This is a genomic window from Mangrovibacter sp. MFB070 (assembly GCF_000705335.1).
Taxonomy (GTDB): Bacteria; Pseudomonadota; Gammaproteobacteria; order Enterobacterales; family Enterobacteriaceae; genus Mangrovibacter; species Mangrovibacter plantisponsor.
Window position 1 is genome coordinate 1 of sequence record NZ_JJMI01000053.1, and the last position, 115,343, is coordinate 115,343.

Consider the following 115,343-nt stretch of genomic DNA (forward strand, 5'->3'; position numbering starts at 1 on the left):
TGTGTCGCGTAAGACCGGTGAACCGCAGAAAGGAAGACAAGGTTATTCCGCCCGGATGGCGGAATAAGGCGAACCGAGGCATGGATGCCGAGTCGAGCCGGCCGCAGGCTGACTGCCCGGAGGTGAACGCAGTGCGCAGCACCGGTCGCCCGCGAAAACGGGGATTGCAAAGGGGGCAAGCCCCCTTAGCCCGTTCACGGGTTGTGAAGCCACATTAGCCATTCCACTGGAAGTGAACGGAAACAGCTGGCTCCACTGCAAGTGAACGGAAACAACCACACTGTAAGTGAACGGAACAGTCATACCAGCCCTGATGAACAAAACCCGCTACATAACAACAAAACAGGGATAACAAAGGGGCGAGCCCCTTTTACTCCCGGTGATTCCTCACCCGCTCCGCAAACACCGCCAGCGTCTGCTTCAACACATCCAGCGTCACAGGCTTGGACAAACAACTATCCATTCCCGATTCAAGACAGCGTTGCTTCTCTTCTGCCAGCGCATTCGCCGTAACCCCAATCACAGGTAACGTCAGCCCTAACTGGCGAATACGTTGTGTCAGGCGATAACCATCCATATTCGGCATATTCACATCACTCAGAACAATATCAATATGATGCTTACTGAGCACTTCGAGCGCTTCAACACCATCGCCCGCAGTCTTACACTGGTGATAACCAAGCGATGCGAGCTGATCCGCCAGCAAACGGCGGTTTATCGGGTGATCATCGACGATCAGCACCGTAATATCATCGTTCTGCTCACTGATTTCCGAAGGCTCTGGTAAGTTCACATCGTTACCCGGAACCTTCACATCCACCCGGTAAATTTTCGCCAACAACGTCACCAGATCATGAGGAGAAGCCACACTGTGCGACCAGATACCGGGTTCGCTTTCCAGAGGGATACCAATATGCCGCCGGCAAAACTGAACCACCGCTCTTCCAGGCCATGGATTACTTAACGCTTCATCAGTGATTAACACATCGTCCGGGTCTGGTGTTTCCCCCTGCCAGAAGCTGGCTTTGATACCTTTACTTGCCAGCAACTTCGCTAAAAAGTCACTCAGGTAAGCATTGCTGACAGCCAGCCAGCAATGTTTATGGGTAAGATCCGATGCCGCCATAACCGGAACCGGTTTAGCTTCATACAACGGGATACGGACAGTGAACTGGCTCCCCATACCGGGTTCGGAATCCACCGCAATATCGCCGTCCATCATAGTGATAAGCTTCTCACAGATAGCCAGCCCCAACCCGGTGCCCTGGAAGTTACGCTGAACCCCTGTCCCCACCTGGAAAAAAGGATCGAACAGACGCACAACTTCTTTGGCAGCAATCCCTTCCCCGGTATCACGCACCCGGAAGCAGAGGTAATCATCCGTACAGCGTACATCAAGAATAATGCAGCCAGTATCGGTAAACTTAATCGCGTTACTCAGCAAATTTGAAATCACCTGCTGTAAACGCATTGGGTCGCCACGTAAGGTTAATGGCACAGAAGGCGCGATAAAGCAGTAGAGCCCCATTTGTTTACGCACCACCAGAGGCTGGTAGTTTGCGGTAACGTGGGTCATTACTTCGCGGGGAGAAAACTCACGCGGCTCAATTTTTAACTGCTCTGATTCAATTTTCGAGAAATCGAGAATATCGCTGATTATCTTCAGTAGCAGGCTGGATGAGTTGTTCATTGCCGTGACCAGGCGGTCAACGCCATCGGGCAGTTCACGGGTTTGCAACAGATCCAGGTTACCAATGATGCCATACAGCGGAGTACGTAATTCGTGACTTACCGTTGCCAGGAACATCGATTTAGACTGGCTGGCCTGCTCTGCAGCATGGGCCATATCCTGCAATGACTCTTCCATCTTCACACGGGCACTGACATCCACCAGCACGCAAATCGCCACATTTTCGTTGCGATAACGCGAGTGTACGAAACTTATCTGCAGGTTCGTGTTGTCGCTGGTAAGAACATCAACAAAGTTAACCTGTTGCCCACAAATGATTTGCGTCAGGCGCTGGCGGTCTTCATGAGTCAGCATATTCAGGTAATTGTGCGCCAGCTCATTACTAAGAATATTGGTGCCATCCAGCGTGCGCAGAATACAAATACCTACCGGTGCTGAGGCGACAATTTTACGGTTAAACTGCTCGTGCTCTTCCAGGCGCTGGGCATCCGTCTCTGCCGGGATAAAAATACGCCGCTCATACATTCTTGCCAGGGTAAACAGCACCACACCGACCAGAATATTCAGTAACACGGCATTCAGAATAAGAATACGGATTTCATCCAGCACTTTATCAACCGGTACGCTGTACACCACACTAAGCGATGACGGCATCAGGTTTTTTTTCAATGCCAGCTCTTTAAAGCCGGTGGTGTAGCCAAACCAGGTGCGGGCCTGAAGCCAGTCTGGCTGTAGCGATAAATGCCCACTACCCCCTGTCAGAGATACCAGTGAGTGGCCATTTTCATCCATCAGTGTGATATCTACCGGTAAGTTACCCGGCAGCATGAAGTTTTCCTGGCGAATACTCTGTTCAACCCCAAGTAACGCCTGAACCCGGTTAGCGAGAAAAACGGGCGTTAATGTATAAAAATACCCGGTTCCCGGACGGCTGCCAGGTGCCACCCAGTAAACGGTATTAATGCGTTCATCCATGGGTGCGTCACGGTAGCGTTTTAACCGCTCATTGAGCACTGAAAGCGCTTTGTCCTGGCCGGGCGGAGTATTACGCAACGAGAAATCGGCAATGCACTGATTATCTCCCGCCACCAGAAAAACCCGGTTCAGGTCGTAGTTTGCCGAGAAATTATCGCGCCAGTAACGCAAAAAGCCGGATAGCGACAGCATGGATCCTTGCCAGGACTGGTCAAGCGCACTGCAGTCCACATTGTTGCCCAAAGGCAAGAATGCAGGTGCGCTGCTACCCCGATTACTGCCGGGGGTTGCGTTATCAGTAGGCCGGTTTTCTGTAATGTACTTGAGCTCTTTCACCACATCAGTTGTGCGCTGAATATACCGCTGCGCCTGGTCAAAGCTCAGCGTGAGCTCCTGGTGTATTTCCGCTTCTTTATCGTGTAGTGCGCCTGCGATGTAAAACACCGAAAACAGGGCTATCAGAAGCCATAGTAAAAGCGCCAGCGCCCTAAAAAGATAGCGCGAGACTTTAAGCGTGCTGCGGAAAGAGACGGCGTATTTCAATGTAAGCCCGGTAAGAGTCAGTCAATCGATAATAAAGCGTTAACTTAGCGATAAAAGTGAGTGGTCGCAATGGCAAAGAAAAAGGGCCGGTTACCCGGCCCTTCATAACGTGATGATTTCAGATTAATCTTCACTGTCATCGGCAACATCGTCATCCTGTTCCGCTTCCGGCGCTATTTCATCATCGCCTTCTGCTACAGAACCATCAATGCTGTCGAGTTCTTCGTCGTCTACCGGTTCAGCAACACGCTGCAGACCCACTACGTGCTCATCTTCCGCCGTGCGAATCAGAATCACGCCCTGGGTGTTACGGCCCACAACGCTGATTTCAGAAACGCGAGTACGCACCAGCGTACCGGCATCGGTGATCATCATAATCTGGTCAGCGTCATCAACCTGAACAGCGCCTACCACTTCCCCGTTACGTTCAGTCACTTTGATAGAGATAACACCCTGAGTCGCACGGGACTTAGTCGGGTACTCTTTCTCACCGGTACGTTTACCGTAACCGTTCTGAGTAACTGTCAGGATGGCACCTTCACCGTGTGGCACAATCAGTGAAACCACGCTGTCTTTTTCTGCCAGCTTGATACCACGCACACCGGTGGCTGTACGGCCCATGGCACGCACTGCGTCTTCTTTAAAGCGCACCACTTTACCAAACGCAGAGAACAACATAACTTCGTCGTCTTGCTGTGTCAGGTTCACACCAATCAGCTCATCGCCTTCGTTAAGGTTCACAGCGATGATACCGGCGCTACGTGGGCGGCTGAACTCAGTCAGCGCAGTTTTCTTCACAGTACCGCTCGCGGTCGCCATAAAGACATTCACGCCTTCTTCGTATTCACGCACTGGCAGGATCGCGGTAATGCGTTCGTCCTGCTCCAGTGGCAACAGGTTGACGATTGGGCGGCCACGCGCGCCACGGCTCGCTTCCGGCAACTGGTAAACCTTCATCCAGTACAGACGGCCCCGGCTGGAGAAGCACAGGATCGTGTCATGGGTGTTAGCGACCAGCAGGCGGTCAATAAAGTCTTCTTCTTTAATGCGGGCAGCAGATTTACCCTTACCGCCACGGCGCTGCGCTTCATAATCTGACAGCGGCTGGTATTTCACATAGCCCTGATGCGACAGCGTAACAACAACATCTTCCTGGTTGATCAGATCTTCGATGTTGATATCCGCGCTGTTGGCAGTGATTTCCGTGCGACGTTCGTCACCAAACTGGTCGCGAATCGCTTCCAGCTCTTCACGGATAACTTCCATCAGGCGCTCTGCGCTGGACAGGATGTACAGCAACTCAGCAATCTGCTCCAGCAGCTCTTTGTATTCATCGAGCAGTTTTTCATGCTCAAGGCCGGTCAGTTTTTGCAGGCGCAAATCAAGAATTGCCTGAGCCTGTTGCTCAGTCAGGTAGTATTTCCCGTCGTGCACCCCAAACTGCGGTTCCAGCCATTCTGGACGGGCAGCATCGTCGCCAGCACGTTCCAGCATCGCAGCCACATTACCCAGGTCCCACGCATGCGCCACTAACGCTGCTTTCGCTTCAGCAGGTGTCGGAGCATGGCGAATCATCTCGATAACCGGGTCGATATTCGCCAGCGCAACAGCCAGTGCTTCAAGGATATGAGCACGGTCGCGCGCTTTACGCAGTTCAAAGATTGTACGGCGAGTCACCACTTCACGGCGGTGGCGCACAAAAGCTTCGAGAATATCTTTCAGCGGCATGATCTTCGGCTGACCATGGTGCAATGCCACCATGTTGATCCCGAAAGACACCTGCAACTGAGTTTGTGAGTAAAGGTTGTTCAGCACAACTTCACCCACTGCATCGCGTTTGACTTCAATCACAATACGCATCCCGTCTTTATCAGACTCGTCGCGCAGTGCACTGATGCCTTCAACACGTTTCTCTTTCACCAGCTCGGCAATTTTTTCAATCAGGCGAGCTTTGTTCACCTGATAAGGAATTTCATGCACGATGATGGTTTCGCGGCCAGATTTTGCATCGGTTTCCACCTCTGCTTTGGCGCGAATATAAATTTTCCCGCGCCCTGTGCGGTACGCTTCTTCAATACCGCGACGGCCATTAATAATTGCCGCAGTCGGGAAATCTGGCCCCGGGATGTGTTCCATCAACCCTTCAACGGTGATGTTTTCATCCTCGATATACGCCAGGCAGCCGTTAATCACTTCTGTCAGGTTATGGGGCGGTATGTTAGTTGCCATCCCCACCGCAATCCCGGAAGAACCGTTAACCAGCAGGTTCGGGATTTTGGTTGGCATAACATCGGGAATTTTTTCTGTTCCGTCATAGTTGTCCACGAAGTCGACTGTTTCTTTATCAAGATCAGCCATTAACTCATGGGCAATTTTCGCCAGACGAATTTCTGTATAACGCATGGCCGCGGCGGAATCGCCATCGATTGAACCAAAGTTCCCCTGGCCATCGACCAGCATATAACGCAATGAAAATGGCTGCGCCATACGAACAATGGTGTCATACACTGCAGAATCACCATGGGGATGGTATTTACCGATAACGTCACCGACGACACGGGCGGATTTTTTATAGGCTTTATTCCAGTCATTGCCCAACACGTTCATCGCGAACAATACGCGACGGTGTACAGGCTTGAGGCCATCACGGACATCTGGCAATGCACGGCCGACAATAACCGACATGGCATAATCCAGATATGAGCTTTTCAGCTCTTCCTCAATATTGACCGGTGTAATTTCTCTGGCAAGGTCGCTCATCTGACCGCTATCCCTCTACTGTATCCCGGATTCAAAGGTCGCAAATTATAACACACTCACGCAGTGGCAGGGAAACTTGTCTGAGGGGCGCAGCGCTTTATTCGTCTCGCCAGGCTGTTATACTCGGCAGCATCTATTGATGAGGAGTTCTGGCGTCCATGAATGACGAAAATACCCCGGTGTCGCTCAATGTTGACCACAACGAAATTGCTAAATTTGAAGCCATCGCCTCGCGCTGGTGGGACATGGAAGGCGAGTTCAAACCCCTTCACCGGATTAATCCTTTACGCCTGGGCTATATCAATGAACGCAGCGGTGGTGTGTTTGGTAAAAAGGTGCTTGATGTAGGTTGCGGCGGCGGCATTCTGGCAGAGAGCATGGCACGGGAAGGCGCAACAGTAACCGGGCTGGATATGGGTGGCGAACCCCTGCAAGTGGCCCGCCTGCACGCGCTGGAAAGCGGCATTCAGGTTGATTACCGCCAGGAAACCGTTGAAAACCATGCTGCAGCGAACCCCGGAGCCTACGATGTCGTCACTTGCATGGAGATGCTGGAGCATGTTCCGGACCCACAATCTGTGGTGCAGGCCTGCGCACGTCTGGTCAAACCGGGCGGCCATGTTTTCTTTTCCACCATTAACCGTAATGGTAAAGCCTGGCTGATGGCAGTGGTTGGCGCTGAATATGTTCTGCGCATGGTGCCCAAAGGCACTCATGACATTAAGAAATTTATCAAACCTGCGGAGCTGATCCACTGGCTCAGTAACACCGGCTTGCGTGAACGCCATATGACCGGTTTGCATTACAACCCGTTGACGGATCATTTCCGCCTGGCGCCCGGCGTTGATGTTAACTATATGTTGCACACCAGCGCAAAAGACGCGGTCTGAGATAAGTTTTTGCTATCAAAAATTGCGCAGCATCAAGTTGCGCAATTTACATCACGCACAAGAAACCAACATTCAGTCATTTTTTTAAAAAAAGTTACTCCAGCTTGACATCCCCTTCAGGCCTTACCATTCGGGCATTCTTACCTGTTCAGGGAGGATGAACCTCAATTTTTTGGCAAAATCAACTCTTGAGATTGAAAGATTCCTTACTAGAATACTCACCATATAGTGATTCAGTTATCCCATACCCCCAACATATAGTATTTATCCACAAAGTTAGCCACAAGGCTGCGCTGTGGATAAGCGGGGGATATTTTTATTTCACGGACAGGTAAACCCCACATGAATCAGAGTCTGCTGGTAACGAAACGTGATGGCCGTACAGAGCGCATCAATCTGGACAAAATTCATCGTGTCCTCGACTGGGCGGCAGAAGGCCTGCACAACGTTTCAGTTTCACAAGTTGAACTGCGTTCCCATATCCAGTTTTATGACGGTATCCGCACTTCAGATATCCATGAAACGATTATCAAAGCAGCCGCGGACCTGATTTCTCGCGACGCCCCGGACTACCAGTATCTCGCTGCCCGTCTGGCTATTTTCCACCTGCGTAAAAAAGCGTTTGGCCAGTTCGAACCGCCCAAACTCTACAACCATGTAGTAAAAATGGTTGAAATGGGTAAATACGACACTCATCTGCTGGAAGACTACACGGAAGAAGAGTTCCAGCAGATGGACGGTTTTATCGACCACTGGCGCGATATGACCTTCTCTTACGCAGCTGTAAAACAGCTGGAAGGGAAATACCTGGCGCAAAACCGCGTTACGGGTGAAATTTATGAAAGCGCCCAGTTCCTGTACATTCTGGTTGCGGCCTGCCTGTTCTCACGTTATCCGCGTGCTACCCGCCTGGACTACGTAAAACGTTTCTATGACGCAGTGTCGACTTTCAAAATTTCACTGCCAACACCAATTATGTCTGGTGTGCGTACCCCTACGCGCCAGTTCAGCTCTTGTGTGCTGATTGAGTGTGGTGACAGCCTTGACTCTATCAACGCAACATCCAGCGCTATTGTGAAATATGTGTCTCAGCGTGCCGGTATTGGTATTAACGCGGGCCGCATTCGCGCACTGGGTAGCCCGATTCGTGGTGGTGAAGCATTCCATACCGGGTGCATCCCGTTCTACAAACACTTCCAGACAGCCGTGAAATCCTGTTCTCAGGGCGGCGTGCGTGGCGGTGCCGCCACACTGTTTTACCCAATGTGGCACCTGGAAGTTGAAAGCCTGCTGGTGTTGAAAAACAACCGTGGGGTGGAAGGTAACCGCGTTCGCCATATGGACTACGGTGTACAAATCAACAAACTGATGTACACCCGCCTGCTTAAAGGTGGCGATATCACTCTGTTTAGCCCATCTGATGTTCCGGGGCTGTATGATGCCTTCTTTGCAGACCAGGATGAGTTCGAACGCCTGTACACCCAGTATGAAAATGACGACAGCATCCGTAAGCAGCGCGTTAAAGCGGCGGAACTGTTCTCACTGATGATGCAGGAACGTGCTTCTACTGGCCGTATTTACATCCAGAACGTTGACCACTGCAACACCCACAGCCCGTTTGATGCAACGGTTGCCCCGGTGCGCCAGTCTAACCTGTGCCTGGAAATTGCACTGCCAACCAAACCGCTGAATGACGTCAATGATGAAAACGGCGAAATCGCGCTGTGCACATTGTCAGCGTTCAACCTGGGTGCCATCAACAGCCTGGAAGATTTGGAAGAGCTGGCGGTTCTGGCTGTTCGTGCACTTGATGCCCTGCTGGATTACCAGGATTACCCTATTCTGGCCGCCAAACGTGGTGCCATGGGCCGCCGTACCCTGGGTATTGGCGTGATTAACTTCGCTTATTACCTGGCAAAAAATGGCGTGCGCTACTCCGATGGCAGTGCCAACAATCTGACGCACAAAACCTTCGAAGCCATTCAGTATTACCTGCTGAAGGCATCGAATGAACTGGCGAAAGAGCAAGGTGCTTGCCCGTGGTTCAACGAAACCACCTATGCCAAAGGTATTCTGCCGGTTGATACCTACAAAAAAGACCTGGATGCAATTTGCAACGAGCCGCTGCACTACGACTGGGAAAGCCTGCGTGAGTCTATCAAGACCCATGGTCTGCGTAACTCAACGCTGTCTGCTCTGATGCCGTCAGAAACGTCATCACAGATTTCCAATGCCACAAATGGTATTGAACCACCACGTGGGCATATCAGTGTGAAAGCGTCGAAAGACGGTATTCTGCGCCAGGTGGTGCCAGATTATGAACTGCTGAAAGACAAATATGAATTGCTGTGGGAAATGGCGGGTAACGATGGCTACCTGCAACTGGTTGGCGTAATGCAGAAATTTATCGACCAGTCGATTTCTGCCAATACCAACTATGACCCGTCACGTTTCCCGTCAGGAAAAGTGCCGATGCAGCAATTACTGAAGGATTTGCTCACCGCCTATAAATTTGGTGTCAAAACCCTTTATTATCAGAACACCCGCGACGGTGCTGAAGATGCCCAGGACGACCTGGCACCCAGCATCCAGGACGACGGTTGCGAAAGCGGCGCGTGTAAGATTTAACCCAGAGGCAGGCCGGCACCCCGGTCTGCCTGTTTCCCTTTTCACGCGGTAAAGGGACCGTTAAGAACAGCGAAACGGCACTCAGCCAATGGTGGCGTTTTACAGGACAATGTTTATGGCATACACCACATTTTCACAGAAGAAAAATAACCCGCTCAACGAACCTATGTTTTTTGGTCAGCCGGTTAACGTTGCACGCTATGACCAGCAGAAATATGACATTTTCGAAAAACTGATTGAGAAACAGCTGTCATTTTTCTGGCGGCCAGAAGAAGTGGATGTGTCGCGCGACCGCATCGATTTCCAGGCATTACCGGAACACGAAAAACACATTTTCATCAGCAACCTGAAATACCAGACGCTTCTGGATTCCATTCAGGGGCGCAGCCCTAACGTGGCGTTGCTGCCGCTTATCTCAATTCCTGAACTGGAAACCTGGGTCGAAACCTGGGCGTTTTCTGAAACTATTCATTCCCGTTCATACACCCATATCATTCGTAATATCGTCAATGATCCGGCGGTGGTGTTTGATGACATCGTAGAAAACGAAGAGATAATCAAACGCGCCAAAGACATCTCCACCTATTACGACGGGCTGATTGAGCTGACCAGCTACTGGCACCTGCTGGGCGAAGGCACACACACTGTAAATGGTAAAACTGTTACGGTGAACCTGCGCGAATTGAAGAAAAAGCTTTATATGTGCCTGATGAGTGTGAACGCACTGGAAGCCATTCGCTTTTATGTCAGTTTTGCCTGTTCGTTCGCCTTTGCTGAGCGTGAACTGATGGAAGGCAATGCAAAAATTATCCGCCTGATTGCCCGCGACGAAGCTCTGCACCTTACCGGTACTCAGCATATGCTGAACCTGATGCGCAGCGGTGAAGACGACCCGGAAATGGCTGAAATTGCCGAAGAGTGCCAGCAGGAAAGCTATGACCTGTTTGTTATGGCGGCACAGCAGGAAAAAGACTGGGCAAACTACCTGTTCCGCGACGGCTCAATGATTGGCCTGAACAAAGACATTCTGTGCCAGTATGTTGAATATATTACCAATATCCGTATGCAGGCTGTTGGGCTGGACTTGCCATTCCAGACACGCTCCAACCCTATCCCGTGGATCAACACCTGGCTGGTGTCAGACAACGTACAGGTTGCGCCTCAGGAAGTTGAAGTCAGCTCTTACCTGGTTGGCCAGATAGATTCACAAATCGATGCTGATGACCTGAGTAACTTCCAGTTATAACTATGAGCAACCGTATTACCTTACATCAGTCCGGCCGCCAGTTAGAGTGCCAGGACGACCACCCTTCACTGCTGGCCGCCCTGGAATCACACAAGGTGGCTGTAGAGTATCAGTGCCGGGAAGGGTATTGCGGCTCGTGTCGTATGCGCCTGCTGGCAGGCCAGGTTAAATGGCTGACTCAGCCGCTGGCTTTTATCCAGCCCGGGGAAATTTTACCTTGTTGCTGTAAAGCACAAGGTGATGTGGAAGTGGATTGCTGATTGCGAACACGTTACCGGCCAACCAGATTGCTGGCTGAATGGCACAAAGGGAAAACATTGTTTTCCCTTTTTTATTTCTACCTTTGCTGCCAGATACACGGTTCAGCGTGATGCTCAGGCCGAACGTGTCAGTTGCTCTTCAATATGAATCCAGCCATGTTCTGCACCCACATCCCAGCCATTTAACCAACGGCGCAGCATATTCATGGCCAGCATCGCACAGACCGCCTGGCGGGTTTCCACGCTATGGCGACGCCCGGACCAGTTAACCCGCAAACCGACAGTTTTACCTGGGGTGTGCAACGCCAGCGTTTGTTTGCTGCTGTCATCAATTGCGCCAACCACCAGCGCCAGTGAACTGCCCTGCTGTTCAGCCAGTTGCCGGGCACGCTGAATACAACCCGCCAGGCTCTCTGGTGTGGTAGAAGGTAAAACCTGCCCCTGAACTACCGGTACGCCAGCATTGGTCAACTGCCAGCACAACATACCTGCGGTAAACTGTTCACTCAGCGCCAGAGTCAGATTTTGCTCCTGTAACCGAGTGGCAAGCTGTGCAGGCAACCCTTCAGTTCCTTCAAAAATCAGGCTTTCACCCACCACGTCACGAATTTTCTGCCAGGCCTGCTGCATGCCTGCGCGCTGTGCAGAAGGGCCAGTCAGCTTCAGTTCGATAATTGGCATAGAAGAACGGTAACCCAGTACCACGCCTTCTGGTAATGGCAGGGGATCGAGTTGTTGGGCGAGATCGCTTTCAGAACGGCCAAATGTGGTCATGCGCAGACACAACGGCATTTCAATGCTGGGGTAACGCTTGCGCAGGCGCGGTAAAATTTCCTGCTCAACCATCTGTTTAAATTCAGAAGGAACGCCTGGAGTGAAAAATATCAGGCAACGGTTAAGCTGCATGGCAAACCCGCAGGCAGTCCCAACCGGGTTATCAATCATTTCACTGCCCGCCGGGATCATCGCCTGCTTGCGGTTACTGGGGGCCATCGGCCTGCCGCGCTCTTCAAAGAAACGCGCCATATGCGCCAGCCACTCTTCATGGATAACCAACTCTGTACCCGCAGCTTTCGCGGCAGCTTCTGCGCTCAGGTCGTCACTGGTTGGCCCCAGGCCGCCATTGACTATCAGAATATCCGCCTCATGGCTGCGCGCCTGCAGTACCGCCACCAGGTCGGCAAATTTATCCCCGACCGTTTGGCGGCGGGTCATGGGGAAACCCTGTTCAAATAAGAAATCAGCAAGCCAGGATGCATTGGTATCGACTATCTGCCCATACAGCACTTCATCGCCGGTAGAGAGCATTTCCACATTTAACATCGATATACTCCATTGGGAGGGAAGCCACCACTATAGCGCAGTGGCCAGGTAAATACAGAGGTACACCTGTTTCACCTTACGCCGCACGCAGATTGATACGCGGCATAAGGTTTGTGGGGAAGGTAACTGTGAAGTGATTAAAACGCCGCACTGACGCCCAGATACGGGCCATCAATAATCGTATTCCGGTTGTCGTTACGGTCTTTCAGGCTCATATAGCGATAACCGGCTTCAACCGTTAACGGGCGGAACACCATCCAGCGGCCACCAGCCTGCACTTCCTGGTAGGAATCAATACCCGAAGCAAAGGCATCTGGCGCGTAATAGTACTGCCCGAAGACAGAAACATGGCTCACAACCGGTACACTCAGACCGCCGCCAATTCCCAGCGCGTAGCCAGTTTTCCCCTGGTCAGGCTTGATATACAGACCTTTACCGCCCAGGGTAACCATTGCCGGGCCAACAGGCAGGTTGTAGCCCAGCCCCAGGTCCGCGATATAACCATCATCATTATGACGGGTCCAGTCGCCACTGAGCGCCACACCGCTGGTAGACGTCCCCATGCCCACACCAATACTGGTGTATTTATGCCCGGCCTGGCCGTAAATCCCTATGGCACTGGCTGAGCCAGATACTGCAAAAAGCCCACTGACTGCCAACAATAGATATTTATTCATTTTATTTTCCTGAACTCTGATACCTGGCAAATTAACCTGTTGAAGCGCAAAGCGGATTTTACCCGCTGGAGGGCGACATTCAAGACGGAAATCTGGTGCTTTCTCTACAGAATGTAACAAGCACGCCCTGGTGCGTTTATTGTTGTTCTGCAACCCACTGCATCACGGCGTTACGGGCAATTTTAATGCCGCCCTGGCGTAATGTATCTGGCAACAGTAACCACTGAACGGGTTGCTGGAAACGAGCCAGTTTATCCCGTATCCAGTCACTTAATGTTGCCAGCGCATTGGGGTCTGCCAGTTCCACAACAGCGACCGGGCGGTGCCCAAACTCTTCATCAATACGGGGCACAACGATGACCTGTTGAACCAGAGGATGCGCCATGATAACCCGCTCAACTTCTTCCGGTTGAATGCTTTCTCCACCACTGAAAAAGAGATTATCAAGCCGCCCGTGGATGGTGAGCGTATTGTTGGTGTATGTTCCGCGGTCCCGGGTGGCAAACCACCCTTCAGCGTTCAGCAGTGGCAGTAAATGGCCCTGGCGCCAGTAACCGGACGCCAGGCTGTCACCCCGTAACCAGACCTCATTGTCTACAACACGCACCTGGCGGCCTGCTAATGGCTGCCCCACGTCCCCACAGCCATCGGCGCGTTTGGCTGCCACGGTGGAAGCCATTTCGGTCATACCGTAGCCACACCAGCAAGCAATACCATGCAGTTGTGCTGTATCAGTTAAAGCAACAGGAATTGCCGCCCCACCCAACAATACTGCCTTTAAATTGCTTAACGAAACCGGGTTATCGCTCAGTAACCGCCATAATTGCGTTGGAACCAGTGAGGCATGCGTGCACCCCTGTAATGCCAAAGCCAGCGGCTGCTCCGGGCGCAATGCCAGCGCAGCCCCGGTTACCAGCCAGCGCCATAAAATCCCCTGGCCGGAGACATGAAACAGTGGCAGTGACAATAACCAGCAGTCATCGCGGCCAAATTCCATCAGTGCCGTTACCCCCCGCGCACTGGCAAGCTGCGCGCTGGCTGTATGCACTGCGGCTTTTGGCAAGCCAGTGGAACCGGAAGTCAGGGTCATGGAGACAAAGCGCTCTGGTTGCCACGGCTCTGCCCATTCGCCAGCCAGCGGCTGGTAATGCAAAACGGCAGGGCCAGGCACCGCATCACAGTCAAAACTCAGGGCAAAATGGATGGACAGCGACGGGATAAGTGCTGCCAGCAAGGTATCCGGCAGTTGCGGGTTGAGCGGTAACACCCGGGCACCACATTGCAACAGCGCCAGCCAGCTTAATAATAACGGCATACTGTTGCGCCCACGCAGGGCAACGCCCATTCCGGCATTCACACCCTGGCGATGAAAGCTGGCCGCCAGGTTATCTACCTGGTTTACCAGGTGCTGCCAGCTTATTTCACCATTTTGAGTATGCAATGCCACTTTCGCAGGTGCAAGGCTCGCCCAGTGGCGCCACGGGTAATTCGCCAGCGTCATTGCACCAACTCCAGCTCAGGCTGGCTGATTAGCGGCAATGGACTTCCCGGCCAGGGACGTAATAACTGTGCCTGCATCAAAGAGAGCGTATCCAGCCCCGGCGTTATTTGGGGCGTTAGCCATGCAGCGATACGCGCCAGTTGTGTTAGCCCAAGGCTTGATTCAATCGCCGAACTGATTACCACGTTCATGCCACACGCATGTGCCTGGTTAACCCATTCCTGCACCTGTTGCAGACTGCCAGTCAGTGAGGGTTTAATCACCAGAGTGTTGACTTCCGGGCACTGGCTTATCGCCACTTGCCCGTCGCGCAGGCTTTCATCCCACGCCAGTTTAATACCGGTGTCCCGGGCAAATGCCAGTGACAATTCCGGGGTTTTACACGGTTCTTCAAAAAACGCTATTCGTGAGCGTAGCGCCTCTGGTACATAGCGGGCAAACTGCGAGGCTTTTTGTGCAGACCAGCTCCGGTTGGCATCCAGGCGAAGCCAGAGGTCCGGAATGGCATCCAGCAATAAGCTGACCACCATGCCATCGCGTACCGCTTCATAGAGGCCCACTTTTATTTTGGCCTCTTTGCGGCCTGGTAACCCTTGCAACAGCGCAAATAACGCATCCGGGTCACCGGTACACAGCGGCACCGAGTGGTAATTCGCCTCTTGAGGCAGTTCACCAGACAGCTCCGCCAGCGCACAACTCAGCCCAAAAGCCACAGAAGGTTGTGCCGGGAGTTCAGGAGACTGCCCTGCCCGCCAGCCAGACAACCAGTGCAGGGCAGCAGACTGCGCTTCTTCAAGGCTCTCTGTACTCAGGCCAGGCAATGGAGCAATTTCGCCCCATCCCCGCTGATTGCCTTCACACAGTTCAACCACCAACCCTTCACGCATTTTCAGCCGGCGGTCGCGAATCACCACACCGGTATCCATGGGAATGGTGTAACGCCAGAGTTGTGCCTGTCGCATTACGGGTTCCGTTTGAATTTAGTGAAATCTGGCTGGCGTTTCTGGTTGAATGCGTTGCGCCCTTCCTGGCCTTCTTCTGTCATATAGAACAGCATCGTGGCGTTACCCGCCAGTTCCTGTAACCCGGCCTGACCATCACAATCAGCATTCAGTGCGGCTTTCAGGCAACGCAGTGCCATCGGGCTGTTTTTCAGCATTTCACGGCACCAGCGTACAGTTTCTTTTTCAAGACTTTCCAGTGGCACAACCGTATTGACCAGCCCCATATCCAGCGCCTGCTGAGCATCATACTGGCGGCACAGGAACCAAATTTCGCGCGCTTTTTTCTGGCCGACAATGCGCGCCATATAAGATGCGCCCCAGCCACCATCAAACGAACCAACTTTTGGCCCAGTCTGGCCAAAAATAGCATTTTCAGCCGCAATAGTGAGGTCGCACATCAGGTGTAACACATGCCCGCCACCAATGGAGTAACCGGCAACCATCGCCACGACAGGTTTCGGGCAGGTACGGATTTGGCGTTGAAAATCCAGTACATTCAGGTGGTGCACGCCAGAGTCGTCTTTATAACCACCGTAATCGCCACGCACTTTCTGGTCGCCACCGGAACAGAATGCTTTATCGCCTTCCCCGGTCAGCACAATGACACCGATATTGTCGTCATACCGCGCATCAGCCAGCGCCTGAATCATCTCTTTAACGGTCTGCGGGCGAAAGGCATTACGCACTTGCGGGCGGTTAATGGTGATTTTCGCGATCCCTTCTGCCGATTTGTGGTAGCGGATATCATCGTAACCTTCAGAGCAGTCCTGCCAGGAGACAGGGGCATACAGTTCTTGTTCATCGGGGTAAATCATGGCTGTTCCTCAGAATAGTGAGTCAAAATATCAATAACACACTGGCAATATGCCGCCGGATTCTCCCGGTGGGCATTGTGCCCGGCATGTTCAATCAGATGAAAAGGCGAGCCCAGCGCACGAGCAATGACCTGAAATTTTTGGTCCCGCGCGCCACACAGATAATGGAATGGCACAGGTAGCGCGGCTAATGCATCACCCAGCCACGGCTGGAGACCTAACGAAAGGTTACCCAGTGCGTTGCCGAGAGCGGCAGGCTGGTTGCCAGCGCGTTCCTTGATTAATTGCTGGCGTGCTGCATTAGAAAGTGAAGCAAATACGGGCTGGCGATACCAGGCATCCAGCACCTGTTCCAGAGGCTCAGCCGCAAACCGCAGCGCCCAGCGCTGGTCAGATTCAATACGCAGTAACCGTTCCTGTGGATCAGTCAGGCCCGGGTTACCACCTTCAATAATAATCCCCTGCAGGCCTGCAGGCTGCTGGCAGGCCGTGTACATAGCCAGCCTGCCCCCCAGTGAATACCCTATAAGCCAGTAACGCGTAATATTCCGCTCCGCAAGCGTATGGGTAAGTTGTACGAAGAACTCTGCGAACCCTGGTATGGCAACGTTTTCAGATGCGCCGTGGCCCGGCAGGTCGAGGTAGAATTGTGGCCAGCGAGTAAACGCTTTGCGGGTTGCCTGCCAGTCATCGGCTGAGCCAAGGAAGCCATGCAGCCAAACCAGATACGGTAGCTGAGGCTGCTCTCCCGGTATTATCTGCCCGGCAAGCGTCATTGCTGGCTGGCCCTGGCAACCAGTTTTTGTAACATCGCGGCCCCTTCAGCTTCCGGCACTTTCAGTTCAATCACGGTTGCTACTGCTGGCCCGGACCAGCACTGTTTCAGGCTCCCGGCTAACTCTTCAAGAGACTGCGGTGCAATATATGGCAGGCCAAACAACGCGGCGCCGTGGCGAAAATCTACGTTCTGCGGCATGGCATAGAATTCACTTCTCACTTCTGCAGGTGTGGGAAGCAGCGAAAAGATTTGCCCACCGTTGTTATTCACCACCACCAGTGCAACCGGAGCCGGGCAGGATCTTAATAATGCCAGTGAGTTGAGGTCGTACAGTGCAGATAAATCCCCCAGCACAGCAAGCGTTGGCTTGCAGGCCGCCCGTGCGACCCCCGCAAGAGTCGCCACCAGCCCATCAATACCACTGGCACCACGGTTGCCGTAGACAGGGTACCCACAGGGTAGTTGCGCCAATGCATCCACCAGGCGCACCGACAAACTGTTACCAATAAACAGTTGGCCTTTTTCTGGTAATAACCGGGGCAAACTCTTCGCCAGCCCGGCTTCACCCGCTGGCGGAATTTCTGTATCTACGGCCACTGCCGCCTGCTGCACATAAGGTTGGAGTGCGTCTGCCCAGCTCACCTGCTTGTGCGCCGGGTGTACATCCAGCCAGACCTCAACAGTTGCCTGAATCCGCCGCCCACGGTGATGCCCCGGGTCAAGCCGCCCGGGTAAAGGATCCACCAGCCACCAGTTGTCCTGATGCCCGCAGGCCTGCCACTGCAGTAAGCGTTTACTGGTGAGGCTCGCGCCAAACTGCACAACGATACGCGCCTGCTCCAACACCTGGAGCGCACCGGGGTTGGCAAGCCAGAGGTCAGCATAAGGCAAGGGTTGCCCGGTTTGGGACTGGATATCACTAATCAGCGGCCAGCCAAGCGTACTGGCCCAGTGAGCCACCCGTTCACCTTCCTGGGCAGTCATTCTGCCAGCAATAACTACCCCTTTTTTCTGCCGCCAGCTATGCCAGTCAGGCTGCGGGGTAACCCCCTGCGCGGCACTAAAAACTTGCCATGGTTTTTCACCCTGCCACCAGTTTCCCAGTGCCTGCTGCCAGGCAAGGCCGGTATCATCCATTTCGCCATATAAAGGCTCTGCAAATGGGCAGTTGATATGCAGCGCACCATGGCGCAATGCGCCCATTTGGCTGTCAATGGCACTGGCTAACCAGCGTGCAGGAATGGATTCTGTGGGGCGAGGTAGATTCAGCGTGGCGGCAGGGTGTGCGCCATAAATACCCGGCTGAACAATAGCCTGGTTGGCGCCACAATCAATTAATTCCGGCGGGCGATCGGCGGTCAGGACCACCAGTTTTTCGCCAGTCAGACCCGCTTCAATTACCGCAGGATAAATATTTGCTACCGCAGTACCTGAAGTCACAATGACCGCAACCGGCTCACCAGTGGCTTTGGCAAGGCCAAGCGCAAGGTGCCCCAGCCCGCGTTCATCAAAATGGGTATGAAACACAAAACCTGGCGTTTGAGTGGCGGCCAGTGTCAGTGGTGTGGAACGGGAACCCGGAGCAATACACACATGCCGGACTCCATTATGGTGTAATGCCTGCAAAATGACGGCGGCCCAGCGCCGGTTGAACGTGCTTAACGACATAACTTGACCCGCAATAGCATTTGCAAAAAAGTATAGCGTCGGCAAACTGGCAGACATTGATATACATCGGTTTATCCGCTTTCAACTGAATAATGAACGTAATGCCGCCACTTTATTTTCAATTTCCAGCCATTCTTCTGCCGGGTTTGACTGCGCCACAATACCTGCACCAGCATAAAGCCTGACGTTATTGTACTGAACCAGTGCTGAACGCAGTGCCACACAAAACTCGGAGGTTGCCAGGCTGAGATAACCGGCAGACCCGGCATACCAGCCACGGTTAAAGGGTTCGTGTGCATAAATAAAAGCCAATGCATCTTTGCGTGGCAACCCGGCCACCGCCGCTGTGGGCTGTAACTGCATCAGGCATGCAGTGTCATCTGCGTAGTTGAGGGTGGCAGTGATGGCCCGGTGTAAGTGTTGTACTTTTCGCAAGCGAATCACTTGTACAGGCTCCACATCAATCTGCCCGGCGACTGCCTGCAGCCGTTGGCAAATATCTTCAACCACCAGCCAGTTTTCATGCTGATTCTTTTTATCTTTCAGCAACCACTGGCTTTGTTGGTCTGCCTGGCTGTCATCTGCATCACGACCAACGGTTCCGGCCAGGGCTTCGGTTGATAATTGCCGCCCCGCCCTGTGCCACAGGCGCTCAGGTGAAGAACCCAGAAAGGCCTGGCGGGAGTCAAAGGCCATATAAAAGTGATAGCAGCGGCTGTTATGCTGGCGGCTGGCATGCATCAGCCAGGCGGGAGACATGGGCTGGGTGAGTTGCACATCCGTTGCCCGTGCCAGCACGACTTTGCCGAATTGCCCCCGGCTAATCGCCTGCGTTGCCTCGGCTACCAGGGCGAGCCACTGAGCTTCTGCAGGCAGATGCACCTGCTCACAGACCCGTGCGGCCAGCTCAGGGATTGCGGCAGCCGGGCATAAGCCGGACAACCAGAGTTCAGCCTCTGCCGCCGCTTCACACAGGCTGGTTTCGCTGTATAAGTTCAGGACCAGCCGGGCCTGTGAACCCTGCCGTTGCCAGGTGAGACGAGGGAGAAACAGTTGCCCGTGTTGCGGGTCAAACGCATTCAGCCCCCACAGGCGTAGCTCCGGGTATTCAGGAAAGCAGGAAAGGAAACGCTGCCCTTCAGCCAGTGAGGTAAAGGTACGCAATGCACACAGTACGGCGTATTCTTCATGGCCGTCACGGTGCTGCCAGTAAAACTGGGGCCAGCAGGCCTGGCTGTTCAGCCAGCACAGCGGGTCCTGGTTACCGGCAAGGCTCAGTGGCACCGACATTATTCTTACGCCGGGCGTGTCGGGAAGTTCTTTGCGTAACGCTTGCTGCAGCGCTTTCACCGCCTGTGTCAGTTCCATTTGCTATCCCGCCACGTAAAAACCCCAAATTATACGTGGTCAGAACAGAAATAGAATGCCGCCAGGCCGTTTGGCTGCACCAAAAAATGCGGTTATGAGGCAGATTTAACGCTACGCTCGCAAATGCCGCAGACAGGCTTACACATAATGGCTGAATGACAGGCTCTGCACATCCGCAGGAAGAGCAATCACTTTGCGAATACGCAACTGCCTTTGCAACCGGCCAAGCTGGGTGTCGGCCCGCACCAGTAGCAACGCATACCCGGTTTCAGACCAGCTATCAGGGTAATTCAGTAACGTGGTTATACACTGGCTCAGGCCAGTAACATTTTGGCGGGCACGGATAACCCGCCGTTGAAGGTCGTCGCTCATGGCGCGCTCACTTATTATGTTTTTTCCCAGAGTCTGTTTACTATAGTTAACCTACGTTACTTTGTGTATTTTTTATCCATGCCATGCCGCGGTGGGGAATATCATCTTCAAGGTACACATCGGTGACCGGCTCAAACCCGAATTGTTGGTAGAAATGCTGTAAATGCGCCTGGGCACTGAGATAAGGTGCAACACCCGGCCAGTGTCGCTGGCAAGCAGCCATTACGTGTTCCAGAAGCTGGTTTCCCAGTTTTTGCCCCCGGCAGGCAGGGTTAACTATCACGCGGCCAATCACCAGCGGGTGGTGGCGGTCGCTGGTCAGTATGCGGGCGTAAGCCACCAGTTTGCCGCCCTGCCAGCCAAGAATATGGCGGTTTTCACCTGATAAATCCTCGCCATCAACATCCAGGTACGGGCAGTTTTGCTCAACAACAAATACCGCGCAGCGCAGGTGCAACAGCGCGTATAACTGCGGGACAGTCAGTTCTGAATGGTGTAAGTCCTGCCAGGTCATCATGGTTTTCTCCTGCTGTGTTCCCGACAAAAAAACCGCCGTTTCCGGCGGTTTAATATGAGTATACCTGTTGGTAATACAGTGATTACATCAAAGGCTGAGCCAGTTGCACCAGGCTAATCAGCGGCTGCGGCCAAATCCCTAACAGCAACACCAGAACAGCAGAGATCAGCACCACAACACCACCCGCAGTGAATGCCCAGTTAGACGGGGTATCACGAGCGGGTTGCTGTGGTTTGGACAAGTAGAGACTGACAGTAACGCGCAGGTAGTAGTACAGGCCAATCGCACTCCCCACCACAACAGCGCCTGTCAGCCACCACAAGTGTGCATGCACACCCACAGCAAGAATATAGAACTTACCGATAAAGCCCAGGGTCATCGGGATCCCGGCCAGGGAAAGCATCATGACTGTCATCACTGCCGCAAGGACAGGACGGTGCCAGAACAGACCACGGTAGGAATACAGGGTATCGGCATCCGGGCCACGGTAAGGGCTGGACATCAGGCTGACAATACCAAACGCGCCCAGGCTGCTGAACAGATAACCGGTCAGGTAAACACCCACTGCTTCCATGGAGACGTCGCCACTGTGCAACGCAATTAACGCTACCAGCAAATACCCCAGGTGAGAAATAGATGAGTAACCGAGCAGGCGTTTAATATTGGTCTGGCTCAGTGCCATCAGGTTCCCGAACAGGATAGAGGCAAACGCGATTATCCCCAGAACAATACGCACTGCTTCGCTGTCGCCCATCGGCGCGTACAGAAACAGGCGCATCACCACACCAAAAATAGCGATTTTACTGGCAGTTGCCAGGAAGGTTGATACCGGTGCCGGAGCGCCCTGGTAAACATCAGGCGTCCACAGGTGGAACGGCACCAGCGACAGTTTGAAGCCTAACCCGACAATCATCATACCCAGCCCGGCCAGTAACAAGGGCTCATGGAGCATATTGTCGTTGAGGCTCTTGCCAATGCTGACAAAAGACAGACTGCCAGACTCCGCATACAGCAGCGCAATACCAAACAGCAGGAAAGACGATGCCGCAGCAGACATAATGGTGTATTTGATACTGGCTTCAAGTGAGCGTTTTTGCCGGTATGCATAGCCAACCAGGCCAAACAGCGGTAAAGAAATCAGCTCGATACCAATAAACAGTGAAGCCATATGATTGGCGCAGGACAGCAAAATCCCGCCCATCGCGGCAATCAGCACCAGCAGGTAAAACTCTTCACGGTTGTCCGGGTACCCCTGCAACCAGGGATAGGCGAAGGTACAGGTCGCCAGACTTGCCGCCAGCACCAGCCCGGTATAGAGCGCAGCGTAACCATCGACACGCAACAGTGGCGTGACATCCATTGCGCCAACCTGGGTAGAAAACCACAATGAGACCAGTGCGGCATTCAGCCCGATTACAGATAACGTGGCATTAAGAAAGTGGTCGCGTCGCCACGCAATGGAGAGCATCACAACCACCACTGTCAATCCGACGATCAACAGCGGCAGCAGCGCGATCAGTTGTTGAGCAGTTATTGTCATGGCGAATTACGGCCTTGTAGTTGAAATAGAACTGGTAAACCACTGCTGGATATTACTCACCGCAGCGTGTGAGGTATCCAGAACCGGTTGCGGGAAGAACCCAAGCAGCAGCAGGAGTGCGACCAGCAACAAAATAATAAATAATTCCCGCATCGACAGACCGCGCATCGGCTTACGTGCCGCTTCACTTTTCGCCTGGCCAAAATAGGCACGATGCAGCATCGCCAGCGAGTAAACCGATGCGAACACCAGGCCAAAGGTGGAAATTACCGTAATGACCGGCACCACATGGTAGCTACCGAACAGAATCATAAATTCGCCAACGAAGTTGCCAGTACCCGGTAACCCCAGAGTGGCGACAGCAAAGAACATAGACAACGCTGGCAACCAGCGGATGTTACTCCACAGCCCGCCCATCAAACGCATGTCGCGAGTGTGCATTCTTTCGTAAATCTGGCCACACAGAATAAACAACCCGGCAGCAGACAAACCGTGGGCAATCATCTGGATCACCGCCCCCTGATAAGCCAGTTGACTGCCAGAATAGATAGCAATCATCACGAAGCCCATATGGGAAACCGAGGTGTAAGCGATAAGGCGTTTGATATCTGTCTGGGTGAATGCCATCCACGCACCGTAGAAAATACCAATCACCCCAAGCCACATGGCGATGGGTGCGAACTCAGCCGATGCGTTAGGGAACAATGGCAGCGAGAAACGCAATAAACCGTAAGCTGCGGTTTTCAGCAGGATCCCCGCGAGGTCAACAGAACCCGCAGTCGGTGCCTGAGAGTGCGCATCCGGCAGCCAGCCATGCAGTGGCACCACTGGCATTTTAACCGCAAAGGCAATGAAGAAGCCGAGCATCAACAGCCATTCCACGGTGTGCGACATTGGCGTGTGCAACAGTTCGGTGTAGTTGAATGTCCAGACACCAGTCGCATTGTAGTGCACCAGCACCAGCGCCAGAATAGCTATCAGCATCACCAGGCCGCTTGCCTGGGTATAAATAAAGAATTTGGTTGCTGCACTGATACGCGTCTTCCCGTCGGAGGCTTTGTGGCCCCAGAGAGCTATCAGGAAGTACATCGGCACCAGCATCATTTCCCAGAAGAAGAAGAACAGGAACATATCAATCGCCAGGAAGACGCCAATAACGCCGCCCAGGATCCACATCAGGTTGAGGTGGAAGAAGCCCTGATATTTTTCAATTTCATTCCAGGAACACAGCACTGCCAGAACACCCAGCAGAGAGGTCAGCACCACCATCAGCAGTGACAGCCCATCCAGCGCAAGGTGAATGGAAATGCCAAAGCGTGGGATCCACTCTCGGGTGAATTCAGATTGCCACTGCGGCAAGCCTGTTGCCTGCGTGAGTGAATAACCGCCCTGCAGCCAGAGTTGTAACGACAGCGCGAGTGTCAGCCCCATGGTAATCAGCGCTATCCAACGCGGTGTACGAACGCCAAAACGCTCGGTCTGCCAGCACAGGAAGCCGCCGATAAAGGGAATGAGTATTAGCCAGGGTAATAACATGGCAATTTATTTCCTTATTGATCTATCTGATGGTGAGACTGTTGCCACACGCTATGCATTGCACGCCGTCACGCCAGCCACACCATAAGAACAGGAAAAACAGCACAACATAATTTTCAGGGAAACAGGTTTCGCCGCTCCCCTGATATCCATTAATGCAACACCATCAGCAGTGCCAGCACCACAACAGCACCAATGCTCATGGACGCAACATACCAACGTAAATGACCGCTTTCGCTTAGCAGCAAACCTCTGCCTGCAAAACGCGACAATATCGCCGGAATGTTCATCAGTGCATTCAGTGGGTCACGTTGCAGCAACCAGCCAATCGCTTTAAATGGTTTGACGAAAATGGCGTCATATAACCAGTCAAAGCCCCAGGCATGGAACCACCATGTGCTGAAGAAACGCCCCGGTGCGCTTTTGGCAACCGCACTGACCAGAGTACGTTTACCCAGCCACAACCAGGCAGCAATCAGGATGCCGATAATCGCAACGGCCCCGGAGGTCATTTCCAGTGTTGTTTTTCCTGCATGCCCCAAATCGCTTTCCGGCAACACGCCAGCCAGCGGTGGCGTAATTAATGCCCCCACGAAAGTAGACAGCACCAGCAGCACCAGCAACGGCAGGTGGTGGGTGATACCTTTTCCGGCATGAGCATGAATTTTCTCTTCGCCATGGAACACAATGAAGATCATACGGAAGGTGTAAATTGAGGTGAGGAATGCCCCAACCAGCCCGGCCAGCATCAGGTTCTGGTGGCCACTGGCAAGCGCGCCCCACAGAATCTCATCTTTACTGTAGAAACCTGCGGTAATCACCGGCAACGCAGACAACGCCGCGCCACCCACCAGGAAGCAGACATAAACCAGTGGAATCGACTTACGCAAGCCGCCCATTTTAAATATGTTCTGCTCGTGGTGGCATGCCAGGATAACGGAACCTGAAGACAGGAACAGCAACGCTTTGAAGAACGCGTGGGTCATCAGGTGGAAAATCGCCGCATCCCATGCCTGTACCCCAAGGGCCAGGAACATGTAACCAATCTGGCTCATGGTTGAATAAGCCAGCACACGTTTGATATCTGTCTGCACCAGTGCGGCAAAACCCGCCAGCACCAGCGTAACTGCACCAACAATACCCACCAGATGAAGCACCTCTGGCGTCATCAGGAACAGGCCATGGGTACGGGCAATCAAATAGACCCCGGCAGTTACCATGGTTGCCGCGTGGATCAGTGCGGAAACGGGGGTTGGGCCAGCCATGGCATCAGCCAGCCATGTCTGCAACGGTAACTGAGCTGATTTACCCACAGCACCACCCAGCAGCATCAACGTTGCCCACTGCAACATAGTGTTGCCCGCAGCAAAGTGTTGCGGCGCCAGTTCCACCATTTCGCGGAAATTCAGCGTACCGAGTTCGTTATAGAGAATGAACAGTGCGAAAGCCAGGAATACGTCGCCCACACGGGTAACGATAAAGGCTTTCATGGCTGCTGCCCCATTTTTCGGGTCGGTATAGTAGAAGCCAATCAGCAGGTAAGAACACAGCCCCACGCCTTCCCAACCCAAATACATCAGCATCAGGTTATCGGCCAGCACCAGAATCACCATGCTGGCAATAAACAGGTTGGTATAGGCAAAGAAGCGCGAATAGCCTTCTTCGCCGCGCATATACCAGGATGCGAACATATGGATTAAGAAGCCAACCCCGGTCACGACAGACAGCATCGTCAGTGACAGGCCATCCAGCACCAGGTTGAAGGCGACGGTAAAGTTACCCACCGACATCCAGGTCCACAAAGGCAAAGTAAACGCCTGCTTACCGTGGTTGAAGAAATCCATCCCCGCCCATGCGGTGACTAAAGCGGCCAGCCCTACAGAGCCAACCCCCACCGTTGCAGACAGGTTTTCTGACCAGCGCCCACGCGAAAAGGCCAGCAATACATAACCAAGCAGTGGCAGGAAAAAAGTTAACCAGAGCAGATTCATCCGCGCATCTCACTTACTGAATCGATATTCAGATTCTGGCGACGACGATGGAGCTGCAACAGCAGCGCCAGACCAATACTGGCTTCCGCCGCAGCAAGGGTAATCGCCAGGATGTACATTACCTGCCCTTCCGGCTGCCCCCAATAACTGCCCGCCACGACAAATGCCAGTGCGGCAGCGTTGATCATTACTTCAAGGCTAATCAGCATAAACAGCAGATTGCGACGAATCATCAGCCCGGTCAGGCCAAGGACAAAGAGAATGGCCGCAAGAATGAGCCCATGTTGTAGCGGTATCATGCGCGTTCCTCCGATTTTCTTGTTGCCATATCACCAGAGCGGTTACTGATGACTTCGCCCTGGCGCTCTTCACGGCCAATATGGAAGGCAACGACCAGCCCGGCCAGCAGCAGCATGGATGCCAGCTCAACAGCCAGAACGTACGGGCCAAATAAAGCAATACCGACCTCTTTGGCATTGATGGCTGCGCCGTCAATCCCCTGGTCATTCAGCCCCATAATGCCTTTCACAATGACAAACAACAGCACCGCACTCAGGATGCCAGGGCCAATCCACAATTGCGGCTTGAGCCAGGCGCGTTCTTGCTCCACAACCGAGTTGCCAAGGTTAAGCATCATCACCACGAACACGAACAACACCATAATGGCGCCCGCGTAAACGATGATTTCCAGCGCACCGGCAAAGTAAGCGCCCATGGAGAAAAACACACCAGCGATAGACAACAACGACACAATCAGATACAGCAACGCGTGCACCGGATTGGTATGCGTGATCACCCTCAGGGTGGTCAGGATGGCCACAAGGGCACAAAGATAAAATGAAAATTCCATTCCCGACTCCTTAAGGTAACAAGCTCTTGACGTCGATAGGTTTGGCTTCGTTTTCCGCCTGGCCTTTATCTTTTCCGTCAATTGCCATGCCAGCCATACGATAGAAGTTATATTCCGGGTATTTACCAGGCCCGGAAATCAACAAATCTTCTTTTTCGTACACCAGGTCCTGACGCTTGAATTCACCCAGTTCAAAATCCGGCGTCAACTGAATCGCGGTTGTAGGGCAGGCCTCTTCACACAGACCGCAAAAGATGCAGCGTGAAAAGTTGATCCGGAAAAACTCCGGGTACCAGCGGCCATCTTTCATCTCTGCTTTTTGCAGAGAGATACAACCTACCGGGCAGGCTACCGCACATAAGTTACAGGCAACGCACCGCTCTTCACCATCCGGGTCGCGGGTGAGCACAATACGCCCACGGTAACGCGGTGGCAGATAAACCGGCTCTTCCGGATACATCCGGGTTTCACGCTTGGCAAAAGCGTGTAACCCTATCATCCAGATACTGCGCAGTTGGGTGCCGAAACCAACCACTAATTCTTTCAATGTCATGGTTTTTTCACCCCTTAAGATGCCTGCCAGAGAATAACCGCAGCGGTTACCAACAAATTAATCAGAGTCAGTGGCAGACACACTTTCCAGCCAAAGGACATCACCTGGTCATAACGTGGGCGCGGCAGTGCGGCACGAATCAGAATAAACATCATCATGAAGAACGCGGTTTTCAGCGCGAACCAGATGAATGGCGGTAACCAGGGACCATTCCAGCCGCCAAAGAACAGGGTGACAATCAACGCAGAGACCGTCACGATGCCGATGTATTCCCCCACAAAGAACAAACCGAACTTCATCCCGGAATATTCAATATGGTAACCATCTGCCAGTTCCTGCTCAGCTTCCGGTTGGTCAAACGGGTGGCGGTGGCATACCGCCACACCCGCAATAGCAAAGGTGATAAAACCAAAGAACTGCGGCACGATGTTCCACAAATGCGCCTGGTTGTTCACAATGTCGGTCATATTGAATGACCCCGCCTGTGCCACCACACCCATCAGGGACAAACCGAGAAACACTTCATAACTCAGCGTTTGTGCAGAAGCACGCATTGCGCCCAGCAGTGAGTATTTGTTGTTGCTGGACCAGCCAGCAAACAACACTGCGTAAACCGCAAGCCCTGCCATCATCAGGAAAAACAGAATCCCGATATTCAGGTCTGCCACCACCCAGGTGGGGCTTACCGGCACAATCGCGAACGCCAGCAACAATGAAGTGAACGCAATCATCGGTGCCAGGGTAAAAATAACCCGGTCGGAGAAGCGCGGGATCCAGTCCTCTTTAAAGAACATTTTGATCATGTCGGCTGCCAACTGCAGCGACCCGCCCCAACCCACACGGTTTGGCCCGTAACGGTTCTGGAACAGACCCAGCAAACGGCGTTCACCAAAACTCATGAAGGCACCGCACACCACCACAACCAAAATAATAACCACCGCTTTCAGCACACTGAAAATGACGGAGAGAACTTCAGGTGTCAGCCAGCTCATGCTTGTGCCTCCTGCAGATTACTCAGTTGTGCCCCAGCCAAAACTGGCGCAACGCCCGGCATCCCCATCGGCAGGCCAACCTGCCCGGCAGCCAGCCCGTCACTCAACTGAACCGGCAGACGCAGGGTTTGCCCATCGACAGTGAAGCTCGCAACCGCACCTTCGTTAATACCAAGGTTTGCGGCATCCGTTGGGTTCAGGCGTAACACGGCAACCGGCATACGTTTCTGGAAAACCGGCGAGCGCTGCGATAACTCATCGCTGCCAAACAGGTGGTAATAAGGTGCAACACGCCACTGGCCAGCAACCGCAGCAAACGGTTGTGGCACTGTGGTGAACCAGACAGCCTGATTATCTGATGGTTCAATCAGGCGCACACCCGGGTCGCCAAAGCGTAAGTGGCCGCCCACTTCGTCCTGGAATTTGTTCCACGCTTGCGGTGAGTTCCAGCCCGGAGCCCAGGCAAATGGAACTTGCTGGCGCTGTGCACCAGGCTGGTTGTTCCCTTCCATTGAGAAAGCGAACATGGTGTCCTGGTCTTGTGGCTGGCGAGGTTCATGGACACTGATATTGGCGCGCATCGCCGTGCGGCCACTGTAACGATGAGGTTCACGCGCCAGTTTTTGCCCACGGATACGGAAGCTGGCTTCCGGCGCGGCTTCTTTCATACCAGCCAGTTGCGGGAACTTCGCGATGCAGGCGTCAATGACGTGATCAAGCTGAGTCCAGTCCACAGCACGGTTTTCTACCATGCTGTGTAACGAATGCAGCCAGCGCCAGCTTTCCAGCATCACCCAGTCACTGTGGTAATAAGCCGGGTCGAACACCTGGAAGAAACGCTGTGCGCGGCCTTCGTTATTCACCACGGTACCATCGCTTTCTGCGAAACTTGCCGCAGACAAGACCAAATGCGCGTGGTCCATAATTTGGGTACGCTGATGGTCAATCACCATCACCAGCGGTGCTTTACTGAGCGCTGCATCCACCCGGGATGCACTGGCGTGGCGGTGCAGGTCATTTTCCAGCACAATCACTGCATCTGCACTGCCGTTTTCCAGCTCGCTGAGCGCGGTATCAAGTGAACCACCACCCAGCATCCCCAGGCCAACGCTGTTCACTGAACGTGCCACCAGAGTAATACCAACATCGGCACCGCGATTTTTCAGCGCCGTCGCCACATTACCTGCGGCTTCCAGTAATGCTTCACTCCCGGCGTTAGTACCGGAAATAATCAGTGGCTTTTTCGCACCAGCCAGCGCCTGAACAATAACATCAACTTTGTTTTTCAGGTCATTGTTGGTGAGCTCAACCGCCGGTGCTGAGCTGTCCAGCGCACTGGCAATGGCAAAGCCAAGGCGCGCCTGATCTTCAACCGGTGCACGGTAGGTCCACGCGGCAATATCATCAAGGCGAGTGCTGTCGACGTTAGTAACAAACAGCGGGTGCTTGGCGTGCTGCCCAATATTGAGAATGGCGGCGATTTGCCAGTCGGCCACTTTTTGTGCCGCTGCCATTTCGCGCGCTTTGCCTTTTACGGCCTGGCGCACAGCCAGTGCAGCACGGGCACCGGTTTGAGTGAGGTCTTCACCCAAAATCAGCACCGCGTCATAGCTTTCAATTTCACGCAGTGACGGCGTACGGACACCGCCTTCGCGCAGAATACTCAACATACGCTGCAGACGGGACTGTTCACCAGCGGCAATACCGGTATAGAAATTACCTTCACCCACCAGTTCACGCAGTGCGAAGTTGCTTTCCACACTGGCGCGCGGTGAACCAATACCAATCACGCGTTTAGACTGGCGCAGAATATCTGCCGCGCCCTGCAAAGCCTGCTCAGCATTAACCGCAATAATATCGTCGCCACGGCGTTGCAGTGGCTGATGCGGGCGGTCTTCGCGGTTGACATAACCGTAGCCAAAACGCCCACGGTCACACAGGAAGTAATGGTTTACCGAACCGTTATAGCGGTTTTCGATACGGCGCAATTCACCATAACGCTCACCCGGGCTGGTGTTGCACCCCAGGCTGCACTGCTGGCAAATGCTCGGCGCAAACTGCATATCCCATTTACGGTTATAACGCTCTGAGTGAGTTTTGTCGGTAAATACGCCGGTTGGGCACACTTCTACCAGGTTGCCGGAAAATTCACTTTCCAGCGTGCCGTCTTCCGGGCGGCCAAAATAGACGTTGTCATGTGCGCCATAAACACCCAGGTCGGTGCCATCGGCATAATCTTTGTAGTAACGGACACAACGATAACAGGCGATGCAGCGGTTCATTTCATGGGAAATAAACGGCCCCAGCTCCTGGTTTCTGTGTGTACGTTTAGTAAAACGATAACGGCGGAAGCTGTGGCCGGTCATCACTGTCATATCCTGAAGATGGCAGTTACCACCCTCTTCACAAACAGGACAATCGTGCGGGTGGTTAGTCATTAACCATTCCACCACGCTTTCACGGAATTGCTTCGCTTCATCGTCTGCAATTGAAATAAAGCTACCGTCTGACGCTGGTGTCATACAGGACATCACCAGGCGACCACGGGTATCTTCGGCATTTTGGTATTGCTTTACCGCACACTGGCGGCAGGCACCCACACTCCCCAGTGCCGGGTGCCAGCAAAAGTACGGAATATCAAGGCCGAGAGAGAGACACGCCTGCAACAGGTTGTCTGCACCATCTACCTCATACTCTTTGCCGTCTACATGAATCGTTGCCATAGTCAGCATGCTTCCATCAGGCCTGACACACTGTCAGGCGTTAATCAAAATTCGGTTTGCGGCGCTCACCCGCTTGCGGGTTGCGGCTTACCAGCGCGCTTTCAACAGGTTTGGCTGTATCCCGTTTATCAATCGGGTATTGTTAAAGTCCTGCTGAATACCTGCTTCAAATTCTTCGCGGAAGTATTTAATCGCGCTTTGTAAAGGCTCAACGGCCCCTGGCGCATGAGCACAGAAGGTTTTGCCCGGGCCCAGTGAACGGCACAACTGCTCAAGCGTTTCGATATCGCCCGGTTGCCCTTCACCTTTTTCAATGGCACGCAAGATTTTTACACTCCACGGCAAACCATCGCGGCATGGCGTACACCACCCACAGGATTCCCGCGCAAAAAACTCTTCCAGGTTGCGCACCAGGGAAACCATGTTGATTTCGTGGTCAACTGCCATCGCCAACGCTGTACCCAGGCGGCTTCCCGCCTTACCAATGCTTTCAAATTCCATTGGCAAATCAAGATGAGCATCAGTCAGGAAGTCAGTACCTGCGCCACCAGGCTGCCAGGCTTTAAACTTCAGGCCATCACGCATGCCACCGGCATAATCTTCAAGAATTTCACGGGCAGTGGTACCAAACGGCAGTTCCCAAACACCGGGGTTTTTTACCCGACCGGAGAACCCCATCAGTTTGGTGCCATTATCTTTGCTCTTGCCCGCCGAAATGCCCTGATACCATTCAAGCCCATCGGCCAGAATTGCCGGAACATTACACAGGGTTTCGACGTTGTTAACACAAGTCGGCTTACCCCAGACGCCGGCACTGGCCGGGAATGGCGGTTTGGAACGCGGATTGGCGCGACGGCCTTCCAGTGAGTTAATTAACGCCGTTTCTTCACCGCAAATATAGCGCCCGGCACCGGTATGCACGAACAGCTCAAAATCAAAACCAGAACCGAGGATATTTTTCCCCAGTAACCCGGCTTCGGTGGCTTCCGCAATGGCGCGGCGTAAATGCTGAGCGGCCTCAATATATTCGCCACGCAGGAAGATGTAGCCACGGTAAGCTTTCAGTGCAAATGCCGCGATAAGCATCCCTTCCACTAACAAGTGAGGGAGTTGCTCCATCAGCATACGGTCTTTATAAGTGCCGGGTTCCATTTCATCGGCGTTACACAGCAGGTAACGGATATTCATGGATTCGTCTTTCGGCATCAGGCTCCATTTGAGCCCGGTGAGAAAGCCCGCACCACCACGGCCTTTCAGCCCGGAGTCTTTTACCAGGCTGACGATTTCATCCGGTGCCATTCCTGTCAGAGCCTTACGCGCACCTTCATACCCATTCTTGCTGCGGTATTCATCCAGCCAGACAGGTTGTTTATCATCACGCATCCGCCAGGTCAGCGGATGGGTTTCGGCAGTACGAATAATCGTCTTCATTTATACTGCTCCAGAAGTTCCGGGATAGCCTCAGGCGTAAGATGGCTGTGGGTATCCTCATCAATCATCATGGTCGGCCCTTTGTCGCAGTTACCCAGACAGCAGGTCGGCAGCAGTGTAAAACGGCCATCAAACGTGGTTTGGCCCGGTTTGATTTCCAGGTGTTTTTCAATGGCGGACTGAATGCCCTGGTAACCTGTGATATGGCACACCACGCTATCGCAATAGCGAATAACATGGCGGCCAACAGGCTGGCGGAAGATTTGGCTGTAGAATGTCGCCACACCTTCAACATCACTGGCGGGAATACCCAGTAAGCCGGCGATTTCATTAATTGCGCCATCAGGCACCCAGCCACGTTGTTTCTGGACGATTTTCAGCGCTTCAATGGACGCCGCACGCGGGTCTTCATAATGATGCTTTTCGTGCTCAATCGCCTCACGCTCTGCGGCACTCAGTGCAAAGGCACCCGTTTGGGGTTGTTGATTATCGTGCATAATTAGCGGTCCACATCTGACATAACAAAATCGATACTCCCCAGATACACAATCAGGTCAGAAACCAGACTGCCGCGGATAACCGACGGGATCTGTTGCAGGTGAGCAAAACTTGGCGTACGTACACGGGTACGGTAGCTCATAGTGCTGCCATCACTTGTCAGGTAGTAACTGTTTATCCCCTTCGTTGCTTCGATCATCTGGAAGGATTCATTGGCCGGCATAACCGGGCCCCAGGATACCTGCAGGAAGTGGGTGATCAGGGTTTCGATATGTTGCAACGTGCGCTCTTTCGGTGGCGGCGTTGTCAGCGGGTGATCCGCTTTAAACGGCCCTTCCGGCATATTGTTCAGGCACTGTTCCAGAATACGCAGACTCTGGCGCAACTCTTCGACTTTGAGCATCACACGGGTATAGCAGTCGCTCACGCCACCACCAACCGGGACTTCAAAGTCGAAGTTTTCGTATCCGGAGTATGGGCGGGCTTTACGCACATCGAAATCAATCCCGGTAGCACGTAACCCGGCACCAGTGGTTCCCCAGGCCAGTGCTTCTTTCGCACCGTAGGCAGCAACCCCCTGCGAACGCCCTTTAAGAATGGTGTTACGCAACGCGGCTTTTTCATAGCTGGCCAGGCGTTTTGGCATCCAGTCGAGGAATTCACGCAGTAAACGATCCCAGCCGCGCGGCAGGTCGTGCGCCACACCACCAATACGGAACCAGGCCGGGTGCATACGGAAACCGGTAATTGCTTCAACCAGGTCGTAAATTTTCTGGCGGTCGGTAAAGGCAAAGAACACCGGGGTCATGGCGCCCACGTCCTGAATAAACGTGGAGATATACAGTAAGTGGCTGTTAATGCGGAACAACTCAGACAGCATAACGCGAATCACGTTAACGCGATCAGGCACGGTTATACCGGCAAGCTTTTCCACTGCCAGCACATAAGGCATTTCGTTAACACAACCGCCCAGGTATTCAATACGGTCGGTGTAGGGAATGTAGCTATGCCATGACTGGCGTTCACCCATTTTTTCCGCACCGCGGTGGTGGTAACCAATGTCAGGAACACAGTTAACGATTTCTTCGCCATCGAGCTGCAAAATAATGCGGAACGCACCATGCGCAGAGGGGTGGTTCGGCCCGAGGTTCAGGAACATGAAATCTTCATTTTCCGTGCCGCGCTTCATTCCCCAGTCTTCGGGTTTGAAGGTCAGCGCTTCCATTTCCAGGTCTTCTTTCTGTTTGGTCAGTTCAAACGGATCAAACTCGGTCGCACGGGCCGGGTAATCTTTACGCAGCGGGTGGCCAGACCAGGTAGGCGGCATCAGAATACGGCGCAGATTAGGGTGACCGCTGAAGGTTATCCCAAACATTTCCCAGGTTTCACGTTCATACCAGTTGGCATTCGGAAACAGGCTGGTGAATGTGGGTACCGTCATATCATTTTCCACCAGCGCAACCTTCAGCATAATGTCGCGGTTACGGTCAATGGAAATTAAGTGATAGAAAACGGAGAAATCAGCAGCGGGCAAGCCTTCACGGTGGGTTCTGAGGCGCTCATCCATGCCATGTAAGTCAAACAGCATGACATAAGGCTGAGGCAGTTTTTTCAGGAAATCGCCAACTTCGAGTAACTGTTCACGCTTCACCCAAACTACCGGTACGCCGGTACGTGTTGCCTGCACAGTAAAAGCATCTGGCCCAAAACGGTTACGCAATTCGCCAATGACCGGATCATCCAAGTGATCCCTGGTTTGCCAGACGGGTAAAACCGCCTCTTGCGTGGTTAAATCGGTCATATTGTTCACCATTGCAAATGTTTTTTTGGTGACCGAAATGTGGCGTTGCGCTATTAATTATTGATATGCAAGTAAATGCCACATTTCGCTGTTCTTTTAAATCTCGTCCGGTGTACGCAGGTTTTTCACCGCAATACGCTCACCGCGTTTGCGTTCACGCTCAGATTGCATATTGGCGCGATAAACACCCTGGTCACCAACCACCCAGGACAGTGGGCGACGTTCTTTCCCAATGGATTCCTGCAACAGCATCAGTGCCTGCATGTAGGCTTCAGGACGCGGCGGGCAACCCGGAATGTAAACATCGACGGGCAAAAATTTATCCACGCCCTGCACTACTGAGTAAATATCGTACATGCCGCCAGAGTTGGCGCAGGCCCCCATGGAGATAACCCATTTAGGTTCGAGCATTTGGTCATACAGGCGTTGAATAACCGGTGCCATTTTAGTGAAGCAGGTACCAGCCACCACCATCAGGTCCGCCTGGCGAGGAGAAGCACGTAATACTTCCGCCCCGAAACGCGCTACGTCATGCACAGCGGTGAAAGAGGTCACCATTTCTACATAACAACAGGAAAGGCCAAAGTTATACGGCCAAATTGAGTTTTTACGCCCCCAGTTGACCATGTCGTGCAATGCATTTTCCAGTTTGCCCAGATAAACACTGCGATGAACATGCTGCTCCAGGGGATCAGTTACAATCTCCTGTTTTTGAAGGGGGTAACGGTCGTTCTCACCGTTAGGATCTATGCGGGTGAGCGTATAATCCATCTTATTGCCTCGCAGTTAGCGTTGACTAGTGTGGCTGTCAGTTTCCGGGTTAACCATCTGGCGACGGGAACGTGCAGGCGTCCAGTCCAGTGCACCAATACGCACCAGATAAACCAGACCTGCCAGCAGCACTAAAATGAAAATGGCGGCCTCGACAAAACCTACCCATCCGCTCTCGCGAATCGAGGTTGACCAGGCATAAAGATAGAGTGCTTCAACATCAAAGATGACGAAGAACATGGCGACCAGATAGAACTTCGCTGAGAGGCGCAACCGGGCGGACCCAACGGAATCAATACCCGATTCGAACGGTGTGTTTTTGTAACGGGCACGGGCTCTGCCGCCCAGTAACCAGCCACCAAGGAGCATAAAGGCGCACAGGCCTAATGCGACGATAAAGAAAATTGCGAATGCCCAGTGATGAGCGATGATTTCAGTGGATGTCGACATACTCATTGCTTACTCATCAAAAGTGGTAAACTGGCCTCTGCACAGGTTCACAGAGATTCACCACATCGATTCATGGGGAGGAACAGAAAACCTGACACCGGCTGCTATGATTTTCTTATGACCAGCCTGATGCTGTGGTTTTTTACTCCTTTTCATAACCTTTTGTCAACTTTAACAAAAGTATCATCACATTAGTTTACATTTGACTACAAGCCTTAACATTTGATGCTCAGGTCGCCATTTTTCCCTGCTAACTGATGAATATTCATACTGTTGAATCGAGTCCGTTCATGATATGGCCTGCGATGTCTCTTTATTCTGGCAGGAAATCTGAGGGATTCCTCCCCCCAAGAACGAGTATTTTCTTGATCTGAGACACGCTTTTGTTAATTCAACCAATAAATCAGCAACAATACCCTGCCAATATTTAACATAGACCCAGATTTTGCTACCTGCACGAAACTATCTCAATTGAATAAAAAACAAACAACGGCCATGTTTTTATAATGGTTTTTTCCAGGGGGGATCTGAACAGGCAAAAATGATGGGCAAAAAAAAAGCTTTCAAAGCAGAATTTGCCTTAAAAGCTTTTTATTACAAAGCAAGAGTTAGCCGGGAAGTTCGCTATCCTGCCACTGTTTTTCACCACCAACGAGTTGTGTATAGTGCCACGGGTCCTGGTAATCTTTGAGTGTGTGAAACAGTGTTTGCACTAACTCATTTTCTTTTTTGCCGTTATAACAGACGCTGTATTCGGTGTCGGGCAGTGAAGGCAGCCCATCGGTATCGACCAGCACCCGTAGTTCCGGGCTCATCATTTCCACAGGCCTTGCGGTTACTCCCAGCCCGGCTTTAACCGCCGCCCGCACTGCCGCAAGCGTAGATGCAACATAAGCAACCCGGTAATCAACCTGCGCATGTTCCAGGTGTTTAAAAATCATATCTCTGTAAGGGCTGGGCTCGTCGAGAACCACCAGGGGCACAGGCTCCCCCACCGGGAAAATAAAATCGGCCGAGCAATACCACAAGGTGGGAGAACGCCGCAGGACAAAAGATTCAGCCCACTCCGGAGCAGAGGTAGTCAGAATAAGATCGAGTTCCTGGCTATTGAGCATTTCAACAATATAAGGATTGCGTTTTACACAGATATCCAGAGTAAGTTTAGGATAAACAAGACTTATTCTGCCCAGTAAAAATGAAAGCAAAGTATCCGCTGACTCATCTGACGCCCCCAGAGACAAATTGCCCTGAATATTACTGAATAACAGTGACATACAGGCTTCGTCATTAAAACGTAATATTTTGCGGGCGTAACCCAGTAACTGGATACCATGCTCAGTCAGAAGTTTATTACGCCCGTGGCGGACAAATAATTCTTTGCCAACCAATTGTTCCAGGCGCTGCATCTGTTGACTGACAGCGGATTGCGTACGCGAAACAGCGACTGCAGCCGCAGCAAAAGTATTTAAATCCGCTACGGCAACAAACGTCCTGAGGAGATCGAGGTCAAGGTTTAGTATCGTGCGAGTAGAATTTATCATAATGATTCACTGTCCGGGGCTCGTAAATGAGCTGCCCTTATCTTTTGCTATGTGAGTGAAACAACAAAGCAATTCCATTTGAACTTGGCTTCCTGCCAGATAAAAACCCATCGTGTTTTCATTTCGTAGTTATTTGTGTATTACGAATTTATGAAGCTTATACACTACGGGTGGTCGTAAGGCTTTGCTTCGCCTTCAACAGGCGCTATTTGCTTCGCTTTCCTTTACGCTTTGACTGCAAAATGTTCCTGGTAAAAATGGCTGTTTGCCAGGCCACCATACCGGGCAATCTGTTGGTACAAGATACCGAGACTACAGTCATCGTACCAGTGGAAATAATTAAATAAAGGTAATGTTTGTAAAGGCTGCGCGACATTTCCGGTGAAAGCACAACTGTACAGACGAAACAGAACAATAATTACTTGAGTGACTAGTCAAAGAATAGAAAAGGCAACGCCTCAATTCTATTTAGATATCAAGGATCTCATAATAATAATCGCCAGTAATAACCTGCTCCGCCCCATTAACACCACTTTTCAGTAATAACCGTACCATATCCAGGTATTTCTGATAAACAAGATTGAACCCATATTGATATCAATTAATTATAGTGAGCAGGCCAATTGCCTCCAGCGAGATGGTTTTTTTGATACTGTGATACGCAGAGAGCCTCATTTATCCAGCCTGGCACTACTATTAATTAAAATTTTTTAACTTTTTGTTTATCTGTTTTCTACCATTCGTCTTTATTGATAAACAAAATTCAACATTCATGGCTCTGCTAATTTTTATAAGCAAACAATAAATCTGCTTATCCAAACAACGGCAATATTAAACACCAACAAAACAACCGATAACCAATTAATCAAACTACATCAACCCAATCCACCACAACAAAAAACCAGTCAAGATTATTATTTATCAACGTGTTAGGTAACAAAATCCATACAGATGTCTGCACCTGCCCTTCAAAAGTGCAACGCCGAAGAGTACATTGTCGCCAGCGGCCTTCCACGGCAGGAAGCGCCGAAAACAAAGTAAGGTGTACCATGTCCCCGATTATTGAAAAATCCAGTAAACTCGATAACGTCTGCTATGACATCCGTGGGCCTGTTCTTAAAGAAGCGAAACGCCTCGAAGAAGAAGGCAACAAAGTTCTCAAGCTCAACATCGGCAACCCTGCGCCGTTTGGTTTTGAAGCGCCTGATGAAATTTTGGTGGATGTAATTCGTCATCTTCCCACATCTCAGGGTTACTCTGATTCCAAAGGGCTTTATTCTGCGCGCAAAGCGATTATGCAGCACTACCAGCAGCGTGGAATGCGGGATGTCACGGTTGAAGATATCTATATTGGTAATGGGGTATCTGAGCTGATTGTTCAGTCCATGCAGGCCTTGCTGAACAGCGGTGACGAAATGCTGGTTCCCGCACCTGACTACCCACTCTGGACTGCCGCCGTTTCCCTTTCCAGTGGTAAGGCCGTTCATTACTTGTGTGATGAATCTTCCGACTGGTTCCCGGATCTTGACGACATCCGCGCCAAAATCACACCGCGTACCCGTGGTATTGTGATAATTAACCCAAACAACCCGACAGGTGCTGTCTATTCACTGGATGTTCTCAAAGAGATTGTTGAGATTGCCCGGCAGCATAATCTGGTTATCTTCGCCGATGAGATTTACGACAAGATCCTCTACGACGATGCACAACACCACTCTATTGCCGCACTGGCTCCGGACCTGCTCACTGTAACCTTTAACGGGTTATCAAAAACCTACCGGGTTGCAGGCTTCCGTCAGGGTTGGATGGTGCTGAATGGCCCGAAAAAACACGCTAAGGGTTACATTGAAGGGCTGGAGATGCTGGCCTCAATGCGCCTGTGTGCCAACGTGCCGGCACAACACGCTATTCAAACAGCGTTGGGTGGGTACCAGAGCATCAGCGAATTTATTGTGCCGGGCGGGCGTTTGTATGAACAACGTAACCGGGCATGGGAGTTAATTAACGATATTCCTGGCGTGAGTTGTGTGAAACCCAACGGAGCGTTGTATATGTTCCCGAAAATTGATGCGAAACGCTTTAATATCCATGATGACCAAAAAATGGTGCTGGACTTCCTGTTACAGGAAAAAGTGTTATTAGTTCAGGGGACTGCTTTTAACTGGCCCTGGCCGGATCATGTACGCATTGTAACCCTGCCACGGGTTGACGAACTGGAACAGGCTATTGATAAATTTGGCCGTTTCCTTGGGCATTACCACCAGTAGTCCCCGCAAGCCAAAAGCATTGCATCTTCTGGTGCGCAGCGACACAATGGCCTTCTTTTGTACAGAAGGTCATTGTGAATCATGAGCCAGAGCCATTTTTTTGCCCACCTCTCCCGCCTCAAGTTAATTAACCGCTGGCCGCTGATGCGCAATGTTCGCACTGAAAATGTGTCAGAACACAGTTTACAGGTGGCGATGGTGGCCCATGCACTGGCCGCTATCAAAAACCGTAAATTTGGTGGGACGCTTAATCAGGAGCGCGTTGCCTTACTGGCGATGTACCATGATGCCAGCGAAGTGCTGACCGGTGACTTGCCAACCCCGGTGAAATACTTCAATTCGCAAATTGCCCATGAATATAAAGCCATCGAAAAAATCGCCCAGCAAAAATTATTGCAGATGATCCCGGATGAACTGCAGGATATTTTCACCCCGTTGCTGGATGAACAGTATTACAGCGATGATGAAAAACACATTGTCAAACAGGCCGATGCGCTGTGTGCTTATCTGAAGTGTCTGGAAGAGCTTTCTGCCGGGAACAATGAATTTTTACTGGCAAAAGGCAGGCTCGAGAAGACGCTCAGCGAACGCCACAGTGAAGAAATGGAATACTTTATGCGGGTGTTTGTCCCCAGCTTCCATTTATCCCTTGATGAAATCAGCCAGGACACCCCACTCTGAGCATCGAGTGGTTGCGCCCGGTAAACCCGTGCCGGGCGCAACAATGTGCCGTGTTTCAGAATGGGAATAACACCGGTACAAGTACCACACACACCACCATGACCAGCAACGTGAAGGGAACCCCAATCTTCACGAAATCGCTGAACTGGTAATTCCCCGGCCCCAATACCAGGGTATTTACTGGCGATGAAACTGGCGTCATAAATGCAGCTGACGCGGCCATTGCCACAATCATGGCAAACGGATAAGGCGAAACCCCCATTGATTTGGCCGCAGCCAGCGCGATAGGTGCCATCAGTACCGCAGTTGCCGTGTTGGAGATAAATAGCCCAATGGCCGCACACATAACAAACAGGCATACCAACATAATATAAGGCCCGTATCCGCCTCCGACTTCCATCAGGCCTTTCACAATCAAATCCACCCCGCCCGTTTTTTGTAAAGCCAGCGCGAATGGCATCATACCGACAATCAAAATAATGCTGGGCCAGTGAATGGCTTTATAAGCGCTCTGCGCGTCAATACACCGAAATTTCCCCATCAACAGGCAGGCAATAAGTGCCGCAATCGTGTTAGGAATTTCATCAGTCAGCATCATGGCAACCATTAGCGCCAGGCAGAAAATGGCATGGGGCGCCTGGCTATGTGCGGGTGAAGCTACGCTCTCTTCAACGGGTAAATTCAGCACCAGGAAATCACGCTTTTTCTGGCCCAGAATGCGAATCAGCTTCCAGTCCCCCACCACCAACAAAATGTCGCCCAACTGTACCGGCTCATCAAGAATGTTGCCTTCCATCGCTTCACCACCACGGCGCAGGCCAACAACATTCAGCCCATAACGTGAACGAAAGCCAATCTCACGCACGCTTTTTGCAGCCAGTTCAGACTCCGGTAACAGAGACACTTCAGCCATGCCCACATCCTGCGCCTGATCAGAAAAATACTCACCACGCAAAATCATGGGCTCCAGCATTTGTTCAGCGCAAAACTGGCGCAGGTCGACATCAGAGGCAGACATATCAATCAGGAGTACATCGCGATCGCGCAGCTCTGTAACCCCATTAACGTTCACAATAACCCGGCGGAATTTACGCCAACGTTCAACACCAATAATGTTCGCCCCATAGTGCTCACGCAGTTTCAGGTCATCCAGGCGGCGGCCCATAAGCGGCGACCCCGGGCGAATAGCCAGGCGGCGAGCGCGCCCGCTCAGCCGGTAGTCTTTGATCAGGTCGCGGAAAGTACGGCGTTTCCAGCGCTCTTTCGTGCCGTCATCACTTTCGCCACGGAACGCAAAACGCACCAGTAACATATAGAAGATACCCAGCACCAGAACGGCCAGGCCAATAGGCGTTACGCTGAAGAATTGAAAGCCCTGCAAACCTTCACGCAACAGTTCACTGTTGATAACCAGGTTAGGCGGGGTGGCAACCAGCGTCATCATGCCGCTGATAAGCCCGGCAAATGCCAGTGGCATCATTAAACGGCCTGGGGGGATTTGCATGCGACCAGAAACACTCAGAACCACGGGGATAAAAATCGCGACCACCCCCGTTGAACTCATGAAGGCTCCGAGCCCCGCCACGGTGAGCATCAGTAACACCAGCATTTTGGTTTCGCTACTGCCTGCCATTTTCACCAGCCAGGCACCCAGCGCTGTCGCCACACCGGTGCGCACCAGCCCGTCGCCAATAATAAATAAAGCCGCAATCAGGATAACGTTCGGGTCACTGAAGCCAGACAGCGCTTCATTCAGCGTTAACGTACCACTCAACACAAAAGCAACAATCACCAACAACGCCACCGCATCCATACGAATTTTTCCGGTGGCAAAGAAAAAAACAGCAAAGCCCAGTAAGCACACTACCCAAATCAGTTCGCTGTTCACAACTTGTCCTTGTTTGCTGAAGTGAAACGGATATTGCCAGTCCGCTGGCAACGCGTCAGTGAAAAAAAACGCCTGAAATAAGCTCAGGCGTTTTAGTGTACAAAAGAAAAGTGTAATAAATAGCGGGCTAAATCAGGATTCGCGCTGTTTTAACACCACTTCACCAGGAACGGTAACCTCAACAACCAGTTGTTCAAGGCTGGACAGGCAGAAATCAACGCGGTCAAGCCCGGGAGCATCACCCGGAACGTTGACTGCCGCCACATGGCAACCTGCTGCCAGGCCAGACAACACACCTGCAGCAGCATCTTCAACAACCAGGCATTCTGACGCAGGCAGGCCAAGTAATTTTGCCCCCAGTAAATAAGGGTCTGGTTCAGGCTTCCCCTTACTCACTTGTTCTGCAGTCACGAACACTTTTGGTGTGGGCAGGCCTGTAGCGCTGTGGCGTGCACTGGCTACAGGGACAGAGCCCGATGTAACAATGGCCCAGGGAATTTCGTTGGCATCTAAATAGTTCAGCAACGCAATCGCCCCGGGTAGTGCAGTAATCCCTGTGGTGTCGGACGCTTCCAACGCTTCCAGCGCATAAAATTCTCGCTGGATATCCTCTTCAGAAGCACCAGCCATGAAATGCCGCAGTGAAGTAATGGCCTGTTTCCCATGAATGAAATCAAGAATGTCCTTATGCGGGATGGCAAACCGGTCGCCCCAACTACACCAGGCTCTTTCGACCGCGGGCAACGAGTCAACCAGAGTACCGTCCAAATCGAACAAAAATCCTTTACACTGCACTACGGTATCTCCTGTCAGGCATTAATAATTTGGTTGATTTCATTGCTGCTCAGGTGGTACTGGCGCGGGCAACTTTGCCAGGTTTTGAGCATACGCAGGTATTTTTCCCACATTGGGGTTTGAGCGTTAAACCCGTGTGTACCAGCATCAAAATGGGTATAACGCCCTTCCGTGTTCACCATAAAGCGAACATAGCTCAGGAAACGGGCCTCTGTTGCGGCATCAAACCCAAGGAACGTTACCCGGCGTTCATCAATATTTTCGCCATCTTTCAGATTGCCCCAGGAAACCTGCAACGCATGGTACATTTCCATGATGTCGATAATGGTGCGACAGGTTTCTTCCGTTAGCTGACCAAACTCCCGGTCGAGTTCACGCATCTGCAGGCCAAAACCACGCTCAACAATGGTTTGCAGGCGGCGGTAACGTTCTGCGTTATCCGGGTCCAGCAGGGTCATCATTTTGTATTGGTTAGAGAGAATAAGCCGTTGGGCATTGGTCATTTCCATTTCACAACTCCTGTATCAGGCTAACGCACTGAAATAACTCTGTTAAACCACAAAAAATACCTGCCTTCTTTTATATGCGTAATTAGCCGGGATTACAAATCATCAAGAAATGTTTTGTCCAGTTGCCTGAAGGCGCGCTTCAGTGTGTCAGCCAGTGCCTGGTAATCCGGTTTGCCTTCTACAGGCGCCAGCGCCTGGCCTGCTTCTTCCAACTTGCTGCGCACTTCATAAAACCAGTTAAGGATAGAGGGCGGTAATGGCGTAACGGAACGTTTCCCCAGCCACCACAGGCCCTGCATCGGCAAGCTGACGGCAAACAGTGCTGTCGCCACGGCAGGCCCCAACTGACCGCCGAGTGCAATTTGCCAGGTGAGAGTGAATACCGCGATGGGTGGCATAAAGCGGATGGCAAACCGGGTGGCGCGAATAATGCGGTTCTCTACGAACACCGGAGCGAGGCGCTTTTCCATGGGCCACGTTTTCGCATAATGCTGCCCCTTACGAAATAAACTGAGGCCACTGACGGAACGTTTTTCGGGTGTGGACATGGTTTCACCTCAACTTCACATATAAAAATTCAAATTTTTGTGCAAAATACCAACTTCTAATAACAAGGTTCAAAATATTTTGTCATTTCCTGGTGCGATCAGTTATCCTGTCCGGGCCATGAGGCCGTAGTGGAGAACTGCCGGTTGCCAACTTTCACAAGCGCCAACTCAGGCGGAAAAAAGTGAAAATGGCGTAAACTCATGAATATTTGTTCGTCGTGCCAAAAAACGTTTCGGGCATGACGTTAATCATAAATGTCAGCGTCATCTTGCGCTACGATGAAAGACTCACTGACGTTTTTTTAGCCACGTATCAAATAATAGGTACTTCCATGTCGAGTAAGTTAGTACTGGTTCTGAACTGCGGTAGCTCCTCACTGAAATTCGCAATCATCGATGCAACTAATGGTGACGAGTACCTCTCTGGTTTAGCCGAATGCTTCCACCTGCCTGAAGCACGCATCAAATGGAAAATGAGCGGTAATAAAGAAGAAGCGGCACTGGGTGCCGGCGCTGCGCACAGCGAAGCGTTGAACTTCATCGTTAATACCATTCTGGCACAAAAACCTGAACTGTCTGCCCAGTTGGTCGCAATTGGTCACCGTATTGTTCACGGCGGCGAAAAATACACCAGCTCTGTTGTCATTGACGATACTGTTGTTCAGGGTATCAAAGATGCGTCCTCTTTTGCACCTTTGCATAACCCGGCGCACCTGATTGGTATCGCTGAAGCACTGAAATCATTCCCGAACCTGTCCAATAAAAACGTTGCCGTTTTCGACACCGCGTTCCATCAGACCATGCCGCAGGAATCTTACCTGTATGCGCTGCCGTACAGCCTGTACAAAGAGCACGGCATCCGTCGTTATGGCGCTCATGGCACCAGCCACTTCTATGTAACTCAGGAAGCGGCCAAAATGCTGAACAAACCGGTTGAAGAACTGAACATCATCACCTGCCATCTGGGCAATGGTGGTTCTGTTTCTGCAATCCGTAACGGGAAATGCGTTGATACCTCCATGGGTCTGACCCCGCTGGAAGGCCTGGTAATGGGTACACGTTCTGGTGATATCGACCCGGCTATCGTGTTCCACCTGCATGACACCCTGGGTATGAGCATTGAGCAGATCAACAAACTGCTGACCAAAGAATCTGGTCTGCTTGGTCTGACTGAAGTCACCAGCGACTGCCGTTATGTTGAAGATAACTACCAGACTAAAGATGACGCAAAACGCGCCATGGACGTTTACTGCCACCGCCTGGCGAAATATATCGGTGCATACACTGCAATGATGGAAGGCCGTCTGGACGGCGTTGTATTCACCGGCGGTATTGGTGAAAACGCTGCGATGGTTCGTGAACTGTCTCTGGCTAAACTGGGTGTTCTGGGCTTTGAAGTTGACCACGAACGTAACCTGGCTGCCCGTTTTGGTAACTCTGGTTTCATCAACAAAGAAGGCACCACTCTCGCCATGGTCATCCCGACCAACGAAGAACTGGTTATCGCGCAAGACGCGCTTCGCCTGACTGCTTAATACCTTCACCGCCAGCCTCGCTGGCGGTGCTGTTTTAACGACACTCCCAATGCGCCTGCCAGCAGGTGCCAGTGTGAAAGAGGATTCAACGTGTCCCGTACTATTATGCTTATTCCTACCGGAACCAGCGTAGGCCTGACCAGCGTCAGCCTCGGTGTTATCCGCGCTATGGAACGTAAAGGCGTTCGTTTAAGCGTCTTCAAACCAATCGCTCAGCCTCGTACTGGCGGCAATACTCCGGATCAGACCACCACTATCGTGCGTGCCAACTCCAACGTGACTGCTGCTGAACCGCTGACAATGCACCATGTTGAGTCTCTGCTGTCCAGCAACCAGAAAGACGTGCTGATGGAAGAGATTATTGCCCGCTACCACGAAAACACCAAAGATGCGGAAGTGGTACTGGTTGAAGGTTTGGTGCCAACACGCAAACATCAGTTTGCTCAGTCTCTGAACTATGAAATTGCCAAAACCCTGAACGCTGAGATTGTTTTCGTTATGTCTCAGGGTACTGATACCGTTGAGCAAATTCAGGAACGTATTGAGCTGACCCGCAACTCTTTTGGCGGCAGCAAAAACACCAACATCACTGGCGTTATTGTTAACAAACTGAATGCTCCGGTTGATGAACAAGGTCGTACCCGTCCTGACCTGTCTGAAATCTTTGATGATTCCAGCAAAGCTAAAGTAGTCAGCATTGATGCCAAAGTTCTGGCAGAGAAAAGCCCGCTGCCAGTTCTTGGCGGTATTCCGTGGAGCTTTGATCTGATTGCGACTCGTGCTATCGACATGGCTAAGCACCTGAATGCCACCATCATCAACGAAGGTGACATCAATACCCGCCGTGTGAAATCCGTGACTTTCTGTGCTCGCAGCATTCCTCATATGCTGGAACATTTCCGTCCGGGTTCACTGCTGGTAACTTCTGCTGATCGCCCTGACGTTCTGGTTGCAGCCTGCCTGGCCGCAATGAATGGCGTTGAAATTGGCGCACTGCTGCTGACTGGCGGCTACGAAATGGACGAACGCATTGGTAAACTGTGCGAACGTGCTTTCGCAACCGGCCTGCCAGTATTTATGGTTAGCACCAACACCTGGCAGACTTCTTTAAGCCTGCAGAGCTTCAACCTGGAAGTACCGGCTGATGACCATGAGCGTGTTGAGAAAGTTCAGGAATACGTTGCCAGCCACATCAGCAGCGACTGGATTGAGTCTCTGACTGCAACGTCTGAACGCAGCCGTCGCCTGTCTCCGCCTGCTTTCCGTTACCAGTTAACTGAACTGGCACGCAAAGCGGCTAAACGTATCGTGCTGCCAGAAGGTGATGAACCGCGTACCATTAAAGCGGCGTCTATCTGTGCTGACCGTGGTATCGCCACCTGTATCCTGTTAGGTAACCCGGAAGAAGTGAACCGTGTTGCAGCTTCTCAGGGCGTTGAACTGGGCGCAGGTATCGAAATCGTTGACCCGGATGTAGTACGTGAAAGCTATGTACCTCGCCTGGTTGAACTGCGTAAAAACAAAGGTATGACCGAAGCAGTTGCCCGTGAACAACTGGAAGACAACGTTGTTCTGGGTACTTTGATGCTGGAACAGGATGAAGTTGATGGCCTGGTGTCTGGTGCGGTTCACACCACTGCCAACACCATTCGCCCGCCGCTGCAGTTGATTAAAACTGCACCAGGCAGCTCACTGGTTTCTTCTGTTTTCTTCATGCTGCTGCCGGAACAGGTTTATGTTTACGGTGACTGTGCAATCAACCCGGATCCGACTGCCGAACAACTGGCTGAAATCGCAATTCAGTCTGCTGATTCTGCAATTGCTTTCGGTATTGAACCGCGCGTTGCAATGCTTTCCTACTCTACCGGTAACTCTGGTGCAGGTAGCGATGTTGAGAAAGTTCGTGAAGCAACTCGCCTGGCTCAAGAAAAACGCCCGGACCTGGTTATCGATGGCCCGCTGCAATATGACGCAGCAGTTATGGCTGATGTGGCAAAATCCAAAGCGCCGAACTCTCCGGTTGCTGGCCGTGCCACTGTGTTCATCTTCCCTGACCTGAACACTGGTAACACCACCTATAAAGCCGTACAACGTTCTGCCGACCTGATTTCCATTGGGCCAATGCTGCAGGGTATGCGCAAACCGGTTAACGACTTGTCCCGTGGCGCGCTGGTAGACGATATTGTTTACACCATCGCACTGACCGCGATTCAGTCTTCTCAACAAAGCTAATGATTTGTTGAAAGCCATGCGAAAAGGCAGCCTGCGGGCTGCCTTTTTTATTTGATAACAGCTAACTGCTACTCCAACAGTTCCTGCGCCGCAGCGACAATATCTGCGCAAGTCAGCCCATAGGTGCGTTGCAGGTAGTCCTGGGTGCCCACCTGGCCATACTGGTCTTTCACTCCGACCCGCCGCAATGGCACCGGGCAAGTCTCGCTTAATACTTCCGCCACAGCAGAACCCAGCCCATTGTGGATATTATGGTTTTCACAGGTCACCACTCGCCCGGTTTTCTCCGCATAATTTTTTACCAGCATGCGGTCTATCGGTTTCAGGGTGAACATATCAATCACCGCGGCGTCCACTCCCTGGTGTGCCAGTATCGTTGCCGCATCCAGCGCCTCTGCAACCATAATCCCGTTGGCTATCAGCGTAATATCACGCCCTTCCCGTAAAACATTCCCTTTGCCAATGGTAAATGTGGTACCGGGCTCATAAATACGCCGGGCCTGTTTGCGAATGGTGCGCACCCAGTAGAACCCATCGAGCCCGATAAGCTGGTGCAGGATGTCACTGAACATCACGCTGTCTGTCACTTCCAGCACAACCGCATGCGCCAGGCCACGCACAATCCCCATATCTTCAAATGACATGTGCGTACCACCGTTGTGGCAGGCAGTAACACCAGCATCCGAGGCAATCACTTTCACATTATTGCGCTGGTAATCCAGTGCCATAAACAACTGGTCAAAACAGCGGCGGCTGGCGAATGCCGTAAAGGTATGTACAAAAGGTTTGCGCCCGGCCAGTGACAACCCTGCGGCGGTGCCAATCACGTTGGCTTCCATGATCCCGCAGTTAATCACATCCCGGGGATACTCGGCCTGCACGGTATCCATTGCCATCGAGCTCATCAGGTCTGCTTCCAGCGCGATAATGCCGCTGTTCTGGCGAATTTGCTCGCGAACAAAGCCGGCATACACTTTGCGCATCTCAATACTGTCTTTCTCACCCAAAGGAGCCAGTTTAATCATGCATCACCTCCAGTTGTGCCAGTTCACGCTCAAGTGTCGTTTGCATCTCGGGAGTCAGCCGCAAATGGTGTGAGTTCGGCAACGCCTCCAGGCAGGGCACCCCCTGCCCTTTTATGCTATCCAGAATAACCACCCGTGGTGCGTCGCCCGGTAATGAGACCGGCGCAACAGCCGCCTGTATTCCGGCGATATCATCCCCTTTAACCTGGGTCACCGCGAAACCAAATGCCCTGAATTTTGCACTTAAATCCCCGGGGCTGATAATTTCGCTCAGTGGCCCGTCCAACTGCTGCTTATTCCAGTCAACAAACAACACCAGGTTATTAAGCTTATGGTGCGCAATGAACTGGAATGCTTCCCAGCACTGCCCTTCATTCAGTTCACCATCCCCCACGATACAAAACACCCGGTTCGGTTTCCCGGCCAGTTGATGTGCCAGTGCAATGCCCCCGGCAATGGATACTCCCTGCCCCAGAGAGCCGGTAGTGGCATCCACACCGCGGGTTTTTAACCTGTCCGGGTGGCTGGGCAAATGGGTGCCGTTTTCATTGAGAGTCAGTAACTGCTCAACCGGGAAGTACCCTTTCAGTGCCAGCGTGCTGTACAGTGCCGGCCCGGCATGCCCTTTGGATAACACAAAGTAATCCCGTTCCGGCCAGTCAGGGTGTTGTGGGTCTGTGTGCATGACATCACCGTACAACACCGCCAGCGTCTCAACCACAGACATACTGCCGCCATAGTGCCCAAAACCTAAATGATTCAGAGCCCGTAAGGTTTCAATGCGAATTTGCCGGGCAAACGTCGCGATTTCATTTACTGAAGCCATTCGAACCTCCCCGGTTATCAACCGCACTGTTTTCCTGAGGTTTCTTTTTCACCAGGTAATTGAAAGCCACCAGCAGGGCAAACAACGCAACGACCAGCCCCATAATGACGCCCGGAGAGAAGTAACGCGCCAGGTTACCCAGCAGAATGCCGATCACGCCAAAGTCCGCATCGGAGAATGTGGTGTTGGCAAACCCCAGCGCCCCCAGAACCGGCAGCAACAGGACAGGAAGAAAAGTGATCAACAGACCGTTAGCAAACGCGCCCAACATGGCACCACGGCGCCCTCCGGTAGCGTTACCAAAAACACCAGCAGTAGCACCGGTAAAGAAATGCGGCACTACACCGGGCAGGATCAACACTAACTTAAACTGCCCCAGTAAAAACAACCCTACCAGTCCGCCAAGAAAACTGAACAAGAAACCGACCAGTACGGCATTAGGTGCATAGGGATATACGACCGGGCAATCCAGTGCCGGGCGGGCATTGGGGACCAGTTTTTCAGAAAACCCGGTGAACGCCGGTACAATTTCGGCAAGAATCAAACGCACACCTTGCAGAATAATGAAAACCCCTGCCGCGAAGGTAATTGCCTGAATAATGGAGTACACCAGGAAGTGCTGGCCACCACTTAATTGCGTTTCGACATACCCCTGCCCGGCACAAATAGCGAGGATCATGTAAATCACAATCATGGTCAGAGAGATCGAGATGGAACTGTCACGTAAAAAACTGAGGTTTTTCGGCAGATTCATCTCTTCCGTTGAACGCGAGCCTTTACCGCATTTGCTGCCAATCCACCCGGATAACACATAACCCAGCGTACCAAAGTGGCCAAAGGCAATTTCATCATTCCCGGTGATCTTTTGCATATAACGTTGAGCCAGCGCCGGGAAAAAAGCCATTACCAGCCCCAGGGTCAATGCCCCAGTAAATACCAGCCCCACACCTTCAAACCCGGCTACAGTGAGAATCACGCTAATCATACACGCCATATAAAATGTATGATGCCCGGTCAGGAAGATGTATTTCAGCCGGGTAAAACGAGCAATAATAATATTTGCCACCATGCCGAAAGCCATGATAAGCGCGGTGGATGCACCATATTTTTCCAGTGCAATAGAGACAACAGCCTCATTATTAGGAATTATCCCCTGAATATTAAACGCATGTTCAAACATGCCACCCAGGGGATTTAACGAGGTTAATAATACCGATGCGCCACCCGCCAGGACAATAAAACCAAGAATAGTTTTAATTGTCCCTTTGACTGTATCAGAGAAGGATTTTTTCTGTGCCAGCAACCCAATTAATGCAACAACACCAACCAGCACTGAAGGTACCTTGAGTATATCGACAATAAAACTGAGCACGCCTGAAAGGAACATACCGGCCTCACTTATATTAGTCTGTTAACGGTCTGAAAAATAAGCCGCAAGTTTTGCTTCAAGCTCGTTGATATCAATAATATTATTGATTACCAAAAGTTGATGCTCCGGTACGCTGGCGCTGGCAGCTATATCTTTCGCCATGACAAATAAGTCAGCCGCACCGGGTGTGGCTGAGGATAAATCAGCATGTTCAACCTCTGCCTCAACATTAATTCTTTTAAGCACCTTTTTAATATTCATCTCGACCATAAAACTACTGCCGAGACCTGATCCACATATTGCCATTATCTTCATTATGTTTACCTTTTTATAGCGTACAGGGAAGTTGTCCTGTGCAGACAACAGGAGAGTAATATTAACACCCGCTATATTTAAATTTTCAGGCAGAATGGCATATTGAGAGCCCCGGTTGATATAGCCAGGTGCAGGCCCGAAACCGTACCGCATTCCACCTGTAATCTAAATTACATTGAGTATCTTATTTATAATTATCAGTTTAGTAGTGAGAAAGGATTTCTTTAATATCCTCCACTGAATTAGCATGATGTAGTTTCTGTAAATCCTCATCGCAGGAAAACAATTCAGCCAGGGCAGATATCATATTGATATGGCTGTGGCTGTCTGGTGCTGCCAGCATAATAATGGTGGTAACCGGGTCAAAGTCGGCAGAGCCAAATGCCACACCCTGTTCAAGTTTCAGTAATGACAACCCCATTCCTTGTGCGCCATCCTCTGGCCGTGTGTGTGGCATTGCCAGCCCCGGGGCCAGCACATAATACGGCCCCAGTTTTTCATGCTGGGTTATCACCGCCTGAACGTAGCCCGGGGTAATCACTTCCGCTTTAAGCAGAGGTTCAGCACTCAGGTGCAGTGCCTGTTGCCAGTTTTCTGCATGCTCACGGCACTGTATGGTCCCGTCATGTAACCACTGTGAAAGCATAATGTGCTCCTGTCCCTTCAGTTATGGGCAAACTTTAGGCAAGCCAGCGGGTTCTGACCGTGACAGACTTCTCAAAGATAGCGCTATCAGAGGGAATATCACCGATATGTGATAGCGCTATCAAAAAATGAAAGGTTGCACAAAAAACAGTAACCAGAGAAGGTTACCCCCTATAATATCAGGATAATAACCCACGATTTTTATGTGAAAAGTGAGTAAGTGCTACACCTTTGATACAGGAACGAGCATGTCTTTAACCCGAAAAAGACGCAGCACCGGCAAAGTCACGCTGGCCGATGTCGCGCAGTTAGCCGGTGTCGGCACCATGACAGTTTCACGCGCACTGCGTACCCCTGATCAGGTTTCTGACAAATTACGGGAAAAAATCAACGCAGCAGTCAATGAGCTGGGGTATTTACCCAACCTGGCAGCCAGCGCTCTGGCATCGGCATCGTCCTATACCATTGCCATGGTGGTGCCAAATTTAGCGGAGTCTGGCTGTACCGAGATGTTCGCCGGGTTACAGCAGGTGTTACAACCTGCCGGTTACCAAATTATGCTGGCTGAATCGCGCCACCGCCTGGAGCAGGAAGAAAAGCTACTGGAAACCCTGCTTGCTTCTAATCTGGCCGCAGCCATTCTTCTGAGTGTTGAGCACAGCGATAATGTCCGTACCTGGCTGGGCAATGCCGGGATCCCGGTTATGGAGATAGGTGCCACGCGGGCAGATCCGGTTGATATGAATATTGGCATTGATAACGTTGCCGCCATGTTTGAACTGACCAGTATGCTGATTGAGCGCGGCTACCAGAATATTGGCCTGCTGTGCGCAAACCAGGAGCAATGGATTTTCCAGCAGCATTTGCAGGGCTGGTATAAGGCCATGTTACGCCACCACATTTCCCCCAACAGAGTCATTAATGCAGCCGCTCCGCCGACGTTTTCCACCGGCGCAGCACAATTACCCGAATTCCTGCTGGCCTGGCCGGAACTGGATGCACTGGTATGTGTGTCAGATGAGCTGGCCTGTGGCGCATTATATGAATGCCAGCGCCGCAGAATTAAAGTCCCTGATGACCTGGCGGTTGTCGGGTTTGGTGACAGTGATGTTGCGAAAGTCTGCCAGCCGCCATTGACTACGTTGTCGGTACCGCACCGCGAGATAGGTATTGAGGCTGGCAAGGCATTACTGGCACGGCTTAACGGGGAAACTCAGCCAAACCAGAAGCCCATTAAATCAACATTGTGTATGCGGGAAAGTTGTTAATCAGGGCCTGATACAGGCCCACAGATTGATGAAAAAGAAGGAAAAAGCGTGGTTTTTCCTTCTTTTTAGTTAGTGGGCGAAAATCAATGAATTGATTTTCCTGGTTTTTTATTGGGTGACATCCTCTCGTTCTGTGCGGACATGAGGTTTGTCATCAGCCTAAGTGCCTGATACAGGCCCTGAGGTTCACTGTGCAGCAGGTGAATCTTCTTCGCCAGAAGCTTCAGCTTTTGAAGGCTCAGCAGGTTCCGTTTCTGCCGTCTTTCCGGCTGCAGGCTTGCCCTCTGCCCCGCCATTACGGCTCATCCACAACGCCAGCGCTTTAAGTGAATCTGGTGTGAATTCATCACAACGTGCGGTGATTTCTTCAGGCAGCATCCAGCACACTTCGCTGACTTCTTCTTCCTGAAGGGCAAATGGCCCGTGAGAGACACAACTGAACAACCCGCCCCAAACCCGGCAATTCTCATCTTCAAAGTAAAACTGGCCATGTTCGGCGAAAGGTACACCCGCAATACCCAGCTCTTCTTCTGCTTCGCGGCGAGCGGAATCGAGCAGCACTTCGTCAGCCTGCACCACTCCACCAGCCGTGGCATCCAGCATACCCGGCATGAAGTCTTTAATTTCTGTGCGCCGTTGCACCAGAATTTTCCCCATGCCGTCATGTACCACGATATAAGTGGCGCGATGCCGTAACCGCTGCGCGCGCATTTGCGCACGGCTGGCCTGTGCAATCACTTCATTGTCTTCATTGACAATGTCCACCCACTCCGTGCCAGAATTTGAGTCCTGTTCCACCATCGGTAACCTTTTTGTTCAGGCGCTCTGTTGGCGCATTTGTTTTGTCGAAGTAAATTACGGCGTTATGCATACCTGTGCAATAACATCGTGATTTTCCAGATTATGAACCCGCATCTGTTCCCCATCCAGCATGCCATAACTGGCCGGATATCCCCCCTTAGGAATACTCACTGAGCCGGGGTTGAACAGAAAAATATCCCCACGCTGCTCGGCGACTGGAATATGCGTATGACCAAACACCAGCACATCACTGAGCCCCAGCGGAGGTAGCTTCTCTGGATGATACAGGTGTCCGTGTGTCAGAAAAAGGCGTTGTTCAGGAAGCAGCACTTGCTGCCATGGCGCTGTTATCGGGAATGACAACAGCATTTGGTCTACTTCGCTGTCGCAGTTACCGCGCACAGCAATAACTCGCGAAGCCACCGCATTTAGCTGCTCCGCAACCTGGGCAGGCGCATAGCCTTCGGGCAGTGCGTTACGTGGCCCATGGTTGAGCACATCACCAAGAATAATCAGCCACTGCGCATCACTGGCAGCAAAAATTTCCAGTACCCGCTGGCAGGCTGGCAACGCACCATGGATATCTGAAGCAAACATCAATTTCATTACACACTCCTGTGCTTATCATGCTCAGACAGGCTGAGTGGCAAGCAATAGTGCCAGCGCATCAGGCAGAATGCCTGGCGGAAAGTGCGACATATTGCTGAACGGAGGATCTTTGCCACTGGACAGTGGCATATTCAACCAAATTCTCTGGCACAGGGTCACCGTGCATGATCAGGCGATTAAGCATCAGTGCCAGATCTGTGTCGGCAATACACCATTCACCAAATAAATTATGTTGTGAAGGTTCAATCAGAGAGGAGGCCAGGTGAATCAGGCGCTGTGCATCTGCTTCCCCCCGGGGAGTCAATGGATCGAAGTGTTGCCCGGAAAAAATCACGCCAGTGGAACGTTCCTGGCGCAAAGCAACCAGGTCTGAACGCAACCAGGCCTGAATTTCACGCGCTTTGGCCCGTAACTGTGCCTCTACCGGGTAGATCCGTTGCCGGGTTGGCGGAGAAAACGTGTCTTCCAGATACTCCGTAATGGCAGATGACTCCGCCAGTAAAAAGCCATCCACATCCAGCACGGGTACACGCCGCGTAATGTCAAAACCTGCCCAGCCGCTCTGATGATTCTGCCCGGAATCCAGGTCGATGGTTTTCAGGGTGAATGACAGCCCCTTTTCTTTTAAAGCAACAAATACAGACATGACATAAGGGCTGTGAAAACAAGCATCTGACCACAGACAAATTGTTGGCTGACTCATAAGTTTCTCCATTCGCATTGACCCATGAGAAAAAATACAACGAATTTCAGCACCATTCCAGCAAGCCTGCATGTAAAGCCGGATTTTCTGCTTCAGCACTGGCTTGCAATATAACTCACTGCAAAGAAAAGAAATTTCCTGAGTTTATACCGGCACACACCCCAGATTTTGACCTCCCATGACCGGAAAAGCTCGTGTATTATGGGGCAATAAAGATAATCAGGAGGCACACTTGCATGTCGTATCAGGATGCTATTATTCGAATTAAAAATCTCAGGCTGCGTACGTTCATTGGTATCAAAGATGAAGAAATCGCTAACCGGCAGGATGTCGTGATTAATATTACGCTGCATTATCCAGCAGATAATGCCCGGCATAGCGAAGACATTAAAGATGCGCTGAATTACCGGACTATTACCAAAGCGGTTATCCAGCACGTTGAGAATCATCGTTTTTCGTTGTTAGAAAAATTAACTCAGGATGTGCTTGATATCGCACGCCAGCATGACTGGGTCACTTATGCTGAAGTTGAAATCGATAAACTGCACGCGTTGCGTTACGCAGACTCAGTTTCTATGAGTATGAGCTGGCGTCGCGATGCCTGATTAATGCTCCGGGAGGGAATATGCAAGTTTTGCTGACAGGTGGTACAGGTCTGATTGGGCGTCACCTTATCCCTCCTTTGATAGAGACAGGCCACAGTATTACCGTAGTCACCCGCTCCCCGGAGCGTGCCAGGCAGTTGCTCGACCCAAGGGTTACGCTCTGGCAGAGCCTGGATGAACACCCCACGCTTGATGGGTTCGACGCTGTCATTAATCTTGCCGGTGAACCCATTGCCGATAAACGCTGGTCTGCAACGCAGAAACAGCGCTTATGCCAAAGCCGCTGGCGTATCACCCAACGCCTGGTAGAAATGATCCATGCCAGCAACCAACCCCCGGCTATTTTTCTCTCCGGTTCCGCTGTGGGTTTTTACGGCGATACCGGCGATGAAGTCGTGACCGAAGAAGACACTCCACATAACGCGTTTACTCATGAGCTTTGTGCAAAATGGGAAGCCATTGCTTTGCAGGCACAAAGCCCGCACACCCGAGTCTGTTTACTGCGCACCGGCCTAGTTCTGGCACCTGATGGCGGCATGATGAGTAAATTGTTACCGCTGTTTCGCCTTGGGCTCGGCGGCCCGTTAGGTGACGGGCACCAGTATCTGTCATGGATCCATATTGACGATATGGTGAACGCCATTATTTGGTTGCTGGATAACCCACTACAAGGGCCTTTTAATATGGTGGCGCCTTACCCGGTCAGAAATGCCAGGTTTACACAATTGCTGGGAGAAGCAGTAAACCGCCCGGCAATTCTACGTGTGCCTGCCCGGGTAATAAGCCTGATGATGGGTGAATCCGCCACACTGGTACTGGGTGGCCAGAATGCGTTACCTCGCCGCCTTGAGCAGTCAGGTTTTGGCTTTCGCTGGTTTCAACTTGAAGATGCTTTACAGAATGTGACCTGAGTGGCGCGCTTAGGGCTGAATACCCAGCATTAAGCGTGCCACAACGGGTGCAGGATTATTTCAGCGCGCCACTGAGGAATTGCTGCAAACGGGGGCTTTGCGGGTTAGTAAACACATCCTCAGGCTTCCCTTCTTCTTCAATTTTCCCTTTGTGCAGGAAAATAACGTGGCTGGAAACATGGCGGGCAAACTCCATTTCATGGGTAACAACCACCATAGTTTTCCCCTCTTCAGCCAGTTGCTGCATAATGCGCAGCACTTCGCCTACCAGCTCCGGATCCAGTGCAGAAGTTGGTTCATCAAACAGCAGGACTTCAGGCTCCATAGCCAGAGCGCGAGCAATAGAAACACGTTGCTGCTGGCCACCAGATAAATGAACCGGGTATTTCGCCTGTGCCCGCTCATCAATACCCACTTTTTCCAGGTATTTAATAGCGCGCGCTTTTGCTTCGGCTTTATTTAAGCCCAGCACTTGTACGGGTGCTTCCATGACGTTTTCAAGAACTGTCATGTGCCCCCACAAGTTGAAGTGCTGGAACACCATGGTCAGGCGAGTGCGCAGCAGGCGCAGTTGATTTTTATCGGCAACTTTCAGTTGGCCGTCTTTGTCGCGGACTAACGTAATATTCTCGTTATTAACGATAATCGTGCCTTCGCTGGGTTTTTCCAGAAAGTTAATGCAGCGCAGGAAAGTACTTTTCCCTGAACCTGACGAGCCAATAATACTGATGACATCTCCGGCATTTGCCTTTAATGAGACCCCTTTCAGCACTTCATGCTCACCGTAATGTTTATGCAGATCAGATACGTTTAATTTATTTTCGGCCATGGCTATCACTTAGTGCGTTGAGGCAGGTTTAACATGCTGGAGCCAGCGTTTTTCAGCTTTGCGGAACAGGCTTATCAGGCAGAACGAAATCGCCAGATAAAGCACAGCGGCAATACCAAACGCGGTAAAAGGTTCATAGGTTGCCGAGTTAATATCACGGGCAACTTTGAGCAGATCCGGCACCGTTGCGGTAAACGCCAGTGCGGTAGAGTGCAGCATCAGAATCACTTCATTGCTGTACGCCGGAAGCGCAATACGCAGCGCAGAAGGCAAAATAATGCAGCGATACAACTTAACAGAAGAAAAGCCATATGCCCGGGCGGCTTCAATTTCACCGTGTGGCACAGAGCGGATCGCGCCGGCAAATATTTCCGTAGTATAAGCACAGGTGTTCAGTGTCAGCGCCAGTATCGTACAGTTCAGGCCACTGCGGAAAAACTCATTGAGCAGCATATTGCCTTTGACAACTTCCAGCGTATACATCCCGGAATAAAACACCAGTAACTGTACATACAGCGGTGTACCGCGAAAAATATAGGTAAACAGCCACACCGGAAACGCCACAAATTTATTACTGGAGACGCGGGCTATCGACAAAAACAATGCCATGATGCCCCCCATCACTACCGAGGCGATAAGCAGCCATAAGGTAATTGCGACACCAGTAAAACGGTAACCGTCGGTCCAGAGCAGTTGTTGCCAGTATTCGTGGATAATATCAATCACAAGTCTGCCCTCTTCACGCCCACTGAATAACGGCGTTCCAGCATCAGCAGGACCCCATTTGATACCGTGGTAAACACTAAATATATCAACCCACAAACAATGGCAAAGTAGAACGGTTGCCAGGTACTTTTCCCGGCAAGCTGTGTGGCTTTAACCACATCTTCCAGGCCAAGCAGTGATACCAGCGCGGTTGCTTTCAAAATTACCTGCCAGTTGTTGCCAATACCAGGCAGTGCAAAGCGCATCATTGCGGGGAACAGAATACGGTTGAATATCTGCCAGCCGGTAAAACCGAATGCAGTCGCGGCTTCAATTTGTCCTTTGGGAACCGCCAGAAAAGCGCCACGGAAGGTTTCCGTAAAATACGCGCCATAAATGAAGCCCAGCGTGATGATCCCGGCAACCATCGGATCGATATCTATCTGCGCCATACCGAAAGCATCGGTCACAGCATTAAGCGCAATTTGCAGACCATAGAAGATCAACAACATCAACACCAGATCAGGAACACCACGAATCAATGTGGTATAGCATTCAAAAAAGAACGCCAGCGGTTTGCTGCCTGAAAGTTTCCCTCCGGCACCAACCAACCCAATAATCACTGACAGGAGTACTGAAGTGATTGCCAGTTCAAGGGTGACAATCGCCCCCTGGAAAATAACGTGCGAAAAACCATACAACATGGTGCGTATCCTGCCGTCAGTGTCTTTCCGATACGAACCTGCTCCCGTTGGAGCAGGTTGCATCACTGGTGACCGTTAACCACCGTAGACATCAAAATCAAAATATTTCTTCGCCAGCTTGTCGTAAGTACCATCTTTACGCATGTCGGCAAAGGCTTTGTTGAGCGCTTCCCGCAACTCGTTATCCTCTTTGCGGATCCCCATACCCGTACCGACGCCAAACAGTTTGTCGTCTTTCACGGACGGGCCACCAAACTGGTAGCTTTTCCCTTCCGGTTGTTTCAGGAAACCTTCACTGGCAGCCACTTCATCCTGGAACGCCGCATCAATACGCCCGGCCATCAGGTCTGCGTAAATGGAGTCCTGCCCCTGGTAAGAGACTATCTCAATACCTTTAGGCGCCCAGTATGTATTACCGTAAGTTTCCTGAACGGTACCCTGCAACACACCAACACGCTTCCCTTTGAGGGATTCAACCGTTGGCTGGATAGGGGAACCTTTTGCCACCACCAGACGAGAATCAGCCGCATACAGTTTGTCGGTAAAGGCAATCTGCTGCTGGCGTTTTTCTGTGATGGAGAGTGAAGACATGATGGCGTCTATTTTTTTCGCCTTGAGAGAAGGGATCAGCGCATCCAGCGGGCTTTCTACAAAGGTGCACTTGGTATGGATTCGTTTACAAAGCTCTTTCGCCAGGTCGATATCAAAACCGACCAGTTCCCCACTGGCACTTTTCGACTCAAAGGGGGCATAGGTTGGGTCGGTCCCGATACGGATACTCTCAGGAAATGCCGCGAATGCTGTGGAAACACTGGAGCACAATAATGCCAGTGAAAGGGCGAAAACCTTCTTATTCATACTCATCCTCAATAGACTGTACTTGTCCTGAATGACAATTTTTGTCAGGGGGTAATAGCAGATTCTGTGCCAGCATGGAAGAAAACGGTGAAGAATAATCTTAGATACCACAATAAGTTATTATTATGGTGACCTGACACCGTAATTCGCGCACCCCATTTTGGTGCACGCTGCGCACCAAAACCATACGACAGGGTTTCATCCTGCACCAAAAAGGCACATACCTTACCCACATCCCCGGCCAGCCACCGTTGTGGCTGGCCTGACGACAGACTATAGGGTTGGCTTACTCGCCGTAAACATTGAAATCAAAATATTTCTTAGCCAGTTTGTCGTAAGTACCGTCTTTGCGAACTTCATCAAATGCTTTATCAAAGGCCGCTTTCAGGTCAGCATCTTCTTTACGCAGACCAACACCAGTACCATCACCAAAGTATTTCTTATCTTTTACTGACGGGCCGGCAAAGGCAAAGTCTTTACCTGCAGGTTGTTTCAGGAAGCCTTCGCTGGCAGCCACTTCATCCTGGAATGCTGCATCCAGGCGGCCTGCAACCAGGTCAGAATAGATAAGGTCCTGGGTCTGGTAGGAGATAACATCAACCCCCTGCGGACGCCATTTTTCATTAGCATATGCTTCCTGAGTAGAGCCCTGCAGGACGCCGACATGTTTACCTTTCAGCGAAGCAAGCGTTGGCTGAATCGGTGAGCCTTTGGCAGCAATCAGGCGAGAGTCTGCAGCGTAAAGCTTCTCGGAAAAAGCAATTTCCTGCTGACGTTTTTCAGTGATAGAGAGAGAAGAAATGATAGCGTCGATTTTTTTGGCTTTCAGAGACGGAATAAGCGCATCGAAATCACTGCTAACCCAGGTGCATTTAGCATGCATTTTGGCACACATGGCATCACCAAGGTCGATATCAAAGCCCACGAGTTTACCGCTGGCATCCTTAGAAGAGAAAGGAGCATAAGTTGGGTCGGTACCAATGCGGATATCTTTAGGAATTGCTGCGAAAACACTGCTGGCTGCGGTCAGTCCTAACAGCAAAGACAGTGCAAGAACCTTCTTCTTCATACTTTACCCTCAAGAGTTCAGACGTTTTACGTGATGTGTTGTGTTTTGTAGTGTTGTGTTTTGCATACTGAAGCTTGCACTTACCGTGCCACTTTTTTAACTTCAGGCAGATTCGCCAGTTTGTTAAAAAAACGTTGCATCAAGGCCTGCCAATGAAAGATAGCAGCTATGCTTGCGAGGAAAAGCTAATTTTGCGTGTTATCAAAGAGTAAATATCGAGGTTTTGATCGCGCCTGCAAAAACGCGCCATAAGTGTGCACGCACTGAACTTTCGCACCCAACCAGTGCAGACAGGCATTTTTCGATGGGCATGGGAATCCGTCTTGCACTTATTTCGTACTTACCCGTTCGCTGTTTACCATAAAAACAAAGGCCCCGGTGCAGATTGCTGCACCGGGGCCCAGGAACAAAGCGAGTGATTATCAGCCTTCGTTATGCATTTCCAGGCTTTCTACTTCGTTCTGGCGTTGCACAGCTTTGGCGTCGTCGTTACGCAATGATTCCAGGTACTCAAGGTAGTTATGGTCAACATCTTTCGTGACATAAACCCCATTGAACACTGAACATTCGAATTGCTGAATATCCGGGTTCTCGGCACGTACAGCCTCAATCAGATCATTGAGATCCTGGAAAATCAGGCCATCAGCACCAATTAACTCGCGGATCTCATCCACTTCGCGACCATGGGCAATCAGCTCGTTTGCGCTCGGCATATCAATACCGTACACATTCGGGAAACGAATCTCTGGCGCAGCGGAAGCCAGATACACTTTCTTCGCCCCGGCTTCACGCGCCATTTCGATAATCTGTTCGGAAGTGGTTCCGCGCACGATGGAGTCATCTACCAGCAGGACGTTTTTATCACGGAATTCAGCGCGGTTGGCATTAAGCTTACGGCGCACTGATTTACGGCGTAACTGCTGCCCGGGCATGATAAAAGTACGGCCTACATAGCGGTTTTTCACAAAACCCTGGCGGTAAGGTTTATTCAGAATACGGGCAATTTCCAGTGCGATATCGCAGGAGGTTTCCGGAATTGGAATCACCACATCGATATCCAGATCTTCCCATTCACGGGCAATCTTCTCACCCAATTTTGTCCCCATACCCACGCGAGCGCTGTAAACGGAAATCTTATCGATGAAAGAATCCGGACGGGCGAAATAAACGTATTCAAACAGGCAAGGGTTACTGGTGGGGTTATCGGCACACTGGCGAGTAAACAGTTGGCCTTTCTCGGTAATGTACACCGCTTCACCCGGTGCAACGTCACGAATGAAATCAAAACCCAGGGTATCCAGCGCGACGCTTTCCGAAGCAACCATGTACTCGGTACGCCCGTCACTGACTTCGCGTTTACCCAGCACCAACGGACGGATACCGTGTGGATCGCGGAAAGCCACCATGCCATGCCCAATGATCATTGCAACACAGGCATACGCACCACGGATCTGGCGGTTAGTGCCGGCAATAGCAGAGAAGATATTATCTGCTTCAAGAGGGTAATGGCGGTAGTTATCCAGTTCGCTGGCAAAAATATTCAGCAGAATTTCAGAATCTGAGGTGGTATTGATGTGGCGACGTTTTTCTTCAAACAGCTTTTTGCGTAACTCATGAGCATTAGTCAGGTTACCGTTATGCGCCAGAGTAATACCATAAGGAGAGTTCACATAGAACGGCTGTGCTTCAGATGCGCTTGAACTGCCAGCAGTCGGGTAACGAACATGGCCGAGCCCCATATTGCCCTGCAAACGTTGCATATGCCGGGCTTCAAATACATCACTCACCAGGCCATTTGCTTTACGCAGGCGAAAACAATTGTTTTCATCAATGGTGATGATGCCAGCGGCATCCTGCCCACGGTGTTGTAACACCGTTAACGCGTCATAAATCGACTGGTTTACCGGCATAACACCGGCGATACCGACAATACCGCACATGTTGTCTTTTCCTCATCATGAACACACAGCCGTTACCCCACCTGAATATAACAGGCCTGGAGGCCAGTGTGTTCTTTGCCACACCCCCCGATACAATTACCGGGGTAAGAAACTCGACGAGCTTTGCAGGTAGTCAAAAAACCACCTGATGATGAAACTGAACTGCGGAACCAATTGCGATTTTTGCCAGTCTTCGCTTTTCGCCATACCGGTAAAGGTATCGAGAAAAAACAGGATAGCGGCAACAATGAGCACACCACGCAAAGCACCAAAACAGATACCCAGCACCCGGTCTGTACCGGACAGGCCCGTTTTCTGAACCAGCGTGCCAATGACATAGTTGACAATAGCACCGACTATCAGTGTCGCGACAAACAAAATGCCAATCGCAATTCCATTTCGCACCAGCTCTTCTTCAAAGCCAGTGAACCAGACTGCCAGATACGTATAGTAATGGCTGGCAACAAAGAAAGCGCAGCCCCATGTCACCAACGATAATGCTTCACGTACAAAGCCACGGATCAGGCTGACCAGACAGGAAAAACCTATCACCGCAATAATGGCGTAATCTATCCAGACCATTTCAAGTCCCACGATTTACCGCCCTGACATCCGATTCGGGGCGCATTCTAACAGAAAAAGAAAACGTTTGCGTAGGGATTTCCTTCCCGTGCAAAAATAAAAACGGCGTTGAAAAAACGCTCAACGCCACAACCCTGAGCCCGTGTAACGGGCACTTATCCAGGCGGCAAGCATAACGCTTACCCCTGATATTCTTTACCTGCCAAAGTGTTAATGAACGCTGTAATTCATCACCACCCCGTTAAGCCCGGACAAACTGTGCAAATCTCCAAGAGAAGCTTTGAGTTTGTCTTTCGATGCTTCCGGGCCGACCAGAATCCGGGTGATTTTCCCCTGAACGGGTGTGGTTGGCGAGGTATACACCCGGTAACCTGAAGCACGTAATTTACTGACTATCTCATTCACTTTGTCAGCATTTTTCAGCGCACCGAGTTGCACCACATATGCCTTACCTTCAGGTGTGGGTGGCGTATCCTCTTTCACCGGCACTTTTGGTTGAGTGACCGGTTGGGGAGCAGGTTGAGGTACTGTGGTTTTACCCGCACCTGGTTGGCGAGTGACAGCCTGAGTGTTACGCCCGGATGCAGAAGAATCCCTTTCGACCGGGATGGCATCCAGCCCGGCTCCGGTATTGGCTGGTAAATTTGCCGTATCAATTGACGAGTTGGAAGCATTGCTCGCCCTTACCTCTTCAGCCGCCCCTTCAGGAGGTTGAGCCGGAATAGGCTGGCTGGCTGGCGGCAATAAGTCGTTTTCGTCTTTATCACCCGCTTTTGGGACCAGCGGAATTGCTGCAAACTCATCCTGATAGTGCTTTTTTTGCCCGTCGAGCAGCCCTGGCAGGACAATAACTGCCAGCGCAACCAGCACCACAGTGCCCACTAACCGGTTTTGAAACTTACTTGCCACCCGTCGTCCCCGCGTCCATTTCTTCCATTACATGTGCCACAGTATGGAATGAGCCACATACCAGCACGGTATCTTCTGGGGCCGCATCCGCCATTGCTGCCCGCCAGGCGTGTGCTACATCAGGCCAGGTGCTGGCCCCGGGAAGATGCGCCACCAGCGTTTCTGCCGAAGCACCACGCGGGCCTTCCAGAGGAGCACAATACCAGCTATCTACCTGTGGTGACAAACATGCCAGCGTACCCTGGATGTCTTTATCGTGCAGCATGCCAACCACTGCAAGAACTCGCCCGGCCTTTGGCAATGCCGCTAACCGGGTGGCGAGATAACCCGCCGCATGCGGATTATGTGCCACATCCAGAATCACCTGTGGTGAGTGAGCCACAACCTGAAAACGCCCGGGCAAAGTGGCATTACGCAAGCCGTCCCGAATATGCTGTTCAGTAACACTGAGCCCACTGGCGCGCAGTGCTGCCAGCGCAGTGGCAGCATTAGGCTGCGGCACCAGAGGCAGCGGAAGGTTGCCCAGCTCACCGAACTTATCGCTGAAACGCCAGTGTTGCTCGTTAACCGAGTAATACCAGTCCTGCCCTACCCGGCTCAATAGCGCGCCTTTATCCTGCGCTACTTGCGCGATGGTCTCGGGCATATCGGGCTCGCCGACGATCGCCGGTTTACCACCACGCAAAATACCGGCTTTTTCCCGGCCAATGCTCTCGCGATCAGGGCCAAGCCAGTCGGTATGGTCCAGCGCGATACTGGTAATAACGCCAACATCACAGTCAACAATGTTGGTCGCATCAAGGCGCCCACCCAGGCCAACTTCCAGAATAGCCACATCGACGGCAGCCTGTTTAAACAGATACAGCGCCGATAACGTACCAAATTCAAAATAGGTGAGAGATGTCTCCCCACGCGCAGAGTCTATTGCAGCGAATGACGCTGTATGTTGCCCGGCATCCAGTTCCTGCCCCTGAATACGCACCCGTTCGGTATAGCGAACCAAATGCGGAGAACTGTAGACACCAACCCGATACCCGGCGGCAATCAGCGTGGTTTCCAGCATGCGGCAAGTTGTGCCTTTGCCATTCGTTCCGGCAACGGTAAAAACAAAAGGAGCTGGTTTGCGAACACCCATTGTGTCCGCGACTTTGGCAACACGCTCAAGCCCCAGATCAATGGTTTTGGAGTGGAGATTTTCCAGATAAGAAAGCCACGTTGCCAAAGGCGACGTGGCTTCAAGATGCAATTCGTGTTTCATAAACGCCGTTCTGCATAACTGTATTCAATAGGAAAACGGGCAGCGCTGTATGCGCCGCCCGTGGAGTCTTGTCAGGCTTCATCGCCTTCTTCGGGAACTACCGGCGTAATGACGGCAGTTTCATCCGGGTTTGGAGCAGGCTGATTAGTCAGTTTCGCCAGAATTTGTGCCAGTTTCAGGCGCATTTCCGGGCGGCGAATAATCATATCAATCGCCCCTTTTTCAATCAGAAACTCACTGCGCTGGAAACCTGGTGGCAATTTCTCACGCACAGTTTGCTCAATAACACGCGGACCAGCAAAGCCAATCAGTGCTTTTGGTTCGGCAATATTCAAATCACCAAGCATGGCGAAACTGGCTGATACACCACCCATAGTTGGGTCGGTCAGTACAGAAATATACGGCAAGCCGCGTTCCTGCATTTTTGCTAATGCTGCACTGGTTTTAGCCATTTGCATCAGCGACATCAGTGCTTCCTGCATACGTGCACCACCTGATGCAGAAAAACAAACCAGCGGGCAGTTATCTTCGAGCGCCTGTTCAACAGCACGAATAAAGCGCGCACCGACGACAGAGCCCATTGAGCCGCCCATAAAAGCAAACTCAAATGCAACCGCAACAACCGGCATGCCAAACAGCGTGCCTTTCATTACGACCAGTGCATCTTTCTCACCCGTTTCTTTTTGGGCAGTTGCCAGGCGATCTTTGTATTTCTTGGAGTCTTTGAACTTCAGCACATCTTTAGGCTCAAGTTCACTTCCCAACTCTACCAGCGAATCTTCATCTAACAAGGTATGCAGGCGTGCACGCGCAGACATGCGCATATGGTGATCACACTTCGGGCACACCTCAAGGTTGCGCTCCAGCTCAGCGCGGTACAGCACCTGTCCGCAGCTGTCACATTTCGTCCACACCCCTTCCGGGATGTTAGCGCGGCGGGTTGGGGTAATGTTGCTCTTATTGAGAATTCGTTCAATCCAGCTCATTGATGACCTTTCTGCCTGAACCTGGTCGATGCCAGTTTTTCTGTGGGGGCGCATAATGCCATTTTCTCCGCCCACAGACCATAAATGTTGCTCATTAAACCATAACCGGGCCCGACTTTGGATAAAAAAGTGGTCGAACCCCTTAGCTTACTCTTTTATCTGGCGAGCCTGACGTGCTGCTGCGCGTTTGTGGCGAATAATTTCCACAACACCGGGTAAAACCGACAACACGATAATTGCCACAATCAACAATTTCAGGTTGTCCTGTACTACCGGCAGGTCTCCGAACAGGTAACCGGCATAGCTGAACAGCAACACCCACAAAATTGCACCAGTGACGTTAAACAATGCAAAATGCCGGTAAGACATATGCCCCATGCCAGCAACAAAGGGAGCAAAAGTCCGCACGATAGGCACAAAACGCGCCAGAATTATCGTTTTACCACCGTGACGCTCATAAAACGCATGGGTCTTTTCGAGATAGCTGCGCCGGAAAATCTTTGAGTTCGGGTTACTGAACAACCGCTCACCAAACACCCGCCCAATAGTATAGTTGACGGCATCACCAATAATTGCCGCAGCGACCAACAGCACCACCATAATATGCACGTTCAGGTCGTTGCCCGGTAAAGCAGACAGCGCCCCGGCAACAAACAGCAAAGAATCGCCAGGCAGGAACGGTGTCACAACTAACCCGGTTTCACAAAACAGGATAAGAAACAGTATCCCGTAAACCCAGACACCATAGTTGGCAACCAGTTCAGCCAGGTGCACATCAATATGTAAAATAAAATCAATGATAAAGTGGATAAATTCCATAATACGTCCTTAACAGTCCAGGCTCAGAGACGGCAGGAACAAAGGCCCCATAACCGGTTCAGGCAACGCAAACTCAGCAGGATAATCCACCGCGACTAAATATAACCCTTCCGCTTTGGCTGTCGCCGCCGCCAGGGTTCTGTCTTTCGCCGCCAACAACCAGGCTATCCATTCTTCCGGCTGATTACCGCACCCTACTTCCAGCAGGCTGCCGACTATATTTCGTACCATATGATGCACAAAAGCGTTGGCTTTAATATCCACCACCAGGTACTCGCCATACCGGTTTACCCGGATATGCGACACATTACGCCAGGGTGTGCGCGACTGGCACTGTACTGCACGAAACGAAGTGAAATCATTTTCACCTAACAGGCTCTGAGCCGCCCGCTGCATCTTTTCAGCATCCAGCGGTAAATGGTAATGCGACACACCACGCTGCAAAATGGCCGGGCGCAGGCGATTATTATAAATCACATAGCGATAACGGCGTGCTGTCGCACTGAAACGTGCATGAAAAGCCTCAGGCACATGTTTCACCCATTTTACTGCAATGTCGCCTGGCAGATTCGCATTGGCGCCCAATGTCCATGCAGCATCTTTGCGCTCTGCCTGCGTTTCAAAATGCACCACCTGCCCGGTGGCGTGTACACCCGCATCCGTTCTGCCAGCACAGAATACATGGATAGGTTCGTTAGCAACCTGGCTTAATGCTTTTTCCAGATTTTCCTGAACACTACGCACTTCCTGCTGACGCTGCCAGCCATAATACTGGCTGCCATCATACTCAATACCCAGCGCTATTTTGCTGCGGCTTACTGCGATTACACCGGACATTACCAGAAGTACTCCTGCAGGAGTTTTTCTGCTGTTTTCAGTGCCATTAACGCACCACCGAAGCGAACGTTATCAGCAACAGACCAGAACTGGACTTGTTCAGGCAAACCGTAATCATTGCGCACACAACCAATGGACAAGTGCACACTACCAGAGGCATCCGCCACCTGAGTCGGGAAGTCCTGCTCTTCGGACAAAGCAATGTCTTCCTGGCGAGTAAACGCATCACGCGCTTCTTCTGCAGAGAGCGGGCGTAACGCCTCCATCCCTACCATTTGCGCGTGCCCATAAAACACCGGGCTCTGGATACAACTGACCGAAATCAACAGCCCTTCGTCCTGCAGCACTTTACGCACCTGGTCGACCACCTGGCGTTCTTCACGCACACTGCCTTGTGCATCAGGCACCAGAGGCAACATATTAAATGCCAGTTGGCGCCCAAAATGGTCATCGTCTTCTAAAGGTAAACCATTAAGCAGGCGAGCGCTCTGCCCGGCAAGGGCATCAACCGCAACTTTGCCATGTGCAGAGGCCGGTAACAGATTTGTCACCTGGAGGCGGGACAGGCCACCTTCTTCAATCAAGGGTTTAACTGCCGAAAGTAACTGGCAGGTCAGGCTGTCTGCCACCGCAACCACATTGCGATTACGGTAATCTGCCAGAACAAATGGGTTTACATCTGGCACCACTAAAGGCACATCCGGCTCCAGAGCAAACAAACTGCTGGAATCAATCACTACGCAACCCGCATTAGTTGCTTCTTCAACGTATGCAGCCGTTGCCTGTGTGCCAGCGACAAAAAATGCCAGTTGAGCCTGCACCCAGTCAAACTCAGCGGCATCCTGTACTTTCAGGGTTTTGCCTGCGAAACGCACAGTGGTACCTGCGCTTTCTGCTGTCGCCAGCAAGTGAAGTTCACCAACAGGGAACTGACGCTCTCCAAGTAACTCAATCAGGGCTTCACCGACCGCGCCGGTCGCCCCGAGGATGGCGATATTCCAACCTTCTGACATAGTGGTTTACTCCAGACAAAATAAAAGCACTCCCCGCCGTTCACAGCAGGGAGCGGTAATGACGATTATTGATGAGGGGAAAATTGTGCGTTAAAACCTAACTGATTCAGCAAGGCCGCTGCAGACTGGTCATCACATTCAACAAGTAAGGAAGACCACTCTCTGCGCTCTTTGTAAAACTTACGCAGCTTATCAAACTCCCCGGCCTGCCCTGCTACTTTGCGCAGGGGGGCATCATCACGGCGCACATCATACACCAGATGCGCCAGTCTTTTCAGCGCAGTTTGATCGAGTGGTCCATGCAAGAAAACCCTACTAAATTCAGGAGGAGGGAGCAAAGTATTCAGCGACACCGTTTCTGGTTGCCCGATAAATGCGCTGAAGGCTTCAAATACCTGCGTAGTACCGCGCGCTTTCCCTTCCAGAGTGTAACCCGCAATATGGGGTGTACCAATGTCTGCACGTTCAAGCAGAGCCAGATTCAGGTCTGGCTCACCTTCCCATACATCCAGAACAGTAAAGAGTGACTGGCCATCATTCAGGCAGGCCAGTAACGCTGCATTGTCCACTACCGGGCCACGGCAGGCATTAATTAAAATAGTGCCTGGTTTCAGGCGACGTAGTAACGATTCATCTGCCAGGTGCAGGGTTTTATAAGGCCCGTCTTTAAACAGTGGGGTGTGGAACGTCAGGATATCCGCTTCCTGCACCAGCGTTTCCAGCGGCAGGAAAGCCTCATCATCGCCCCGGTCAGCACGCGGTGGGTCACACAATAATGTTTTAATACCCAGCGCTTCTAAACGTTTTTGTAACCGCCCACCCACATTACCTACCCCAACAATACCGACAGTCCGGTCCTGCAAAGCGAAACCTTCACGCTCAGCCAGCATCAGTAATGCGGAAAAGACATATTCAACCACCGCAATCGCGTTACAACCAGGCGCGGCAGAGAAACCGATACCTGCGCTGGATAACCATGCGCTATCAACATGGTCAGTACCTGCGGTTGCAGTACCCACAAATTTTACTGGCGTACCAGCCAGTAACCCGGCGTTGACTTTGGTGACAGAACGCACCATTAACGCATCAGCACCAGTCAGCGCATCCTCAGGGATTGGGCGACCTGGCACAGACTGAACTTCCCCCAACCGGCTGAACAACGCCTGAGCATAGGGCATATTTTCATCAACGAGGATTTTCACGTTACAGTACCTGTTTATGTGCGGGAAATAACACGTAAGTGTGCCATAATCTTGACCTCAGGCCTATTGCTGTACATGCCGTCTGGCTGAACCGACCTAAAAGATTAAGGATTTGTTATTATGCAACCCATTGTGGGCCATTCACCGCAACCTCCCGGCGAACCGCCAGGTACCCCCAGAACCACACCGCCAGCTGGTGAAGCACCGCTTTCCACTATTCAGCGCACGGTACTGGAACGCCTGATAACCCGCATCATTGCGCTGACTCAGCAACAACCGGCGGAAGTGTGGGCGGCAATGAAGCATGATCTCGGGTTGAAAAATAACACACCAATGCAGTCCCGCCACTTTCCTGCAGCAGAGCAAAACCTGAACCAGCGCCTGGCTGGTGCCCAACAAACCCATGAAACACGCCAGGTTCTGCAACAACTGAATAATTTACTTTCGCAAGGTAATAACCGCCAGGCGGTGAGTAACTATATTCGCCAGGAGTTCGGCCATACTGCGCTCAGCCAGCTCACGCCAGATCAGTTAAAAACAGTGTTAACGGTATTACAAAAAGGCGAAATTGTGGTTCCACAGCCGACCACGCGCCCGGCCACAGAGCGGCCGTTATTACCCGCAGAACACAGCACACTAAATCAACTGGTCAGCAAACTCGCCGCCAGTTCAGGCGAATCTGTAAAAACCATTTGGCAGAATCTGGTTGAACTCAGTGGCGCCAAATCCAGCGAGCAAATTCCTGCCCGCCATTTCCCACAGATGGTGACCTGGCTGCAGGCCAGAGAAACGCTGGCGCATAACCCAGCACCCACATTGCAGGTTATCCAGACGGTGCTAAAACAACCGCTTGAGCACCATGAGTTGCAGCGTATTACGGATACACTGCAGCAGCAGTGGCAGGCCACACCACAGACAGTATTAACAGCCGCTCAAGTTCAGGAAGTGCTGAGCCAAATTTTCTTTATGCGTGCAGAGCGTGGAGCGGTGCAACTGGATGTGCGCAGTATCCAGCCTGTCTATAACCCGTTTATTGCCTTCATATCCGAGCCGCTGAAAGTGATGTCAGCCCGCCCGGGGCTGACATTGTTCGCATTAGTACTGGTCTTTTGCCTGGTGCTACTGGTGCTGTGATGTTTTTTCTGGGCGCAGCGCCAGTGCGATAACAACCATACCAAGTAATGCAGCAATCGCGCCCGCCATGTACACGGATTCATAGCCCATCACCGTAGCCAAAATACCCGTCAGCGGCCCGGCAACACAGTAAGCGATGTCCTGGAAGGCAGAATATCCCCCCAGAGCTGTACCACGCGACTGTGGTGGTACACGCTTAACAACTTCTACCCCCAGCGCAGGGAAAATCAGTGAACACCCTGCTCCGGTCAGAGCCGCACCCACTAGTGCTATTGTTGCTTCAGGAGCCGACCACAGTAGTAACAAGCCCAGGCACTCAACCAGCAACGAAACTAACGCAACATTGACACTACTATAACGGTCAGGCATCCAGCCAAACAGGATACGCACCAGAACAAAAGCCCCACCAAAACCGCTTAAGGTGAACCCCGCCATCCCCCAGCCACGGGAGGCAAAATAGAGTGTGGTAAAGGTGCCGATAACAGCAAACCCAACGCCTTGCAATGCCAGCCCCAATCCCGCAGGCCAGATACGACCAACCACACTCCATAACGGCTGACGTACCCCGCCGTGCGGTTTAACCCCGGCAACTGAACCATTCAACAACCAGGCGATGGCAGGTAATACCAGCGTAATCACACCCAGTACCATGAATCCCCAGCGCTGAAAGATTGCCAGCCCTAAAGGTGCGCCAATTGCGAGTGCACCATAAATTGCCATCCCATTCCACGACATCACTTTCCCCGAACGGTTTGGACCTAATAGCCCCATCCCCCAGGTCAATGTACCGGTAAGCAATTGGCTTTCACCAAACCCCAGCGACAGGCGCCCCAAGAGTAAAAAACTGTATTTAACTACCGGGTGAACAGGTAGCAAAGCAGCGAGTAACCATGCGAATCCGGCCATTGCACAGGCAATCATACCTCTCATGGCGGTCTGTTTAGCTCCGTGCTGGTCTGCCATATGCCCGGCGTACCGCCGAGTCAGCACCGTTGCCAGAAACTGAATACCCACAGCAATGCCCACCAGAGTATTGCCATAACCCAGTTCATGATGAACATACAAAGAAATGACTGGCAGTGGCATGCCGATACACAGGTAAGTCAGGAAAACAGCGCAGGTAAGACGAAATAGTGCAAAATCAGGAAAGGCTGTGTGCAGAGATTGATCCGATGAGGATGTCATGAATATGCTCCAGGTAACCAACGGAGCAAGGGTAAGCAGAGCAAACACATACGCACCCTCCCCCTGGTCTGTCAGGTTGAGTAATGCGTTGGTTCACGTTAAACGCTTACGCAGCTTAAGTAGAAACAAAGCTGTATGATTTAAGCATGCCGGAGCAAAAACGAGATGTCAATCACAGTTTGAGATTGGTGCGTACAAGGATAAAACACGCAACCAGGAGAAGTAACGAAACAGGATAAAATAAAGGGGCAGTCACCCGCCCCTTATACAAAAGACATTAAAACGTCTTTATTTGCTGTATTTACGCATTACCAGTGTGGCGTTGGTGCCGCCAAAACCGAAGCTGTTAGACATAACAGTCGTCAGGTCGCGCTCGACAGGCTCAGTGACAATGTTCATGCCTTCAGCCAGCGGGTCACGTTCGTCGATGTTAATGCTTGGCGCGATAAAGCCGTGTTCCAGCATCAGCAGGCTGTAAATTGCTTCCTGAACCCCTGCCGCACCCAGTGAGTGGCCAGTCATGGCTTTAGTTGCAGACAGCGCAGGGGTGTTTTCGCCAAATACTTCGCGAATCGCACCCAGTTCTTTCACATCACCAACGGGTGTAGACGTACCATGAGTGTTCAGGTAATCGATAGGTGTATCCACACCATCCATTGCCATTCTCATGCAACGCGCTGCGCCTTCGCCAGACGGAGCAACCATATCTGCGCCATCAGACGTTGCGCCGTAACCAACGATTTCCGCATAGATATGAGCGCCACGAGCCAGAGCATGCTCCAGTTCTTCAACCACGACCATACCGCCACCACCAGCGATAACAAAACCATCACGGTGCGCGTCATAAGTACGGGAAGCTTTTTCCGGCGTTTCATTGTATTTGGTAGACAGTGCGCCCATGGCATCGAACTCACAGGCCAGTTCCCAGCACAGTTCTTCACCACCACCAGCGAACACGATGTCTTGCTTACCGAGCTGAATTTGCTCAACCGCATTGCCAATACAGTGTGCAGATGTTGCACAGGCGGAGCTGATAGAGTAGTTCACGCCATGAATTTTGAATGGCGTGGCCAGGCAGGCAGAAACACCAGAGGCCATAGCTTTGGTAACAACGTAGGGGCCAACAGCTTTCAGACCACGAGGGCTGCGCATGGCATCTGCACCAAAGACCTGGAATTTTGGCGAACCGCCACCAGAACCGGCAATCAGCCCAACTCGTGGGTTGTTCTGGTAAACTTCGTCAGCCAGTTTGGCATCTTTAATTGCCTCATCCATGGACAGGTAAGCATAAACAGAGGCGTCACTCATAAAGCGAACGACTTTGCGATCGATTAAGCCTGTGGTATCCAGCTTGACATTACCCCACACGTGGCTACGCATACCGGAATCTTTCAGTTCTTGAGAGAAAGTGATCCCTGAGCGCCCTTCACGCAGAGATGCCAGGACTTCCTGCTGGTTATTACCGATGCTGGAAACGATACCCAGGCCAGTAATCACTGCACGTTTCATTCAATACCTCTTTCACTGCATATTTTAGATTTCGTGTCGCACAATAGCGTACAGTTGTACGCCGAACAAGTCCGATCAGCCATTTTATGCAGATAATTTGCGCCAGCTCAGACTAACCCTTAAGATCGTGGCACCCCGTGTTATACGAGCAACTTACGTGAAACAAAACTGCATACAAACTGCCACACTGGACTTCAATGCTGAGGGTACACCTGTTTCCCGACAATTTGATGACGTCTACTTTTCGAATGACAACGGGCTGGAAGAAACCCGCTATGTTTTCCTCGATGGAAACAGGCTGAAAGACCGGTTTTTCAACCACCATGAAAGCGTGTTTGTGGTGGCTGAAAGCGGTTTTGGAACCGGGCTGAATTTTCTGGCGCTATGGGAACAATTCACCACATTCCATGCCGATAACCCGCAAGCCAGGCTACAGCGGCTGCATTTTATCAGTTTTGAAAAATTTCCGTTACGCCTGGGCGACCTCACAAAAGCCCACCAGCAGTGGCCTCAACTGGCTACATTCGCCACCCAATTGCAGGCGCAGTGGCCTGATGCGGTTGCCGGTTGCCACCGCCTGGTTCTGGATAATGGGCGCGTAACTGTAGATTTGTGGTTTGGCGATATTAATACCAGCCTCACCCAACTTGACTGCACCCTGAATCAGCGTGTTGACGCCTGGTTTCTGGATGGTTTTGCCCCTTCACGTAACCCCGACATGTGGAACCAGGCATTGTTTGACGGCATGGCCCGCATGGCAAAACCAGGGGGAACGATGGCAACGTTCACATCCGCAGGCTTTGTTCGCCGTGGGTTACAGCAGGCGGGTTTTCAGGTTGAAAAACGTAAGGGCTTTGGCCGCAAGCGAGAAATGCTGACCGGTACGCTGGCTGAAGGCATCAGCACACCACTCACTACCCCATGGTATACCCGCCAGGCGGCGAGCTGCCGCGAAACTGCCATTATAGGTGGTGGCATTGCCAGTGCATTATTAAGCCTTGCATTATTGCACCGGGGCTGGGATGTAACCCTGTACTGCGCCGATGACGCGCCAGCACAGGGGGCATCAGGAAACCGCCAGGGCGCTCTTTACCCGTTGCTCAACCAGCATGACCCGGCACTGGCTGCGTTTTTCCCCCATGCGTTCGGGTTTGCCCGGCGGTTATATGACCGCCTGCCTGCAGTTTTCGCCCACGACTGGTGTGGCGTCACTCAACTGGCATGGAACGATAAAAGCACCGACAAACTGGCAAAAATGCTGGATATGCCACTGCCTGAAACACTGATTCATGCTGTCAGCAAAGAAGCGATGCAGGCAACCTGCGGTGTGGAAACCGGGGTTTCTGGTATTTGTTTCCCACAGGGCGGCTGGCTTTGCCCGCAAACTCTGACTCATCAGGTAATTGAGCTGGCTTGCCAGCAAGGCCTGAAAGTGCATTACAACCAGCAGGCTCTGAGCCTGAGCCATAGTGACACCGGCTGGGATATTCACTTCGCCGGAGGCCAGGCTGCGCAGCATAGCTGCCTGGTACTGGCTAATGGCCACAACATTACCCAGTTTGAACAAACGGCTCATCTCCCCGCCTACCCGGTTGCCGGCCAGGTAAGCCATATTCCCACCACACCTGGCTTAGGTGCGCTGAAACAAGTGCTGTGTTATGACGGTTACCTGACACCGGTTGACTCTGCTCGTGGGCAACATTGTATTGGCGCCAGTTACCACCGGGGCCAGTCAGCGGCCAGTTACAGCGAAGAAGACCAGGTGCATAACCGGCAACGCCTGGTTGATTGCCTGCCACAGGCTAAATGGGCTCAGGAAGTCGACACCAGTGCAGGTGATGCCCGGTGTGGTGTGCGCTGTGCCACCCGAGACCATCTCCCTATGGTCGGGAATGTTCCGGATTACGCCGCGTTTATGGGCGACTATGCCTTCAACTCTGCTGAAGACATTGTCTCTTCGCAGCGCCTGCTCCCGGTACACCCTGACTTATTTATGCTCGGCGCACTGGGTTCACGTGGGTTATGCAGTGCACCTCTGGCGGCTGAAATACTGGCAGCACAAATGAGTGCAGAACCATTACCGTCCGACCAGGAAACACTGGCAGCAATGACTCCATCCAGGTTGTGGGTGCGCAAGTGGCTGAAAGGCAGAAAGATAGAGAAGTAAACGCAAGGATTATGCCCGGCACTTTGGCCGGGCTGGCTGGATTATGCTTTGGCCTGGTTCCACAGTTTGTCCCACATTTCCAGAACCAGTACCTGGTCTGGCGGTGACAATTCCCCGGCGCTGATGGCTTTTTCAAGGCTCTGCCCAACATGCAGGTACACCCGCTCGAAGGAGTGGTCATCACCCTGCGCAACTTCGGCAATAGCCAGTGTCAGGTGGCCACGCAAATACCCGCTGGCAAACAATTCATCGTCAGAGGCATGCTCGACCATATCGTCAATGAAACCCAGAATGCGTGCTTCAAACGCTTCAATCATAATATTCTCCTGCTTGGTATGGCGCTCAGCACAAATCTTCGGGCCATGGAAAAGATTCTGCCGTGAAGGGCGCAGAATGATAATACTGCTGTAAGGCGGCAATAAAACGAGCCGGGCGGGCAGGTACGCCTGCAGATAACCAGTGCATCACCTGCTGGTGAACCCGCCGCTGGAACACGATACGGTCAGGCTCAAAATCCCCACTGAGGTTGTCGCAACTGACATTAAATGCAAACCCGGCAGCGACACAGAACATCCATTCCAGTGCCTGGGGTTTCACTTCCACATCTTCAAACTGGTGCTGCGTTGCTTCATCGCGCCCGTCCGGGCAATACCAGTAACCAAAATCAACCAGCTTACGCCGCGCTTCACCGGCAATACACCAGTGTGCAATTTCGTGCAACGCACTGGCATAGTAACCATGCGCAAAAACTACGCGATGGTAAGGGGCTTCGCTGTCTGCAGGCAGATAAATCGGTTCGTCGTCGCCTTTAACCAGGCGGGTATTGTAATCACCGGCAAAACAACCATTAAAAATTTCAATCAGTTGTTCGTAGTGATGTGTTTCCATTACTTCCATTACTGCATACCTAACCAGTGAAGAATTGTTTGCCCGTGGCTGTCGAACAGTAATTTGGCGCTCATCACCGCAGACACCACCACAATCATGGGGCGAATCAGTTTGTGGCCTTTACTCAGCACCAAACGGGAACCCATGCGGGCACCGCAAAACTGCCCGGCCATCATGACAAAGCCGGTGCCCCATACCACTTTGCCGCCAATAATAAACAACAGTAACCCGCCAAGGTTAGAAGTGGCATTGAGCAATTTCGCATGGGCGGTGGCTTTGGCAAGGTTAAACCCGGCCAGTGCAACAAACGCCAACGCATAAAATGAGCCAGCCCCGGGGCCAAAAAAGCCGTCATAAAACCCCACGCACCCACCTGCAACCAGGGCAAATGGCAGCCCGTGCAAGCGGCGTTGTCTGTCTGCTTCGCCAAGGCGTGGCATTAACAAAAAATATAAGCCAATGGCGATAACCAGTATGGGCAGGATCTGGCGCAGAATGTCGGCGTGCATATGTTGCACCAGTAATGCGCCAGATGTGGCGCCAATAAACGTCATCAACACATTCAGTTTTTGGTCGGCGAGGCTCACCACTTTACGGCGAATAAAATAGAGTGATGAAGAAACTGAGCCACCACAGGCCTGTAGCTTATTGGTGGCCAGTGCCTGAGCCGGAGGCAAGCCGGCAGCCAGTAATGCCGGAACCGTCAACAACCCGCCACCACCAGCCAGAGAATCAATAAAACCAGCGAGCATTGCGACAAAAAATAACACCACCAGCACCAGTGGCGAAACCATGAACCACTCCATGTACTTGTCCCTTATAACAATTTTTTATCCAGTAATGCCTGGCAGGATGCCGGTATCGGTGGCGGTGTTTTTTTGCCGGGTTTCACAGCACCAGGTTTAGGCGGCTCAAACCAACTTTGTAGTTCCGCACCACAGCCATCACCGGGTGGTGGTGGTGCCTGGTCAATGCACTCAAGGCTACCAGCCGGGCAGTTCAGGCGCACATGCATATGTGCCCGGTGAGCAAACCAGGGGCGCACTTTGTGCAACCAGGTGCGGTCGGTGCCAGCGGTTTCACACAATTTTTCTTTGATGGCAGGGTTAACAAAAATCCGCGCGACATCGCTGTCTTCAGCAGCCAGTTTTATCAACTGCCCAATTTCCGGCTGCCAGAGCGACTCAACCACATTTTTTCCGCCCGGTGCAACCAAATCCAGAGCCTGAGGTTTTAACAATTGCGCACTGGACCAGCGTACTTTCGGCAGTTGCAGGAAAATATCTACATCCAGGCCACTCTGGTGGCTGGCGTGACCACTACTAAAGCGCCCACCTGCGGCCATGCCCATATCGCCAATCAGTAGTGTTCCCATGCCATGCTGGTGCACGCTGGCAGACAAGCGGCCAATAAAAGCCAGTAAATCAGGGTGACCAAAGTAACGGCGCTGATCAGTGCGCATCACCTGGTAATCATCTGACTGTAACGGCAATGGTTCGGCACCAATAATACAGCCATTGGCATAAGCACCAATTGATTGCGGAGATCCCGCAACCGGATGCGTGATTTTCTGCCAGGGTGTGGCGGCCTGAGCAAGGCCGCACAATAACAAACCAGCTAGTGCTAAGACAGTTCTGTTCATTCGGTATTACCAGCGTGGAAGTGGGCAGGCTACATCCCCATTCTGGGCACGCTGGCGCAACGCGTGGTCCATCAGCACGATTGCCAGCATAGCTTCGGCAATCGGCACAGCACGAATACCCACACAAGGGTCATGGCGACCGCGAGTGACCATCTCAACTTCTTCGCCTGCACGGTTAATCGTTTTACCCGGCACCATAATGCTGGAAGTCGGTTTCAGTGCAATGTTCGCCACGATTTGCTGGCCACTGCTGATGCCACCCAACACGCCACCAGCATGGTTGCTGGTGAAGCCGGACTGAGTAATTTCATCGCGGTTTTCACTGCCACGCAGCCCCACCACGCCAAAACCATCACCAATTTCAACGCCTTTTACTGCGTTAATGCTCATCAGTGCATGAGCAATATCTGCATCCAGGCGGTCGAAAACCGGCTCACCAAAACCCGGTGGTACGTTATCGGCAACCACCGTCACTTTCGCGCCGATTGAGTCCCCTTCTTTCTTGAGCGCACGCATCAGTTCATCAAGTGCAGCCACTTTTTCGGGATCCGGGCAGAAGAACGCATTTTGTTCAACCTGTTCCCAGTCAACGATATCCAGTGGGATATCGCCCATTTGAGAAAGGCAGGCACGCACCACAATACCGAATTTTTCAGCCAGATATTTCTTGGCAATCGCACCAGCGGCAACGCGCATTGCTGTTTCACGAGCAGATGAACGGCCCCCACCACGATAATCGCGCAGGCCATATTTTTGCTCATAGGTGTAATCGGCATGGCCCGGGCGGAATACGTCTTTAATGGCGCTGTAATCCTGAGAACGCTGATCGGTATTTTCGATAAGCAACCCAATGCTGGTTCCGGTGGTGACACCTTCGAATACCCCGGATAAAATTTTTACCTGGTCCGGTTCACGGCGTTGTGTGGTGTAACGCGATGTTCCCGGACGACGGCGGTCCAGGTCATGTTGCAAATCCGCTTCAGTGAGCGAAATACCCGGCGGGACGCCATCAACAATACAGCCCAACGCCAACCCATGTGACTCACCAAAAGTGGTTACACGGAATACCTGTCCAATAGTATTACCTGCCATCACGGCTCCTTACCGTTGTTATCGTTTCAAGGGGCAATTGTGGGCCAGACAGCCCACAGCAGATTAATCTTTATAAATACTGAAATGTTCATGCGCGGCAATAAGCTGTGCTTTGGTCAGCATAAAGACGCCATCACCGCCGTTATCAAATTCAAGCCAGGTGAAGGGGACATCCGGGTATTGTTCTGCCAGATGTACCATGCTGTTGCCGACTTCACAAATCAGAATACCGCCGTCAGCCAGGTAGTCCGGGGAACAGGCCAGTATCCGGCGCGCCAGTTTCAGGCCATCAGTGCCCGCCGCCAGTCCCAGTTCAGGCTCAAAGCGGTACTCGCCCGGCAAATCCGACATATCTTCTGCGTCAACATACGGCGGGTTGGTCACAATAATGTCGTACTGCACTTTGGGTAAATCACGGAACAGGTCAGAGCGAATCGGGGTTACCTGGTGTTCCAGCCCGTGTTCTGCAATGTTGCGCTCCGCCACAGCCAGTGCATCCGGGGAGATATCCACTGCATCCACTTCAGCTTCCGGGAATGCGTAAGCGCAGGCAATAGCAATACACCCGCTGCCTGTGCACATATCCAGAATATGTGCCGGCTCGCCATCCGTCAGACCGGCAAAATGTGTGTTGATCAGTTCACCAATTGGCGAACGCGGCACCAGTACCCGTTCATCGACATAGAACTCGTGGCCGCAGAACCAGGCTTTATTGGTCAGGTAGGCAACCGGTATACGCTCATTTACACGGCGAATCACCCGTTCAACAATGCGGTGACGTTCGCTGGATGTCAGGCGGCACTGGCGCATATCTTCAGGGATATCCAGTGGCAGGTAGAGGGTTGGGAGCACCAGTTGTACGGCTTCATCCCACGGGTTATCCGTGCCGTGCCCGTACCAAATATTCGCCGCGCTAAAACGGCTGACGGCCCAACGCAGCATATCCTGAATAGTGTGCAGTTCACTGACTGCCTCTTCGACAAAAATTTTATCCACATGCCCTCCGCAGGCCGTTAGCGCTGTTGTTTCGGCCGCTAGTTTGCCACGAACCAGGCGATAAATCAGCAACAGGGCATCCCCCAGAGCTGAAATTGGCGGTTTTATTTAATTGCAACCATTAAAGCAGGTAAACTGGCAGGTATTGCATGACAGGAATGAAACGATATGAAGAAAAAAGCGCAGTTGAGTACGGAAGACCAGGCGCTGTTCCGTGAGTTAATGCGCGGCACCCGTAAACTGGCTCAGGACACAATTGTTCATCGCCCGGTACGCAAAAAAATCACTGAAATGCCGGTAAAACGCCTGGTACAGGAACAAGTTGACGCCAGCCACTATTTTTCAGATGAATTTCAGCCGCTGCTTTCCAGTGAAGGGCCGATGCGTTATGTCCGCGAAGATGTCAGCCATTTTGAGCTGAAAAAACTGCGCCGCGGTGATTACACGCCAGATTTGATGCTGGATTTACACGGGTTAACGCAACTGCAGGCAAAACAAGAGTTAGGGGCGTTAATTGCAGCCTGCCGCCGGGAACATGTGTATTGCGCCTGCGTAATGCACGGGCACGGGAAACATATTCTGAAGCAACAAACCCCATTGTGGCTGGCCCAGCACCCGCACGTTATGGCTTTTCACCAGGCTCCCAAAGAGTGGGGTGGCGATGCGGCATTGCTGGTGTTGATTGAAGTGGATGAGTGGCAGCCACCTGAACTTCCCTGAGCCCAGAAACACGTAGAGCCGGCAAGCGGCTCTTAAGTGTTCAGGCATTAAATTGCTTTTGCCACTTTCAAATTACACGGACTGATTTGCCATTCGAATGCCCCTTTGCCCGTTTCCGGCGCAATAGTGACGGAAGCAATCGCCGATGTGCAGAACATCGGAGGCGTTTCCTCTGGGCACAGTTCTGATACAAGGTACCCCACCAATGGCAGGTGAGAAATAACCAGCACTGACTTTTCACCCTGCTCTGCAAGCGCCTGGAGATAACACCCTACCAGACCCACATCGCCGCAAGGCGTTAATTCAGGCATTGTCTCTTTCTCGCCAGGCAGAGAAAGTTGCTGACTCACAACATCCAGTGTTTGCTCCGCACGTAAAAATGGACTCACCAAAACACGTCCAATTTCTACCTGCTGACCTTTTAACCAGGTCGCCATCATTTGCGTTTCGTCGATCCCCACCTGAGTGAGAGGACGAACCGAATCACTGGCGGCATCGAGCGCCGCGTCGCCATGACGCATGATAAAAACTTGCATATTGCACCGCTTTTGTTAACCAGAAACACCTGCTCACCCCGCACGAAACCAACCGCAATCCGTACGCGCTAACAGGGGGTCGGGCATTGTGCCTTATCCATACATCAAATTGAACGGTGTGTTTTACCGCATTGCTGTAAGGATAGTCAATATCCGTTTATAAAATAACCACACTGTCGTTATTTGCAGTCACTTTTACAAAAACTTAGAGTTCTCTGTCACTGGACAGGTTCATTTTTTCGCCAAAAAAACTCACCATCTTTTGCCATTTGTTGCAAAAGCCCACACGGCGTAAACCTTTCACCATAGCGTTCAGCAAGCTGAGTCAGACGGCTGACGACTTCACTTGCCCCAAGGCTGTCCATGTAGCGAAATGGCCCACCAAGAAAAGGCGGAAAACCGATACCAAACACCGCGCCAATATCACCATCACGCGCAGAACGCAGCACGTTCTCATCCAGGCAACGGGCAGCTTCATTCAGCATCAAAAACAGACAGCGCTGCGCTATTTCTTCACCCGGTTTATTCACCCGTGGCGTTACCCCCAGCACAGAATAAATAGATGTATCTGGTTGTTTTTTATTAGCTTTAAATGGATTTTTGTGTTTCGCCTGATACAGGTAGAAACCCCGTCCATTTTTACGCCCTTTGCGGTCATCACCTAAAATTGCGCTAACCGCAGATTGCGGTGCGGCAAAACGCTCACCATAAGCGGCTTCCAGAACCGGCATAATTTTCGTGCCGATATCAATACCCACTTCGTCCAGCAACTGTAGTGGTCCAACAGGAAACCCTTTTTTAACCAGGGCATTATCAATATGTTCGATGGGCTCACCCTCAGCCAGGCAACGTATCGCTTCGTTAATATAAGGGGCGAGAATACGGTTCACATAAAACCCGGCGCAGTCGCCCACAACTATCGGCGTTTTTCCCTGTTTTTTGGCCAGGGCTACCACAGTGGAAACCACTTCCGCATCTGTACCAGCATGAGGGATAACTTCCACCAACGGCATTTTATCTACCGGGCTGAAATAGTGTAGCCCGATAACCCTACCCGGCGCACCTGCCTCCCGGGCTATCTCTGCGATGGGTAATGACGATGTATTTGAGGCAAAGATAGTGCCTGGTGCACAGTGTTCTTCGATTTCACTGACCATTTTTTGCTTCAGTGCCAAATCTTCAAATACTGCCTCAATCACCAACTGACACTGGCCAAAGCCACGGTAATCGGTGCCACCGGAAATACGTGCCATTTGCAGATTACGCTCGGAAGCCGTCAGGTGGCGACGGCGGACTTTTTTATCCAGCATCGACCAGGCATATTGCAGAGCGTGGTTAATACCTTTGTCATTGATATCTTTAATGCGCACCGGCAGCCCGGCTTTAGTTGCGCTCACACTGGCAATACCGCCGCCCATCAACCCACCACCCAATATCCCCACTCGCTTAACGCTGACTGGTGGAGTGGCGCTCCCCGGGTCTTTTTTCAAATCAGTGCTGGCAAAAAACAGGCTGCGCAGTGCCGCCGATTCAGGCGTCATTGCCAGCTCACCAAATGCCTGTGCTTCCGCAGCAAGGCCGTTCGCCATGCCAGAAGATAAGCCGGTTTCCATCACATCAAGAATGCGCTCTGCTGCCGGGTAGTTGCCCTGAGTCTTTGCCAGGGTCTTTTTACGGGCAGTATTAAAAATAAGCGTTCGTGCCAGCTTCCCCGTTAACAAACGAGTTTTCAACGGTAGCAGTTGTGCGGGTTGTGGGCCTTTTTTTGCCAGGGAAACCGCCGTTGCCAACAAAATACTTTGCGGGACGACATCATCAACCAGGCCACATTTTTTGGCCTGCCGTGGGCGCAACGATTTCCCTGTCAGGATCATGTCCAGTGCGCCTGGCAGCCCTATCAGGCGCGGCAGGCGTTGTGTACCTCCTGACCCCGGCAATAAACCTAATTGCACTTCAGGCAAGCCTAACTGGGTTTGCGAGGAATCTGAACATACCCGGCTGTGGCAGGCCAGCGCCAGCTCCAGGCCACCGCCAAGGCAGGCGCCATGAATAGCCGCAACAACAGGAACTCGTAAGCTACTTAATTCCGCCATGACTTGCTGCCCGGCTCGGGCCAACTGACTGGCCTCCCCGGCGGTCTGGCAGGCTTCAATCATGCGAATATCTGCCCCGGCAACAAAGTTATCTGGTTTACCGGAAACCAGCACCACACCTTCCAGTTCATTCAGTGTGTTCAGTTCACTCAGCAAATTTTTTACTTCATTAACAAACTCCGCCCGCAGGGTATTCATTTTTTCGCCCGGGACATCAATAGTCACAATGGCAATATTGTCCGGGCCCACCACCAGGTTAAATGCGGAAATCTGTTCCATTATTCGCTCTCCAGTACCATTGCCGCACCAAGCCCACCCGCTGCACAGGCCGTGACCAGCCCAAGCCCACCGCCACGACGGCGTAATTCATTGAGTGTCTGCGTAATCATTCGTGTGCCTGTTGCTGCAAAGGGGTGCCCGTAGGCCAGCGAACCGCCCAGCACATTAAATTTGTCCATATCGACCTCGCCGGTTGCCCCACTCTGCCCCAGCACTTCCCGGCAAAATTTATCGCTGGCGAGGCACTTCAGGTTCGTCAATGTTTGTGCGGCAAAGGCTTCGTGCATATCAAACAGTGTCAGGTCGGCAAGTGTTATTCCTGCCCTGGAGAGTGCCAGCGGCGTGGACCAGGCAGGCCCCAGCAACATGTCCTGCCAGACATCAATTGCGGTAAACGCATAGCTGCGCAGGTAGCCTAATGGTTGTAAACCCAGTGATTTCGCCTGTGACTCCGCCATCATAATGACAGCCGAGGCACCGTCAGTCAGCGGCGTGCTGTTTGCTGCAGTAACACTGCCATGTTTGCGATCAAAGGCCGGGCGCAGGCGGGCATAATCTGCCAGAGAGGTTTCCGGGCGAATATTATTATCCTGGTGAAAAGCGGCTTTATAAGGAGGAATAAAGGCGGTCATGACCTCATCATTCAACTTGCCCTCCTGCCAGGCAAGCGCGGCAAGCTGGTGTGAACGGTAAGCCAGGGCATCCTGATCTTCACGTGAAATACTGTGCGTTTTGGCCATTTGTTCCGCGGTGTCCCCCATGCGTAAGCCAGTGGAGTATTCCGCAACAGCAGGAGGGACAGGCATCAGGTCACGCAGGCGCAGGCGGGAAAAAAGCTTAAGGCGTTGCGCGACTGAACGCGTTTTCGTGATATCAACCAACGTTTTTGCCAGCTTACGGCTCACCCCTATGGGCAGAACAGAAGATGAATCCGCCCCGCCCGCAACACCAGTATGAATGGTGCCAACCATAATACTTTCGGCGATATTAGCAACGGCCTGGAAACTGGTGGCACAGGCGCGGCTTACGCTGTATGCATCCGTATGAACTGACATCCCGGTTCCCAGGACAATTTCCCGGGCGATATTGGGTGCTTCCGGCATTTGTACAACCTGGCCGAATACCAACTGTTGAACCAGTTGCGGGTCTATTTCATTGCGAGTGAGTAGTTCACTCACCACCATTTTTCCCAGATCAACAGCGGGTATACCATGAAACGCAGTAGCCTGGCGTGCGAACGGTGTTCTTAACCCGGCAATAAATGCAATACGATCCCCCTGGCGTGTAACCAGTGGCAGCGGCTGTTTCATAAGGCTCCCCGAATAGAATAATTAGCGCAAAGTGGTCTGACCTGATAAAAGTTTTAACCAAATTTTTACACTACGCCAACTGCAATAAGGGAAAAGTGCGAGGCAAAACACGAAATTGCACTGGAGGGCAACTCGCGAGGAATGTGCACACTACCCGGAGGTAGTGTGCAGACAGGCGTAATTAAGGTATTCGCCACCGAAAATAACGGCCCCCCCGTTTTCGGCAAACCCGCGGCTTAACGTAAACCAAGCTGGAAAATGAGTGATTCAGCCTGGCAGCTAAATACAAACTGCATATCCAGCCGAACACCACCGGCTTCATCTTGCATGGATGAGGTTATCTGGCAAGGTTCCGATTCCACTGCACGCGCTTTGGCCTCCAGGCTTTCACGCATCTGCTCAGCTTCTGCTTTGGAGTCAAAAACCCGGCTCCACGTGGCAACAGAATCGGTGTTGTCCATAATTGTGCCCACATCAACACAGCAACATACTGGCGTTTCTTGCGCTTTATTCTGGCTCATTACACTCTCCTTTCGCTTTGGCCTGAGGAAACTGAAACACTGTTTATAGTTTATGAGGCCCGGGAGCACACCTCCAGTGCTTGTATGCTTTGGTTACTGATAGTGATTAAAATCACACATCATTTTGATGCAAAACAAACCAGAGTTATTCACTTGACGGAATCTGCCCTGTTTTTTGCTATGGAGCTCGCGTTTTATTAAACATATTTGAAAAATATTATAAACAAACTTGCAACATAGTTACTGGTCAGACCTATACTCTCGCCACTGGTCTGATTTCTCTGTACATCGTCAGACCCTACACTTCGCGCTCCTGTTACCATATGTAACATTGTTTGAATAACAATAATTGATGAGAATGAGGTTTTGGGTATGAGTCAGAAACCCCGTTTTACCAAATGTGCTCTTGCAATTGCAGTGGCTGTCGTATCAACTCAGGCCTGGTCAGCAGGCTTTCAGTTAAATGAATTTTCTTCTTCTGGCCTTGGCCGGGCATATTCCGGTGAAGGCGCCATTGGCGACAACGCAGGGTCCGCCAGCCGTAACCCGGCAACTATCATGCTGTTTGATCGCCCGGCGATGTCTTTGGGCGCTGTGTTTGTTGATCCGGGCGTTGATATTTCTGGTAAGTCTCCCAGCGGCCAGAGCCTTGATGCCAAAAACATCGCGCCGACAGCCTGGGTGCCCAATTTCCATTTTGTCGCACCAATCAATGACCAGTTCGGTTGGGGGGCATCCATTACTTCCAATTATGGTCTCGCGACCGAATACAGTAATGATTATGCCGCTGGTACTATGGGCGGTAAAACAGACCTGGAAACCCTTAACCTGAATTTAAGCGGTGCCTACCGCCTGAACCAGCACTGGAGTTTTGGCTTAGGGTTTGACGCCGTATTTGCCAAAGCAAAAATTGAACGTTATGCCGGGGATGCGGGCCTGATGGCTGCAGCACAATACCCGGCTTACGCACAGTATTTAAACGTTCCGGCAGATACCCAGATTGCTCACCTGAAAGGGGATGCCTGGGGCTTTGGCTGGAACGCCGGTATTTTGTACGAGCTGGATAAAAACAACCGCTACGGCTTTACATACCGCTCTGAAGTTAAAATTGACTTCGACGGCAACTATAAAAGCTCTCTGCCGCCGTCCAGCGCACTGCCCAGTAACCTGCAGGCTATCTATGCTGGTATGGGCTTACCCGCCGGAACCAACGGGCAAACTGTCGATGGTTCTTTAACACTAAACCTGCCAGAAATGTGGGAGTTATCAGGGTATAACCGTGTTGCACCGAAATGGGCGGTTCACTACAGCCTGACATATACCAGTTGGAGCCAGTTCCAGGAGCTGAAAGCAACGGGTAACGACGGCGGCGTTCTGTTCCAGAAAGATGAAAAGTTCAAAGATGCGTGGCGTATTGCTCTGGGGACAACCTACTATCTGGATGATAGCTGGACACTGCGTACCGGTATCGCCTTCGATGACAGCCCGGTACCAGCCTCAACCCGTTCCATCTCCATTCCTGACCAGGACCGTTTGTGGCTGAGCGCAGGGGCAACTTATGCCATCACACCGGATGCATCTGTGGATGTTGGCGTATCTTACATGCACGGTCAGCACGTTACTATTGAGGAAGGCCCTTACAAGTTTGAATCTGATGGTAAGGCCTGGCTGTATGGCGCTAACTTCAACTACCGTTTCTGATTTACCAGCCCTGATATAACGAGAAAGGGTGAGCACTGGCTCACCCTTTTTTCTTTTATATAGCTATTTGTATATAGCGATTTGGCTCGTTATTCAAACTACTATCAACCACGGCAAACACCCCGGCCAGCAATTATTGTGAGTCGATATCTTTCAGGTCATCCTGAATAGCGGCGGCATTCGGGTTCACTTCAGGCTTCAGTTTGCCGCCACGGGCAATAAAGTCATAACGCTGGAAGTAGGCTTCACGCACCATCACGTAAGGGTCGCTGGACTGGCGCAACAGGCCGTCGGAATCCAGTAACTGCGCGCGGGTTTCAATACCTTCAATAGTCCATTTACCAATAGACATCGGCCAGGTCAGCCATGAAAGCACCGGGTACAGGTCATCAACAAACTGCCCGCCATCTTCACGTATGGTAAAGCTCCCATAGAAAGGCAGTTCTACATATGGCCCGTAGCCCATGCCGTAATGCCCAAGGGTGCTCCCGAAGCGGTGCGGTACTTCGCGCTGGAGTTTGGGGTTAGCCATACCCGCCACATCCATAAACCCGCCCATCCCCAACAAGGTATTCAGGAAGAAACGCGTAAAATGCACGAAGCCTTTATACGGGTCGCCCTGCAGGAAGTAGTTCACCATAGTAGCCGGTTCTTCAAGGTTGCTGGTGAAGTTGCTTAAACCATTACGGGCAGGTTGCGGGACATAATCACGCCAGGCAACAGCGACAGGACGAACCACATAAGGATCCAGCACATCATAGTTGAAGGTAAACATCGTGCGGTTGAAACCTTCCAGAGGATCTGAGCGCCCCTGTTCATCAGGATGGCTGGCGCACCCGGCCAGAACCGTAACCGCCATCGCCAGGCTGGTCAGGCGAAAATTCATAGGTGTCTCCCTGTTAAATAGCGCAACCACTTATAAGGTGGCAGTGTTGGGCCAAGGATTCTGGTTGTTGCATTAATAGTAGCCGTATAAGAAAAATCATACCGGGATTACGGAAAAGTAAAGCCGCAAAAAACCACACTGATTACTTTTTTTATACGGATATAACAGCCGTGATTCGCACTCCGGGCATGTTTTTTTGCTGTTACCAGAATGAAAATATGTTGCGATTGTAACATCCTTACTTATTAAGTCTACGCACCGGGTGCTGTGTTTAGTCCGATTAATCTGCATTTTTGCGCCATTCAGACGCAGCCACTACGCTTATATTCTGAACGTTTTGCAGGGAGTAACAACGATGCAGGATAAGCCTTCCCAACCTGATGACGACCGTTTACAGGTAGACAGCAAAGAACGGGCGAGTGGTTCAGATATTGTGGTGGATGAAGCAGACCTGCCGTCCCGGGCGATGGCAACCCATGAAAGTATTCGCCAGGAAGGGGAAAAAGAGCTGGAGCGGGAGCCGCTGGCTTTGTTCTGGTCTGGCGTTGCCGCAGGTTTATCCATGGGAGCTTCTTTTCTGGCAAGGGGATTATTCACCCGCTATCTGGAAGGGATCCCGGGGCATTTTTTACTGGAAAACCTTGGTTATTCCTTCGGCTTTATGATTGTTATTTTAGCCCGCCAGCAATTGTTTACTGAAAATACCGTTACTGCTGTTTTACCCGTGATGCAACTGCCCACCCGCAGTAATATTTTGCTGCTGTTACGCTTGTGGGGGGTTGTCCTTGCCGGGAATTTAATTGGTACAGTGGTGGTCGCCTTTACGTTTTCTGTTATGCCCGGTTTTGACGCTCCCACCCAGGAAGCCTTCCTCGCTTCTGGCCTGGAGATTATGCATAAATCCCCAGGAGAGATGCTGGCCAGCGCTATGCTGGCAGGCTGGATTATCGCAACCATGGTATGGATGTTACCCGCCGCCGGTTCAGCCAAAATTGTGGTGATTATTTTGATGACATGGCTGATGGCCTTAAGCCATACCGCGCATATTGTGGTGGGTTCAGTGGAAATTCTCTACCTTGCCATGCGCGATGTGATTCCCTGGCACGACTTTTTCTGGCCGTTTGCCCTGCCCACACTGGCCGGAAACATACTGGGTGGTACCTTTATTTTTGCCCTGCTAAGCCATGTACAAATTCGCAACGACCGCGCGGCAATACCGGCCAAACACCCTCGGGGCAAAGAGCCATGGAGATTTAAAAAACCCCGACGCTGAGCCGCTTAGTGGCGAGTTATTAAGCAAACAAACCGCTAAGCGCTTAACGTGGCGGCGAAAACGGGTATACTACTGCCGCCCGTCCCCATAGTTAAATGGATATAACGAGCCCCTCCTAAGGGCTAGTTGCAGGTTCGATTCCTGCTGGGGACGCCAGTTATCCTTCTTGCTCTGCTCATAGTCTGAACAGCTACAAGTGCATGTATAAGCACCAGAGCACAATACTCGCCCTTAGCTTTTGCTCTTTTCATAACAACAATATTCGTCTGGCATACTACTCAGGAATAGTATATTGATCCTGCGCATACATTGTGCTTTATTATAAGATATTCGTTATTTAACCGGTAATTACTTTCTTACTGCATCTATATTAGGCATTAAGATTCATCCCTTAACCCTCCATTTTTTTAACGCATCATTTTTCATCCTTTAAAATTTTTTTTCAATACAGGATAATGTGATCCCCCACATTAACCACCACGCAGCAATACTATAAATTTGCCGCCATAAAAACGAAGTACATCTTTTTTCTTTACCTTATAAAAATTGGATAATTAATATCCACTGAGGATTATTATGGATACAATTCAAACGGCGACAATTTATACAGATAAAAACAGGGCCTGGCGGAAAACAGACACTATCTGGATGCTCGGATTATATGGCACAGCAATTGGTGCAGGTGTGTTGTTCCTGCCGATTAATGCCGGTATCGGTGGGCTTCTCCCACTGATATTTATGGCATTACTTGCTTTCCCAATGACATTCTTTGCTCACCGTGGTTTGTGTCGTTTTGTTTTATCCGGTAAAAAACCGGGTGAAGATATCACCGAAGTCGTTGAAGAGCATTTTGGTTGTGGTGCCGGGAAAATTATCACTCTACTGTATTTCTTTGCTATTTATCCTATTTTATTAGTTTATAGTGTCGCCATCACTAATACGGTAGACAGCTTTATTGTTCACCAACTTCACTTACCTTCACCACCGCGTGCCCTGCTTGCCCTGATATTAATCATAGGGTTAATGACTATTGTGCGCCTGGGGGAGAAGTTTATTGTTCGTGCTATGAGTATTCTGGTATTCCCGTTTGTGGCAACCTTGATGGTACTGGCCCTCTACCTGGTTCCAGGCTGGAACGGAGCCATTTTCCATAGCATGACATCCAGTGTTTCCGGGCATGGTTTATGGATGACTATGTGGCTGGCGATTCCCGTTATGGTGTTCTCATTTAACCATTCGCCGATTATCTCCGCTTTTGCCGTTGCCAAGCGTGAAGAATATGGTGATCAGGCTGAGAGTAAATGTGCCAAAATTCTTTGCTGTGCACATATTATGATGGTCATCACCGTGATGTTTTTTGTGTTCAGCTGTGTACTTAGTCTTAGCCCGGAAAACCTGGCACAAGCTAAAGCACAGAATATTTCGATCCTATCTTACCTGGCGAACCATTTTAATAACCCGTTGATTGCCTGGTCTGCACCGATTATTGCATTTGTCGCCATCACCAAATCTTTTCTGGGCCATTATATTGGTGCCAGTGAAGGCTTTAATGGCCTGGTAATTAAACAATTACGCAGCCGTGGCCGCACTATTGAACCAACACGCTTATCCCGTTTTACTGCTCTGTTTATGCTGCTGAGTACCTGGGCAGTTGCCACTCTGAACCCCAGTATTTTAGGCATGATAGAAACACTGGGTGGGCCAGTTATTGCCATGTTGCTGTTTCTGATGCCGATGTATGCCATTCATAAAGTGCCGGCAATGCGTAAATACAGTGGGAAACTGTCGAATATTTTCGTTGTACTGGTTGGGCTGATTGCGATGTCGGCCATTCTGTTTGACCTGGTGAAATAACTGGCTGGAGGCCCCTTATGATCAGTATTTTCAGTATATTCAAACCTGGTATTGGCCCTTCAAGCTCCCACACCGTTGGGCCAATGGTAGCAGGCAACTTGTTTATTGATGAAATAATCGAACAAGATTTAATGCCGCTGACACGCAAGATAGAGGTCGATATTTATGGGTCTTTATCTCTGACAGGGAAAGGTCACCATACGGATATCGCCATCATTATGGGGCTTGCCGGGAATAAACCAGAAACCGTGGATATTGATGCCATTCCGGTATTTATTCGTGGAGTGAATGAAACAGGCAAACTGCCAGTTTCAGACAAAACGGGTATGCAGTTTACCCCGGAACTGGTGCTCAATTTTCATGACCGCCGCCTGCCACTGCACGAAAATGGGCTGACATTCACTGCATGGGATGGCCCGCACCGGTTGTATCACAAAACCTGGTACTCCGTGGGCGGTGGTTTTGTGGTCAGTGAAGCGGAGTTTGGCCAGCAACAACGGGATGAAGTAGTCGTGCCATTTCCGTTTTACTCAGCAAACAATTTACTGGAAACCTGCCATACCAATGGTCTGTCGATTTCCGCCGTTATGATGCAAAACGAAAGTGCATTATACGGGCGTGCTGCCGTGGAAGAACGGGTGACACAGTTGTGGGATACCATGCGCCAGGCGATAGAGCGGGGAATACGTACTGAAGGTGTATTGCCCGGGCCTCTGCGCGTACCTCGCCGTGCTTCGGCCTTACACCGTGTATTGTCTCCCGGCGAAAGTATCCGCCCGGATGCTATCAGGGCAATGGACTGGGTGAATATGTTCGCCATGGCGGTGGGAGAGGAAAATGCCGCCGGTGGACGTGTTGTTACGGCACCAACCAATGGGGCCTGTGGCATTATCCCGGCCGTTCTGGCGTACTACGATCACTTTATTCAGCCACTCACCCCGGAACTCACGCTGCGTTATTTTCTGGCCGCTGGCGCAGTCGGGATCTTGTACAAAATGAATGCGTCAATTTCTGGTGCAGAAGTAGGTTGCCAGGGGGAAATCGGTGTTGCCTGCTCTATGGCCTCTGCCGGTCTTGCCGAATTACTGGGTGGCAGCCCGGAAAAAGTTTGTAATGCCGCGGAAATAGGTATGGAGCATAACCTTGGGCTTACCTGCGACCCGGTTGCGGGTCAGGTGCAGGTTCCCTGTATTGAGCGTAACGCCATTGCTGCGGTAAAAGCGATTAATGCCGCCAGCATGGCAATGCTGCGCACCAGTGTTCCCCGCGTGTCGCTGGATAAAGTTATCGAAACCATGTACGAAACCGGTAAAGACATGAATGCCAAATACCGGGAAACAGCCCTCGGCGGGCTGGCAATAAAAGTTGCCCTTTGCGAGGCATAAACCACAAGGTTATTTCTTTTCGTCTGGCCAGTGCACCGGCCAGACGACACTATTCTCCATGGCTGTCGCATACCACTCATTCATTTTTTTCCCACCATCCTTTTCTTTGCCGGGCATATCGGGCTCAGCCACTGTGGCGGTTTTTTTGCGGATGCGTTGTGGCGGGCGAGCCTCAGCAGGATGCAGTTCAGCATTAAACCCGCGTACCTCTGAATCGAACAGGACGGACTCCAGTTGGTGAAGCCGGTCCAGTGCCCGCAGAATCCCTATCAACGTGGTCAGCGTGACAGCTCCCCCCTGCTCCACACGCTTAATTGTCGCAATCCCTACTTGCGCGCGACTGGCAAGCTCAATTTGCGACAGGCGTTGAGAAATACGGGTTTCCTTGATACGGCGGCATAGTTCAGCCACCACTTCATCGTCTGACAGGGTTGTAAATTTCATTGATGCCTTCTGGGTAATACCGGGCTTTCCATCTGTTTAATAGGAACTTTCACAGAATTACCAAGCCGCCAGTGGCCGGATGAAAAGCAAAAAATAAATATCAGGGAGTGACAATAGCAGATTATGCTGGCGTCCAGAAGCCAGGCTCATTCGGGATGTGAGGAGGAATACAGAATTTCCTTAATAGAAACGGACAGGGCAGTAATAATTTCCTTACTACCCTGTCTTAATCAGGTTTAATGCTTATCAGAACGTTGTCCAACCCTCGTCATTAGTGTGCGCCGTTTCGGGGCGGATATTTCCCGGCGATGGCAGACGATTTGCGCTCCGGCCAGGCAATGCATGAGAATGGGCTGGCTCATTCGTTTCCCCAAGGCGGAAACTTGCCACCAGTTGCTCCAGCAGAACCGCCTGCTCTTCCAGTGCATTGGCAGCACTGGATGACTCCATCACCAAAGAGGCATTCTGCTGCGTGGTGGTATCCAGCTCGGAAATTGCCTGAGCAATCTGGGCAATCCCACGGCTTTGCTCTTCAGAAGCAGAGGAAATTTCGCTAATGATGTCATTCACACGGCGTACCGATGTAACGATCTGCTCCATGTTATCCCCGGCCTTCGCCACCAGCGAACTGCCGGTATTAATGCGGCTGACCGATTCATCAATCAGTGTGGCAATATCTTTTGCCGCCTGAGAACTACGCTGAGAGAGGCTACGCACTTCACTGGCCACCACCGCAAACCCACGGCCCTGTTCACCAGCCCGGGCGGCTTCAACTGCCGCATTCAACGCCAGAATGTTGGTCTGGAACGCAATACTGTTGATCACCGCAGTGATATCCGAAATTTTCTTCGAGCTGGAGGAGATATCCGCCATAGTGCTGACGACATTGCGCACCACTTCCCCACCCTGCACGGCATTAGTTGTCGCCTCAGCGGCAATCTGGCTGGCATGGCGGGCGTTGTCGGCGTTATTACGTACTGTTGAGGTCAGTTGTTCCATACTGGCAGCCGTTTCTACTACTGCAGCAGACTGCTGTTCCGTGCGGGCAGACAAATCAGTATTGCCTTCAGCAATGGCACTGGCCGAACGTGTCACAGACAACACACTATTACGCACTTCACTTATCATGGTGCGCAGGCGCGTATTCATTTGCCCCATAGCGCTGGTCAGTTTACCCAGTTCATCATTACTGCCAGGCTGAATTGTCGCACTGAGATCCCCGCTGGCAATACGCTGAGCCAATGACAGGTTATGTACAACCGGGCGCGTTATCTGCCGGGTAATATACCAGGTGACGAAAATGCCAATCAAAATAGCGATAAGCCCAATGACCAGGGTAGTACTGGCTGAGCCGTATGCCAGTTTATCGTTTTGAACTTTGACAGACGCAATAAGCTGTTTAACGATGGCACTGCTTTTATCACCGGATGTTTTCACATTATCTTCCGCAGCTTTCAGGCCATTAAATGCCGCGAGATAGTTATCATTCACCGCTTTATAATCACTGGTGCTTTTCCATAAACGGGTGAAAGGCGCAAGTTGTTCTGGTGTCAGTACTCCGGATAATTGCTGGTACTTCTCACCAGCCTGCTTCCAGGTTTGCTCCAGTTTGGCCCGGGCGCTTTCAGTGCCACTCAGGCGTAATGACAGCGCCTGGTCATTCACACTGCCTGTCAGTAACAAGAAATCATAAATGGTGTAGGCATCCTGAGTATTACTGACGGGGGTACGAATCAGTTGAGCAAATTCGCCCGTCATATCTTTTGCATTGTAATCATCTAATTGTTGTTTTACCGAGCGCAAGGACTGCGTTGCCTGCCCCATCTGGGTAATATTATCCTGAAAACCCTGCAACTGTGCCCCAAGGTCATCCACCATTGCGGCTTCTTTTTCTGACCAATGGCGGCCTTTAGCTTCCTGAACTAATTCCCGGGCATGAGTAACAAATTTCGCCATAATATCCAGGGTTTTATCATCACCTGAATAGAAATACTTCAGGCGGTTAATTTTTGCCTGGAAAACCTCAATATTAATGTTGTAGATGAGATTTGTTTTATCGTAGATATTAGTGATATCCCGAAAGCGCATCACGCTGAGGGCAGAAGCGATAGCCACCAGCAGCAATACCAAACCAAACCCGGCATATAATTTCCTTGAAATTCTTATATTTTTTAATCCGCTGACCAAGCTCATACTCGCCCCTGTGTGTTTTTTTTGCGCTAATAGCTCAGTTATCGGTCACTACAACGGATTATTTAGTGATACTTAAAAAGAGTTAATGGATTGTGCGCTGAATCCACTTCAACCAGGCAAATGCCCGAAGCAGACCAGGCAAATGCCTGATAACGCCATTATTAACCCGGGGGTGTGGCACTCACGTAAAAAAACGGTTAGTCACGTAACAAAACTAAAAAGTGTCGCCAATCAGTAACACTTAATATACTGATAAATATCTATTTTTTTATATTTTTGCACAACCACTTCAAGTGTACAAAAAACAACCAAACCGTGCTTGCTCCCCTCTATTTTACGCAGTACATTACTCGCGAATGGCAGGCCATACTGAAACTTTTTCGCCAAAGACAGCAAACAGAACCAACAAGAAAAGTCTCATTATTCAGTCTGGCAACGAGAGCCTTTTATACTTTTACCAGAACGTTTTAATAACGTTGTTTAGCGTTACAACTACGCGGAGTGTCAATTGTGAAATACTTTTTTATGGGAATTTCAGTCATCATCCTGGTGTGGGCCGGAACCTTTGTCCTGATGGTGGAATAACACTCTCAATGTGTGTTACGTAAAACAGAAAAAGGCGCCTCAGCGCCTTTTTTGTTTATGTGGAAAATGAACGCTTATTTTTCGCCTTCAGCCGCCGGGTGCCGGGAAGAAGGCAACAGGCCATCGGCACGAAACATTGCTTTAATGCCACGCACCGCCTGGCGAATCCTGTCACTATTTTCAATCAAGGCAAAACGCACATGGGTATCGCCATAGTCACCAAAACCAATACCTGGCGATACACACACTTTGGCATCTGCCAGTAATTTTTTAGCAAATTCCAGCGACCCCATCCCGGCATAAGGCTCAGGGATTTTTGCCCAGACATACATGGATGCCTTCGGGCACTCTACCATCCACCCGGCTTCATGCAGGCCTTTCACCAGTACATCGCGGCGGCGCTTATATTCTTCGGCAATCTCATGCACACACGTCTGATCACCCTCAAGGGCTGCAATGGCTGCTACCTGAAGAGGAGTAAAGGTGCCGTAGTCGTGGTAACTTTTAATTCGTGCCAGTGCATGTACCAATTCTGGATTGCCAACCATAAAACCAATACGCCAACCCGCCATATTGTAGCTTTTGGAGAGTGTGAAAAATTCCACAGCAACTTCCCGGGCTCCAGGCACCTGCATTATTGATGGTGCTTTCCAGCCGTCATAAACAATATCGGCATAGGCCAGATCGTGCACAACCAGAACATCGTAACGGCGTGCCAGAGCCACCACTTTCTCGAAGAAATCCAGCTCAACACATTGTGCTGTGGGGTTGGAAGGAAAGCCGAGGATAATCATCTTCGGTTTAGGGTAGCTTTCCCGAATCGCACGCTCCAGTTCATTGAAGAAATCAACGCCTTCAACCAGTGGTACTGAACGCACCTGCGCCCCGGCAATAACCGCACCATAAATATGAATGGGATAGCTCGGGTTTGGCACCAGCACCGTATCACCCAGATCCAGTGTTGCCATCATTAAGTGCGCCAGGCCCTCTTTCGACCCAATAGTCACAATCGCTTCTGTTTCCGGGTCAATATCCACCTGGTATCTGTCCTGGTACCAGCGCGAAATTGCACGACGTAAACGGGGTATCCCTTTTGAAGTGGAATACCCGTGCGTATCAGGGCGTTGCGCTACCGTGCATAATTTTTCAACAATATGTGCAGGGGTTGCGCCATCAGGGTTCCCCATACTGAAATCGATAATATCTTCACCACGCCGACGCGCAGCCATTTTCAGTTCAGCAGTAATGTTAAAAACGTAAGGGGGGAGTCTGTCGATACGCGCAAAACGGCGTTTTGGACTGAAATCAGCCATAGTATCCTCTGAAGTGACGTCAGCGCCCGGACCGTCCGAGCGACGTTGCCGCTGATGCGACCTTTTTACAGTGCGCTTCTCTTGCTGGCTTGTCGATATATCACAGAAAAAAACACTGTTTGTCTGTTCAACATTCGCCACGCATTATATATAACTCTGAATTAAGCAAATATTCAGGTTATAAAACCAGATAACAAGCATAATGACCTGAATTTATGCGGCATAAACTTAACGCATCCCTCCTGCACTGGTTATTCCCGGCCAGGTTTTTTATCATGAGGTCTTCCCCTGCTGGATTCCGGATTTTTACGTGCACGAAATATTCACTATGTTGCTGGCGGTTTTCGACCGGGCAGCACTAATGCTTATCTGCCTGTTTTTTCTGATTCGCCTGCGTTTATTCCGCGAGTTATTGCATAAAACAGCCCACACCCCGAAAGAGCGCCTGGCACTGACAGCACTGTTTTCGATGTTTGCTCTGTTCAGTACCTGGTCCGGAGTTCCTGTCGAAGGCTCGCTGGTGAATGTGCGAATTATTGCAGTCATGTCTGGTGGTTTACTCTTTGGCCCCTGGGTGGGGATAATTACCGGTGTTATTGCCGGCGTTCACCGTTACCTTATTGATATTGGTGGAATTACCTCCGTTCCCTGCCTGGTGACCAGTATTCTTGCCGGGTTGATTTCCAGTTGGATCAATGTGCGTTTCCCCAAGAAAAATCACTGGCGTATCGGTATTCTGGGGGGAATGCTGTGCGAAACACTGACAATGATCCTGGTGGTCTTATGGGCTCCATCCGTATCTTTAGGGCTGGATATTGTCTCCAAAATAGGCATCCCAATGATTTTGGGGAATGTCTGTATCGGCTTTATTGTGTTATTGGTACAAAGCGTCGAAGGGGAAAAAGAGGCTGTTGCCGCACGCCAGGCAAAACTGGCACTGGAAATTGCCAACAAGACACTGCCGTTGTTCCGTCATGTGAATGAAGCATCATTGCGGAAAGTGTGTGAAATAATCCGGACAGATATTAATGCCGATGCAGTTGCCATCACCAATAAAGAGCAGGTACTGGCTTATGTTGGCGTAGGGGAAAATAACTACCACGAACATGATGACCAGATAAGCCCAACCACACGGCAGGCAATGCGTTATGGAAAAATCATAATAAAAAACAATGATGAAGCTTACCGTACACCAGAGATTCACTCTATGCTGGTTATCCCTTTATGGGAAAAAGGAATTGTAACCGGCACGCTGAAAATCTATTACTGCCATGCTCACCAAATCACTTCGTCATTACAGGAAATGGCGATTGGTTTATCACAAATTATTTCAACACAACTGGAAGTCTCTCGCGCTGAACAATTACGCGAAATGGCAAATAAAGCGGAACTGCGCGCATTGCAGAGTAAAATTAACCCGCATTTCTTATTCAATGCACTTAATGCCATTTCGTCATCAATTCGTCTGAATCCGGATACCGCCCGCCAGTTAATTATTAACTTGTCCCGTTACCTGCGGTATAACCTGGAATTGACGGATGACGAACTGATTGATATTAAAAAAGAGTTGTACCAAATCAAGGACTATATCGCTATTGAACAGGCCAGGTTTGGCGACAAACTAACGGTTATCTATGATATTGACGAAGAAGTCGAATGCCGCATTCCCAGTCTGTTAATTCAGCCGTTGGTAGAAAACGCCATTGTGCATGGTATTCAGCCCTGCCGCGGGAAAGGCGTGGTTACTATCAGTATCATTGAGCAGGGTAACCGGGTACGTATCGCCGTGCGTGATACCGGTAATGGTATTGATCAGGCAGTTATTGACCGGGTAGAAGCAAATGAAATGCCCGGCAATAAAATTGGCTTACTGAATGTGCACCACCGGGTAAAATTGCTCTATGGTGAAGGGTTGCAAATTCGCCGCCTGGAGCCAGGCACTGAAATTGCGTTTTATGTGAATAGCGGTATCACCTCGTTGCCTGCATCTGTGGGTATTGGCCAGGTGGAGAGGACGTAATGAAAGCTATCATTGTTGAAGATGAAGTACTGGCACAGCAGGAACTGAGCTGGCTCATCAAAGAACACAGTAAAGTTGAGGTTGTCGCAACCTTTGAAGATGGCCTCGATGTACTAAAATACCTGCAACACCATGATGTTGACGCTATTTTTTTGGATATCAACATACCTTCACTGGATGGCGTGTTGCTGGCCCAAAACATCAGTAAATTTGCCAACAAGCCTTTTATTATTTTTATCACAGCCTGGAAAGAGCATGCCGTCGAAGCTTTTGAGCTGGAGGCCTTCGACTATATTCTCAAGCCCTACCAGGAATCACGTATTATTGGGATGTTGCAAAAACTGGAAGCAGCCGGGCAGCAGCGCAATACATCCCCGCCAGCCAGTACAGCAGTGCGTGAGAATATCACCATTAATTTGATTAAAGACGAGCGCATTATCGTTACGGATATCAACGATATTTATTATGCAGAAGCCCACGAGAAAATGACGTTTGTCTACACCCGGCGTGAATCCTACGTGATGCCAATGAATATCACAGAATTTTGTAGCCGCCTGCCAGAAAGCTACTTTTTCCGCTGCCACCGCTCTTATTGTGTCAACCTGAACAAAATCCGCGAAATAGAGCCCTGGTTTAACAATACCTATATTTTACGCCTGCGTGACCTCGACTTCGAAGTCCCGGTCAGCCGCAGTAAAGTTAAAGAGTTCCGGCAGTTAATGCGCCTGTAGCGTTCAGAAATGTGCCCAAAAGAAGATGCAGGCCAACAAGCGCAGGCACCACGCTTGCCAGCCTGCATAAAATCAGATGATTTGCCCCAGAGTCTGGCGCAAATAGGCACCGGCACCTAATAAGCCGGGCTGGTCATGAACAATCAAATAGACCGGAATATCTTCAACGTAAGATTTAAACCGCCCTTTGTCTTCAAAACCACCACGAAAGCCTGAAGCTTTAAAGAAATCGAGGAAACGCGGCACAATGCCTCCGGCGATGTACACCCCACCAAAGGTCCCCAGATTTAGCGCCAGGTTGCCACCGAAACGGCCCATAATCACACAAAATAGTGACAATGCGCGGCGGCAATCAGTACAACTGTCATCCAGTGCCTTTTCCGTGACATCTTTGGGTTGTAAGTTTTCTGGCAACCGGCCATCTGCTTTCACAATAGCCCGGTAGAGGTTAACCAGACCCGGCCCGGATAACACGCGCTCAGCAGATACATGACCCAGTTCTTCGCGCAGGTGCTCAAGAATAATGCCTTCTTCTTCACTATTGGGGGCGTAATCTACATGCCCGCCTTCACCCGGCAAACTCACCCAGCGTTTGTCCACATGGACCAAATGCGCCACGCCTAACCCGGTGCCGGCCCCATAAACCGCTATAGGTTTGTTCTCGACTGGCTTATCGCCGCCAAACTGAATCAGATGTTCAGGTTTAAGCACCGGAATCGCCATCGACACGGCAGTGAAATCATTGATGATTTCAAGGTGGTCAAACCCCAGACTGGTTTTAACTTCTTCAATAGAAAAAGCCCATGAATGGTTGGTCATAGCCACCCAGTCACCATTAATCGGGCAGGCGATGGCGATACAGCCATCCGTGACACTGACATTATGTTCCTTCAGGTACACTTTAATGACCGATTCAATACCGGGGTAATCCAGCCCCGAATAAGTTTTTGCCTGCGAGATTTCACCTGTAGCGACATCACACAAAGCTAACCGCGCATTGGTGCCCCCAACATCTCCCACCAAAGCATATTTTGTCATTTGCCATTCGCTCCACTTAAGTCAGAAAAATTCCTGATAACAGAGTAAAATCAAGTCAGTGATATCAACAAACAACATAGCATACCCGGGGTGTGATTATTGAGCCATATCACATAATCTCATTCATCCTGCGGCCAGATACCGCTATTTCGTGTAGCGGGAGCGAGCGGTCAGTACAGGGCTACCAGCCACAGCCACTGGACTGGCAACGTGAAAATTCATCTTCTGCCCGCCCCTGGCAGGTACCCAGGGCAATGTGCGTCATAATGTTCGCCTGCCGGGCGGCTGCCTCTCTTACAGCCACGGTTTCATTTTGTAGCAATGAGTCGGCAAGCCACACCCCTTCCCCCAAAGCCGAACACACCATAACCAGGCTGTCTTCTGTTTCCAGTAACGTATCAATACGCGCTTGTTCAATACTGGCATTTACTCGCCAGCCTAAAATAATTACCCCCAGCAGAATAAAGCCAGCTTTATTCACCCGTCCCTCCCGGCAGTTTTCTAATTACCCTGTAAATGACATATTTGCCTGTTAAAATTAAATTCGTCAAACATCATAAATAACCAAATTTGATAATTTCATTGAAATTCAAAAAGAAATAGAGATATTACATTTAATAAAACCAACTATTAATAATATTACCTTGTGTGGCTGAATCTATTTTTTGTATATTTTCGATGAGGCAAATGAGTACAAGATTTTGGTTTTTATATGGTCAAACCCTGACTTTCACTGCCTGAAATGAGTAATTTTATCCCCCTTTATTTTGGGGGATTTTTTTGCCTGTGAAAAAACGATATTTTTGCTGCTCCTGCCCCCAGTCCCCTGGTTAGTGCTAAAGTTAACTACTTTATGGTTTTACAGATACCCGGGAGACTGGCACCTGCGCCACTACTGGTACAGCTACCTGTCCAGCCATTCACGAGTTTGATTTAATTAAAATTTAAGAAATTTCCTTTGCAGTATCTGAGAATCAGTTTACCGTTTCAGTTTATTGACTCAGTGTGCTTAGCAATCAGCCTGGGGCAGTCTGCCAGACTTTTTATGTAAGGATTTTACTTATGCTGCATCCGCGAGCCCGAACGCTCCTGGTTCTTTCCTGCCCCGCCATCCTGATTGGTATTGCCACCAGTCTGGTATTGCACCTGGTTTTGAATGTCTCCTGGGTGATGGAAAAATTCCTGTGGATTGTGCTACCACAAAGTATGGGTACATCCGGGGATGCGCCGTTTTGGATGCTGAGTGTATTAACACTTACTGGCCTGGCTGTGGGGCTCATCATTCGCTATATGCCTGGTGAAGGCGGGCCGGATCCTGCACTGGAGCCGTTGATAAGCCCACCCATCACTATCGCTGCCTTGCCAGGCTTACTGCTGGCAATGCTGCTAGGCCTGGCTGGTGGTGTCAGCCTTGGGCCTGAGCACCCTATTATGTCTGTTAATATTGCGCTAACGGTTGCTCTGGGCGCACGCGTGCTGCCAAAAGTCAGTGCATTCGACTGGACGATTCTGGCGGCTGCCGGAACAGTTGGTGCGCTGTTTGGTGCGCCTGTTGCCGCAGCACTGATCTTTGCTCAGACACTCAATGCCGGTAATGAAGCGCCACTATGGGACCGCCTGTTTGCACCTTTGTTAGCAGCAGCCACCGGTGCCGTCTGCACTCAACTGATGTCAGGCCCACTGTTTATCATTCCTCTGGCCCCTTACCCAGGGCTGCATTTTATTGACCTGATAAGCGGCAGTGTAGTGGCCATCATTGCGATTGCTTTAGGCATGATGGCGGTGTGGGGGTTTCCTAAATTGCACTACCTGATGCGCCAGGTAAATAACCCAATTCTGATGCTGACCGCCGGGGGGTTTGTATTAGGTTTGCTGGGGGTAATTGGTGGCGACATTACGCTCTTCAGTGGGCTGCGTGAAGTAACTGCGCTCTTTGCCGGGAAGTTTACCGTATCAGACTACCTGCTCTTTGTTATCGTAAAACTTCTGGCACTGGTTGTTGCCGCTGCCTGTGGTTTTCGTGGCGGGCGTATTTTCCCGGCCATTTTTGTCGGCATTGCTTTGGGGCTAATGCTCCACCAGCATGTCCCGGCCGTGCCTCTCGCGGTAACCTTATCCTGCTCTGTTCTGGGAATTATGCTGGTTGTTACCCGTGATGGCTGGCTGAGCCTGTTCATTGCCGCCGCAGTGGTGCCTGATTTACGCCTGTTACCACTACTGTGTGTGGTTACACTCCCGGCCTGGCTGATGCTGGCCGGGAGACCGTTAATGACAGCAGACCGCCGTAAACGCGAATAAATAATTAACCCTGATTATTGCGTTGTTCGAGGGAAGTGGTAACGGCACTGAGTAATGCCGGTATATCATTTTGCGGCAACATCACTTCAATAAAAGATAACCGGCTGGCACAGGATGCGGTTTCCAGTACGCTTTGCAACTGCACAGCTTCACTCACCCGCCAACTCTGCGCCTGGCAGGATTCGCTCATTGCCTGGGGCAGGTGCGTCCAGTTCCATTGCGCAATGTCATTATAAGGCTGTTCAGCACCGTGAATGGCCCGTTCAACTGTATAGCCACGGTTATTGAGCAGTAAGATAATGGGCTTCAGGCCATCGCGTAGCATGGAACCCAACTCCTGAATTGTGAGTTGCGCCGCGCCATCACCAATAATGACTATCACCCGTCTCCCTGGCAACGCGGTTTGCACACCATATGCCGCAGGTAAGGCAAACCCAATTGAGCCCCATAACGGCTGAACCACCATTTTGGCGCCATGTGGCAGCACTAACGACGCCGCGCCAAATGATGCCGTACCCTGATCGGCAATAATAATATCCCCTGGCTTCAGTGCATCCTGCACCACCCGCCATAATGCATCCTGGTCGAGCAGCCCTAACTGGCGCGGAACCCGAGGCTCAGGCGCCGGAATAACAGGTTGTCTTGGCAAGTCCGTGCGGCAAAGTTGTTGCAGCAGGGTCAGAGTAGTGCTCATGGGAATACCATGGAACCACTGTTCGCCAACCCGCACGGCATCGGGCTGAACATCCACGGTCTGTTCCTGTGAAAGGTTCTGGCTGAATCCACAAGTAATGGTGTCAATAAACTTCACCCCAACACAAAACACCAGGTCTGCCTCTTCAATGGCATGTAACACCCGTAAAGTGCTTGATTTACCGCAATACAGCCCAACAAAGCCGGGGTTGGTTTCATCGAACAGGCCTTTACCCATCATCAGGCTGGCATGAGGTAATGGATTCTCATCCATCCACGCCTGCAAAACCGGTTGCGCGCCGAAGCGTTGAGCCAAAAAGTCGGCCAGCAAAGCAACCCGGTGGCTGCCACGAATTTTATCGCGCAGTGCATTTCGCAATGCGTCAAGCTGGTCAGGATGTACAGGTGGCAGTGTTGGAGTGATAACGTTTACAGGAGGTTGTACAGAAATTTTTGCAACATCGGCAGGTAACTGCAAATAACCGGGTTTACGTTGAGTGAGCATGTCATGCAATACCCGGTCTATTTCCCGACAGGCATTTTCGGGAGTCAGTAACGCCTGGCTACAGGTAATTTCCGCCGACATACGCTGAAAGCGCTGAAACTCACCATCCCCTAAAGTGTGGTGCACCAGATCCCCGGCCCGTTGCGTTTTCAGGCAAGGCGCCCCCACGATATGTATCACTGGCAAGTATTCAGCACAGCTTCCGGCAACCCCATTCAGCGCGCTCAACTCACCAACACCAAAAGTTGTGACCAGGGCGGCGGCACCACGCGCCCGGGCATAACCATCTGCGGCATAAGCCGCGTTTAATTCATTTGCACACCCCACCCAGTTTAAATGTGGGTGCGTCACAATATGGTCAAGTAACTGTAAATTATAATCGCCCGGCACCCCAAAAATATGCGCGATACCACACTCGCTGAGCCTGTCAACGAGGTAATCCGCCACAGTGTAAGAGCCCTGCATAGTAATGATCCTTATAACATTTACCTTTAGTAAGTATTGTGGATGTGTGATCGATGTCCAGGATAAAACCGGAAAAAGTCATGGAACGCGCGCTTTACAATGACTTCAGTTATGCTGGTTTCTGAATGTAAACGTATACACAAAGGATGGAACAATATGGTTTACCAACCGAATCCAGGCCGCTATGAAACGATGCGCTGGCGTCGCTGTGGGCGTAGTGGCTTACAATTACCGCTGGTTTCACTGGGGTTATGGCATAACTTTGGAGAAAACAGCCAGCCTGAGAATTGCCGCCGCTTACTGCGCCGTGCTTTTGACCTGGGTATTACCCATTTTGATTTAGCGAATAATTATGGTCCACCGCCAGGTTCGGCTGAAACCCAGTTCGGTGCTCTGTTGCACAGTGATTTTGCAGCATTACGCGATGAACTGGTTATTTCAACCAAGGCGGGCTATACCATGTGGCCTGGCCCCTATGGTGACTGGGGTTCACGCAAGTATCTTATCTCCAGCCTGAATCAGAGCCTGAAACGGATGGGGCTGGATTATGTGGATATTTTCTACCACCACCGCCCGGACCCAAATACTCCACTGGAAGAAACGATGGGCGCTCTGGACAGTATTGTCCGCCAGGGTAAAGCACTGTACGTGGGTATTTCCAATTACCCGGCGGAGCTGGCACGTAAAGCCAGCCAGCTGTTGCGGGAAATGGGAACCCCCTGCCTTATTCATCAGCCACGTTATTCTATGTTTGAACGTACGCCGGAACAGGGCCTGCTGGATGTACTGGGGGAAGAAGGTGTCGGGTGTATTGCCTTTTCGCCTCTGGCTGGAGGGTTACTGACTGATCGTTACCTGAATGGCATTCCTGCAGATTCTCGTGCTGCCAGCACCAGTCGTTTTCTGACTCCGGACAACCTTACCCCTGAAAAACTCGCCATTATTGGTCAGTTGAATGACCTGGCTGCTCGTCGGGGGCAAAAACTGGCGCAAATGGCGCTGGCATGGGTGCTCAGAAATGAAAATGTGACCTCGGTGCTGATTGGTGCCAGTAAGACCAGTCAGCTTGATGATGCGGCGGGTATCGTGAATAACCTGACTTTTTCTGAGGAAGAAAAAGCTGATATTGAGACTATTCTTGGTGGAAATGGTCTGAAATAAACAAAAAATTAGGTTTTCTCTGATCCCTTCATGGCGAAATCTCCGTCATGATGTAGCTATCAGACCGGAAGGTCACGATAGTGAAGGAGTAAACCATGTTAAGGTCACTGATACTTGCTGCCGCAATTATGACGGCAGTGCCGCTGGCAGCAAGCGCCGCCGAAATTACGCTTTTGCCGGCGATTAAATTACAAATTGGCGACCGCGATAGCTATGGCAACTACTGGGATGGCGGCCACTGGCGTGACCGTGATTACTGGCGCCGTAATTATGAATGGCATGATGGTCGCTGGCGTCACCATGATAACGGGCGCCACCGTGGTTGGGATAAAGGCCGGGCTTATAAAGAAGGCTACCGGGACGGCTGGCATGACGGCGATGACCGGCGTGGCCCGCCACACCATCGCCACTGATCTTCGCTAAACAACCAGACACGCACCCGGCAAAACTTTGGCGGGTGCTTTTTTATTTAGCCGATTTACATTCCCGGGAATGCGCCCAGTAACAACCAGATATTCAATGCCACCACCACCAGCACAATCCCCCAGCCCAGCAGTTTGGTGTTACGGCTGTTAACCAGTTCGCCCATCAGCCGCGAATCACTGGTAAATACCAACAACGGAATCAGCGCCAGCGCAATACCGAAGCTCAGCAGCACCTGGCTCATTACCAAAATCCGGGTGGGCTCAAGACCCAGCAGAATGACAACAAATGACGGGATCATAGTGACTGCACGCCGCACCCATAATGGAATGCTGAAGCGGATAAACCCCTGCATAACCACCTGCCCGGCCAGTGTTCCCACCACCGTAGAAGATAACCCGGCAGCAATCAGGCTTAAGCCAAATACCGTGGCTGCTCCATGGCTGAGTAATGGCTGCAGTGTCAGATATGCCTGTTCAAGATCGGCCACACCTGCATGCCCATTGAAATGGAAGGCCGCCGCCGCCGTTGCCATCATTGCCAGGTTAACAAACCCGGCAATTGCCATAGCAATACCGACATCCCATTTAGTGGCACGGTAACGTTCTTGCTTACTGCCATCATGCAGATACTGAGTCAGTGAGGAATGCAGGTAAATAACATGCGGCATGATAGTCGCACCCAACACACCAGCGGCGAGGAATACTGCCTCACCGGTTGGCAGCGCCGGGATAATCATGCCTTTTGCAAGGTCAGCCATGCGTGGCTGAGAGAAGATAAGTTCCACTATATATGCAGCAGCAACGAATAACAGTAACCCGCCAATAACACGTTCAAGTGGCTTCTGGCCACGCCGCTGTAACATCAGGATGAGCCAGGTCGCAATGCCTGTCAGCACCGCCCCCTGTAGTAAAGACACCCCAAAGATCAATTTAAAGCCAATGGCGGCACCAATAAACTCAGCCAGGTCAGTGGCCATCGCGATGATTTCCGCCTGAACCCACCAAAACCAAACCAGTGGGCGCGGATAATGATCACGAATATGCTCCGCCAGGTTTTTGCCCGTCGCGATACCCAGTTTGGCCGAAAGAATCTGAATCAGCATCGCCATCAGGTTTGCCCAGACTACAACCCACAGTAACTGGTAGCCAAAACTGGCCCCCGCCTGAATATTGGTGGCAAAGTTACCCGGGTCAATATAGCCAATCGCGGCTATAAAGGCAGGCCCCAGCAAGGCGAGCCTGAGCTTTCTCACACTCCGTCCTTTTGTTTGTACGCTGCTGTTGGTCATAATCCGCCTCTAAATATAGCCTTTGCTATGTTTCATGCTAGCAAAACGATAATGATTATCAAGTTCATTTGGAGTGATAATCATGATTGTTGTGATAGCCGGGAACGATAGAAAAAAGGAAGGTTATACGTGTACTGTTACCCAATAGTACCGTGAGAGCAGGTTAACACAATGTAAATTTTTTGATTGCTATACGCAACTTTTATCATCTTTACCTAACATAACATTTCTGTATCACAGCTCACGATTTCGCCTTACCACCAAACAAGCGCCTAATAATGTGCTCTATGTCTCGTTTTATTCTTTTCTGTTGCATAGAATGTGCACGGAAATTTAACCTGCCTCAAATTTGGAGCAAACATGTCCCGCGTTCTGCACTTTATTTTAGCGCTTGCGATTGTCGCGCTACTGGCTTTGCTGGTCAGCCATGACCGCAAAAGCATCCGGCTTCGATACATTGTTCAGTTACTGGTAATTGAAGTTTTACTGGCCTGGTTTTTCCTGCATTCAGAAGCAGGTCTGGGCTTCGTTAAAGGCTTCTCTGAACTGTTCGAAAAATTGCTCAGTTTTGCTAACCAGGGTACCGATTTTGTCTTCGGGAAAATGAATGATCAGGGACTGGCTTTCTTCTTCCTGAAAGTTCTGTGCCCTATTGTGTTCATCTCCGCACTGATCGGGATTTTGCAGCATATTCGTGTACTGCCTGTGGTTATTCGCCTGGTGGGTACCTTGCTGTCCAAAGTAAACGGAATGGGGAAACTGGAATCTTTTAACGCTGTAAGCTCGCTGATACTGGGACAATCAGAAAACTTTATCGCTTATAAGGATATCCTCGGCAAAATGTCACGCAATCGCATGTACACCATGGCAGCAACTGCAATGTCTACGGTGTCTATGTCAATTGTTGGCGCTTATATGACGATGCTCCAGCCCAAATATGTTGTTGCCGCACTGGTACTCAACATGTTCAGCACTTTCATTGTTCTCTCACTGATCAACCCTTACCGCGTTGATAAAAGTGAAGAAAACCTGCAAATGTCTAATTTGCACGAAGGGCAAAGCTTCTTCGAAATGTTAGGTGAATACATTTTGGCTGGCTTTAAAGTGGCCATTATTGTTGCCGCCATGCTGATTGGTTTCATCGCACTGATTTCTGCGCTGAATGCATTGTTTGCAACTGTTCTGGGTATCTCGTTCCAGGGCATTCTGGGTTATATCTTCTACCCTGTAGCCTGGGTAATGGGCGTGCCATCTAACGAAGCACTCCAGGTCGGCAGTATTATGGCGACCAAGCTGGTCTCCAACGAGTTTGTTGCCATGATGGACCTGCAAAAAATTGCCAGTTCACTGACACCGCGAGCAGAAGGCATTCTGTCTGTCTTCTTAGTGTCTTTCGCTAACTTCTCCTCAATTGGGATTATTGCCGGGGCGATTAAAGGCCTGAATGAAGAGCAAGGAAACGTTGTATCTCGTTTTGGACTGAAGCTGGTATACGGTTCCACACTGGTCAGCGTTTTGTCTGCTTCTATTGCTGCGCTGGTGCTGTAACCCCACCAGAGTATGAACTGACCATTAATGCTGACTTAAACAGGGAAAGTGTGTGCTTTCCCTGTTTACACCAACGCACCGCCTCAGGTTACTGAGGCTGGTACTGCATCACAGCCATCACGCCAGGAGCTCTGGCTTGCCAACCAGATACCCTTGCAGGTAATCCACCCCCAGGTTGAACAGCAATTCACGCTGCGCTGCTGTTTCAACAAATTCCGCCACCACATCCAGCCCACGATACTTTGCCAGTGCACAGATAGACTGGACAATAATTACGTCCTCAGTGCTGCTCGTGATATTCCGGATAAAGCAACCGTCAATCTTGATAATATCGGCATCCAGCCGTTTCAGGCGCTCATAGTTAGAGTAACCTGTACCAAAGTCATCAATCGCTATCATAAACCCGGCCTGGCGGAGTAGCTGAATATTACGCGCGGTATGTTCTGCAGTAGAAAATGCCTGTTCTTCAGTTACTTCAATCACAATGCGGCTGGCATCTACCTGGCTTTCAGCAAACAGGCGCACAATACGCTGAGCTGCGCCATTTTGCATAAGTGTAACCGGCATCAGGTTGACCGAAAAACGCCGTTTTTCCCCACGAGCGACAGGGGACGACAAATAGTTCAATAACTTAGCCATAACCAGCATGTCAAAATAAACACTTAAATCACATTGCGTGATTATAGGGAGAAATGTATCCGGCATCATGATGCGCCCGTCCACCATCAGACGGCTGAGAATTTCGTCGTACCGTTCACCTGAGCGCCCGACAATAGGTTGCCCGACCAGCAGCAGTTGCCCGTTATCCAGTGCCTGCTTTATCTTCTGAAACAGCTCTACTTGCCCGGATGTTACTGACATGACACTTTCAGGTTGTGTATCCAGGCCAATCACTGGCTCAAGTGCGTTAGTTTGCTCAGCCAGATAACTCAGTTGCCCCAACAAACGGTTCAGTTCACCAGGTCCGGGCATTATCCTGCCCCAGGCCGCCATATGTTCAATGGTCAGTTGCTGTTCTTTCCAGGGTACACGCCGCGCGTTCAGGATACTTACCATCTGACGCAAGCGCTTCTCATGGTTTCCTTCATGTAAATACAGTAACACTTCACACCCAATAAACTGGAAAACCCGCTCATTCGGGCGCAAGTGCACAGACAATGTCTGGTCCAGCAGCGATTTACAATGAGCCCGCATTAAGAAGCCATAGTGGCGGCCGAGGAACTCCAGGTTATTGAGCCGAATACAACAAAGTATGCCACCGGGGTGTGTTTTCATATGAGCATCCAGTGCTCGCAGGTTGGGTAACCAGGTCATAGGGTCTGTCAGTGCGTGGTTGTGCCACACCCGCTGTAACCGCGCGCCACGGTTATAGATGCGTATCATGTAATACAGGCAGACAGTAAATGCGATAAAAATTGATAATGTAAATGCCAGTACCGGCCCATAATTAATGCTGTGCACAAAATTCTTATTACACTGAATAAGGGCAAAAGCGGAAATCGCCCACAGAATGGCAATGAAAGTCGCTCCCGGGCTGCGGATCCCTACCGTAAAAATAAAAAATAATAATGGCAACATATATGCAGAAAACAGTTCACTGCTTACCGGGGAACAGAACATCCACATGAGAAAAAACAGGGCTGATAGCCAGACAACCGTTTTCGTTCTGCTTGCCGGTGAAAAATAAGGCTTAATCCTTACCAACCACATTGCCCGTCGAAATGCCGGGCTTAACAATATCCTCAGAGCATAATAAACCGGGGGAGAGAACACTAAAGAAGAAATAACAAGGCTTTGTACATCAATAACATTGAACAAATAAGATGCCATACCAAAATAAGGCGACAACTCATCAGGAAACGAGACAAACATGCCTGTCAGATACATTAGCGCTTTTATTAAACACGGGGCAGCAAACCCCAGCGCACAAATCAGTATCGTACCATTACGCCCCATAATATCGTACCGCCAGCGCCGCCCTGCCCACCTTCTCAGGGCACCACAAACCGCGATGACAGGCGCCAGCACACAGCCAATAAACAGCAAGGTAAGCCAGGGCGATTCAGCGGGGAACAGCCACAAATAGACAGCAACAGTAGCGATAGTAAGTGGAATAGCAGCAGTACGGCCCCAGAGTAATAACACAGAAATAATAACACTTAGGGGGAGCCAGCTCAGGTAGTTGGGCTCATCATCAAGCCAGGTTGAAGGTGAAAAATGGCGGGATACAGCAATAAGAACGGTGCTTATTATAAAAATAAACAATTGCCTTTGTATCTTCTTAAAAAAAATATCCATTTTCATTAACAAATCCCTTTACCGTTATCATTACCCTATACCGGCACACCGCTAATTATTTGATTAATTACGCTCCCTGTGAACCGCCAACACACCGAAGCCGGGTTTAACACAACCGACACATCAGGCGCTTGTGATATATTATTTATATTTATAATTTCGGGCAATAAATCATTCACCACAATACATAATTGTTCTGATAAATAATAAAACATCAAAAAAGAAGAGAAAAAAAGACAAAGGAATACAAATAAAGAGATTTTGAATGAAAACGAGAAATATTCACATGAGCAAAGTGCTCAAGCAAACGGGTTGCAATGGTTACGGCCCTTGCGAACCGTTTCTCGTTAAGCAGAACCAGGCAGCCATAATCAGGGGGAATCTGGCGCAAACACTACACACTATTCACCAGGGCTTGCCTGCCTGGTGCTGGTAGCGCCTGGTGGCCGTAACCCGCTCATAACGCCGCGGCCAACCATAAGTATGAAGTATTATGTATGAGATAATAGTTTACCCACCCAGAGCAGAGCGAAGGAACAACAAAGCCTCGACTACCTGCCATTGGTGAATAAAAAAAACACCTGCATCTCTGAGAGACCAGGTGTTTTTTTGCCCTGTTACACAGAGCCAACGAATTTTGGTGGAGCTAAGCGGGATCGAACCGCTGACCTCTTGCATGCCATGCAAGCGCTCTCCCAGCTGAGCTATAGCCCCACGATTTCAGGAAACAACGACTGTGTTATTTACGCCAAATAAAGCGTAATACCAACAATGAGTTGGTGGAGCTAAGCGGGATCGAACCGCTGACCTCTTGCATGCCATGCAAGCGCTCTCCCAGCTGAGCTATAGCCCCAATCCTGAACACGTTTCCGTGTTGACGGGCGGCATGATATGCAACCCCTTGTCTGGTGTCAACGATGAAAAGGGGCATCCTGAATCAAACGCTGAAAAAGCCAGCAAATCAGGCTTTTTTTTTCGAGGCACCCCCAGTTCCAGGAATTCGAATCACAAAATCACGTTAAAGGATGCTATAAAATCGTCATGTAATGCCGGGTTAATAGAAAAAACAAGGACATTGAGATGCTCAAGGACCAGATAACGTCAAGTAAACTGTCAGCTGTGGCTGACTTTAGCCCCCACATCATCAATTCATCGGTAGCTGCCTGTGTCTGGCACTCCCCTGGTAACCAGGCAATGCAAAAAAGCGTGGCCATTTTAGTAAGAACACGCCAGCAGATACGGAACTTTTTGTTTAAAACCATTAACTGTGTGGTTTGCCATCCCGCAACGGGTAAGCAGGTGAACAGATAATGAACATATTTAAAAGCAAAATGACACCGGCGGAATTGGCACAACTTGTTGGCTACAAGCCTCAGACGATTAATAAATGGATCAAGAAACATGGCTGGCAAACGTCACAGATTAAAGGAGTGAAAGGTGGCAAAGCCCATGCAATACATATGACGCAGGAAGTACGCCGTTTTATGCTCAGCACCCGCAATTTGCGCCAGGCGGCAGATCAGCCAGAAGCCATTCCTTTATCACTTATTTCTGTTGAATCCCCACTGATGGATGATGATTTTTTCAGTTCGCAACTGATGTCAGTACTGTTTCAAATGAGCGAAGAAGAAAGGCGCGGGCTCCTGTCGTTACTGGCACGAGAAGGTATTTCAGGCATGCTATCACGCCTGGCAATTAGCTAATTCCACCCATGGTGAGTAAGGCCCTGGGCCGTGTAACTACCTGGCTTCCCTTGTTGTTGAAAAACGGATAGTGCTTAACGCAGCCCAAAGTAAGGCATGTAAAACAAAAAAACCGGCTCACTGAGCCGGTTTTTCACAAACAGGTAGCAGAGCTTACTGCTGTGCTTCACGCTGTGCAATAAAGCCCAGCGCCTGCTGAATACGAGCCAGGCTGCGGGTTTTACCAATAGCATGAACAGTCACATCCAGTGCCGGAGACTGCCCCGCACCAGTAACCGCTACACGCAGAGGCATCCCCACTTTACCCATACCCACTTCCAGTTCATCTGCCGTTGACTGAATAGCGTGGTGAATGTTTTCCGGAGTCCATTCAGCAATTGCAGACAGTTTCTCACTAACCACTTCAAGCGGCTGGCGGGCAACCGGGCGCAGATGTTTCTTCGCAGCATCAGCATCAAATTCACTGAAATCTTCATAGAAGTAACGGCAGCTTTCAGCAATTTCTTTCAGAGTTTTGCAACGTTCGCC

General features: G+C 51.0%; 100 protein-coding genes and 3 tRNA genes (1 of these 103 running past the window's edge). 27 read left to right on the forward strand and 76 right to left on the reverse strand.

Features of this window, described 5'->3' with window-relative positions; translation table 11 throughout:
- Nucleotides 1-370 precede the first annotated feature (370 nt).
- Together rcsC and gyrA are read right to left on the reverse strand one after the other, a co-directional pair.
- Nucleotides 371-3,208 carry a two-component system sensor histidine kinase RcsC gene (rcsC, locus tag DT73_RS23125; RefSeq protein ID WP_036115928.1) on the reverse strand — a complete coding sequence of 946 codons (2,838 nt, stop codon included), beginning with the start codon at nucleotides 3,206-3,208 and terminating at the stop codon, nucleotides 371-373.
- Between the two features lie 123 nt (nucleotides 3,209-3,331).
- A complete protein-coding gene (gene gyrA, locus DT73_RS23130; protein ID WP_036115930.1) occupies nucleotides 3,332-5,968 on the reverse strand; it encodes a DNA topoisomerase (ATP-hydrolyzing) subunit A in 2,637 nt (878 codons plus the stop codon).
- A gap of 158 nt (nucleotides 5,969-6,126) precedes the next feature.
- Between gyrA and ubiG the strand changes: the two genes are divergently transcribed.
- The 4 genes from ubiG (at nucleotide 6,127) to yfaE (ending at nucleotide 10,992) form a co-directional block, all read left to right on the forward strand.
- Nucleotides 6,127-6,858, forward strand: a complete 732-nt coding sequence (gene ubiG / locus DT73_RS23135; protein ID WP_036115932.1) for a bifunctional 2-polyprenyl-6-hydroxyphenol methylase/3-demethylubiquinol 3-O-methyltransferase UbiG — start codon at nucleotides 6,127-6,129, stop codon at nucleotides 6,856-6,858.
- Nucleotides 6,859-7,200: 342 nt separating this feature from the next.
- On the forward strand, nucleotides 7,201-9,486 hold the full coding sequence (nrdA, locus tag DT73_RS23140) for a class 1a ribonucleoside-diphosphate reductase subunit alpha (RefSeq protein WP_036115936.1): 2,286 nt from the start codon (nucleotides 7,201-7,203) through the stop codon (nucleotides 9,484-9,486).
- Between the two features lie 115 nt (nucleotides 9,487-9,601).
- Nucleotides 9,602-10,732 (forward strand): class Ia ribonucleoside-diphosphate reductase subunit beta, encoded by a 1,131-nt coding sequence (gene nrdB, locus DT73_RS23145; protein WP_036115937.1) that lies wholly within the window; start codon nucleotides 9,602-9,604, stop codon nucleotides 10,730-10,732.
- 2 nt (nucleotides 10,733-10,734) lie between these two features.
- Nucleotides 10,735-10,992 carry a class I ribonucleotide reductase maintenance protein YfaE gene (gene yfaE, locus DT73_RS23150; protein ID WP_036115939.1) on the forward strand — a complete coding sequence of 86 codons (258 nt, stop codon included), beginning with the start codon at nucleotides 10,735-10,737 and terminating at the stop codon, nucleotides 10,990-10,992.
- A gap of 114 nt (nucleotides 10,993-11,106) precedes the next feature.
- Here the strand turns inward: yfaE and DT73_RS23155 are convergent, their stop codons facing one another.
- The 24 genes from DT73_RS23155 to DT73_RS23270 all read right to left on the reverse strand — a co-directional run bounded on the left by DT73_RS23155 (nucleotide 11,107) and on the right by DT73_RS23270 (nucleotide 37,692).
- Nucleotides 11,107-12,315 (reverse strand): nicotinamide mononucleotide deamidase-related protein YfaY, encoded by a 1,209-nt coding sequence (locus tag DT73_RS23155; protein WP_036115942.1) that lies wholly within the window; start codon nucleotides 12,313-12,315, stop codon nucleotides 11,107-11,109.
- Between the two features lie 137 nt (nucleotides 12,316-12,452).
- The gene (locus DT73_RS23160; RefSeq protein WP_036115945.1) at nucleotides 12,453-12,992 is read right to left on the reverse strand and encodes a YfaZ family outer membrane protein; all 540 of its coding nucleotides are present in this window, start codon (nucleotides 12,990-12,992) and stop codon (nucleotides 12,453-12,455) included.
- Nucleotides 12,993-13,128: 136 nt separating this feature from the next.
- Nucleotides 13,129-14,493, reverse strand: coding sequence for an o-succinylbenzoate--CoA ligase (menE, locus tag DT73_RS23165; RefSeq protein ID WP_036115947.1), 1,365 nt, complete (start codon nucleotides 14,491-14,493; stop codon nucleotides 13,129-13,131).
- Nucleotides 14,490-15,455, reverse strand: coding sequence for an o-succinylbenzoate synthase (menC, locus tag DT73_RS23170; RefSeq protein WP_036115949.1), 966 nt, complete (start codon nucleotides 15,453-15,455; stop codon nucleotides 14,490-14,492). Before menC ends, menE begins: the two co-directional genes overlap by 4 nt.
- Nucleotides 15,455-16,312: a 1,4-dihydroxy-2-naphthoyl-CoA synthase gene (gene menB, locus DT73_RS23175; protein WP_036115952.1), complete on the reverse strand. Its 858-nt coding sequence runs from the start codon at nucleotides 16,310-16,312 to the stop codon at nucleotides 15,455-15,457. The genes menC and menB overlap by 1 nt, the downstream gene beginning before the upstream one ends.
- Nucleotides 16,309-17,088, reverse strand: coding sequence for a 2-succinyl-6-hydroxy-2,4-cyclohexadiene-1-carboxylate synthase (gene menH / locus DT73_RS23180; RefSeq protein ID WP_036115956.1), 780 nt, complete (start codon nucleotides 17,086-17,088; stop codon nucleotides 16,309-16,311). The genes menB and menH overlap by 4 nt, the downstream gene beginning before the upstream one ends.
- Nucleotides 17,085-18,758, reverse strand: coding sequence for a 2-succinyl-5-enolpyruvyl-6-hydroxy-3-cyclohexene-1-carboxylic-acid synthase (menD, locus tag DT73_RS23185; protein WP_036116443.1), 1,674 nt, complete (start codon nucleotides 18,756-18,758; stop codon nucleotides 17,085-17,087). The genes menH and menD overlap by 4 nt, the downstream gene beginning before the upstream one ends.
- A gap of 81 nt (nucleotides 18,759-18,839) precedes the next feature.
- Entirely contained in the window at nucleotides 18,840-20,126 is a 1,287-nt protein-coding gene (gene menF / locus DT73_RS23190; RefSeq protein ID WP_036115959.1) for an isochorismate synthase MenF, read from the reverse strand.
- Between the two features lie 138 nt (nucleotides 20,127-20,264).
- Nucleotides 20,265-20,498, reverse strand: a complete 234-nt coding sequence (locus tag DT73_RS23195) for a hypothetical protein (protein WP_036115961.1) — start codon at nucleotides 20,496-20,498, stop codon at nucleotides 20,265-20,267.
- Between the two features lie 46 nt (nucleotides 20,499-20,544).
- Complete coding sequence (locus DT73_RS23200; RefSeq protein ID WP_036115963.1) at nucleotides 20,545-21,015, reverse strand: GNAT family N-acetyltransferase; 471 nt, start codon at nucleotides 21,013-21,015, stop codon at nucleotides 20,545-20,547.
- 82 nt (nucleotides 21,016-21,097) lie between these two features.
- Nucleotides 21,098-22,555 (reverse strand): NADH-quinone oxidoreductase subunit NuoN, encoded by a 1,458-nt coding sequence (gene nuoN, locus DT73_RS23205; RefSeq protein WP_036115965.1) that lies wholly within the window; start codon nucleotides 22,553-22,555, stop codon nucleotides 21,098-21,100.
- A 6-nt stretch (nucleotides 22,556-22,561) separates the two neighbouring features.
- The gene (gene nuoM / locus DT73_RS23210) at nucleotides 22,562-24,091 is read right to left on the reverse strand and encodes an NADH-quinone oxidoreductase subunit M (RefSeq protein ID WP_036115967.1); all 1,530 of its coding nucleotides are present in this window, start codon (nucleotides 24,089-24,091) and stop codon (nucleotides 22,562-22,564) included.
- 152 nt (nucleotides 24,092-24,243) lie between these two features.
- Nucleotides 24,244-26,082: an NADH-quinone oxidoreductase subunit L gene (nuoL, locus tag DT73_RS23215; protein ID WP_036115968.1), complete on the reverse strand. Its 1,839-nt coding sequence runs from the start codon at nucleotides 26,080-26,082 to the stop codon at nucleotides 24,244-24,246.
- Nucleotides 26,079-26,381 carry an NADH-quinone oxidoreductase subunit NuoK gene (gene nuoK, locus DT73_RS23220; protein WP_036115971.1) on the reverse strand — a complete coding sequence of 101 codons (303 nt, stop codon included), beginning with the start codon at nucleotides 26,379-26,381 and terminating at the stop codon, nucleotides 26,079-26,081. Before nuoK ends, nuoL begins: the two co-directional genes overlap by 4 nt.
- Complete coding sequence (nuoJ, locus tag DT73_RS23225; protein ID WP_036115972.1) at nucleotides 26,378-26,932, reverse strand: NADH-quinone oxidoreductase subunit J; 555 nt, start codon at nucleotides 26,930-26,932, stop codon at nucleotides 26,378-26,380. The genes nuoK and nuoJ overlap by 4 nt, the downstream gene beginning before the upstream one ends.
- A 10-nt stretch (nucleotides 26,933-26,942) precedes the next feature.
- Nucleotides 26,943-27,485: an NADH-quinone oxidoreductase subunit NuoI gene (gene nuoI, locus DT73_RS23230; protein WP_036115974.1), complete on the reverse strand. Its 543-nt coding sequence runs from the start codon at nucleotides 27,483-27,485 to the stop codon at nucleotides 26,943-26,945.
- Nucleotides 27,486-27,499: 14 nt separating this feature from the next.
- Entirely contained in the window at nucleotides 27,500-28,477 is a 978-nt protein-coding gene (gene nuoH / locus DT73_RS23235; protein WP_036115976.1) for an NADH-quinone oxidoreductase subunit NuoH, read from the reverse strand.
- Nucleotides 28,474-31,200, reverse strand: a complete 2,727-nt coding sequence (gene nuoG, locus DT73_RS23240) for an NADH-quinone oxidoreductase subunit NuoG (protein ID WP_036116444.1) — start codon at nucleotides 31,198-31,200, stop codon at nucleotides 28,474-28,476. The genes nuoH and nuoG overlap by 4 nt, the downstream gene beginning before the upstream one ends.
- Before the next feature lie 87 nt (nucleotides 31,201-31,287).
- Nucleotides 31,288-32,631 (reverse strand): NADH-quinone oxidoreductase subunit NuoF, encoded by a 1,344-nt coding sequence (gene nuoF, locus DT73_RS23245; protein ID WP_036115978.1) that lies wholly within the window; start codon nucleotides 32,629-32,631, stop codon nucleotides 31,288-31,290.
- A complete protein-coding gene (gene nuoE / locus DT73_RS23250; protein WP_036115983.1) occupies nucleotides 32,628-33,128 on the reverse strand; it encodes an NADH-quinone oxidoreductase subunit NuoE in 501 nt (166 codons plus the stop codon). The genes nuoF and nuoE overlap by 4 nt, the downstream gene beginning before the upstream one ends.
- A 2-nt stretch (nucleotides 33,129-33,130) precedes the next feature.
- Nucleotides 33,131-34,942 carry an NADH-quinone oxidoreductase subunit C/D gene (nuoC, locus tag DT73_RS23255; RefSeq protein ID WP_146211506.1) on the reverse strand — a complete coding sequence of 604 codons (1,812 nt, stop codon included), beginning with the start codon at nucleotides 34,940-34,942 and terminating at the stop codon, nucleotides 33,131-33,133.
- 84 nt (nucleotides 34,943-35,026) lie between these two features.
- Nucleotides 35,027-35,701 carry an NADH-quinone oxidoreductase subunit NuoB gene (gene nuoB, locus DT73_RS23260; RefSeq protein ID WP_036115987.1) on the reverse strand — a complete coding sequence of 225 codons (675 nt, stop codon included), beginning with the start codon at nucleotides 35,699-35,701 and terminating at the stop codon, nucleotides 35,027-35,029.
- A 15-nt stretch (nucleotides 35,702-35,716) separates the two neighbouring features.
- Complete coding sequence (gene nuoA, locus DT73_RS23265) at nucleotides 35,717-36,157, reverse strand: NADH-quinone oxidoreductase subunit NuoA (protein WP_036115990.1); 441 nt, start codon at nucleotides 36,155-36,157, stop codon at nucleotides 35,717-35,719.
- A 602-nt stretch (nucleotides 36,158-36,759) separates the two neighbouring features.
- Nucleotides 36,760-37,692, reverse strand: coding sequence for a LysR family transcriptional regulator (locus DT73_RS23270; protein ID WP_036115992.1), 933 nt, complete (start codon nucleotides 37,690-37,692; stop codon nucleotides 36,760-36,762).
- A 1,049-nt stretch (nucleotides 37,693-38,741) separates the two neighbouring features.
- On the opposite strand from DT73_RS23270, the gene DT73_RS23275 reads away from it, so the two are divergent.
- Both DT73_RS23275 and yfbR read left to right on the forward strand, forming a co-directional pair.
- On the forward strand, nucleotides 38,742-39,959 hold the full coding sequence (locus DT73_RS23275; protein WP_036115996.1) for a pyridoxal phosphate-dependent aminotransferase: 1,218 nt from the start codon (nucleotides 38,742-38,744) through the stop codon (nucleotides 39,957-39,959).
- Nucleotides 39,960-40,040: 81 nt separating this feature from the next.
- Nucleotides 40,041-40,640 (forward strand): 5'-deoxynucleotidase, encoded by a 600-nt coding sequence (yfbR, locus tag DT73_RS23280; RefSeq protein WP_036115998.1) that lies wholly within the window; start codon nucleotides 40,041-40,043, stop codon nucleotides 40,638-40,640.
- 55 nt (nucleotides 40,641-40,695) lie between these two features.
- Here the strand turns inward: yfbR and DT73_RS23285 are convergent, their stop codons facing one another.
- The 4 genes from DT73_RS23285 to yfbV all read right to left on the reverse strand — a co-directional run bounded on the left by DT73_RS23285 (nucleotide 40,696) and on the right by yfbV (nucleotide 44,380).
- Nucleotides 40,696-42,528 carry an SLC13 family permease gene (locus DT73_RS23285; RefSeq protein WP_036116000.1) on the reverse strand — a complete coding sequence of 611 codons (1,833 nt, stop codon included), beginning with the start codon at nucleotides 42,526-42,528 and terminating at the stop codon, nucleotides 40,696-40,698.
- 132 nt (nucleotides 42,529-42,660) lie between these two features.
- A complete protein-coding gene (locus DT73_RS23290) occupies nucleotides 42,661-43,323 on the reverse strand; it encodes a sugar phosphatase (RefSeq protein WP_036116003.1) in 663 nt (220 codons plus the stop codon).
- Nucleotides 43,324-43,337: 14 nt separating this feature from the next.
- A complete protein-coding gene (locus DT73_RS23295; protein WP_036116005.1) occupies nucleotides 43,338-43,832 on the reverse strand; it encodes a YfbU family protein in 495 nt (164 codons plus the stop codon).
- Nucleotides 43,833-43,924: 92 nt separating this feature from the next.
- Complete coding sequence (gene yfbV, locus DT73_RS23300; RefSeq protein WP_036116007.1) at nucleotides 43,925-44,380, reverse strand: terminus macrodomain insulation protein YfbV; 456 nt, start codon at nucleotides 44,378-44,380, stop codon at nucleotides 43,925-43,927.
- 332 nt (nucleotides 44,381-44,712) lie between these two features.
- Here yfbV and ackA point away from each other — a divergent pair, with 332 nt between their 5' ends.
- Together ackA and pta are read left to right on the forward strand one after the other, a co-directional pair.
- Nucleotides 44,713-45,915: an acetate kinase gene (gene ackA, locus DT73_RS23305; protein ID WP_036116010.1), complete on the forward strand. Its 1,203-nt coding sequence runs from the start codon at nucleotides 44,713-44,715 to the stop codon at nucleotides 45,913-45,915.
- A gap of 90 nt (nucleotides 45,916-46,005) precedes the next feature.
- A complete protein-coding gene (pta, locus tag DT73_RS23310; protein ID WP_036116012.1) occupies nucleotides 46,006-48,147 on the forward strand; it encodes a phosphate acetyltransferase in 2,142 nt (713 codons plus the stop codon).
- 68 nt (nucleotides 48,148-48,215) lie between these two features.
- Here the strand turns inward: pta and DT73_RS23315 are convergent, their stop codons facing one another.
- From DT73_RS23315 to DT73_RS23335, 5 genes are all read right to left on the reverse strand, one after another.
- Nucleotides 48,216-49,172 carry a transketolase family protein gene (locus DT73_RS23315; RefSeq protein ID WP_036116017.1) on the reverse strand — a complete coding sequence of 319 codons (957 nt, stop codon included), beginning with the start codon at nucleotides 49,170-49,172 and terminating at the stop codon, nucleotides 48,216-48,218.
- The gene (locus DT73_RS23320; protein WP_036116019.1) at nucleotides 49,165-49,998 is read right to left on the reverse strand and encodes a transketolase; all 834 of its coding nucleotides are present in this window, start codon (nucleotides 49,996-49,998) and stop codon (nucleotides 49,165-49,167) included. The genes DT73_RS23315 and DT73_RS23320 overlap by 8 nt, the downstream gene beginning before the upstream one ends.
- Nucleotides 49,982-51,385 (reverse strand): PTS ascorbate transporter subunit IIC, encoded by a 1,404-nt coding sequence (locus tag DT73_RS23325; RefSeq protein ID WP_036116021.1) that lies wholly within the window; start codon nucleotides 51,383-51,385, stop codon nucleotides 49,982-49,984. Before DT73_RS23325 ends, DT73_RS23320 begins: the two co-directional genes overlap by 17 nt.
- A 24-nt stretch (nucleotides 51,386-51,409) precedes the next feature.
- A complete protein-coding gene (locus DT73_RS23330; protein ID WP_036116446.1) occupies nucleotides 51,410-51,682 on the reverse strand; it encodes a PTS sugar transporter subunit IIB in 273 nt (90 codons plus the stop codon).
- 202 nt (nucleotides 51,683-51,884) lie between these two features.
- Nucleotides 51,885-52,328: a PTS sugar transporter subunit IIA gene (locus tag DT73_RS23335; RefSeq protein ID WP_036116024.1), complete on the reverse strand. Its 444-nt coding sequence runs from the start codon at nucleotides 52,326-52,328 to the stop codon at nucleotides 51,885-51,887.
- 247 nt (nucleotides 52,329-52,575) lie between these two features.
- Between DT73_RS23335 and DT73_RS23340 the strand changes: the two genes are divergently transcribed.
- Entirely contained in the window at nucleotides 52,576-53,595 is a 1,020-nt protein-coding gene (locus tag DT73_RS23340) for a LacI family DNA-binding transcriptional regulator (RefSeq protein WP_036116026.1), read from the forward strand.
- A gap of 186 nt (nucleotides 53,596-53,781) precedes the next feature.
- On the opposite strand, the gene yfcD is transcribed toward DT73_RS23340, so the two are convergent.
- The 3 genes from yfcD to yfcF form a co-directional block, all read right to left on the reverse strand.
- Nucleotides 53,782-54,396, reverse strand: coding sequence for an NUDIX hydrolase YfcD (gene yfcD / locus DT73_RS23345; RefSeq protein WP_051691526.1), 615 nt, complete (start codon nucleotides 54,394-54,396; stop codon nucleotides 53,782-53,784).
- A 54-nt stretch (nucleotides 54,397-54,450) separates the two neighbouring features.
- Nucleotides 54,451-55,002 (reverse strand): phosphodiesterase, encoded by a 552-nt coding sequence (yfcE, locus tag DT73_RS23350; protein WP_036116027.1) that lies wholly within the window; start codon nucleotides 55,000-55,002, stop codon nucleotides 54,451-54,453.
- A 61-nt stretch (nucleotides 55,003-55,063) separates the two neighbouring features.
- Nucleotides 55,064-55,708 carry a glutathione transferase gene (gene yfcF / locus DT73_RS23355; protein ID WP_036116029.1) on the reverse strand — a complete coding sequence of 215 codons (645 nt, stop codon included), beginning with the start codon at nucleotides 55,706-55,708 and terminating at the stop codon, nucleotides 55,064-55,066.
- Between the two features lie 236 nt (nucleotides 55,709-55,944).
- Between yfcF and folX the strand changes: the two genes are divergently transcribed.
- On the forward strand, nucleotides 55,945-56,313 hold the full coding sequence (gene folX / locus DT73_RS23360) for a dihydroneopterin triphosphate 2'-epimerase (RefSeq protein ID WP_036116031.1): 369 nt from the start codon (nucleotides 55,945-55,947) through the stop codon (nucleotides 56,311-56,313).
- A 20-nt stretch (nucleotides 56,314-56,333) separates the two neighbouring features.
- Nucleotides 56,334-57,224 (forward strand): TIGR01777 family oxidoreductase, encoded by an 891-nt coding sequence (locus tag DT73_RS23365; protein WP_036116033.1) that lies wholly within the window; start codon nucleotides 56,334-56,336, stop codon nucleotides 57,222-57,224.
- A gap of 55 nt (nucleotides 57,225-57,279) precedes the next feature.
- On the opposite strand, the gene hisP is transcribed toward DT73_RS23365, so the two are convergent.
- The 14 genes from hisP to pdxB all read right to left on the reverse strand — a co-directional run bounded on the left by hisP (nucleotide 57,280) and on the right by pdxB (nucleotide 70,935).
- Nucleotides 57,280-58,053 carry a histidine ABC transporter ATP-binding protein HisP gene (gene hisP / locus DT73_RS23370; RefSeq protein WP_036116034.1) on the reverse strand — a complete coding sequence of 258 codons (774 nt, stop codon included), beginning with the start codon at nucleotides 58,051-58,053 and terminating at the stop codon, nucleotides 57,280-57,282.
- Between the two features lie 9 nt (nucleotides 58,054-58,062).
- Nucleotides 58,063-58,779, reverse strand: coding sequence for an ABC transporter permease (locus DT73_RS23375; RefSeq protein WP_036116036.1), 717 nt, complete (start codon nucleotides 58,777-58,779; stop codon nucleotides 58,063-58,065).
- Entirely contained in the window at nucleotides 58,776-59,462 is a 687-nt protein-coding gene (locus DT73_RS23380; protein ID WP_036116038.1) for a histidine ABC transporter permease HisQ, read from the reverse strand. The genes DT73_RS23375 and DT73_RS23380 overlap by 4 nt, the downstream gene beginning before the upstream one ends.
- Before the next feature lie 75 nt (nucleotides 59,463-59,537).
- Nucleotides 59,538-60,320, reverse strand: a complete 783-nt coding sequence (hisJ, locus tag DT73_RS23385) for a histidine ABC transporter substrate-binding protein HisJ (RefSeq protein ID WP_036116039.1) — start codon at nucleotides 60,318-60,320, stop codon at nucleotides 59,538-59,540.
- A 286-nt stretch (nucleotides 60,321-60,606) separates the two neighbouring features.
- Nucleotides 60,607-61,389 (reverse strand): lysine/arginine/ornithine ABC transporter substrate-binding protein ArgT, encoded by a 783-nt coding sequence (gene argT / locus DT73_RS23390; RefSeq protein WP_036116040.1) that lies wholly within the window; start codon nucleotides 61,387-61,389, stop codon nucleotides 60,607-60,609.
- A 422-nt stretch (nucleotides 61,390-61,811) separates the two neighbouring features.
- On the reverse strand, nucleotides 61,812-63,329 hold the full coding sequence (gene purF / locus DT73_RS23395; protein ID WP_036116041.1) for an amidophosphoribosyltransferase: 1,518 nt from the start codon (nucleotides 63,327-63,329) through the stop codon (nucleotides 61,812-61,814).
- A gap of 96 nt (nucleotides 63,330-63,425) precedes the next feature.
- Nucleotides 63,426-63,911 carry a colicin V production protein gene (gene cvpA / locus DT73_RS23400; protein ID WP_036116044.1) on the reverse strand — a complete coding sequence of 162 codons (486 nt, stop codon included), beginning with the start codon at nucleotides 63,909-63,911 and terminating at the stop codon, nucleotides 63,426-63,428.
- 210 nt (nucleotides 63,912-64,121) lie between these two features.
- Nucleotides 64,122-64,820: a cell division protein DedD gene (gene dedD, locus DT73_RS23405; protein ID WP_036116047.1), complete on the reverse strand. Its 699-nt coding sequence runs from the start codon at nucleotides 64,818-64,820 to the stop codon at nucleotides 64,122-64,124.
- Nucleotides 64,810-66,078, reverse strand: a complete 1,269-nt coding sequence (folC, locus tag DT73_RS23410; RefSeq protein ID WP_036116049.1) for a bifunctional tetrahydrofolate synthase/dihydrofolate synthase — start codon at nucleotides 66,076-66,078, stop codon at nucleotides 64,810-64,812. The genes dedD and folC overlap by 11 nt, the downstream gene beginning before the upstream one ends.
- A 71-nt stretch (nucleotides 66,079-66,149) precedes the next feature.
- The gene (gene accD, locus DT73_RS23415; protein WP_036116051.1) at nucleotides 66,150-67,064 is read right to left on the reverse strand and encodes an acetyl-CoA carboxylase, carboxyltransferase subunit beta; all 915 of its coding nucleotides are present in this window, start codon (nucleotides 67,062-67,064) and stop codon (nucleotides 66,150-66,152) included.
- 147 nt (nucleotides 67,065-67,211) lie between these two features.
- Nucleotides 67,212-67,883 carry a DedA family protein gene (locus DT73_RS23420; RefSeq protein WP_036116055.1) on the reverse strand — a complete coding sequence of 224 codons (672 nt, stop codon included), beginning with the start codon at nucleotides 67,881-67,883 and terminating at the stop codon, nucleotides 67,212-67,214.
- A 9-nt stretch (nucleotides 67,884-67,892) separates the two neighbouring features.
- Complete coding sequence (gene truA, locus DT73_RS23425) at nucleotides 67,893-68,720, reverse strand: tRNA pseudouridine(38-40) synthase TruA (RefSeq protein ID WP_036116057.1); 828 nt, start codon at nucleotides 68,718-68,720, stop codon at nucleotides 67,893-67,895.
- Complete coding sequence (locus DT73_RS23430) at nucleotides 68,720-69,733, reverse strand: aspartate-semialdehyde dehydrogenase (protein ID WP_036116059.1); 1,014 nt, start codon at nucleotides 69,731-69,733, stop codon at nucleotides 68,720-68,722. The genes truA and DT73_RS23430 overlap by 1 nt, the downstream gene beginning before the upstream one ends.
- 65 nt (nucleotides 69,734-69,798) lie before the next feature.
- A complete protein-coding gene (gene pdxB / locus DT73_RS23435; RefSeq protein ID WP_036116061.1) occupies nucleotides 69,799-70,935 on the reverse strand; it encodes a 4-phosphoerythronate dehydrogenase PdxB in 1,137 nt (378 codons plus the stop codon).
- Nucleotides 70,936-71,055: 120 nt separating this feature from the next.
- Between pdxB and flk the strand changes: the two genes are divergently transcribed.
- Entirely contained in the window at nucleotides 71,056-72,069 is a 1,014-nt protein-coding gene (flk, locus tag DT73_RS23440; RefSeq protein ID WP_036116064.1) for a flagella biosynthesis regulator Flk, read from the forward strand.
- Here the strand turns inward: flk and DT73_RS23445 are convergent.
- Together DT73_RS23445 and fabB are read right to left on the reverse strand one after the other, a co-directional pair.
- The gene (locus DT73_RS23445) at nucleotides 72,055-73,254 is read right to left on the reverse strand and encodes an MFS transporter (RefSeq protein WP_036116066.1); all 1,200 of its coding nucleotides are present in this window, start codon (nucleotides 73,252-73,254) and stop codon (nucleotides 72,055-72,057) included. The genes flk and DT73_RS23445 overlap by 15 nt on opposite strands.
- A 288-nt stretch (nucleotides 73,255-73,542) precedes the next feature.
- Nucleotides 73,543-74,763 carry a beta-ketoacyl-ACP synthase I gene (fabB, locus tag DT73_RS23450; RefSeq protein WP_036116071.1) on the reverse strand — a complete coding sequence of 407 codons (1,221 nt, stop codon included), beginning with the start codon at nucleotides 74,761-74,763 and terminating at the stop codon, nucleotides 73,543-73,545.
- A gap of 157 nt (nucleotides 74,764-74,920) precedes the next feature.
- On the opposite strand from fabB, the gene mnmC reads away from it, so the two are divergent.
- Nucleotides 74,921-76,930 (forward strand): bifunctional tRNA (5-methylaminomethyl-2-thiouridine)(34)-methyltransferase MnmD/FAD-dependent 5-carboxymethylaminomethyl-2-thiouridine(34) oxidoreductase MnmC, encoded by a 2,010-nt coding sequence (gene mnmC, locus DT73_RS23455; RefSeq protein WP_036116074.1) that lies wholly within the window; start codon nucleotides 74,921-74,923, stop codon nucleotides 76,928-76,930.
- Nucleotides 76,931-76,971: 41 nt separating this feature from the next.
- Here the strand turns inward: mnmC and DT73_RS23460 are convergent, their stop codons facing one another.
- From DT73_RS23460 to prmB, 6 genes are all read right to left on the reverse strand, one after another.
- Nucleotides 76,972-77,247: a YfcL family protein gene (locus tag DT73_RS23460; protein ID WP_036116076.1), complete on the reverse strand. Its 276-nt coding sequence runs from the start codon at nucleotides 77,245-77,247 to the stop codon at nucleotides 76,972-76,974.
- A gap of 25 nt (nucleotides 77,248-77,272) precedes the next feature.
- Complete coding sequence (locus tag DT73_RS23465; RefSeq protein ID WP_036116450.1) at nucleotides 77,273-77,818, reverse strand: elongation factor P hydroxylase; 546 nt, start codon at nucleotides 77,816-77,818, stop codon at nucleotides 77,273-77,275.
- Nucleotides 77,819-77,826: 8 nt separating this feature from the next.
- Entirely contained in the window at nucleotides 77,827-78,624 is a 798-nt protein-coding gene (locus DT73_RS23470) for a sulfite exporter TauE/SafE family protein (RefSeq protein ID WP_036116079.1), read from the reverse strand.
- An 11-nt stretch (nucleotides 78,625-78,635) separates the two neighbouring features.
- Nucleotides 78,636-79,460, reverse strand: coding sequence for a penicillin-insensitive murein endopeptidase (mepA, locus tag DT73_RS23475; protein ID WP_036116080.1), 825 nt, complete (start codon nucleotides 79,458-79,460; stop codon nucleotides 78,636-78,638).
- 6 nt (nucleotides 79,461-79,466) lie between these two features.
- Nucleotides 79,467-80,552, reverse strand: a complete 1,086-nt coding sequence (aroC, locus tag DT73_RS23480; RefSeq protein ID WP_036116081.1) for a chorismate synthase — start codon at nucleotides 80,550-80,552, stop codon at nucleotides 79,467-79,469.
- Nucleotides 80,553-80,615: 63 nt separating this feature from the next.
- Nucleotides 80,616-81,548 carry a 50S ribosomal protein L3 N(5)-glutamine methyltransferase gene (gene prmB, locus DT73_RS23485; protein WP_036116453.1) on the reverse strand — a complete coding sequence of 311 codons (933 nt, stop codon included), beginning with the start codon at nucleotides 81,546-81,548 and terminating at the stop codon, nucleotides 80,616-80,618.
- A 168-nt stretch (nucleotides 81,549-81,716) separates the two neighbouring features.
- Between prmB and smrB the strand changes: the two genes are divergently transcribed.
- Entirely contained in the window at nucleotides 81,717-82,268 is a 552-nt protein-coding gene (gene smrB / locus DT73_RS23490; protein ID WP_036116083.1) for an endonuclease SmrB, read from the forward strand.
- Nucleotides 82,269-82,315: 47 nt separating this feature from the next.
- Here the strand turns inward: smrB and sixA are convergent, their stop codons facing one another.
- The 4 genes from sixA to DT73_RS23510 all read right to left on the reverse strand — a co-directional run bounded on the left by sixA (nucleotide 82,316) and on the right by DT73_RS23510 (nucleotide 87,007).
- Nucleotides 82,316-82,804, reverse strand: a complete 489-nt coding sequence (gene sixA / locus DT73_RS23495) for a phosphohistidine phosphatase SixA (RefSeq protein ID WP_036116087.1) — start codon at nucleotides 82,802-82,804, stop codon at nucleotides 82,316-82,318.
- 218 nt (nucleotides 82,805-83,022) lie between these two features.
- Complete coding sequence (gene fadJ, locus DT73_RS23500) at nucleotides 83,023-85,176, reverse strand: fatty acid oxidation complex subunit alpha FadJ (protein WP_036116093.1); 2,154 nt, start codon at nucleotides 85,174-85,176, stop codon at nucleotides 83,023-83,025.
- Nucleotides 85,176-86,486 carry an acetyl-CoA C-acyltransferase FadI gene (gene fadI / locus DT73_RS23505; RefSeq protein ID WP_036116095.1) on the reverse strand — a complete coding sequence of 437 codons (1,311 nt, stop codon included), beginning with the start codon at nucleotides 86,484-86,486 and terminating at the stop codon, nucleotides 85,176-85,178. The genes fadJ and fadI overlap by 1 nt, the downstream gene beginning before the upstream one ends.
- A gap of 236 nt (nucleotides 86,487-86,722) precedes the next feature.
- Nucleotides 86,723-87,007, reverse strand: coding sequence for a YfcZ/YiiS family protein (locus DT73_RS23510; RefSeq protein WP_036116098.1), 285 nt, complete (start codon nucleotides 87,005-87,007; stop codon nucleotides 86,723-86,725).
- A gap of 372 nt (nucleotides 87,008-87,379) precedes the next feature.
- Between DT73_RS23510 and fadL the strand changes: the two genes are divergently transcribed.
- Nucleotides 87,380-88,708 (forward strand): long-chain fatty acid transporter FadL, encoded by a 1,329-nt coding sequence (gene fadL, locus DT73_RS23515; RefSeq protein ID WP_036116099.1) that lies wholly within the window; start codon nucleotides 87,380-87,382, stop codon nucleotides 88,706-88,708.
- 133 nt (nucleotides 88,709-88,841) lie between these two features.
- Here fadL and mlaA read toward each other — a convergent pair whose 3' ends face one another.
- Nucleotides 88,842-89,594, reverse strand: a complete 753-nt coding sequence (mlaA, locus tag DT73_RS23520; protein WP_036116100.1) for a phospholipid-binding lipoprotein MlaA — start codon at nucleotides 89,592-89,594, stop codon at nucleotides 88,842-88,844.
- A 355-nt stretch (nucleotides 89,595-89,949) separates the two neighbouring features.
- Here mlaA and DT73_RS23525 point away from each other — a divergent pair, with 355 nt between their 5' ends.
- The 4 genes from DT73_RS23525 to DT73_RS23540 all read left to right on the forward strand — a co-directional run bounded on the left by DT73_RS23525 (nucleotide 89,950) and on the right by DT73_RS23540 (nucleotide 94,106).
- Nucleotides 89,950-90,867, forward strand: coding sequence for a formate/nitrite transporter family protein (locus DT73_RS23525; protein WP_036116101.1), 918 nt, complete (start codon nucleotides 89,950-89,952; stop codon nucleotides 90,865-90,867).
- An 81-nt stretch (nucleotides 90,868-90,948) separates the two neighbouring features.
- Nucleotides 90,949-91,023: transfer RNA gene (locus DT73_RS23530), tRNA-Arg, on the forward strand.
- A 420-nt stretch (nucleotides 91,024-91,443) separates the two neighbouring features.
- On the forward strand, nucleotides 91,444-92,721 hold the full coding sequence (locus DT73_RS23535; protein ID WP_036116102.1) for an HAAAP family serine/threonine permease: 1,278 nt from the start codon (nucleotides 91,444-91,446) through the stop codon (nucleotides 92,719-92,721).
- Nucleotides 92,722-92,738: 17 nt separating this feature from the next.
- Nucleotides 92,739-94,106 (forward strand): L-serine ammonia-lyase, encoded by a 1,368-nt coding sequence (locus DT73_RS23540; RefSeq protein WP_036116109.1) that lies wholly within the window; start codon nucleotides 92,739-92,741, stop codon nucleotides 94,104-94,106.
- 9 nt (nucleotides 94,107-94,115) lie between these two features.
- Here DT73_RS23540 and DT73_RS23545 read toward each other — a convergent pair whose 3' ends face one another.
- Nucleotides 94,116-94,550: a helix-turn-helix domain-containing protein gene (locus tag DT73_RS23545; RefSeq protein WP_036116114.1), complete on the reverse strand. Its 435-nt coding sequence runs from the start codon at nucleotides 94,548-94,550 to the stop codon at nucleotides 94,116-94,118.
- A 246-nt stretch (nucleotides 94,551-94,796) separates the two neighbouring features.
- Entirely contained in the window at nucleotides 94,797-96,743 is a 1,947-nt protein-coding gene (locus DT73_RS23550) for a methyl-accepting chemotaxis protein (protein WP_036116116.1), read from the reverse strand.
- 510 nt (nucleotides 96,744-97,253) lie between these two features.
- Here DT73_RS23550 and ypdK point away from each other — a divergent pair.
- Nucleotides 97,254-97,328, forward strand: coding sequence for a membrane protein YpdK (gene ypdK / locus DT73_RS27115; RefSeq protein ID WP_110025758.1), 75 nt, complete (start codon nucleotides 97,254-97,256; stop codon nucleotides 97,326-97,328).
- 74 nt (nucleotides 97,329-97,402) lie between these two features.
- Here ypdK and alaC read toward each other — a convergent pair whose 3' ends face one another.
- Nucleotides 97,403-98,641 (reverse strand): alanine transaminase, encoded by a 1,239-nt coding sequence (gene alaC, locus DT73_RS23555; RefSeq protein WP_036116118.1) that lies wholly within the window; start codon nucleotides 98,639-98,641, stop codon nucleotides 97,403-97,405.
- A 310-nt stretch (nucleotides 98,642-98,951) separates the two neighbouring features.
- Here alaC and DT73_RS23560 point away from each other — a divergent pair, with 310 nt between their 5' ends.
- Both DT73_RS23560 and DT73_RS23565 read left to right on the forward strand, forming a co-directional pair.
- Complete coding sequence (locus DT73_RS23560; protein ID WP_110025663.1) at nucleotides 98,952-100,661, forward strand: sensor histidine kinase; 1,710 nt, start codon at nucleotides 98,952-98,954, stop codon at nucleotides 100,659-100,661.
- On the forward strand, nucleotides 100,661-101,392 hold the full coding sequence (locus DT73_RS23565) for a LytTR family DNA-binding domain-containing protein (protein ID WP_036116127.1): 732 nt from the start codon (nucleotides 100,661-100,663) through the stop codon (nucleotides 101,390-101,392). Before DT73_RS23560 ends, DT73_RS23565 begins: the two co-directional genes overlap by 1 nt.
- 72 nt (nucleotides 101,393-101,464) lie before the next feature.
- Here the strand turns inward: DT73_RS23565 and glk are convergent, their stop codons facing one another.
- Both glk and DT73_RS23575 read right to left on the reverse strand, forming a co-directional pair.
- On the reverse strand, nucleotides 101,465-102,430 hold the full coding sequence (gene glk, locus DT73_RS23570) for a glucokinase (protein ID WP_036116129.1): 966 nt from the start codon (nucleotides 102,428-102,430) through the stop codon (nucleotides 101,465-101,467).
- A 181-nt stretch (nucleotides 102,431-102,611) separates the two neighbouring features.
- A complete protein-coding gene (locus DT73_RS23575; RefSeq protein ID WP_036116130.1) occupies nucleotides 102,612-102,911 on the reverse strand; it encodes a hypothetical protein in 300 nt (99 codons plus the stop codon).
- A 581-nt stretch (nucleotides 102,912-103,492) separates the two neighbouring features.
- Between DT73_RS23575 and DT73_RS23580 the strand changes: the two genes are divergently transcribed.
- Entirely contained in the window at nucleotides 103,493-104,728 is a 1,236-nt protein-coding gene (locus DT73_RS23580; protein ID WP_036116132.1) for an ion channel protein, read from the forward strand.
- 4 nt (nucleotides 104,729-104,732) lie between these two features.
- On the opposite strand, the gene DT73_RS23585 is transcribed toward DT73_RS23580, so the two are convergent.
- The gene (locus tag DT73_RS23585) at nucleotides 104,733-106,391 is read right to left on the reverse strand and encodes an alpha-keto acid decarboxylase family protein (RefSeq protein WP_036116135.1); all 1,659 of its coding nucleotides are present in this window, start codon (nucleotides 106,389-106,391) and stop codon (nucleotides 104,733-104,735) included.
- Nucleotides 106,392-106,547: 156 nt separating this feature from the next.
- Between DT73_RS23585 and mgrA the strand changes: the two genes are divergently transcribed.
- Nucleotides 106,548-107,552, forward strand: a complete 1,005-nt coding sequence (gene mgrA, locus DT73_RS23590) for an L-glyceraldehyde 3-phosphate reductase (protein WP_036116137.1) — start codon at nucleotides 106,548-106,550, stop codon at nucleotides 107,550-107,552.
- Between the two features lie 95 nt (nucleotides 107,553-107,647).
- The gene (locus DT73_RS23595) at nucleotides 107,648-107,965 is read left to right on the forward strand and encodes a DUF2502 domain-containing protein (protein ID WP_036116155.1); all 318 of its coding nucleotides are present in this window, start codon (nucleotides 107,648-107,650) and stop codon (nucleotides 107,963-107,965) included.
- A gap of 65 nt (nucleotides 107,966-108,030) precedes the next feature.
- Here DT73_RS23595 and DT73_RS23600 read toward each other — a convergent pair whose 3' ends face one another.
- Entirely contained in the window at nucleotides 108,031-109,266 is a 1,236-nt protein-coding gene (locus DT73_RS23600; RefSeq protein ID WP_036116157.1) for an Nramp family divalent metal transporter, read from the reverse strand.
- Between the two features lie 360 nt (nucleotides 109,267-109,626).
- Here DT73_RS23600 and DT73_RS23605 point away from each other — a divergent pair, with 360 nt between their 5' ends.
- Complete coding sequence (locus DT73_RS23605; protein WP_036116160.1) at nucleotides 109,627-110,814, forward strand: NupC/NupG family nucleoside CNT transporter; 1,188 nt, start codon at nucleotides 109,627-109,629, stop codon at nucleotides 110,812-110,814.
- A gap of 117 nt (nucleotides 110,815-110,931) precedes the next feature.
- Here the strand turns inward: DT73_RS23605 and DT73_RS23610 are convergent, their stop codons facing one another.
- The 3 genes from DT73_RS23610 to DT73_RS23620 all read right to left on the reverse strand — a co-directional run bounded on the left by DT73_RS23610 (nucleotide 110,932) and on the right by DT73_RS23620 (nucleotide 113,965).
- Nucleotides 110,932-113,118, reverse strand: coding sequence for an EAL domain-containing protein (locus tag DT73_RS23610; protein ID WP_084172350.1), 2,187 nt, complete (start codon nucleotides 113,116-113,118; stop codon nucleotides 110,932-110,934).
- A 632-nt stretch (nucleotides 113,119-113,750) separates the two neighbouring features.
- Nucleotides 113,751-113,826: transfer RNA gene (locus DT73_RS23615), tRNA-Ala, on the reverse strand.
- 63 nt (nucleotides 113,827-113,889) lie between these two features.
- Nucleotides 113,890-113,965 (reverse strand) — tRNA-Ala (locus DT73_RS23620).
- 457 nt (nucleotides 113,966-114,422) lie between these two features.
- On the opposite strand from DT73_RS23620, the gene DT73_RS23630 reads away from it, so the two are divergent.
- Complete coding sequence (locus DT73_RS23630) at nucleotides 114,423-114,815, forward strand: YfeC-like transcriptional regulator (protein ID WP_051691528.1); 393 nt, start codon at nucleotides 114,423-114,425, stop codon at nucleotides 114,813-114,815.
- 153 nt (nucleotides 114,816-114,968) lie between these two features.
- Here DT73_RS23630 and gltX read toward each other — a convergent pair whose 3' ends face one another.
- Nucleotides 114,969-115,343, reverse strand: the 3' portion of a protein-coding gene (gene gltX, locus DT73_RS23635; RefSeq protein ID WP_036116164.1) for a glutamate--tRNA ligase. 1,041 nt of this gene lie beyond the right edge of the window; only the last 375 of its 1,416 coding nucleotides appear in the window; its start codon lies off the right edge, out of view; its stop codon occupies nucleotides 114,969-114,971.

Bases quoted from the DNA above. Each gene is read 5' to 3' on its own strand.
- gyrA (WP_036115930.1), bottom strand. From the start codon at position 5,968: ATGAGCGACCTTGCCAGAGAAATTACACCGGTCAATATTGAGGAAGAG.
- ubiG (WP_036115932.1), top strand. From the start codon at position 6,127: ATGAATGACGAAAATACCCCGGTGTCGCTCAATGTTGACCACAACGAA.
- nrdA (WP_036115936.1), top strand. From the start codon at position 7,201: ATGAATCAGAGTCTGCTGGTAACGAAACGTGATGGCCGTACAGAGCGC.
- nrdB (WP_036115937.1), top strand. From the start codon at position 9,602: ATGGCATACACCACATTTTCACAGAAGAAAAATAACCCGCTCAACGAA.
- yfaE (WP_036115939.1), top strand. From the start codon at position 10,735: ATGAGCAACCGTATTACCTTACATCAGTCCGGCCGCCAGTTAGAGTGC.
- DT73_RS23155 (WP_036115942.1), bottom strand. From the start codon at position 12,315: ATGTTAAATGTGGAAATGCTCTCTACCGGCGATGAAGTGCTGTATGGG.
- DT73_RS23160 (WP_036115945.1), bottom strand. From the start codon at position 12,992: ATGAATAAATATCTATTGTTGGCAGTCAGTGGGCTTTTTGCAGTATCT.
- menE (WP_036115947.1), bottom strand. From the start codon at position 14,493: ATGACGCTGGCGAATTACCCGTGGCGCCACTGGGCGAGCCTTGCACCT.
- menC (WP_036115949.1), bottom strand. From the start codon at position 15,455: ATGCGACAGGCACAACTCTGGCGTTACACCATTCCCATGGATACCGGT.
- menB (WP_036115952.1), bottom strand. From the start codon at position 16,312: ATGATTTACCCCGATGAACAAGAACTGTATGCCCCTGTCTCCTGGCAG.
- menH (WP_036115956.1), bottom strand. From the start codon at position 17,088: ATGACGCTTGCCGGGCAGATAATACCGGGAGAGCAGCCTCAGCTACCG.
- menD (WP_036116443.1), bottom strand. From the start codon at position 18,758: ATGTCGTTAAGCACGTTCAACCGGCGCTGGGCCGCCGTCATTTTGCAG.
- menF (WP_036115959.1), bottom strand. From the start codon at position 20,126: ATGGAACTGACACAGGCGGTGAAAGCGCTGCAGCAAGCGTTACGCAAA.
- DT73_RS23195 (WP_036115961.1), bottom strand. From the start codon at position 20,498: ATGAGCGACGACCTTCAACGGCGGGTTATCCGTGCCCGCCAAAATGTT.
- DT73_RS23200 (WP_036115963.1), bottom strand. From the start codon at position 21,015: ATGATGACCTGGCAGGACTTACACCATTCAGAACTGACTGTCCCGCAG.
- nuoN (WP_036115965.1), bottom strand. From the start codon at position 22,555: ATGACAATAACTGCTCAACAACTGATCGCGCTGCTGCCGCTGTTGATC.
- nuoM (WP_036115967.1), bottom strand. From the start codon at position 24,091: ATGTTATTACCCTGGCTAATACTCATTCCCTTTATCGGCGGCTTCCTG.
- nuoL (WP_036115968.1), bottom strand. From the start codon at position 26,082: ATGAATCTGCTCTGGTTAACTTTTTTCCTGCCACTGCTTGGTTATGTA.
- nuoK (WP_036115971.1), bottom strand. From the start codon at position 26,381: ATGATACCGCTACAACATGGGCTCATTCTTGCGGCCATTCTCTTTGTC.
- nuoJ (WP_036115972.1), bottom strand. From the start codon at position 26,932: ATGGAATTTTCATTTTATCTTTGTGCCCTTGTGGCCATCCTGACCACC.
- nuoI (WP_036115974.1), bottom strand. From the start codon at position 27,485: ATGACATTGAAAGAATTAGTGGTTGGTTTCGGCACCCAACTGCGCAGT.
- nuoH (WP_036115976.1), bottom strand. From the start codon at position 28,477: ATGAGCTGGCTGACACCTGAAGTTCTCTCCGTCATTTTCAGTGTGCTG.
- nuoG (WP_036116444.1), bottom strand. From the start codon at position 31,200: ATGGCAACGATTCATGTAGACGGCAAAGAGTATGAGGTAGATGGTGCA.
- nuoF (WP_036115978.1), bottom strand. From the start codon at position 32,631: ATGAAGACGATTATTCGTACTGCCGAAACCCATCCGCTGACCTGGCGG.
- nuoE (WP_036115983.1), bottom strand. From the start codon at position 33,128: ATGCACGATAATCAACAACCCCAAACGGGTGCCTTTGCACTGAGTGCC.
- nuoC (WP_146211506.1), bottom strand. From the start codon at position 34,942: ATGGTGAACAATATGACCGATTTAACCACGCAAGAGGCGGTTTTACCC.
- nuoB (WP_036115987.1), bottom strand. From the start codon at position 35,701: ATGGATTATACGCTCACCCGCATAGATCCTAACGGTGAGAACGACCGT.
- nuoA (WP_036115990.1), bottom strand. From the start codon at position 36,157: ATGAGTATGTCGACATCCACTGAAATCATCGCTCATCACTGGGCATTC.
- DT73_RS23270 (WP_036115992.1), bottom strand. From the start codon at position 37,692: ATGATAAATTCTACTCGCACGATACTAAACCTTGACCTCGATCTCCTC.
- DT73_RS23275 (WP_036115996.1), top strand. From the start codon at position 38,742: ATGTCCCCGATTATTGAAAAATCCAGTAAACTCGATAACGTCTGCTAT.
- yfbR (WP_036115998.1), top strand. From the start codon at position 40,041: ATGAGCCAGAGCCATTTTTTTGCCCACCTCTCCCGCCTCAAGTTAATT.
- DT73_RS23295 (WP_036116005.1), bottom strand. From the start codon at position 43,832: ATGGAAATGACCAATGCCCAACGGCTTATTCTCTCTAACCAATACAAA.
- yfbV (WP_036116007.1), bottom strand. From the start codon at position 44,380: ATGTCCACACCCGAAAAACGTTCCGTCAGTGGCCTCAGTTTATTTCGT.
- ackA (WP_036116010.1), top strand. From the start codon at position 44,713: ATGTCGAGTAAGTTAGTACTGGTTCTGAACTGCGGTAGCTCCTCACTG.
- DT73_RS23315 (WP_036116017.1), bottom strand. From the start codon at position 49,172: ATGATTAAACTGGCTCCTTTGGGTGAGAAAGACAGTATTGAGATGCGC.
- DT73_RS23320 (WP_036116019.1), bottom strand. From the start codon at position 49,998: ATGGCTTCAGTAAATGAAATCGCGACGTTTGCCCGGCAAATTCGCATT.
- DT73_RS23325 (WP_036116021.1), bottom strand. From the start codon at position 51,385: ATGTTCCTTTCAGGCGTGCTCAGTTTTATTGTCGATATACTCAAGGTA.
- DT73_RS23330 (WP_036116446.1), bottom strand. From the start codon at position 51,682: ATGAAGATAATGGCAATATGTGGATCAGGTCTCGGCAGTAGTTTTATG.
- DT73_RS23335 (WP_036116024.1), bottom strand. From the start codon at position 52,328: ATGCTTTCACAGTGGTTACATGACGGGACCATACAGTGCCGTGAGCAT.
- DT73_RS23340 (WP_036116026.1), top strand. From the start codon at position 52,576: ATGTCTTTAACCCGAAAAAGACGCAGCACCGGCAAAGTCACGCTGGCC.
- yfcD (WP_051691526.1), bottom strand. From the start codon at position 54,396: ATGGTGGAACAGGACTCAAATTCTGGCACGGAGTGGGTGGACATTGTC.
- yfcE (WP_036116027.1), bottom strand. From the start codon at position 55,002: ATGAAATTGATGTTTGCTTCAGATATCCATGGTGCGTTGCCAGCCTGC.
- yfcF (WP_036116029.1), bottom strand. From the start codon at position 55,708: ATGAGTCAGCCAACAATTTGTCTGTGGTCAGATGCTTGTTTTCACAGC.
- folX (WP_036116031.1), top strand. From the start codon at position 55,945: ATGTCGTATCAGGATGCTATTATTCGAATTAAAAATCTCAGGCTGCGT.
- DT73_RS23365 (WP_036116033.1), top strand. From the start codon at position 56,334: ATGCAAGTTTTGCTGACAGGTGGTACAGGTCTGATTGGGCGTCACCTT.
- hisP (WP_036116034.1), bottom strand. From the start codon at position 58,053: ATGGCCGAAAATAAATTAAACGTATCTGATCTGCATAAACATTACGGT.
- DT73_RS23380 (WP_036116038.1), bottom strand. From the start codon at position 59,462: ATGTTGTATGGTTTTTCGCACGTTATTTTCCAGGGGGCGATTGTCACC.
- hisJ (WP_036116039.1), bottom strand. From the start codon at position 60,320: ATGAATAAGAAGGTTTTCGCCCTTTCACTGGCATTATTGTGCTCCAGT.
- argT (WP_036116040.1), bottom strand. From the start codon at position 61,389: ATGAAGAAGAAGGTTCTTGCACTGTCTTTGCTGTTAGGACTGACCGCA.
- purF (WP_036116041.1), bottom strand. From the start codon at position 63,329: ATGTGCGGTATTGTCGGTATCGCCGGTGTTATGCCGGTAAACCAGTCG.
- cvpA (WP_036116044.1), bottom strand. From the start codon at position 63,911: ATGGTCTGGATAGATTACGCCATTATTGCGGTGATAGGTTTTTCCTGT.
- folC (WP_036116049.1), bottom strand. From the start codon at position 66,078: ATGAAACACGAATTGCATCTTGAAGCCACGTCGCCTTTGGCAACGTGG.
- accD (WP_036116051.1), bottom strand. From the start codon at position 67,064: ATGAGCTGGATTGAACGAATTCTCAATAAGAGCAACATTACCCCAACC.
- DT73_RS23420 (WP_036116055.1), bottom strand. From the start codon at position 67,883: ATGGAATTTATCCACTTTATCATTGATTTTATTTTACATATTGATGTG.
- truA (WP_036116057.1), bottom strand. From the start codon at position 68,720: ATGTCCGGTGTAATCGCAGTAAGCCGCAGCAAAATAGCGCTGGGTATT.
- DT73_RS23430 (WP_036116059.1), bottom strand. From the start codon at position 69,733: ATGTCAGAAGGTTGGAATATCGCCATCCTCGGGGCGACCGGCGCGGTC.
- flk (WP_036116064.1), top strand. From the start codon at position 71,056: ATGCAACCCATTGTGGGCCATTCACCGCAACCTCCCGGCGAACCGCCA.
- DT73_RS23445 (WP_036116066.1), bottom strand. From the start codon at position 73,254: ATGACATCCTCATCGGATCAATCTCTGCACACAGCCTTTCCTGATTTT.
- fabB (WP_036116071.1), bottom strand. From the start codon at position 74,763: ATGAAACGTGCAGTGATTACTGGCCTGGGTATCGTTTCCAGCATCGGT.
- DT73_RS23460 (WP_036116076.1), bottom strand. From the start codon at position 77,247: ATGATTGAAGCGTTTGAAGCACGCATTCTGGGTTTCATTGACGATATG.
- DT73_RS23465 (WP_036116450.1), bottom strand. From the start codon at position 77,818: ATGGAAACACATCACTACGAACAACTGATTGAAATTTTTAATGGTTGT.
- DT73_RS23470 (WP_036116079.1), bottom strand. From the start codon at position 78,624: ATGGAGTGGTTCATGGTTTCGCCACTGGTGCTGGTGGTGTTATTTTTT.
- mepA (WP_036116080.1), bottom strand. From the start codon at position 79,460: ATGAACAGAACTGTCTTAGCACTAGCTGGTTTGTTATTGTGCGGCCTT.
- aroC (WP_036116081.1), bottom strand. From the start codon at position 80,552: ATGGCAGGTAATACTATTGGACAGGTATTCCGTGTAACCACTTTTGGT.
- smrB (WP_036116083.1), top strand. From the start codon at position 81,717: ATGAAGAAAAAAGCGCAGTTGAGTACGGAAGACCAGGCGCTGTTCCGT.
- sixA (WP_036116087.1), bottom strand. From the start codon at position 82,804: ATGCAAGTTTTTATCATGCGTCATGGCGACGCGGCGCTCGATGCCGCC.
- fadJ (WP_036116093.1), bottom strand. From the start codon at position 85,176: ATGGAACAGATTTCCGCATTTAACCTGGTGGTGGGCCCGGACAATATT.
- fadI (WP_036116095.1), bottom strand. From the start codon at position 86,486: ATGAAACAGCCGCTGCCACTGGTTACACGCCAGGGGGATCGTATTGCA.
- DT73_RS23510 (WP_036116098.1), bottom strand. From the start codon at position 87,007: ATGAGCCAGAATAAAGCGCAAGAAACGCCAGTATGTTGCTGTGTTGAT.
- fadL (WP_036116099.1), top strand. From the start codon at position 87,380: ATGAGTCAGAAACCCCGTTTTACCAAATGTGCTCTTGCAATTGCAGTG.
- mlaA (WP_036116100.1), bottom strand. From the start codon at position 89,594: ATGAATTTTCGCCTGACCAGCCTGGCGATGGCGGTTACGGTTCTGGCC.
- DT73_RS23525 (WP_036116101.1), top strand. From the start codon at position 89,950: ATGCAGGATAAGCCTTCCCAACCTGATGACGACCGTTTACAGGTAGAC.
- DT73_RS23535 (WP_036116102.1), top strand. From the start codon at position 91,444: ATGGATACAATTCAAACGGCGACAATTTATACAGATAAAAACAGGGCC.
- DT73_RS23540 (WP_036116109.1), top strand. From the start codon at position 92,739: ATGATCAGTATTTTCAGTATATTCAAACCTGGTATTGGCCCTTCAAGC.
- DT73_RS23545 (WP_036116114.1), bottom strand. From the start codon at position 94,550: ATGAAATTTACAACCCTGTCAGACGATGAAGTGGTGGCTGAACTATGC.
- DT73_RS23550 (WP_036116116.1), bottom strand. From the start codon at position 96,743: ATGAGCTTGGTCAGCGGATTAAAAAATATAAGAATTTCAAGGAAATTA.
- alaC (WP_036116118.1), bottom strand. From the start codon at position 98,641: ATGGCTGATTTCAGTCCAAAACGCCGTTTTGCGCGTATCGACAGACTC.
- DT73_RS23565 (WP_036116127.1), top strand. From the start codon at position 100,661: ATGAAAGCTATCATTGTTGAAGATGAAGTACTGGCACAGCAGGAACTG.
- glk (WP_036116129.1), bottom strand. From the start codon at position 102,430: ATGACAAAATATGCTTTGGTGGGAGATGTTGGGGGCACCAATGCGCGG.
- DT73_RS23580 (WP_036116132.1), top strand. From the start codon at position 103,493: ATGCTGCATCCGCGAGCCCGAACGCTCCTGGTTCTTTCCTGCCCCGCC.
- DT73_RS23585 (WP_036116135.1), bottom strand. From the start codon at position 106,391: ATGCAGGGCTCTTACACTGTGGCGGATTACCTCGTTGACAGGCTCAGC.
- mgrA (WP_036116137.1), top strand. From the start codon at position 106,548: ATGGTTTACCAACCGAATCCAGGCCGCTATGAAACGATGCGCTGGCGT.
- DT73_RS23595 (WP_036116155.1), top strand. From the start codon at position 107,648: ATGTTAAGGTCACTGATACTTGCTGCCGCAATTATGACGGCAGTGCCG.
- DT73_RS23600 (WP_036116157.1), bottom strand. From the start codon at position 109,266: ATGACCAACAGCAGCGTACAAACAAAAGGACGGAGTGTGAGAAAGCTC.
- DT73_RS23605 (WP_036116160.1), top strand. From the start codon at position 109,627: ATGTCCCGCGTTCTGCACTTTATTTTAGCGCTTGCGATTGTCGCGCTA.
- DT73_RS23610 (WP_084172350.1), bottom strand. From the start codon at position 113,118: ATGAAAATGGATATTTTTTTTAAGAAGATACAAAGGCAATTGTTTATT.
- DT73_RS23630 (WP_051691528.1), top strand. From the start codon at position 114,423: ATGAACATATTTAAAAGCAAAATGACACCGGCGGAATTGGCACAACTT.